The organism is Escherichia fergusonii ATCC 35469 (genome assembly GCF_000026225.1).
Taxonomy (GTDB): domain Bacteria; phylum Pseudomonadota; class Gammaproteobacteria; order Enterobacterales; family Enterobacteriaceae; genus Escherichia; species Escherichia fergusonii.
In genome coordinates, this window is the sequence record NC_011740.1 from 3,343,897 (window position 1) to 3,456,104 (window position 112,208).

Genomic DNA, 112,208 nt, shown 5'->3' on the forward strand with positions numbered 1-112,208 from the left:
TTAAACCACATGCTCCACCGCTTGTGCGGGCCCCCGTCAATTCATTTGAGTTTTAACCTTGCGGCCGTACTCCCCAGGCGGTCGACTTAACGCGTTAGCTCCGGAAGCCACGCCTCAAGGGCACAACCTCCAAGTCGACATCGTTTACGGCGTGGACTACCAGGGTATCTAATCCTGTTTGCTCCCCACGCTTTCGCACCTGAGCGTCAGTCTTCGTCCAGGGGGCCGCCTTCGCCACCGGTATTCCTCCAGATCTCTACGCATTTCACCGCTACACCTGGAATTCTACCCCCCTCTACGAGACTCAAGCTTGCCAGTATCAGATGCAGTTCCCAGGTTGAGCCCGGGGATTTCACATCTGACTTAACAAACCGCCTGCGTGCGCTTTACGCCCAGTAATTCCGATTAACGCTTGCACCCTCCGTATTACCGCGGCTGCTGGCACGGAGTTAGCCGGTGCTTCTTCTGCGGGTAACGTCAATGAGCAAAGGTATTAACTTTACTCCCTTCCTCCCCGCTGAAAGTACTTTACAACCCGAAGGCCTTCTTCATACACGCGGCATGGCTGCATCAGGCTTGCGCCCATTGTGCAATATTCCCCACTGCTGCCTCCCGTAGGAGTCTGGACCGTGTCTCAGTTCCAGTGTGGCTGGTCATCCTCTCAGACCAGCTAGGGATCGTCGCCTAGGTGAGCCGTTACCCCACCTACTAGCTAATCCCATCTGGGCACATCCGATGGCAAGAGGCCCGAAGGTCCCCCTCTTTGGTCTTGCGACGTTATGCGGTATTAGCTACCGTTTCCAGTAGTTATCCCCCTCCATCAGGCAGTTTCCCAGACATTACTCACCCGTCCGCCACTCGTCAGCGAATCAGCAAGCTGATCCCTGTTACCGTTCGACTTGCATGTGTTAGGCCTGCCGCCAGCGTTCAATCTGAGCCATGATCAAACTCTTCAATTTAAAAGTTTGATGCTCAAAGAATTAAACTTCGTAATGAATTACGTGTTCACTCTTGAGACTTGGTATTCATTTTTCGTCTTGCGACGTTAAGAATCCGTATCTTCGAGTGCCCACACAGATTGTCTGATAAATTGTTAAAGAGCAGTTGCGACGCGGCTTTCAGCTCACTGTCGCGAGGTGGCGTATATTACGCTTTCCTCTTTCAGAGTCAACCCTGAATTTCAGGATTTTTTCTCTTCGTTGTTCCGACCATCTTGTGAAGTGTTTCACATTGTCGTCTCAACGGAGGCGCATTATAGGGATCCCATTTTTTTGCACAAGTACTTTTTTGATCTTTTTTTCTGTTTGTTGTTTTTTCACCCTTTTTGCTGCATTCGCACACAAAACGGTGCTTTTTTGCATACTAAAAGACTTGCACAAGGCCAATAATGCACCCAAAGTCATTAGTAAATCATTTATTGTTGAGGTAAGTATGTCTGATGTTTTACGCCCATACCGCGATCTTTTTCCACAAATCGGTCAGCGCGTAATGATCGACGATAGTAGTGTAGTGATCGGTGACGTTCGTTTGGCTGATGATGTGGGGATCTGGCCACTCGTTGTGATTCGTGGTGATGTACATTATGTACAGATTGGAGCACGCACCAATATCCAGGATGGCAGTATGTTGCATGTCACCCATAAGTCCTCATACAACCCAGATGGCAACCCATTAACCATTGGCGAAGATGTCACTGTTGGTCATAAGGTGATGCTCCACGGCTGTACCATTGGCAATCGAGTGTTGGTTGGGATGGCATCAATTTTACTTGATGGTGCAATAGTAGAAGATGATGTGATGATTGGTGCGGGTAGCCTGGTCCCACAAAATAAACGGCTGGAGAGCGGATATCTGTATCTCGGTAGCCCCGTCAAACAGATCCGCCCATTAAGTGATGAAGAGAAGGCCGGGTTACGCTATTCCGCGAATAACTACGTGAAATGGAAGGACGAGTATCTGGATCAGGGTAACCAAACCCAACCTTGATCATCTTCGCTTTGATCCTGAATCAAGCTTTCTGCTTCTTCTTCCAGGTCCCAGCGATGCTGACGAAAACTCGCTAACCACTGTTCTGGCGTATCTCCTGCAAAGCGGTTCGCCAGACTCTCTCCAGTAATAGCGCAAGTGAGCTGCATACCATTTACAAGAGCGGGAAAACAAACGCATTTTTTACTCTCGTTCCACTCTTCCCTGTCCGGAAACTGGATGGCCTGATTCACGCGGACAACTCCTCCTGCAATTGCTTTATAACTGGTTCTATGTCAGGCAGAACACCGTGCCAGAGAAGAAAGGCATGAGCCGCCTGTGCCACCAGCATCCCCAATCCATCCGCATTACGCTTTGAACCTCGCAGCTCACACCATGCCAGAAAAGGTGTTTTTCCTTTCTGATAGAACATGTCATAGCAACACATGCCTGAATGAATGAGCGATGCCGGGATCGCGGGAATATCACCACTGATGCCACTGGATGTTGCATTAATAATGAGATCGAACTCATGCCCCTCCAGTTCGTCCATACCCAACGCCTGAATACTGCCCGTGTGCGCAAACAATTTAGCCAACTCTTCCGCGCGGGATACCGTCCGATTAGTGATTGTCACCGCGCAGTCCAGAGAAAGGAGTGGAAGTAATACACCACGAGACGCCCCACCAGCGCCGATGAGTAGAATACGTAAACCAGGGCGGATAAAAGACAGACGTTCCAGATCGCTTAACAAGCCTACGCCATCGGTATTGTCACCCAGCAGGCGTCCATCTTCTAACCGTTTGAGGGTATTAACAGCACCAGCCAACGCTGCCCGTTCAGTAAGTTCATCAGCTCTGGCAAAGGCCTCTTCTTTAAAAGGCACCGTCACATTCGCTCCTTTACCACCAGCACTAAAGAAAGCGTTCAGTGTGTTAATGAAATCATTGATAGGTGCCAGCACGCGCCCATAGGGATGTTCAATATTCAATTGCTGAGCAAATTGCTGATGAATGAATGGCGATTTGCTGTGGGCTATTGGATTACCAAAAACAGCATAGTTTTCCATTATGTTACCCCTGTCGAAACAGTTCACCCGTCAGGGCATCGCGGATTTCTGAAGGATTTAAACGCCCTCCCGTTTCACCAGGCACAACCGGGAACGCTGCGCCAAATTGTGCGCGAACTTCGTCTACTGTTCGACAAGGCGGCAATCCACTCAAGTTGGCACTGGTAGAAACCAGCGGTTTACCATAAGCCTGGCACAAAGCAACCACCAACGGATGGTCGGTGACTCGTACAGCAAGCGAATCAAAGCGGCCTGTCAACCAGCGCGGTGTTGTCGCAGGCGCGGGAAAGACAAAGGTGACGGGACCTGGCCAGCGAGAAAAAATGGTTTCACGCTGCGCATCAGTCAGCATGCAGTCATCAATATAGGGTTTAAGCTGCTCGTAATTTGCCGCGATTAAAATCAGCCCCTTATCAACCGGACGCTGTTTTAGTTCCAACAGTCTCATCACTGCTGTTTCGCTATCAGGATCGCACCCGACACCGAAAACGGCTTCCGTGGGATAGGCGATGACACGTTCTTCATTGAGGACATCTATCGCAGCTGCGATAGCGTCTCCTTGCAGGTTATTATTCACGTTATTATTCCGCCGAAACCGGCTTTCCACATTGTTTACTGGCACAAAAGTGTTTTACACCCTGCGCGGTTTTCTTTTCGATGAGTAGCGGATAATGACACTCAGGGCATTCTCCGGCTATAGGTTTGAAGTTAATGGCAAATTGACACTCCGGGTAGCGATCACAGGAATGAAATGTTTTGCCATAACGGGAGCGGCGCTGGACCAGATGGCCCGTCCGACATTGAGGACAGGTAATTGCTGTTTCGTCCGGTTTATCGATAAGTTCGGTATGTTCGCATTCAGGATACTTACTGCAACCAACAAACATACCAAAGCGCCCCTGGCGTAAGACCAGATTTGCGCCGCATGCAGGGCAAATCTGTCCCTCCAGAACTTTGACGATATGTCCATCCGCTGAAGATTTCAGAGGACGGACGTAGTCACACGCCGGATACTGTGAGCATCCAAGAAACGGACCGTGTTTCCCGGATCGAATAACCAGTTCAGCCCCGCACTTTGGGCAGGACTCATTATTACGCACCGTGAACAGTGCTGATTTCGCCATAACAACTTATGCTGAATTAAAGAAATGATTAATGCAGCATACCTTCATTCACTTCAAAGAGTAATTCTTCCATTTGCTGGTACGCATTTTCGCAGCCCGGAATATTGAACAACACCATCAGGATTACCCATTTCAGGTCTTCCAGGTCGAACTCAGCGGTATCCAGCGCGAGCACTCGCTCTATCACCATTTCACGGGTTTCAAGGTTAAGCACCTGAATTTGCTCAAGGAAAAGCAGAAAACCACGACAGCTGGCATCCAGTCTTTCACACTCTTCAGGGGTATAAATACGCATGGAGAGTGGATCAGAGGCCAGTTGCATCGGTTCTGCCAGTCCTTCCTGATAATCCGCAAGCTTTTCCAGCCAAAGCAGGGCATTGTAGATATCTTCTCGATCAAATCCTGCGTCGGTAAGATCCTGTTCAAGTTTGTCCTGATCCACACGCAACTCAGCTTCTGTGTGAATATAGGTTTCAAACAAATACATTAGTACGTCGAACATGGCATGCCCTCCTCAATCGGACATAGCCGCCGGGTACAGCTGCGATCCATCCTGCTAACTCCAGTTCGAGTAGTTGAGTAACTACCTCTGGCACAGGTTGGCCGGCACGTTCAGCGACGACGTCAACAGGTGTTACCTCATCTCCTACGTTAGCCAGGAGCTCAGGAAATGGCAATGCCACGTCTTCCTGATCTGGTGAATAAAATGAATTTTCAGGCGCGTCTGGCAACCAGTGCAATCCAAATTGCAAGTTTTCCAGAATTTCTTCCGGTTCCGTCACAAGAATCGCACCTTGTTTTATTAACCAGTGAGGCCCTTCGCTTCCCGGATTCCCTATTGGACCTGGCAAGGCAAAAACTTCTCGCCCCTGTTCAAGCGCACAACGCGCTGTCACCAGCGAACCACTGCGCAAAGCAGCTTCCACCACAAGTACACCTTTACTTAGACCACTGATAATGCGATTTCTTCGCGGGAAATTGTAAGCAAGAGGTGGAACATCGAGGGGAAATTCCGAGACGAGAGCTCCGCCATGTTCAAGCAGACTGGTAGCCAGCCGGGCATGGCGGCGGGGATGAATGGTATTAAGTCCATTCCCCAATACAGCAATGCTGACGCCATTCACCTGCAAGGCCGCTTTATGCGCCACACCATCGATTCCTCGCGCCAGTCCACTCGTAATTGTCACTCCACGCGTCGCCAGAGTTTCGCAAAATAATCGTCCCCAGCGTTCGCCATACCATGAATGCGCCCGACTCCCCACTACAGCAAGCTGAAATGAATGCAATGCGCGCAGTTCTCCAGCAACAAACAGCGCACCGGGGTAATCTGCTGTCGCCAGAAGTTGGGAAGGATAAAATTCACTATCCGCTGAGATTAAATGATGGTTTGGTTGATTCAACCAACAAAGTGAGCTCTCAATACTCTTTGGCGGAAATGAAAGAAAGCGTTGTGCCTGCCGCAATGTAAGCCCTGTTTGCTGCAATACAACCGCATCAATATGCGACTGTTTTGCCAGCCAGTGAGCTATACGGACCATATCATCGCCGTACAAGCTGCTGACGCTCATTAAACGCAGCCAAATTTCTGTATCGACCATCCTTATCTCCCTGCCATAAGCAGCCTTAGCAATCTTTGCGATTGGTCAGTGATGCTGTCAATCAGAGGGGGATTTGTCTAGAATAGAAGAAATAATCTTTCTAACTCCTGAACACATCTCTGGAGATTTATGTCAGTTTTGCAAGTGTTACATATTCCGGACGAGCGGCTTCGCAAAGTTGCTAAACCGGTAGAAGAAGTGAATGCAGAAATTCAGCGTATCGTCGATGATATGTTCGAGACGATGTACGCAGAAGAAGGTATTGGCCTGGCGGCAACCCAGGTTGATATCCATCAACGTATCATTGTTATTGATGTTTCGGAAAACCGTGACGAACGGCTGGTGTTAATCAATCCGGAGCTTTTAGAAAAAAGCGGCGAAACAGGCATTGAAGAAGGTTGCCTGTCGATCCCTGAACAACGTGCTTTAGTGCCACGCGCAGAGAAAGTTAAAATTCGCGCCCTGGACCGCGACGGTAAACCATTTGAACTGGAAGCAGACGGTCTGTTAGCCATCTGTATTCAGCATGAGATGGATCACCTGGTCGGCAAACTGTTTATGGATTATCTGTCACCGCTGAAACAACAACGTATTCGTCAGAAAGTTGAAAAACTGGATCGTCTGAAAGCCCGGGCTTAAGGATAAGAATTAACGTGTCAGAATCACTACGTATTATTTTTGCGGGTACACCTGACTTTGCAGCGCGTCATCTCGACGCGCTGTTGTCTTCTGGTCATAACGTCGTTGGCGTGTTCACCCAGCCAGACCGACCGGCAGGACGCGGTAAAAAACTGATGCCCAGCCCGGTTAAAGTTCTGGCTGAGGAAAAAGGTCTGCCCGTTTTTCAACCTGTTTCCCTGCGTCCACAAGAAAACCAGCAACTGGTCGCCGACCTGCAGGCTGATGTTATGGTCGTCGTCGCCTATGGTTTAATTCTGCCGAAAGCTGTGCTGGAGATGCCGCGTCTTGGCTGTATCAACGTTCATGGTTCACTGCTGCCACGCTGGCGCGGTGCTGCACCAATCCAACGCTCACTATGGGCGGGTGATGCAGAAACTGGTGTGACCATTATGCAAATGGATGTTGGTTTAGACACCGGTGACATGCTCTATAAGCTCTCCTGCCCGATTACTGCAGAAGATACCAGTGGTACGCTGTACGACAAGCTGGCAGAGCTTGGCCCACAAGGGCTTATCACCACATTGAAACAACTGGCAGACGGCACGGCGAAACCAGAAGTTCAGGACGAAACTCTTGTCACTTACGCCGAAAAGTTGAGTAAAGAAGAAGCGCGTATTGACTGGTCGCTTTCGGCAGCGCAGCTTGAACGCTGCATTCGCGCTTTCAATCCATGGCCAATGAGCTGGCTGGAAATTGAAGGACAGCCGGTTAAAGTCTGGAAAGCGTCGGTCATTGATACGGCAACCAACGCTGCACCAGGAACGATCCTTGAAGCCAATAAACAAGGCATTCAGGTTGCGACTGGTGGTGGCATCCTGAACCTGCTCTCGTTACAACCTGCGGGTAAGAAAGCGATGAGCGCGCAAGACCTCCTGAATTCTCGTCGGGAATGGTTTGTTCCGGGCAACCGTCTGGTCTGATAGTCCACTCTTCTAAGCCCGGTCTTGCCGGGCATTTTTATACTTATGAAAAAACAACGTAATTTACGTAGCATGGCGGCACAGGCCGTTGAACAAGTCGTCGAGCAAGGGCAATCATTAAGCAACATTCTGCCACCGCTCCAGCAAAAAGTTTCTGATAAAGACAAAGCACTTCTTCAAGAGTTGTGCTTTGGCGTACTGCGTACGCTTTCACAGTTAGACTGGCTGATTAATAAGTTAATGGCCCGTCCGATGACCGGCAAACAGCGCACTGTGCATTACCTGATTATGGTTGGTTTGTATCAACTGCTTTATACCCGCATTCCACCTCATGCTGCGCTGGCTGAAACGGTTGAAGGTGCTGTCGCAATTAAGCGTCCGCAACTTAAAGGGTTGATTAACGGCGTATTACGCCAGTTCCAGCGTCAGCAAGAAGAGTTATTAGCCGAGTTTAATGCCAGTGATGCACGTTATCTGCATCCTTCCTGGTTGCTGAAGCGTCTGCAAAAAGCGTATCCAGAGCAATGGCAATCCATCATTGAAGCCAATAACCAGCGTCCGCCAATGTGGCTGCGCGTTAATCGTACGCATCATTCCCGCGACAGCTGGCTTGCATTGCTGGATGAAGCAGGAATGAAAGGTTTCCCGCATGCGGATTACCCTGATGCTGTACGGCTGGAAACACCTGCACCTGTTCATGTGCTACCAGGTTTTGAAGAAGGATGGGTTACCGTTCAGGATGCATCAGCACAAGGTTGCATGGCCTGGCTTGCGCCACAAAACGGTGAACACATTCTGGATCTTTGCGCTGCCCCCGGCGGTAAAACAACGCATATCCTTGAGGTGGCGCCAGAAGCGCAGGTTGTTGCGGTTGATATTGACGAACAGCGCCTCTCTCGCGTTTACGACAATTTAAAACGCCTTGGTATGAAGGCGACCGTGAAACAAGGTGATGGCCGCTACCCTTCCCAATGGTGTGGCGAGCAACAGTTTGATCGCATTTTATTAGATGCGCCTTGTTCAGCAACCGGTGTGATTCGTCGCCATCCGGATATTAAATGGTTACGTCGCGATCGCGATATCCCGGAACTCGCGCAATTGCAGTCTGAAATTCTCGACGCCATTTGGCCGCATTTAAAATCCGGTGGAATCCTGATCTATGCCACCTGTTCGGTGTTACCGGAAGAGAATAGCCTGCAGATTAAAGCCTTTTTGCAACGTACCGCTGATGCCGAACTTTGCGAAACAGGAACACCAGAGCAACCGGGTAAACAAAATCTGCCTGGTGCCGAAGAGGGCGACGGCTTCTTTTACGCTAAGCTAATCAAAAAGTGATGAGATAACGGGTCGCGACTGATGAAAATTATCATTCTGGGTGCCGGCCAGGTTGGCGGCACACTGGCGGAAAACCTGGTTGGCGAGAACAACGATATTACTGTTGTCGATACCAACGGTGAGCGTCTGCGGACCTTGCAGGATAAATTTGACCTGCGGGTCGTGCAGGGGCATGGCTCTCATCCACGCGTATTGCGGGAGGCAGGTGCCGACGACGCCGATATGCTGGTTGCTGTAACCAGTTCAGATGAAACCAATATGGTTGCCTGCCAGGTAGCCTACTCACTTTTCAACACCCCTAATCGCATCGCTCGTATCCGCTCACCAGACTACGTGCGCGATGCCGATAAGCTATTTCATTCAGATGCTGTGCCGATTGATCATCTGATCGCACCAGAGCAGTTGGTTATCGATAATATTTACCGACTGATTGAGTATCCCGGCGCATTGCAGGTGGTGAACTTCGCGGAGGGTAAAGTCAGCCTGGCTGTGGTTAAAGCCTATTATGGCGGCCCGCTGATTGGTAATGCACTTTCGACCATGCGCGAACATATGCCACATATCGATACTCGTGTGGCAGCAATTTTCCGCCACGATCGCCCCATTCGTCCGCAAGGTTCGACCATTGTTGAAGCGGGTGATGAAGTGTTCTTTATTGCCGCTTCACAGCATATCCGCGCGGTGATGAGTGAATTACAGCGACTGGAAAAACCGTATAAGCGGATCATGCTGGTTGGTGGTGGTAATATCGGTGCAGGGCTGGCGCGTCGTCTGGAAAAAGATTACAGCGTTAAACTCATCGAACGTAATCAGCAGCGCGCTGCCGAACTGGCGGAAAAGTTGCAGAATACGATCGTCTTTTTTGGTGATGCGTCGGATCAAGAACTGCTGGCCGAAGAACATATCGATCAAGTTGATCTGTTTATTGCCGTCACCAACGATGACGAAGCCAATATCATGTCCGCCATGCTTGCCAAACGTATGGGTGCGAAAAAGGTGATGGTATTGATCCAGCGTCGCGCTTATGTGGATCTGGTTCAGGGGAGCGTGATCGATATTGCAATTTCACCGCAACAAGCGACCATCTCTGCGTTGCTTAGTCACGTGCGAAAAGCCGATATTGTTGGTGTTTCCTCATTGCGCCGCGGTGTTGCAGAAGCTATTGAAGCTGTTGCTCACGGTGATGAAAGCACCTCACGCGTTGTGGGCAGAGTCATTGATGAAATCAAGCTACCACCAGGAACGATTATTGGTGCTGTAGTACGCGGCAATGATGTGATGATTGCCAATGACAATCTGCGTATTGAGCAAGGCGATCATGTAATTATGTTCCTGACGGACAAAAAGTTTATTACCGACGTCGAACGTCTCTTCCAGCCAAGTCCTTTCTTCTTGTAATTAATAAGGCGTCTTCTGGCGCCTTATTATTTCCCTTTTCTTTTCAAGGATTAATTAAATTCATTCCCGGCAGGAAAATAGCTTAACATTTGTTAGACTTATGATTGTCGGCTTTATAGGGAGAATAACATGAGCATTATTAAAGAATTTCGCGAATTTGCAATGCGCGGAAATGTGGTGGATTTGGCAGTGGGTGTCATTATCGGTGCGGCCTTCGGTAAGATTGTCTCTTCACTGGTTGCAGATATCATCATGCCGCCGCTGGGTTTATTAATTGGTGGGATCGACTTTAAACAGTTTGCTGTCACGCTACGCGATGCGCAAGGGGATATCCCCGCTGTCGTCATGCATTACGGTGTCTTCATTCAAAACGTATTTGATTTTCTGATTGTCGCCTTTGCCATCTTTATGGCAATTAAGCTAATCAACAAACTGAATCGTAAGAAAGAAGAACCGGCAGCCGCGCCAGCGCCAACCAAAGAAGAAGTTTTACTGACCGAGATCCGTGATTTGCTAAAAGAGCAGAATAATCGCTCTTAAAAAGCCCCTGAAAGCAGAAGGCCAGTGGTAAAAAAGTGATTTACTTTCTTGCCACTGGCCTCCCAGTTTCCCCGATTGCCATGTTTTCCTTTTCGCATGTAACTACCTTTCCCCTTCTTATTTTTCTCTACACGCTGTCGGAATAAAGGATCATGTAGCAATGCTTCTATCGAATTATCTTTTATCTGTCCTTTAGTATGCTGATATCGGCTCATAAAAACTCCAGTTGGTTATTTAACGGCGCGAGTGTAATCCCGCCAGTGCAAAAAATCAACAACCACTCTTAACGCCACTCGCCCCTTGTTCAAGGGCTTCAAGAATCGAGCAATAAACACTGCTATGGGCGGTCCCACAGCAGGCATCGTTAAGGCGTTGCAAGGAACGCTGCATACTCTGCAACTCGGCTATCCGTGCTTCCACTTCCTGTAATCTTTCCTGCACAATGCCTTTTGACTCCTGACAGGTATGGTGCTCAGGATCGATACGGATCGACAGCAACTCGCGGATCGACTCCAGACTGAAACCAAGTTGTCTGGCATGGCGGATAAATTTCAATCGCTGGAGATCGCTTTCGGTATACAGGCGAAACCCACCTTCGGTACGTACTTCATGCTCCATCATCTGCTGCTTTTCGTAATAACGAATCGTGTCGGGTGTTACTTCCGCCATTTTTGCCAGCTCACCAATGCGATACATACATACTCCACTAGTTATCGTTGATTTTATTCAACAACTTGTCAGCATAATCGCCGCGTAAAAAATCGGTACTCAATCCTGCTTGTCGCAGCTTTAACTCCAGTAATGACAATCGACGACTAATCTCTTGATATTGCGGATCATCGTGACGGATACCTTCGAGGATATCCATAAGATGAATTGCTTCCCTCCGTTGCTCAAGTTCTGGCGGTAAGCAACCAGCATTCTTCAACAAGCGATACCCCGCACGTAATTCTGGTGGCACGTGGGAATCATCATCCAGGATTAATGGTTCGCCGCTACCAGGTAGGTTATCAAACTCACCTTTGGATTGTGCCTCAGTAATATGACGCTCTGCCCACTGGTCAAGTAACCACATAAATACTCCAGGGGATGAACAAAAAGAGTACAGCTATTGTAGATAAGTGGGGATACTACGGGTATAAAAAAACCCGCCGGGGCGGGTTTTTTTACGTTGCTTCAGATTACTCTGCAGCAGCTTCTGCTTTCTCTGAACGATCAACCAGCTCGATGTAAGCCATCGGCGCGTTGTCGCCTGCACGGAAGCCACACTTCAGAATACGAGTGTAACCACCGGCACGGCTCGCGAAACGCGGGCCCAGTTCGTTAAACAGTTTTGCCACGATCTCGTTATCACGAGTACGGGCGAATGCCAGACGACGATTAGCAACGCTATCAGTCTTGGCAAGAGTAATCAGCGGCTCAACTACGCGGCGCAGCTCTTTCGCTTTAGGCAGAGTCGTCTTGATGATTTCATGACGAACCAGTGAACCTGCCATATTGCGGAACATAGCCTGGCGATGGCTGCTGTTGCGGTTCAGTTGACGACCACTCTTACGATGGCGCATGACCTTATCCTTCTCAGTAAAACCTTAACCTGTGATCCGGTTACTCGTCAGCGATGCTTGCCGGTGGCCAGTTTTCCAGGCGCATGCCCAGAGACAGTCCACGGGAAGCCAGCACGTCTTTAATCTCAGTAAGAGATTTTTTACCAAGGTTAGGCGTTTTAAGGAGCTCAACCTCGGTACGCTGTACCAGATCACCGATATAGTGGATAGCTTCTGCTTTAAGGCAGTTAGCAGAGCGGACAGTCAATTCCAGATCGTCAACAGGGCGCAGCAGGATCGGATCGAACTCTGGTTTCTCTTCTTTCACTTCAGGCTGACGTACATCACGTAAGTCAACGAAAGCTTCCAGTTGTTCAGCCAGAATGGTTGCCGCACGACGAATCGCCTCTTCAGGATCGATTGTGCCGTTGGTTTCCATTTCGATGACCAGCTTGTCCAGGTCGGTACGCTGTTCTACACGCGCTGCTTCAACATTGTAGGCAATACGCTCCACAGGGCTGTAGCATGCGTCGACCAGCAGACGGCCGATTGGGCGCTCATCTTCTTCCGAATGAATTCGGGTAGAAGCCGGCACATAACCACGACCGCGCTGAACTTTGATACGCATGCTAATAGACGCGTTCTCATCGGTCAGGTGGCAGATCACGTGCTGCGGCTTGACGATTTCGACATCACCGTCGTGGGTGATATCGGCTGCAGTCACAGGGCCAATGCCAGATTTATTCAAGGTAAGAATAACTTCATCTTTGCCCTGAACTCTCACCGCCAGCCCTTTCAGGTTGAGCAGGATTTCCAGGATATCTTCCTGAACGCCTTCTTTGGTGCTGTACTCATGTAGTACACCATCAATCTCAACCTCGGTCACCGCGCAACCCGGCATCGATGAGAGCAGAATACGGCGCAGTGCGTTACCCAGAGTATGGCCAAAGCCACGCTCTAAAGGCTCAAGGGTCACCTTGGCGTGCGTCGAACTCACTTGCTCGATATCAACCAGGCGCGGTTTTAGAAACTCTGTCACAGAACCCTGCATTGTGTCCTCTCTTTGGTACTAAGCTTTACTTGGAGTAAAGCTCGACGATCAGGTGTTCGTTAATGTCCGCAGACAGATCAGAACGCTCCGGCTTACGCTTAAACGTACCTTCCATCTTGCCAGCATCAACTTCCAGCCAGGTTGGCTTTTCACGCTGCTCAGCCAGCTCCAGAGCGGCTTTCACGCGAGACTGCTTCTTCGCTTTCTCACGAATGCTTACAACGTCATTCGGACTAACCTGATAAGAAGCGATGTTAACAACACGACCGTTTACCATAATTGCTTTATGGCTAACCAGCTGACGTGCTTCTGCACGAGTGGCACCGAAGCCCATACGGTATACAACGTTGTCCAGACGACCTTCCAGCAGAGCCAACAGGTTTTCACCGGTGTTGCCTTTCAGACGTGCTGCTTCTTTGTAGTAGTTACGGAACTGACGCTCCAGCACACCATAGATACGGCGAACTTTTTGCTTTTCACGCAACTGCACACCATAGTCAGACAGACGCGGTTTACGCGCACCGTGCTGGCCAGGAGCTTGTTCAATTTTACACTTGGTATCGATCGCGCGAACGCCAGACTTAAGGAATAAGTCGGTGCCCTCACGACGGCTCAGCTTGAGCTTAGGACCCAAATATCTTGCCATTTTCTTTCTCCAACAAACCTGGAAAACGAGGCGTTATACGCGACGTTTTTTCGGCGGACGACAACCGTTATGAGGGATCGGAGTCACATCAGTAATGTTAGTGATGCGGAAACCTGCGGCGTTCAGAGCACGAATAGTAGATTCGCGGCCTGGACCCGGACCTTTAACCATAACTTCCAGATTCTTGATGCCGTATTCTTTCACGGCGTCAGCGCAACGCTCTGCTGCAACCTGAGCTGCAAACGGAGTGGATTTGCGAGAACCACGGAAACCGGAACCACCGGCTGTTGCCCAACCCAACGCGTTACCCTGACGATCAGTGATAGTCACGATGGTGTTGTTGAAAGAAGCATGGATATGAGCCACGCCGTCAGAGACTTGTTTTCTTACACGTTTACGTGCACGAATTGGTGCCTTTGCCATTATTCAATCACCCCGATTATTTCTTGATCGGTTTGCGCGGACCCTTACGGGTACGTGCGTTGGTCTTGGTACGCTGACCGCGAACCGGGAGACCACGACGATGACGCAAACCGCGATAGCAACCAAGATCCATCAGGCGCTTGATGCTCATGCTGATTTCACGGCGCAGATCACCTTCAACGACAAATTTGGCAACTTCGTCACGCAGCGTGTCGATTTGTCCTTCAGACAGCTCACTGATCTTAACATCTTCAGCGATACCCGCTGCAGCCAGGATGGCTTTAGAACGGGTCTTGCCGACGCCATAAATCGAAGTTAATGCGATTACGGCATGCTTATGATCAGGAATGTTAATGCCTGCTATACGGGCCACTATGCACTCCTACTATTTAATATGTACGTTCCATGCTGAAAAGCCCGTTTTCAGGATACTCAAATGGAAACGCACAGACATACAAAAGATTGGCTGGCTAATCTAGCCAGCTCAACCCAACTTTGCAAGAAAAATATGCGAAAAAATCAGCCTTGGCGCTGTTTATGCTTCGGCTCGGCACTGCAAATCACACGGATGACACCATCACGCTTAACGATTTTGCAGTTACGGCATAATTTCTTGACGGAAGCACGAACTTTCATTTTTACTCTCCGTAACTTCTCGGGCGACCAATTATCGGCCGTAGCCTTTCAGGTTCGCCTTCTTCAATGCAGACTCATACTGACTGGACATCATCAGAGTTTGCACTTGAGCCATAAAGTCCATAATCACGACAACAACGATAAGCAGTGAGGTCCCACCGAAGTAGAACGGTACTTTCATTGCATCACGCATGAACTCCGGGATCAGGCAGATAAAGGTAATGTACAGCGCACCAACCAGGGTCAGGCGGGTCATTACTTTATCGATATACTTCGCCGTTTGCTCTCCCGGACGAATTCCTGGTACAAATGCACCGGACTTCTTCAGGTTATCTGCTGTTTCACGCGGGTTGAAAACCAACGCCGTGTAGAAGAAACAGAAGAAGATGATTGCAGACGCATAGAGTAACACATAAAGCGGTTGCCCAGGCTGCAAATACAGCGAAATTGTTGTCAGCCAGTTCCAACCAGTACCGCCCCCGAACCATGACGCGATGGTAGCCGGGAACAGAATAATACTGGAAGCGAAGATTGCCGGGATTACCCCCGCCATATTCACTTTCAGCGGTAAATGTGTGCTCTGTGCAGCATAGACACGACGACCTTGCTGACGTTTTGCGTAGTTTACCACAATGCGGCGTTGACCACGCTCAACAAATACAACAAAGAACGTCACTGCAAATACTAATACTGCAACCAACAGCAACACGAGGAAGTGCAGGTCGCCTTGACGCGCTTGCTCGATAGTATGGGCAATGGCTGGCGGGAGTCCCGCGACAATACCGGCGAAGATAATGATTGAAATACCGTTGCCGATACCTCGTTCAGTAATCTGTTCGCCCAACCACATCAGGAACATCGTTCCTGTGACCAGACTTACAACAGCGGTGAAGTAGAACGCAAAGCCCGGGTTAATAACCAGGCCTTGCATACCAGGCATATTCGGCAGACCGGTAGCAATACCGATCGACTGGAATATTGCCAGCACCAGAGTACCGTAACGGGTGTACTGGCTGATCTTACGACGACCAGACTCCCCTTCTTTCTTAATTTCTGCCAATGTTGGGTGAACCACCGTCAGCAGCTGGATAATGATCGACGCCGAGATATACGGCATGATCCCCAGAGCAAAGATAGAAGCACGGCTGAGAGCACCACCAGAGAACATGTTAAACATCTCAATGATGGTGCCTCGCTGTTGCTCAAGCAGTTTGGCAAGTACAGCGGCATCAATACCAGGGATCGGAATAAAAGAGCCAATACGGAACACAATCAGCGCACCGATAACAAACAGCAGTCTGCGTTTCAGCTCGCCTAAGCCACCTTTGGCACTTTGAAAATCTAATCCCGGTTGTTTAGCCATCTGCTACTTATTCCTCGATTTTACCGCCAGCAGCTTCGATAGCAGCACGAGCGCCTTTAGTAACACGCAGGCCACGAACAGTTACCGGAGTAGTTACTTCGCCAGCCAGGATCACTTTCGCGAACTCGATCTGGATACCGATAATGTTAGCCGCTTTCAGCGTGTTCAGGTCTACAACACCGCCTTCTACTTTAGCCAGATCAGACAGACGAACTTCGGCTGTAATCGCTGCTTTACGAGAAGTGAAGCCGAATTTCGGCAGACGACGGTACAGAGGCATCTGACCACCCTCGAAACCGCGACGTACGCCACCGCCAGAACGAGACTTCTGACCTTTGTGACCACGACCACCGGTTTTACCGAGGCCAGAACCGATACCACGACCCAGGCGTTTACCCGCCTTTTTGGAGCCTTCGGCCGGAGACAGAGTATTTAAACGCATCTCTTACTCCTCAACTTTAACCATGAAGGAAACCGCGTTGATCATACCGCGAATAGCAGGAGTATCCTCGCGCTCTACGGTGTGACCAATACGACGCAGACCCAGGCCAAGCAGCGTTGCCTTGTGTTTCGGCAGACGACCGATTGCACTGCGGGTTTGAGTAATTTTAATAGTCTTTGCCATGGTTTATTTCCCCAGAATTTCTTCAACGGATTTACCACGCTTGGCAGCGACCATTTCTGGAGAATTCATATTTTCCAGGCCATCGATAGTTGCACGAACCACGTTAATCGGGTTGGTGGAACCATACGCTTTAGCCAGAACGTTATGAACCCCAGCGACTTCCAGAACGGCGCGCATTGCACCACCGGCGATGATACCGGTACCTTCGGAAGCCGGCTGCATGAATACGCGAGAACCCGTATGAACACCTTTAACAGGGTGTTGCAGAGTGCCGTTATTCAGCGCGACGTTAATCATATTGCGACGGGCTTTTTCCATCGCTTTCTGGATCGCTGCTGGAACTTCACGCGCTTTACCGTAACCAAAACCAACGCGACCGTTACCATCGCCAACTACAGTCAGAGCTGTGAAGGAGAAAATACGACCACCTTTAACGGTTTTAGATACGCGGTTTACCGCGATCAGCTTTTCCTGCAGTTCGCCAGCTTGTTTTTCGATGTGAGCCATCTTACACCTCTACCTTAGAACTGAAGGCCAGCTTCACGGGCAGCATCTGCCAGTGCCTGGACACGACCATGATATTGGAACCCGGAACGGTCAAAGGATACATCTTTGATGCCTTTTTCCAGAGCGCGTTCAGCGACAGCTTTACCCACAGCTGCAGCCGCGTCTTTGTTACCGGTGTACTTCAGTTGTTCAGCGATAGCTTTTTCTACAGTAGAAGCAGCTACCAGAACTTCAGAACCGTTCGGTGCAATTACCTGTGCGTAAATGTGACGCGGGGTACGATGTACCACCAGGCGAGTTGCGCCCAGCTCCTGGAGCTTGCGGCGTGCGCGGGTCGCACGACGGATACGAGCAGATTTCTTATCCATAGTGTTACCTTACTTCTTCTTAGCCTCTTTGGTACGCACGACTTCGTCGGCGTAACGAACACCCTTGCCTTTGTAAGGCTCAGGACGACGGTAGGCGCGCAGATCCGCTGCAACCTGCCCGATCACCTGCTTATCAGCGCCTTTCAGCACGATTTCAGTCTGAGTCGGACATTCAGCAGTGATTCCCGCTGGCAGCTGATGGTCAACTGGGTGAGAGAAACCTAAAGACAGGTTTACTACGTTCCCTTTAACCGCTGCACGATAACCTACACCAACCAGCTGCAGCTTCTTAGTGAAGCCTTCGGTAACACCGATAACCATTGAGTTCAGCAGGGCACGCGCGGTACCAGCCTGTGCCCAACCGTCTGCGTAACCATCACGCGGACCGAAGGTCAGGGTATTATCTGCATGTTTAACTTCAACAGCATCGTTGAGAGTACGAGTCAGCTCGCCGTTTTTACCTTTGATCGTAATAACCTGACCGTTGATTTTTACGTCAACGCCGGCAGGAACAACGACCGGTGCTTTAGCAACACGAGACATTTTTTCCTCCGATTAGGCTACGTAGCAGATAATTTCGCCACCAAGACCAGCCTGGCGCGCTGCACGATCAGTCATAACACCTTTAGAGGTAGAAACAACTGCGATACCCAGACCCGCCATAACTTTCGGCAGCTCATCTTTACGTTTATAGATGCGCAGACCTGGGCGGCTGACACGCTGAATGCTTTCTACAACAGCTTTGCCCTGGAAATACTTCAGAGTAAGTTCCAGTTCAGGCTTGGTGTCGCCTTCAACTTTAAAATCTTCAATAAAACCTTCTTCCTTCAGCACGTTGGCGATTGCCACTTTCAGCTTGGAGGAAGGCATGGTGACCGCAGCTTTGTTCGCGGCCTGACCGTTACGGATACGGGTCAGCATATCCGCGATCGGATCTTGCATGCTCATCTGTCTTTACTCCCGTGATTCAATTGGTGACAATTACCAGCTAGCCTTTTTCAGACCCGGGATTTCACCGCGCATAGCGGCTTCACGGACCTTAATACGGCTCAACCCGAACTTCCGCAGGAAACCATGCGGACGACCTGTTTGACGGCAGCGGTTACGCTGACGAGACGGGCTGGAATCACGCGGCAGAGTCTGCAGCTTGAGAACAGCGTTCCAACGATCTTCGTCGGAAGCGTTCACATCAGAGATGATCGCTTTCAGTTCAGCGCGTTTCGCGAAGTATTTATCAGCTAAAGCTACGCGTTTTACTTCGCGTGCTTTCATTGATTGCTTAGCCATTTAGTAACCCTACCTTACTTGCGGAACGGGAAGTCAAAGGCAGCCAGCAGAGCACGGCCTTCTTCGTCAGATTTCGCAGTAGTGGTAATGGTAATATCCAAACCACGAACGCGGTCGACTTTATCGTAGTCGATTTCTGGGAAGATGATCTGCTCACGGACACCCATGCTGTAGTTACCACGACCGTCGAAAGACTTAGCGGACAGGCCACGGAAGTCACGGATACGCGGTACAGCAATAGTGATCAGGCGCTCAAAGAACTCCCACATGCGTTCGCCACGCAGAGTTACTTTACAGCCGATCGGATAGCCCTGACGGATTTTGAAGCCTGCAACAGATTTGCGTGCTTTGGTGATCAGCGGTTTTTGACCGGAGATTGCTGCCAGGTCTGCTGCTGCGTTATCCAGCAGTTTTTTGTCAGCGATCGCTTCACCAACACCCATGTTCAGGGTGATCTTCTCGACCCGAGGGACTTGCATGACAGAATTGTAGTTAAACTCAGTCATGAGTTTTTTAACTACTTCGTCTTTGTAGTAATCATGCAGTTTCGCCATCGTACTACTCCAAATTACTTGATAGTTTCGCTGTTAGACTTGAAGAAACGGACTTTTTTACCGTCTTCGAATCTAAAGCCTACACGGTCAGCCTTGCCGGTTGCCGCATTGAAGATTGCTACGTTGGAAACCTGAATAGCGGCTTCTTTTTCAACGATGCCACCCGGTTGGTTCAGGGCCGGAACCGGCTTCTGATGTTTCTTAACCAGGTTGATACCTTCAACAATGACCTTGCCGGAAGACAGGACATTCTTAACTTTACCGCGTTTACCTTTATCTTTACCGGTTAACACGATAACTTCGTCATCACGACGGATTTTCGCTGCCATGATTCGCTCCTTAGAGTACTTCTGGTGCCAGAGAGATAATTTTCATGAACTTCTCACTACGAAGCTCACGAGTTACCGGCCCAAAAATACGCGTACCGATAGGCTGCTCGCTGTTGTTGTTCAGAAGAACACAAGCATTACCATCGAAGCGAATGACAGAACCGTCCGGGCGACGAACACCCTTCTTGGTGCGCACCACTACCGCCTTCAGCACATCACCTTTTTTGACCTTACCACGCGGAATTGCTTCTTTGATGGTGATCTTGATGATGTCGCCTACGCCTGCGTAGCGACGGTGCGAGCCACCCAGAACCTTGATACACATTACGCGACGTGCACCGGAGTTGTCGGCGACGTTCAGCATAGTCTGTTCTTGGATCATTTTAGTGCTCCGCTAATGTCAACTACTACTGAGACCCGAAAATCAGGTCGTTAAAAATCCCCATATCGAGGGCGCGGCATTATAACACCGCTTCAAGGATATGGGTAGAAAAAATAAACGGCTCATTTCTGAGCCGTTTATTCGTATCGAGAGAGTGTACTGTATTACAGAACCGCTTTCTCTACAACGCGAACCAGCGTCCAGGATTTAGTCTTGGACAGCGGACGGCATTCGCGGATTTCAACCACGTCACCGATACCGCATTCGTTGTTCTCGTCATGTACGTGCAGTTTGGTCGTACGCTTGATGAATTTACCGTAGATCGGGTGTTTCACAAAACGTTCGATAGCAACAACAATGGATTTCTCCATTTTGTCGCTAACAACGCGACCTTGCAGAGTACGGATTTTATCGGTCATTACGCACCCGCCTTCTCGTTCAGTAAAGTCTTAACGCGTGCGACATCGCGACGCACTTGCTTCAACAGGTGAGACTGTTGCAGCTGGCCACTTGCAGCCTGCATACGCAGGTTGAACTGCTCACGCAGCAGGTTCAGCAGCTCGGTGTTCAGCTCTTCAACGCTCTTCTCACGCAGCTCTTTTGCTTTCATTACATCACCGTCTTAGTTACAAAGGTGGTTTTAATCGGCAGTTTCGCTGCTGCCAGCTTGAATGCTTCACGGGCCAGCTCTTCCGGAACACCGTCCATTTCATACAGGACTTTACCCGGCTGAATCAAGGCAACCCAATACTCCACGTTACCTTTACCTTTACCCATACGCACTGCCAGCGGCTTTTCAGTGATCGGTTTGTCCGGGAACACACGGATCCAGATCTTACCTTGACGCTTAACTGCACGGGTCATAGCACGACGTGCTGCTTCGATCTGACGTGCAGTCAGACGACCACGGCCAACAGCTTTCAGACCGAAGCTGCCGAAGCTAACATCCGTACCCTGCGCCAGACCGCGGTTACGGCCTTTGTGCATTTTACGGAATTTTGTACGCTTTGGTTGTAACATCAGCGACGCTCCTTATTTACGGCCTTTACGCTGCTGCTTTTTAGGCTGAGCAGCCGGTTTTTCCGGTTGTTCAACAGCAGCCATACCACCCAGGATCTCGCCTTTGAAGATCCACACTTTAACGCCGATTACACCGTAAGTGGTGTGCGCTTCAGAGGTGTTGTAGTCGATGTCAGCACGCAGAGTGTGCAGCGGTACGCGACCTTCGCGGTACCATTCGGTACGTGCGATTTCCGCGCCGCCCAGACGGCCGCTAACTTCAACTTTAATACCTTTAGCGCCCAGACGCATTGCGTTCTGTACAGCACGCTTCATAGCACGACGGAACATAACGCGACGTTCCAGCTGAGAAGTGATGCTGTCAGCAACCAGTTTTGCGTCCAGTTCAGGCTTACGAACTTCGGCGATGTTGATCTGTGCAGGAACGCCAGCGATGTCCGCTACGACCTTACGCAGTTTTTCTACGTCTTCACCTTTTTTACCGATAACGATACCCGGGCGAGCAGTGTGAATGGTTACACGGATGCTCTTAGCCGGACGCTCGATAACGATACGAGATACGGACGCTTTAGCCAGTTCCTTAGTCAGGTACTGACGTACTTTAAAATCGCTGTCCAGGTTGTCAGCGAATTCTTTGGTGTTCGCAAACCAGGTAGAGTTCCATGGTTTTACAATACCCAGGCGAATACCATTAGGATGTACTTTCTGACCCATTGCTAGTCTCCAGAGTCTCAGCGATCGGACACAACCACAGTGATGTGGCTGGTGCGCTTCAGGATGCGATCTGCACGACCTTTTGCACGCGGCATAATGCGCTTCATGCTCGGGCCTTCGTCTACGAAAATTTTCGTAACTTTCAGATCGTCAATGTCAGCGCCATCGTTGTGTTCAGCGTTAGCAATGGCAGATTCCAGAACTTTCTTGACCAGTACAGCCGCTTTCTTGTTGGTGTAGGTCAAAATATCCAGAGCCTGCGACACTTTCTTACCGCGAATCAGGTCAGCAACAAGGCGAACCTTCTGAGCAGAAGAACGAGCATGGCGATGTTTAGCGATAGTTTCCATCTCTTCCTCCTACCTTATTTCTTCTTCGCTTTTTTATCAGCAGCGTGGCCGCGATAAGTACGAGTCGGTGCGAATTCACCCAGTTTGTGACCGACCATTTCGTCGGTTACAAATACCGGAACGTGCTGACGACCATTATGGACAGCGATGGTCAAACCGATCATGTTAGGAAAGATCGTTGAACGACGGGACCAAGTGCGCAGGGGCTTCTTGTCTCCGCTTTCCACCGCTTTCTCTACCTTCTTCAGCAAGTGCAGGTCAATAAAAGGACCTTTCTTGAGAGAACGTGGCATGGCTTATCCTCTAAAATTATTTGCTACGGCGACGTACGATGAATTTATCAGTACGCTTGTTGCTGCGGGTCTTCTTACCTTTGGTCTGAACGCCCCACGGAGTTACCGGGTGCTTACCAAAGTTACGACCTTCACCACCACCATGTGGGTGGTCTACCGGGTTCATCGCGGTACCGCGAACGGTCGGACGAACACCACGCCAGCGTGCAGCACCTGCTTTACCCAGAACGCGCAGCATATGCTCAGCATTGCCAACTTCGCCCAGAGTTGCACGGCAGTCTGCTTCTACTTTACGCATTTCACCAGAACGCAGACGCAGGGTGACATAAGCACCATCACGAGCAACGATCTGAACGTAAGTACCAGCGGAACGTGCCAGCTGACCGCCTTTACCTGGTTTCATTTCTACGTTATGAACAGTAGAACCAACCGGGATGTTGCGCATCGGCAGGGTGTTACCTGGTTTGATTGCAGCATCAACGCCAGACTGAATCTGGTCGCCAGCTTTCAGGCCTTTAGGGGCCAGGATGTAACGGCGTTCACCGTCTTTGTACAGAACCAGCGCGATGTTCGCGGAACGGTTCGGATCGTACTCAAGACGTTCAACAACTGCCGGGATACCGTCTTTGTTGCGTTTGAAGTCAACAATACGGTAAGCCTGCTTGTGGCCACCACCGATATGACGAGTGGTGATACGGCCATTGTTGTTACGACCACCGGATTTGCTGTTTTTTTCCAGCAACGGAGCAAAAGGTTTGCCCTTGTGCAGCTCAGGGTTAACCACTTTAACAACGTGGCGACGACCCGGAGATGTCGGTTTACATTTAACAACTGCCATTGTATTACTCCTCCGACTTACTCAGCGCCGCCAACGAAGTCCAGATTCTGGCCTTCTTTCAGGGTGACGTAAGCTTTTTTCCAGTCGCTACGACGACCGATACGCTGTCCGTGACGTTTAACTTTCCCTTTAACTACCAGGGTGTTAACGACTTCGACTTCGACTTCAAACAGTTTCTGCACAGCAGCTTTGATTTCTGCTTTGGTCGCGTCTTTAGCAACTTTGAGTACGATGGTGTTGGATTTTTCCATCGCAGTAGACGCTTTTTCAGAAACGTGCGGTGCACGCAGCACCTTCAGCAGACGTTCTTCACGAATCATGCCAGCATCTCCTCAACTTGCTTAACAGCATCAGCAGTCATTACGACTTTGTCGAAGGCGATCAGGCTAACCGGGTCGATACCAGTTGCATCGCGTACGTCAACCTTGTGCAGGTTGCGCGCAGCCAGGAACAGGTTTTCGTCCAGCTCACCGGTGATGATCAGCACATCTTCCAGAGCCATGTCTTTCAGTTTCTGTGCCAGCAGCTTAGTTTTCGGCGCTTCTACAGAGAACTTCTCGACAACGATCAGACGATCCTGACGTACCAGTTCGGACAGGATGCTTTTCAGCGCGCCGCGGTACATCTTCTTGTTAACTTTTTGACTGTGGTCCTGCGGACGAGCAGCAAAGGTCACGCCACCAGAACGCCAGATCGGGCTCTTGATAGAACCAGAACGCGCACGGCCGGTGCCTTTCTGGCGCCACGGTTTTTTACCGGAACCAGTTACTTCAGCACGAGTCTTCTGAGCACGAGTACCCTGACGAGCACCAGCTGCATAAGCAACAACAACCTGGTGAACCAGCGCTTCGTTGAAATCACGACCGAAGGTAGTTTCGGAAACAGTCAGCGCGCTCTGCGCGTCTTTCAATACTAATTCCATTGCTATCTCCTTACGCCTTCACAGCTGGTTTAACGATCAGGTCGCTACCGGTTGCACCCGGGACAGCACCTTTAACCAGCAGCAGGTTGCGCTCAGCGTCAACGCGTACTACGTCAAGGCTCTGAACGGTTACACGTTCGTTACCCATCTGACCTGCCATTTTCTTGCCTTTGAACACTTTGCCCGGAGTCTGGTTCTGACCGATAGAACCCGGAACGCGGTGAGACAAGGAGTTACCGTGAGTAGCGTCCTGGGTACGGAAGTTCCAGCGCTTAACGGTACCTGCGAAACCTTTACCTTTAGAGGTGCCAGTTACGTCAACTTTTTTAACGTCAGCAAACAGTTCAACGCTAATGCTCTGACCTACAGTGAACTCTTCGCCTTCAGCCAGGCGGAATTCCCACAGACCACGGCCAGCTTCTACGCCAGCTTTAGCGAAGTGGCCAGCTTCAGGTTTGGTCACACGGTTTGCTTTTTTAGCACCGGTGGTAACCTGGATAGCACGGTAGCCATCGTTAGCCAGGTCTTTAACCTGAGTAACGCGGTTTGCTTCAACTTCGATTACGGTTACTGGGATAGAAACGCCATCTTCTGTGAAGATACGGGTCATACCCACTTTCTTACCGACTAAACCAATCATTGTTTCAACCTCTCAATCGCTCAATGACCTGATTAACCCAGGCTGATCTGCACGTCTACACCGGCAGCCAGATCCAGACGCATCAGAGCATCAACGGTTTTCTCGGTTGGCTCAACGATGTCAACCAGACGCTTGTGAGTGCGGATTTCGTACTGATCGCGCGCATCTTTATTGACGTGCGGAGAGATCAGAACGGTAAAGCGCTCTTTGCGGGTCGGCAGCGGGATCGGACCACGAACCTGCGCACCAGTGCGCTTGGCAGTCTCGACGATTTCCGCAGTTGATTGATCGATCAGACGATGATCAAACGCTTTCAGGCGGATACGGATTCTTTGGTTCTGCATGAGACCAGAGCTCCAATTATTTTATAAACGAAAATGATTACTCCTCAGACCCATTACGATTGATGGGAGAGTGTAACCGTTCTTACGTAGCTCCCCGATTGGGAGCATTGTTAGGTAGTCAAATTCGACTATCTGAGGTTCAGATTGAACCTGCTGTCAACTACGACAAGCTCGCGCATTATACGCAAATCTCAGCATCACGCAAGTATCGCGTAGAAATTAATCGTGATGAGGGGATTGCGAGCAGCATTCCACGAAATTTGTAAGGTTGTGAAGATAGCGTTTTTCACCGGAACCAGGTTAACAAAGCCGCGATTTCTCTGTTGCTGAGTATCAGGAATTATTCGATGGTGCTACTCCAATTACAGAGGATGTTTTATGGACGCTACCCTTCCCTTTCTGACTTTGTACGCTTGTTTAACAGCCCTACTTTTTTTCTGGGATGCAAAGCATGGCTTGTTACCTGACAGATTTACGTGCCCATTACTCTGGTCAGGTCTTATGTTCTATCAAATTTGTCATCCTGACAATTTAGCCGATGCGTTATGGGGGGCGATTATTGGTTACGGCACATTCGCAGTCATTTACTGGGGATATCGCATACTGCGTCATAAAGAAGGATTAGGTTATGGCGATGTGAAGTTTCTCGCGGCCCTTGGCGCCTGGCATACATGGGCATTCCTGCCACGGCTGGTTTTCCTTGCTGCTTCATTCGCTTGCGGAGCCGTAGTTATTGGTCTGCTTATGAGAGGAAAAGAATCATTAAAAAACCCGCTGCCTTTTGGACCATACCTGGCGACTGCGGGTTTCGTTGTAGGTTGGGACAGCCTGCTTTCTGAATTTAATCTTTAACTTTGATTTGTGATTGCAGGTAATTTTGCAGGCCAATTTTGCCAATGAGATCTAACTCTGTTTCGAGCCAGTCGATATGCCCTTCTTCATCAGCAAGGATCTCGATCATCATATCGCGGCTAACATAGTCATGAACGCTGTCGGCATAAGCGATAGCCTCACGGAGATCCTTCGCACCTTCCAGCTCTAATCGCAGGTCGGATTGCAACATCTCGTCGACATCTTCACCAATCCCCAGTTTGCCTAAATCCTGTAAGTTAGGAATCCCTTCTAAGAACAAAATACGCTCGATATATTTATCGGCGTGTTTCATCTCATCGATAGATTCATGGTACTCGACGTCATTAAGGCGCATCAGACCCCAGTTTTTAAACATCCGGGCATGAAGAAAATACTGATTGATCGCGACAAGCTCATTTCCCAATAGTTTATTGAGATAATTTATGATTTTAACATCACCTTTCATTTTATAGTCCCTCCGCTTCCACTATTAGAGCGTAGATGGGGCTAGCGGGATGTCAAAAAATAAGCGTGATCTTCAGGCAATCTCTTTAAATTCTGGCATCTGCATCAACTCGTCCTGCATCACTTCGCGTGCGGCGCGAATGCACTTACCGCATTGATTTCCTACAGGAATAAACTTGCGTAATTGTTGGAAAGACTGAGGATGAAACTGACGAACTGCCTGGCGAATTTTTTTGTCACTTACACCATTACACAAACAAACGTACATGATTACTCCCGTTCAAAATCTGCGCAAAGTGTAAATGAGAATAGTTATGATTACAATAGCACAGTTTTATTTGCGCCACAGTTCAGCGTGCCAAATTACGACTAAATATTTCGAACTCAAATTACGGGCAGCAAAAAGGGCGCCGAAGCGCCCTTTTTAATTCGAAACTAATTAACGTGTAATTAGCCCAGAACTTTAGCAACAACGCCCGCACCAACGGTACGGCCGCCTTCACGGATTGCGAAACGCAGACCGTCGTCCATCGCGATCGGGTGGATCAGGGTAACAACCATTTTGATGTTGTCGCCCGGCATTACCATCTCTACGCCTTCCGGCAGTTCGATGGTACCAGTCACGTCAGTAGTACGGAAGTAGAACTGCGGACGGTAGCCTTTGAAGAACGGAGTATGACGGCCGCCTTCATCTTTGGACAGAATGTACACTTCAGATTCGAACTTGGTGTGCGGTTTGATGGTGCCCGGCTTAGCCAGTACCTGACCACGTTCGATTTCTTCACGTTTGATACCACGCAGCAGAACACCTACGTTCTCACCAGCACGGCCTTCGTCCAGCAGTTTGCGGAACATTTCAACGCCAGTACAGGTAGACTTCTGAGTCTCTTTGATACCAACGATTTCAACTTCTTCACCAACTTTGATGATACCGCGTTCTACACGACCGGTAACAACGGTACCACGACCGGAGATGGAGAACACGTCTTCGATCGGCAGCAGGAACGGCTTGTCAATCGCACGCTCTGGTTCCGGAATGTAAGAATCCAGGAAGCCAGCCAGTTCCAGGATTTTCGCTTCCCACTCTGCGTCGCCTTCCAGCGCTTTCAGAGCAGAACCACGAACGATCGGAGTGTCGTCGCCCGGGAAGTCGTACTGAGACAGAAGTTCACGAACTTCCATTTCAACCAGTTCCAGCAGCTCTTCGTCATCAACCATGTCGCATTTGTTCAGGAACACGATGATGTACGGAACGCCTACCTGACGACCCAGCAGGATGTGCTCACGAGTCTGCGGCATCGGGCCGTCAGTCGCAGCAACTACCAGGATCGCGCCGTCCATCTGAGCAGCACCGGTGATCATGTTTTTAACATAGTCGGCGTGCCCCGGGCAGTCTACGTGTGCGTAGTGACGGGTCGGGGTGTCATATTCAACGTGAGAAGTGTTGATGGTGATACCACGAGCTTTTTCTTCCGGCGCGTTATCGATCTGGTCGAATGCACGAGCAGCACCGCCGTAGGTTTTAGCCAGTACGGTGGTGATTGCAGCGGTCAGAGTAGTTTTACCGTGGTCAACGTGGCCGATAGTACCAACGTTAACGTGCGGTTTTGTACGTTCAAATTTTTCTTTAGACACGGCTATATTCCTTACTATAGTGCTCTCCCCTTCAGGAGAGAGCACGGGACTTTGGTATTAACCCTTAGGCTTATTTACCACGGGCTTCAATTACGGCCTGAGCAACGTTACTCGGCGCTTCATCATACTTCAGGAATTCCATGGTGTATGATGCACGACCTTTGGTCAGAGAACGCAGCTGAGTTGCATATCCGAACATTTCAGACAGCGGTACTTCAGCGTGGATCTTAACGCCAGTAACTTCAGATTCCTGACCTTTGAGCATACCACGACGACGGCTCAAGTCACCGATAACGTCACCGGTGTTCTCTTCCGGAGTTTCTACTTCAACCTTCATGATCGGCTCAAGCAGAACTGGTTTCGCTTTCTTAAAGCCTTCTTTAAAGGCGATAGAAGCAGCCAGTTTAAACGCCAGTTCAGAGGAGTCAACGTCATGGTAAGAACCGAAGTGCAGACGAATACCCATGTCTACTACCGGGTAGCCTGCCAGCGGACCTGCTTTCAGCTGTTCCTGGATACCTTTATCAACGGCCGGGATGTATTCGCCAGGGATTACACCCCCTTTAATGTCGTTGATGAACTCGTAGCCTTTCGGGTTTGAACCCGGCTCCAGCGGGTACATGTCGATAACAACATGACCATACTGACCACGACCACCAGACTGTTTCGCGTGTTTACCTTCAACATCGGTAACTTTCTGGCGGATAGTTTCACGGTAAGCAACCTGCGGTTTACCTACGTTCGCTTCAACGTTGAATTCACGCTTCATACGGTCAACGATGATGTCGAGGTGCAGTTCGCCCATACCCGCGATGATGGTCTGGTTAGATTCTTCGTCAGTCCATACACGGAAAGACGGGTCTTCTTTAGCCAGACGGCCCAGAGCCAGACCCATTTTTTCCTGGTCAGCTTTGGTTTTCGGTTCAACTGCGATGGAGATTACCGGCTCAGGGAATTCCATACGTTCCAGAATGATCGGCGCATCCGGGTCACACAGGGTGTCACCAGTGGTTACGTCTTTCAGACCGATAGCAGCAGCGATATCGCCCGCGCGAACTTCTTTGATCTCTTCACGTTTGTTAGCGTGCATCTGAACGATACGACCGAAACGCTCACGTGCAGCTTTCACGGAGTTCAGTACGGTATCACCAGAGTTAACCACACCGGAGTACACACGGAAGAAGGTCAGGTTACCAACAAACGGGTCGGTAGCGATTTTGAACGCCAGTGCAGAGAACGGCTCGTCATCACTTGCGTGACGTTCAGCCGGAGTATCTTTACCGTCGTCCAGGATACCGTTGATCGCAGGTACGTCAACCGGGGATGGCAGGTAATCAATTACCGCATCCAGCATCGCCTGAACACCTTTGTTCTTGAACGCAGAACCACAGGTTACCAGGATGATTTCGTTGTTCAGAACGCGCTGACGCAGAGCACCTTTGATTTCTGCTTCAGTCAGTTCTTCACCACCCAGGTATTTTTCCATCAGCTCTTCAGAAGCTTCAGCTGCGGATTCGATCAGGTTCTGGTGCCATTCGTTAGCCAGTTCAACCATGTCTGCCGGGATATCTTCGTATTCGAAGGTTACGCCCTGGTCAGCGTCGTTCCAGTTGATAGCTTTCATTTTCACCAGGTCAACAACACCGGTGAAATGTTCTTCAGCACCAATCGCCAGCTGCAGCGGAACCGGGTTCGCGCCCAGACGGGTTTTGATCTGGTTAACAACTTTCAGGAAGTTCGCACCCATGCGGTCCATTTTGTTAACGAACGCAATGCGCGGAACTTTATATTTGTTTGCCTGACGCCATACGGTTTCAGACTGCGGCTGAACACCACCAACTGCGCAGTAAACCATTACCGCACCATCGAGAACACGCATGGAACGTTCTACTTCGATTGTGAAGTCAACGTGCCCCGGGGTGTCGATGATGTTGATGCGATGCGGCTCATACTGCTTAGCCATACCAGACCAGAATGCAGTAGTTGCAGCGGAAGTGATGGTAATACCACGTTCCTGCTCCTGCTCCATCCAGTCCATGGTTGCAGCGCCGTCATGAACTTCACCGATTTTATGGTTTACACCGGTGTAGAACAGAATACGTTCGGTAGTAGTGGTTTTACCGGCGTCGATGTGCGCACTGATACCGATGTTACGGTAGCGTGCGATGGGTGTTGTACGAGCCATTTGTTTCCTCGTTTATCTTTTAGGCGTTCAATTTAAGTAGCCCAAAGCGGGCTGCTTACTGGAAGCGCCCGCCTGGTGACTAAAACTCCGAAGGGATTACCAACGGTAGTGTGCGAACGCCTTGTTGGCTTCGGCCATACGGTGAACGTCTTCACGTTTCTTAACTGCAGTACCTTTGTTTTCTGCAGCATCAGAAAGTTCGTTCGCCAGGCGCAGAGCCATGGATTTATCACCGCGTTTACGAGCAGCTTCAACGATCCAACGCATTGCCAGAGCATTACGACGAACCGGACGGACTTCAACTGGTACCTGATAAGTAGAACCACCAACGCGGCGAGACTTAACTTCTACAGTCGGGCGCACGTTTTCGAGAGCTACTTCGAATGCTTCCAGTTCAGATTTACCAGAGCGCTGAGCCAGGGTCTCCAGCGCGCTGTATACGATAGATTCGGCAGTAGATTTTTTACCATCTACCATCAGGATATTTACAAATTTAGCCAGCAGTTCTGATCCGAACTTCGGATCCGGCAGAATTTTACGCTGACCAATGACGCGACGACGTGGCATGGAAATACTCCGTTGTTAATTCAGGATTGTCCAAAACTCTACGAGTTTAGTTTGACATTTAAGTTAAAACGTTTGGCCTTACTTAACGGAGAACCATTAAGCCTTAGGACGCTTCACGCCATACTTGGAACGAGCCTGCTTACGGTCTTTAACGCCGGAGCAGTCAAGCGCACCACGTACGGTGTGGTAACGAACACCCGGGAGGTCTTTAACACGACCGCCACGGATCAGGATCACGGAGTGCTCCTGCAGGTTGTGACCTTCACCACCGATGTAGGAAGTCACTTCGAAACCGTTAGTCAGACGAACACGGCATACTTTACGCAGCGCGGAGTTCGGTTTTTTAGGAGTGGTAGTATATACACGAGTACATACGCCACGTTTTTGCGGGCATGCTTCCAGCGCAGGCACGTTGCTTTTCGCAACTTTGCGAGCACGTGGTTTGCGTACCAGCTGGTTAACTGTTGCCATTAAATAGCTCCTGGTTTTAGCTTTTGCTTCGTAAACACGTAATAAAACGTCCTCACACAATATGAGGACGCCGAATTTTAGGGCGATGCCGAAAAGGTGTCAAGAAATATACAACGATCCCGCCATCACCAGGCCAACTGGCTGGTATGCTTAACCGTAAGTCTGACGAAATCAGTATAGTCAATAGGGATGATGTCGTTCGAAATTTGACCAGTCAAACCGCGGGCAATAAGGTCTTCGTTAAGGGCATAGACCTTAATGGGGGCATTACGCAGGCTTTCAAGGTAGCGGTTACCGTCAACTGCGGCAGTTACGCCATCTTGCAATAACAGCAGTTCGTCGCCCTCACTGAGCAGACGCAGCAGCGCAGCAAAATCCGTCAGCCATGGTGAGCGATGTAATGTGTGCAGCATAAACGCCTCAAAACCTCAAAATAACATCGTAGTTGGCGAGTTCGCGGCGTAAGGCATCTGCTTCGAGCGGCGTGGCTTCGACAACAAAGGATGTCTGCGGATCTAACCCGCGTTCGCGCAGTGAAGCCGCACAAACCCAGCACTGTTCAATGTCGTACAGGCCCAACAATTTAAAAGTGGCAATGTAATCACGCGCCAGCACTGTATCGGGCTTTTGTCCTGGCAGCAGCTGAAAAACGCCATCAGCAATAAAGAAGACGGCCAGCTCGTCAGTTAATGCGGAAGTTGCCAGTAAAGCATCTAAACCTTCCCGACCAGCAGCTGTACCATGAGGCGTAGTAGAAAAAACAAACGCAATTCGTTTCATCAGAACTGTACCACCCTGTCACAGGTCAGCGAAGCTTCCGCCAGCGCGCCAAGTCCGCTTAAGGTAAATCCCGTCTGAAGGTTTGACGAAGCCAGCCCCAGTCTTCCGGCTTCCGTTTCATCAACAACGCCACGGCGTAATGCTGCCGCTACGCAGATATTCAGCGCCACACCATGTTGCGTATTCAACTGTTGCCAGCCGCGCACAAGGTCAAATTCGTCGCTTGCCGGTGAGGTCAATTGGTTAGCGTTATAGACCCCTTCCCGATAGAAAAAGACGCTGCTTAGTTCATGGCCTTCGGCTATCAGTGCCTGCGCAAACTGAAAAGCACTACTCGCCTGTTGCGTACCGTATGCTGGCCCGGTCACCACGATGGCAAAACGCATTACTTATCTTGCCCCAGGAAGTCGCCACTTTTGAACTGGCGAATATAGAGATAAACAGTATGTTTGGAAATATTCAGACGATCAGCAACCTGATTAATCGCGTCTTTAATATCGAAGATCCCTTTCTCGTAAAGATTCAGCACGATCTGGCGATTTTTGGCGTTATTGGAAACATTGCGATCGGCATTCACTTCTTCGATGGTGAACTCCAGCGTTTGGGTAACCAGATCTTCTACAGAGGAAGCAAAGTTGACATTTGAGCCGACGTCCGGCGTCTCTGGTGGCACGAAGGTGCTCATAATCTGCGAGAAAGGAACATCGAGGTTCATATTAATGCACAGCAGGCCAATTACACGCTGTTCGCGGTTACGAATGGCGATAGTCAGCGACTTCATTAATACGCCGCTTTTGGCGCGAGTAAAGTAGCATTTAGAAACGCTGCTATCCGCGCCAGTCATATCGTGCAGCATACGTAACGCCAGGTCAGTAATTGGCGAACCAATCTTCCGGCCTGTATGTTCACCGTTAGCAATACGAATGGCTGAACATTTTAAATCCTGCAAAGAGTGCAAAACGATTTCACAATGGGAGCCAATGAGCATCGCTAACCCGTCCACCACCGCTTCGTAGGATTTCAGAATATCAAAATCGCTCTGGTCGAAAGGACGTTGATCCAGTAAATCCAACTCACTGGTTTCGTTGGTTAAAAGCGACCTGGACATGAAAAAAAACACTCCTTTTCAGGAACCTGTCGTTATGTTTTCAGGGCAGGCTCATTAATGATGCGGGTAACTAAATTAATACAGCGGAGGTTCCGCTTTCCAGCATTAATTATATCCGGCCTGCAATAAAAAAAATGCCGCCTGGTCAGGCGGCATTTCTTAATGCTTATTTTTTAGTAGCTTCGGTGGCTTTTGCATCAGCTTGTGGTTGAGCATCAGCTTTCGCAGCTGGTTTCACATCCAGCAGTTCTACGTCGAATACCAGTGTAGAGTTTGGCGGAATTCCTGGAACACCATTTTTACCGTAAGCCAAAGTCGGTGGGATAACCAGTTTGATTTTGCCACCTTTCTTGATGTATTTCAGGCCTTCGGTCCAGCCAGGGATCACACCATCAAGTTGGAAAGAAAGAGGCTCACCACGGGTATAGGAGTTATCAAACTCTTTACCGTCAATGAGCGTACCTTTGTAATTCACTACAACAGTATCGCTGTCTTTCGGGGCTTCGCCAGTACCGGCTTTCTCAACTTTATAAACCAGGCCAGTTGATGATGTTTTAACATCTTTCTCTTTAGCAAATTTTTCGCGGTACTCTTTGCCTTTTGCATCGTTATCAGCCGCGTCCTTTTCCATCTTCGCCTGCGCAGCTGTCTTCACGCGAGCTTCAAATGCCTGCAGAGTCTGTTCGATTTCTTGATCAGACAGTTTGCTCTTCTGTGCAAAGGCATCCTGAACACCGGCGATCAACTGATCTTTATCCAGTTTGATCCCCAGCTTTTCTTGCTCTTGCAGAGAGTTTTCCATGTAACGGCCCAGCGAAGCACCCAGTGCGTAAGCTGATTTCTGGTCGTCATTTGCGAACGCTGCTTTGCTATCAGTCGTTGCAGCAGGTTTCGCCGCTTCAGCAGCAAAAGTGATTGGCGCATGCAGAGCAACGGCCATAGTGGTCGCCAGCAGCGTTACTTTAAACAGTGATTTCATCCATATCTCCAGGGCCGGGGCATCTCACCCCAGGGTTAACTGACATCAGTAGAGTACTATAAAGGGTTGTTGAACAAATCAACATAAGGACATGCCCTATAATCGCTTCTTTTCTGACTCTTTTTGTTTAAATTAGTTTCGTGGTCGCTAACAGAGTGCTGTCTATTAGTGCAAAGTTAAGTAGAATCCGCGGCGACCATTCGACAAAAGAGGTGAATCATGCAGGATTTATCAATGGAAGCACGCCTGGCAGAGCTGGAGAGCCGACTGGCTTTTCAGGAAATCACCATTGAAGAACTGAACGTCACGGTGACCGCTCATGAAATGGAGATGGCGAAACTGCGCGATCATCTGCGTCTGCTGACCGAGAAGTTAAAAGCCAGCCAGCCGTCGAACATCGCGTCGCAGGCTGAAGAAACGCCACCGCCACATTATTGAGGCATAAAAAAAGCGGGGATTCCCCGCTTTTTTGTCACTTTTTCGGTATTAGTGGCAACCGCAACCGCCGTTACCTTTACCGCCACAGCAGCCTTCGCCACCGTGCTCATGACCGTGATCGTGGCCATGACCACCGCAGCAACCGTCGTGGTCGTGATCGTGGTGATGATCGTGCGCACCGTGAACGTGGCCATGAGCCAGTTCTTCTTCGGTCGCTTCGCGAATCGCCACAACTTCAACGTTGAATTTCAGGTTCTGACCGGCCAGCATGTGGTTACCATCAACCACGACGTGATCGTCTTCAACCGCAGTGATTTCAACCGGTACCGGACCCTGGTCGGTTTCAGCCAGGAAGCGCATACCTACCTGCAGTTCATCAACGCCCATAAATACATCTTTAGGAACGCGCTGCACCAGGTTTTCGTCGTACTGCCCGTAAGCGTTATCCGCGCTAACAGCTACGTCAAATTTGTCGCCAACTTCATGACCTTCCAGCGCTGTTTCCAGGCCAGAGATCAGAGAACCGTGACCATGCAGGTAGTCCAGCGGCGCACTCACCGGAGACTCATCAACCAATACACCGTCTTCTGTACGTACCTGATAGGCCAGGCTGACCACCAGGTCTTTTGCTACTTTCATGATATCTCCTGAGCATGGGAAGAATAGTGGCGCAGATTGTAGCGGAATTCTGCAGCCGTGTACTCACTAGCTTAAAAAATCTCGGCGCATATCGCTAGTCCGGATGAAAAATCCCGATCACTTGCTCATCTTTGCGAACATGATCGCGGGCTTCTTTGTCGACTTCTCGCATCTGGTGTCCGCACTTAACGCATTCAACAATATCAATATTATTTTCGCGCCACATCGCCATTGAATCCTGCGCCTGACAGGCCGGGCATTTTGCTCCCGCAATAAAACGTTTTCGGATTGCCATCGTTATCCTCTACTCAAATTCATCCCAGCCATCCAGCTGGCGTCGTTCTTGTTGCATTTCACGCTGGAAGATCTCTTCCAGTTCGCGTCGGGCTTCCCTGGCGCGAGAAATTTGTACGGTATCGGCATGCATCGGTATTAGCTCTCGTAGCATCCGCATATCCAGGCGGCGAAAATGCAGTTGTGCCCGCTGTGCCTGATGCGGATGCATCCCAAGCGTAACCAACGTCTTGCGCCCCAGCTCTAACGCACTGGAGAATGTTTCACGGGAAAACTGCGTCACCCCGGCCTGTAATAACTCATGCGCTTCCACACGTCCGCGCGCTCGCGCAAGAATATGCAAATGCGGGAAGTGCTGCTGGCATATTTCCACCAGCTTCATGGTGTCTTCCGGCTCGTTACAGGTGATGACGATAGACTCTGCGGCCTCGGCGCCTGCGGAGCGCAACAGGTCAACTTGCGTGGCATCACCGTAATACACTTTGTAGCCATATTTGCGCATCAGGTTAACAGCGCTGATATCCCGCTCCAGCACGGTAATGCGCATTTTATTTGCCATCAGCAAACGACCAATCACCTGACCAAAACGTCCGAAGCCCACGACAATCACCTGCGGTTTATCATCGTTGACCCACGGTTTTTCGTCTTCTTCTTCCGGTCCGTTAAACTGACGGGACAGCCATTTATCCACCAACTTCATCAGCAGCGGCGTGGTCATCATGGAAAGCGTGACCGTCACCAGCAACAGCGCCATCTGGTCGCCCTGGAATAAGCGTTGCGAAGAAGCGGTAGAAAAGAGGACAAAGGCAAACTCGCCGCCCTGACTCAACACGCCAGCAAACTGCATCCGCTCTGAGCTACGCACGCCATACAGCCGCGCCAGCAAATACAGCACGAGAATTTTCACCGCCACCAGCACAACCACGCTTATCACTACCCACAACAGATGGGTATAAAGCACCCCGAGGTTGAGCGACATGCCGACAGAGATAAAAAACAGTCCGAGCAGCAAGCCTTTGAAGGGATCGATAGCCGTTTCCAGTTCATGGCGATATTCACTTTCCGCCAGCAGGACGCCAGCAATAAACGTACCGAGCGCCATCGACAACCCCAGCGCATCCATAAACAATGCGGAACCCAACACCAGCAGCAGCGTCGCGGCAGTGAACACTTCCCGCACGCCAGAAGCAGCAATAAAACGGAATACCGGACGCAGTAAATAGCGCCCCCCAATCAGCATGCCGACAAACGCCAGCACCTTCATGCCGATCTTCATCCAGTCGAAATGTTCGTCTGCCGAACCCGCCAGCAGCGGTACTAACGCCAGCGCGGGGATCACCGCCAGATCCTGAAAAAGCAAAACCGAAAAACCTAGCTGTCCAGATTCGCTGCGATTCATCCCTTTCTCACGCATCAGTTGCAACGCCATTGCAGTGGAAGACATCGCAAGGCCAATGCCACCGACCACCGCCGCCTGCCAGGCGAAATCCGTCAGCATCAACAATCCCGCCAGCAACGCCGCGCTTAGCAGCACCTGCGCCGCGCCTACGCCAAAAATCGAGCGTCGCAATTGCCAAAGCTTGGAAGGATTCAACTCCAGCCCGATGATAAACATCAGGAATACCACGCCGAGTTCCGAAAAGTGGAGGATCTCATCGACGTCGCTAATAAACCCCAGCCCCCACGGGCCAATTGCAATCCCTGCCAGCAAATATCCCAACACTGCACCAATACCCAGCCGCGATGCCAGCGGCACCGCAGCCACCGCCGCGAAGAGAAACAGCACTCCCGCGAGTAAAAAATCGGAACCTTCCATCAGCGGCCTCCCGGAGACAGCGGATTTGCCAGCCAGTCACCGTAGGCTCTGGCGTGACTTGCCAGCTCCTGTGCGCTTTGCCGTCTCGCCCAGTAAATAATGATGGGGCTTAACCAATGCATCCGGCACATGCCCGCCGCCAGTTCAAAGGGGCGCAGAACATCGCTCATCGGATAGCGATTCAACGCGTCATAACGGTAAGCACTTTCCGGCTCACCGGTGGTAATCACGCTACGCCAGTACTTTCCCGCCAGTTGGTTTCCCCCCGGCCCGCTGGCAAAACCACGACTTAATACCCGGTCCAGCCACTCTTTCAGTAGTGCCGGGCAGCTATAGGTATAAAGAGGATGCTGAAAGACAATCACCTCGTGCTCGCGCAGTAATGCCTGCTCACGGGGGATATCAATAAAAAAATCGGGATAGTGCGCGTAAAGGTCGTGCACGGTAACATTGCTGAGCTGCGTGGCCGGTTTAAGCAGTACCCGGTTTGCCACCGAGTCCTGAGATTCCGGATGGGCATACAGCAGCAAAACTTTCGCTGGCTGAGACATCATCCCCCTCCCGGTATGGTTTTTGTGTATAGTCGCTGTTTTGGGCTACCATTGCGCCCGGTGCGGCAGCTCGCCCATACATTACATTATCATAATGATAAGTTAACATAGTCTGAACATACGGCGCCTTATGATTGTTTTCTCCTCGTTACAAATTCGTCGCGGCGTGCGCGTCCTGCTGGATAATGCCACCGCCACCATCAACCCCGGGCAGAAAGTCGGCCTGGTGGGTAAAAACGGCTGTGGTAAATCTACCCTGCTGGCATTGCTGAAAAATGAAATCAGCGCCGACGGCGGCAGCTACACCTTTCCAGGAAGCTGGCAACTGGCGTGGGTGAATCAGGAAACACCAGCGCTACCGCAAGCGGCGCTGGAATATGTCATTGACGGCGACCGTGAATATCGTCAACTGGAAGCGCAGCTACACGACGCCAACGAACGTAACGACGGGCACGCCATTGCGACCATTCATGGCAAGCTGGATGCTATTGACGCATGGAGCATTCGCTCCCGCGCCGCCAGCCTGCTGCACGGCCTCGGTTTCAGCAATGAACAACTGGAGCGCCCGGTAAGTGATTTCTCCGGTGGCTGGCGTATGCGTCTTAACCTCGCCCAGGCGCTGATTTGCCGTTCAGACTTGCTGCTGCTCGACGAACCAACTAACCACCTCGATCTCGATGCTGTTATCTGGCTGGAAAAATGGCTGAAGAGCTATCAGGGCACGCTGATCCTGATCTCCCACGACCGCGACTTCCTCGATCCGATCGTTGATAAAATTATTCATATCGAACAACAAAGCATGTTCGAGTACACCGGCAACTACAGTTCGTTTGAAGTACAGCGCGCCACCCGTCTGGCGCAGCAACAGGCGATGTATGAAAGCCAGCAAGAGCGCGTGGCACATCTGCAAAGTTATATCGACCGTTTCCGTGCCAAAGCCACCAAAGCAAAGCAGGCCCAGAGCCGTATTAAGATGCTCGAGCGTATGGAGCTGATTGCCCCCGCGCACGTCGACAACCCGTTCCGCTTTAGCTTCCGCGCGCCGGAAAGCCTGCCAAATCCGTTACTGAAAATGGAAAAGGTCAGCGCAGGTTATGGCGATCGCATTATTCTCGACTCGATTAAACTGAATCTGGTGCCGGGTTCGCGCATTGGTCTGTTAGGCCGCAATGGCGCGGGTAAATCGACATTAATCAAACTGTTAGCCGGCGAACTTGCGCCAGTCAGCGGTGAAATTGGTCTGGCGAAAGGGATCAAGCTCGGCTACTTCGCCCAGCATCAACTTGAATACCTGCGCGCCGACGAATCGCCTATTCAACATCTGGCACGTTTAGCGCCGCAGGAACTAGAACAAAAACTACGTGATTACCTCGGCGGCTTTGGTTTCCAGGGCGATAAAGTGACGGAAGAAACGCGCCGTTTCTCCGGTGGGGAAAAAGCCCGCCTGGTGCTGGCATTAATCGTCTGGCAGCGTCCGAATCTACTGCTGCTCGACGAACCGACTAACCACCTTGACCTCGACATGCGCCAGGCACTGACTGAAGCGTTGATCGAGTTTGAAGGCGCATTGGTTGTCGTTTCGCACGACCGCCATTTGTTGCGTTCCACCACTGACGATCTCTATCTGGTTCACGATCGTAAAGTCGAACCGTTCGACGGCGATCTGGAAGATTATCAACAGTGGTTGAGCGACGTTCAAAAGCAGGAAAACCAGACCGACGACGCGCCAAAAGAGAACGCGAACAGCGCCCAGGCACGTAAAGACCAGAAGCGTCGGGAAGCGGAGCTGCGTGCGCAAACCCAGCCACTGCGTAAAGAAATCGCCCGTCTGGAAAAAGAGATGGAGAAGCTGAACGCGCAACTGGCGCAGGCGGAAGAGAAACTCGGCGACAGCGAACTGTACGATCAAAGCCGTAAAGCGGAGTTGACCGCCTGCCTGCAACAGCAAGCCAGCGCCAAATCCGGCCTGGAAGAGTGCGAAATGGCGTGGCTGGAAGCCCAGGAGCAGCTTGAGCAGATGCTGCTGGAAGGCCAAAGCAACTGATGGCGCAGATAACGACGACCGATGCCAATGAATTCAGCAGCAGTGCTGAATTCACCCCTATGCGCGGCTTTAGCAATTGTCATCTGCAAACCATGCTGCCGCGTCTGTTTCGTCGCAAGGTGAAATTCACCCCGCACTGGCAGCGACTGGAGTTGCCCGACGGCGATTTTGTCGATCTCGCATGGAGTGAAGACCCTGCCCAGGCGAACCATAAACCGCGTTTAGTGGTGTTTCACGGGCTGGAGGGCAGCCTCAATAGCCCTTACGCCCACGGTCTGGTCGAGGCGGCGCAAAAACGCGGCTGGCTGGGCGTGGTGATGCATTTTCGCGGATGCAGCGGTGAACCAAACCGTATGCACCGCATTTACCATTCGGGCGAAACCGAAGACGCCAGCTGGTTTTTACGCTGGCTGCAGCGCGAATTTGGACATGCGCCAACGGCTGCCGTCGGCTATTCGCTCGGCGGTAATATGCTCGCCTGTTTGCTGGCAAAAGAAGGTAATAACCTCCCGATTGATGCAGCGGTAATTGTCTCCGCGCCATTTATGCTGGAAGCCTGTAGTTATCATATGGAAAAGGGCTTTTCCCGCGTTTATCAGCGTTACTTGCTGAACCTGTTAAAAGCCAATGCTGCGCGCAAACTGTCAGCCTATCCCGGTACGCTGCCGATTAATCTCGCACAGTTAAAATCGGTACGTCGCATCCGTGAATTTGACGATCTGATCACCGCCAGAATTCACGGCTACGCTGACGCTATCGACTATTATCGTCAGTGTAGCGCCATGCCGATGCTGAACCAGATCGCCAAACCGACACTGATTATTCACGCCAAAGACGATCCGTTTATGGATCATCAGGTGATCCCGAAACCGGAAAATCTCCCCCCGCAGGTGGAGTATCAACTGACTGAACATGGTGGTCATGTTGGCTTTCTTGGCGGTACATTATTTCATCCGCAAATGTGGCTGGAGTCACGCATTCCTGACTGGTTAACAACGTATCTGGAGGCGAAATCATGTTGATTCCGTGGCAAGAACTCTCCCCCGAAACGCTGGAAAATTTAATTGAAAGTTTTGTGTTACGCGAAGGCACCGATTATGGTGAACATGAGCGTACACTTGAACAGAAAGTCGCCGACGTCAAACGCCAGCTACAGTGCGGAGAAGCGGTGCTGGTATGGTCGGAGCTGCACGAAACGGTCAATATCATGCCGCGCAGTCAGTTTCGCGAATAACCTGCAGCCGTCGGCGGACGAGATAATAATGATAGCTAAGTCATGGAGTTACTATGTCTGCCAAACATCCGGTCATTGCGGTAACAGGATCCAGCGGCGCGGGGACCACCACCACCAGTCTCGCATTTCGTAAAATATTCGCGCAGTTAAATCTGCATGCAGCTGAGGTGGAAGGCGACAGTTTTCACCGTTACACGCGCCCGGAAATGGACATGGCGATCCGCAAGGCGCGTGATGCCGGGCGGCATATCAGCTACTTTGGCCCCGAAGCTAACGACTTCGGCCTGCTGGAACAAACCTTCATTGAATACGGTCAGAGCGGCAAAGGAAAATCACGCAAATATCTGCATACGTACGACGAAGCCGTACCATGGAATCAGGTGCCGGGGACATTCACCCCATGGCAACCTTTACCGGAACCCACTGATGTACTGTTTTATGAAGGGCTACACGGCGGCGTGGTCACACCACATCATAACGTTGCGCAGCATGTGGATTTACTGGTCGGCGTAGTGCCTATCGTTAACCTTGAGTGGATTCAAAAACTGATCCGCGACACCAGCGAGCGCGGGCACTCACGAGAAGCGGTGATGGACTCAGTAGTACGTTCAATGGAAGACTATATCAACTACATCACGCCGCAGTTTTCCCGCACCCATCTTAACTTCCAGCGCGTTCCCACTGTCGACACCTCAAACCCGTTCGCAGCAAAGGGCATTCCATCACTGGATGAAAGCTTTGTGGTGATCCATTTTCGTAATCTGGAAGGGATCGATTTCCCCTGGCTGCTGGCGATGTTGCAGGGCTCATTCATTTCCCACATCAATACATTAGTGGTGCCGGGCGGTAAAATGGGTCTGGCAATGGAGTTAATTATGCTGCCACTGGTGCAACGATTGATGGAAGGAAAGAAAATCGAGTAACTCTGCTAATATGCCGGATAAACAATTATCCGGCATCGTACTCCTGACATTAAATCACGCGGCAACCACTTCATACGAGTGAGTAATATTCACCGCTTTTTCCAGCATCAACGCCACTGAACAATATTTCTCGGCAGAGAGATCTACCGCACGCGCAACTGCTGCGTCTTTCAGGTCGCGACCGGTGACGATAAAATGCAGATTAATGTGCGTAAACAGGCGTGGTGCCTCTTCGCGGCGTTCAGAGGTCAATTTTACTTCACAATCGACAACATCCTGACGCCCCTTTTGCAGGATAGAAACCACATCAATGGCGCTACAACCACCCGCCGCCATCAACACCATTTCCATCGGACTTGGCGCTTTATCGCCAGAGTTGCCGTCCATTAAAATCTGGTGACCAGATGCGGATTCGCCCAAAAAAGTTAACCCTTCGACCCACTTCACTCGCGCTTGCATTTTTGCCACTCCACTGCATCAAATTTATTCACAGCGTACGCGTACTGACCAAATCGCGCAACAGAAGGCGACCTGAGTCAAGCTGAAGCGAGACACCAGGAGACACACGGCGAAAGCTATGCTAAAACAGTCAAGATGCTACAGTAATACATTGATGTACTGCATGTGTGTAACGGACTTCACATAACAGATGCAGTACGTATTTGACAGCCTCTTCCCAGATAGCGGGAAGCACATTTCGGCAATCCAGAGACAGCGGCGTTTTCTGGCTCTGGAGAAAGCTTATAACAGAGGATAACCGCGCATGGTGCTTGGCAAACCGCAAACAGACCCGACTCTCGAATGGTTCTTGTCTCATTGCCACATTCATAAGTACCCATCCAAGAGCACGCTTATTCACCAGGGTGAAAAAGCGGAAACGCTGTACTACATCGTTAAAGGCTCTGTGGCAGTGCTGATCAAAGATGAAGAGGGTAAAGAAATGATCCTCTCCTATCTGAATCAGGGTGATTTTATTGGCGAACTGGGCCTGTTTGAAGAGGGCCAGGAACGTAGCGCATGGGTACGTGCGAAAACCGCCTGTGAAGTGGCTGAAATTTCGTACAAAAAATTTCGCCAATTGATTCAGGTAAACCCGGACATTCTGATGCGTCTGTCTGCACAGATGGCGCGTCGTTTGCAAGTCACTTCAGAGAAAGTGGGCAACCTGGCGTTCCTCGACGTGACGGGCCGCATTGCACAGACTCTGCTGAACCTGGCAAAACAACCGGATGCCATGACTCACCCGGACGGTATGCAAATCAAAATTACCCGTCAGGAAATCGGTCAGATTGTCGGCTGTTCTCGTGAAACCGTGGGACGCATTCTGAAGATGCTGGAAGATCAGAACCTGATCTCCGCACACGGTAAAACCATCGTCGTTTACGGCACTCGTTAATCCCGTCGGAGTGGCGCGTTACTGAGTAGCGCGCCATTTTGTTTCCCCCGATGTGGCGCAGACTGATTTATCACCCCGATATCAACTATGCACTACGACAAACGCTAGTGCTATGTTTGCCCGTGGCCGTTGGGTTAATGCTTGGCGAATTACGATTCGGTCTGCTCTTCTCCCTCGTTCCTGCCTGTTGCAATATTGCGGGCCTTGATACGCCTCATAAACGTTTTTTCAAACGCTTAATCATTGGTGCGTCACTGTTTGCCACCTGTAGCTTGCTGACACAGCTGTTACTGGCAAAAGATGTTCCCCTGCCCTTTTTGCTGACCGGATTAACGCTGGTGCTTGGTGTCACTGCTGAGCTGGGGCCATTGCACGCAAAATTGCTTCCCGCATCGCTGCTCGCCGCCATTTTTACCCTCAGTCTGGCGGGATACATGCCAGTCTGGGAACCGTTGCTCATCTATGCGCTGGGCACTCTCTGGTACGGATTGTTTAACTGGTTTTGGTTCTGGATCTGGCGCGAACAACCGCTACGCGAGTCACTAAGTCTGCTGTACCGTGAACTGGCGGATTACTGCGAAGCCAAATACAGCCTGCTTACCCAGCACACCGATCCTGAAAAAGCATTGCCACCACTGCTGGTGCGCCAGCAAAAAGCGGTCGATTTAATTACTCAGTGCTATCAGCAAATGCATATGCTTTCCGCGCAAAATAATACTGACTACAAGCGGATGCTGCGTATTTTCCAGGAGGCGCTGGATTTACAGGAACATATTTCGGTCAGCTTGCATCAGCCGGAAGAGGTGCAAAAGCTGGTCGAGCGTAGCCATGCGGAAGAAGTTATCCGCTGGAATGCGCAAACTGTCGCCACTCGCCTGCGCGTGCTGGCTGATGACATTCTTTACCATCGCCTGCCGACGCGCTTTACGATGGAAAAACAAATTGGCGCACTGGAAAAAATCGCCCGCCAGCATCCGGATAATCCTGTTGGGCAATTCTGCTATTGGCACTTCAGCCGCATCGCTCGTGTACTACGCACCCAAAAACCGCTCTATGCCCGTGATTTACTGGCCGATAAACAGCGGCGAATGCCGTTACTGCCGGCACTGAAAAGTTATCTGTCACTAAAGTCTCCGGCGCTACGCAATGCCGGACGACTCAGTGTGATGTTAAGCGTTGCCAGCCTGATGGGCACCGCACTGCATCTGCCGAAGTCGTACTGGATCCTGATGACGGTATTGCTGGTGACGCAAAATGGCTATGGCGCAACCCGTCTGAGGATTGTGAATCGCTCCGTGGGAACCGTGGTCGGGTTAATCATTGCGGGCGTGGCGCTGCACTTTAAAATTCCCGAAGGTTACACCCTGACGTTGATGCTGATTACCACCCTCGCCAGCTACCTGATATTGCGCAAAAACTACGGCTGGGCGACGGTCGGCTTTACCATTACCGCAGTGTATACCCTGCAACTATTGTGGTTGAACGGTGAGCAGTACATCCTTCCGCGTCTTATCGATACCATTATTGGTTGTTTAATTGCTTTCGGCGGTACCGTCTGGCTGTGGCCGCAGTGGCAGAGCGGGTTATTGCGTAAGAACGCCCATGACGCTTTAGAAGCCTATCAGGAAGCGATTCGTTTGATTCTGAGCGAGGATCCGCAACCTACGCCACTGGCCTGGCAGCGAATGCGGGTGAATCAGGCGCATAACACTCTGTATAACTCATTGAATCAGGCGATGCAGGAACCGGCATTCAACAGCCATTATCTGGCAGATATGAAACTGTGGGTAACGCACAGTCAGTTTATTGTTGAGCATATCAATGCCATGACCACGCTGGCACGGGAACACCGGGCATTGCCACCTGAACTGGCGCAAGAATATTTGCAGTCTTGTGAAATCGCCATTCAGCGTTGTCAGCAGCGACTGGAGTATGACGAACCAGGTAGTTCTGGCGATGCCAATATTATGGATGCGCCGGAGATGCAGCCGCACGAAGGTGCAGCAGGCACACTGGAGCAGCATTTACAGCGGGTTATTGGTCATCTGAACACCATGCACACCATTTCGTCGATGGCATGGCGTCAGCGACCGCATCATGGGATTTGGCTGAGTCGCAAGTTGCGGGATTCGAAGGCGTAATACAGGCTAAACCATCGGATAAGGCGTTTACGTCGCATCCGACATCTTTTGCCTGATGCGACGCTGACGCGTCTTATTTACGCCCCAATCACCTTCGCCACCGCGTGGGCGAAACGATGCATCCCTTCATCGATATCCGCATCTTCCACCACCAGCGACGGCGCAAAACGCATCACATCAGGCCCGGCATTCAGCACCATTACGCCTGCCTCGGCACCCGCATACAGGAAATCACGCGCCCGACCTTTGTACTGTGGTTTCAGCTCTGCGCCAATCAACAGCCCCATACCGCGAATATCGCTAAACACATCGTACTGCTGATCGATCTTCTGCAAATGGTCCACAAAACGCTGGCGTTTCGCGTGAATGCCTTCCAGCACTTCAGGGGTATTGATGATATCAAACGCCGCACCCGCTACTGCACAGGCCAGTGGATTACCGCCGTAGGTGGAACCGTGAGAACCAGGATGAAACGCAGAAGCAATCTCCGCCGTAGTCAGCATGGCGCTAATCGGGAAGCCGCCACCTAACGCTTTGGCGGAGGTCAGAATATCCGGCGTCACGCCGTAATGCATGTAAGCAAACAGATCGCCGGTCCGCCCCATCCCGCACTGCACTTCATCAAACACCAATAATGCCTGATGCTCATCACAGAGTTCGCGCAAGCCCTGCAAAAACTCTGGCGTCGCAGCCGTCACGCCGCCCTCGCCCTGAATCGGCTCAACCACCACCGCACAGGTATGATCATCCATCACCGCTTTCACTGCGTGGAGATCATTAAAGGGAACGTGGATGATGTCTGCCGGTTTTGGCCCAAAGCCGTCTGAATATTTTGGCTGCCCGCCCACCGAGACGGTAAACAGCGAACGACCATGAAAAGCGTTATGGAAGGCAATAATTTTGGTTTTGAACGGGCTATGACGCACACAGGCGTAATGGCGTGCCAGTTTAAAGGCTGTTTCGTTAGCTTCCGTGCCGGAGTTCATAAACACCACGCGTTCGGCAAACGTTGCCTCAATCAGTTTACGACCAAGACGCAGCGCCGGTTCATTGGTAAAAACGTTACTGATATGCCACAGAGTTTCGCCCTGGGTTTTTAACGCGTTCACCAGCGCAGGATGGCAATGGCCCAACGCCGTAACTGCAATGCCACCCGCGAAATCGACATACTCCTTGCCTTGCTGATCCCAGATTCTGCTGCCCAGACCTTTTACCGGAATAAACTCTGCCGGAGCATAAATCGGCAGGATCACTTCATCGAAAGTCGCGCGTGTAATTGCTGTTTGTTCAATTGCCATCTCATGATCACCCTGTTACGCATAACTCAACGTGAAATTATAATCACAAAATATGCATAAAAAATCACTGAATGGCAATCAGAAATCAGCGCTCCAGGAAATTAGCCAGCAGTTGATGCCCTTGTTCGCTGAGAATACTTTCTGGATGGAACTGTACGCCTTCCAGATCCCACTGGCGATGGCGAATCCCCATAATCTCGCGGGTTTCGCTCCAGGCCGTCACTTCAAAGCACTCCGGTAATGAGTCAGGCTCCACCACCAGCGAATGGTAGCGTGTCACGGTGAGTGGATTTGCCAGCCCCTTAAATACGCCCTCACCGTTATGTGTGATCGGCGAGGTTTTGCCGTGCATCACCTTTGCGGCGCGCACAACTTTGCCACCAAAAGCCTGCGCCATTGCCTGATGACCGAGGCAGACGCCAAGAATCGGCAAACTCCCGGCGTAGTGGCGAATAACGTCAAGGGAGATCCCTGCGTCGTCCGGCGTACAGGGTCCAGGTGAGATAACAATTTTCTGCGGTTTGAGTGTGTCGATATCCGCCAACGTTAACGCATCGTTGCGCTTAACCAACACATCCGCCCCCAGTTCACAAAAGTACTGGTAGAGGTTCCAGGTAAAAGAATCGTAGTTATCAATAAGCAGGATCATGGCGGCTCCGGTACGAAAGAACCGCGCTATTTTACTCAGATTCCCCGGCTTCGCTTACCACTTTGCTAAATATCATCTGCAGCGCGGTGAGATCCCCCATTGCCCCACTCTGATTTGCCTGATTCCAGGCCTCTTTTTCAATACCCTGCCAGCTCAGTTGATAACCAGCATGAATCGCCAGTTGCTCGAAGAAGATCCGCTGTGCCAGACCACTTCCCGCCCGGAAGGGATGCAGGACGTTGATTTCACAATAGTAGTGTGCCAGCCGCTCGACGAACTTCGTTTTCTCCAGGCCAACCAGATACCCTTCTTCCTCCAGATCCTGCATCAGGGCATTGCCCTCTTTTTCGATATAAGCAAAGTGGCAGAACGGCGTATCACCCTGATAAATATCAACTTCACGCAGTTGCCCCGCCCAGTCGAAAATATCCTGATACAGCTGGCGATGGATAGTGCGCAAATGCGGTAAACCGCGCACCAGCGGACCAAGCTCAATGGTCGCAGCACGCAGCGCCGTCATTTCGTAAGCGGCCTGTTCCAGCCGCTGTTGCTGGCGGATGTTCAGCCGGTTACGCATGATATCAAGGCCAGGATAAAGATACGGATCGCGCCCTTCGCCGAATTTATCGCTCATAGTGCCTCCTCAGCTCTTCAAGGCGCGCTAAAGCCTCTGCGGCAGTAAGAGTAACTAAAGGCATCTCGACGCCTTCAAGACGGCGACTGGCCTGGAAATTACGATTACGCTGAAGCTCCCAGAGACGGGACTTTTGCTTATCGGTGAGTTTCTTCACTTGATGCCTCCCTGAACGTGTCCATTTGCCACAAGTATAAGCGGCAAATCCGGGTTACGCCGGGAGAGCAGAAGCGCGGGCAAGATTGCCCGCGCGAGAAATCATTACGGCAGGACTTTAGCGGAAAGGATAACTACCGGTTTTGACGGCACATTCTGGTACGGACCAACATCATGAGTCGGCACCTGGGAAATCTTATCGGCAACGTCCATGCCTTTCACCACTTTACCAAATACCGCGTAACCGAAATCACGCTGACCATGGTCAAGGAAGGCGTTATCGGCAACGTTGATAAAGAACTGACTGGTGGCGCTGTCTTTGTCAGCGGTACGCGCCATCGCGATGGTGCCACGCGTGTTGCGCAGGCCGTTATCGGCTTCATTTTTGATTGGCGGGTTTGGTTTTTTCTGCTGCATCTGCTCGGTGAAACCGCCGCCCTGAATCATAAAGCCAGGAATGACGCGGTGAAAGGTGGTGTTGTTATAAAAACCACTGTTCACATAATCGACAAAGTTTTGCACTGACACTGGCGCTTTCTGGCTATTAAGCTCCAGTTCAATGTCACCGGCGGAGGTCGTTAATAAAACGTGCGGATCTCCTTTCGCTGCCAATGCTGCGGGTGAAAGAGCAGAAAGAGCGAAAACAGCTGCAACAGCCGCCAGGGTCGATTTAAGCATGAGATTTCCTTAACTAGAGCAGAAATAAAGCAAGTGAAGTGATTCTAAATAGCCTTCAAGTACAAGGCCATCCCTTTACCTAATTTTACGTATCTGAAACAAATGTAACGCTGGCAGACGTGCTTTATGTGATCTGCATCACTTTATGCTGTTCAATGATGAAGAAATACCCATTCTACGAAGTTTTGATAGCAAAACAGGAAACTCTCTGTTCTGCCTGTTTTTTATACACAGGCGAAATGTCAGACAATTCCACGACTTAAGAAAATTTATACAAATCAGCAATATACCCCTTAAGGAGTATATAAAGGTGAATTTGATTTACATCAATAAGTGGGGTTGCTGAATCGTTAAGGTAGGCAGTAATAAAAAAGAAATCGAGGCAAAAATGAGCAAAGTCAGACTCGCAATTATCGGTAACGGTATGGTCGGCCATCGCTTTATCGAAGATCTTCTTGATAAATCTGATGCGGCCAACTTTGATATTACCGTTTTCTGTGAAGAACCGCGCATCGCTTATGACCGCGTACACCTCTCGTCTTACTTCTCTCACCACACCGCCGAAGAGCTGTCGCTGGTGCGCGAAGGCTTCTACGAGAAACACGGCATCAAAGTTCTGGTCGGCGAACGCGCTATCACCATCAACCGTCAGGAGAAGGTGATTCACTCCAGCGCCGGGCGTACCGTTTTTTATGACAAGCTAATCATGGCGACCGGTTCCTACCCGTGGATCCCGCCAATCAAAGGTTCTGATACTCAGGACTGCTTTGTCTATCGCACCATTGAAGACCTCAACGCCATTGAATCCTGCGCCCGTCGCAGCAAGCGCGGTGCCGTTGTTGGTGGCGGCCTGTTAGGTCTGGAAGCCGCTGGCGCGCTGAAAAACTTAGGCATTGAAACCCACGTTATCGAATTTGCCCCTATGCTGATGGCGGAACAGCTTGATCAGATGGGTGGCGAGCAGCTGCGTCGCAAAATCGAAAGTATGGGCGTGCGCGTTCACACCAGCAAAAACACCCTTGAGATTGTGCAGGAAGGTGTTGAAGCGCGTAAAACCATGCGTTTTGCCGACGGCAGCGAACTGGAAGTCGACTTTATCGTCTTCTCTACCGGTATCCGTCCGCGCGATAAGCTGGCAACTCAGTGTGGTCTGGACGTTGCTCCGCGTGGGGGTATCGTCATTAATGATTCCTGCCAGACTTCCGATCCGGATATCTACGCCATCGGCGAATGCGCAAGCTGGAACAACCGTGTATTTGGTCTGGTAGCACCTGGCTACAAAATGGCGCAGGTCGCCGTTGACCATATTCTCGGTAGCGAAAACGCCTTTGAAGGTGCTGACCTTAGCGCCAAGCTGAAATTGCTGGGCGTAGACGTAGGCGGTATTGGTGATGCTCACGGTCGCACGCCTGGCGCACGTAGCTACGTTTACCTCGATGAAAGTAAAGAGATCTACAAACGCCTGATTGTCAGCGAAGACAACAAAACCCTGCTCGGTGCAGTACTGGTGGGTGATACCAGCGACTACGGTAACCTGCTGCAACTGGTGCTGAACGCAATCGAACTGCCGGAAAACCCGGATTCTCTGATTCTGCCGGCGCACTCAGGTAGCGGCAAGCTGTCTATTGGTGTTGATAAACTGCCGGACAGCGCGCAAATCTGCTCCTGCTTTGACGTCACCAAAGGCGATCTGATTGCTGCCATCAACAAAGGCTGCCATACCGTTGCGGCGCTGAAAGCCGAAACCAAAGCGGGTACTGGCTGCGGTGGCTGTATCCCGCTGGTCACTCAGGTACTGAACGCGGAACTGGCAAAACAGGGTATCGAAGTTAACAATAACCTGTGCGAACACTTTGCTTATTCGCGTCAGGAACTGTTCCATTTGATCCGCGTTGAAGGCATTAAAACCTTCGAAGAACTGCTGGCGAAACACGGTAAAGGCTACGGTTGTGAGGTTTGTAAACCAACCGTCGGTTCACTGCTGGCCTCCTGCTGGAACGAATACATTCTGAAGCCGGAACATACTCCGCTACAGGATTCTAACGACAACTTCCTCGCGAACATCCAGAAAGACGGCACCTACTCGGTGATCCCGCGTTCTCCGGGTGGTGAAATCACCCCAGAAGGGCTGATGGCAGTGGGTCGTATCGCGCGTGAATTTAATCTCTACACCAAAATCACCGGCTCCCAGCGTCTGGCGATGTTTGGCGCACAGAAAGACGATCTGCCGGAGATCTGGCGTCAGCTGATTGAAGCAGGTTTCGAAACCGGTCATGCCTATGCGAAAGCACTGCGTATGGCGAAAACCTGCGTGGGTAGCACCTGGTGCCGCTACGGCGTTGGCGACAGCGTTGGCCTCGGCGTGGAACTGGAAAACCGCTACAAAGGCATCCGTACGCCGCACAAAATGAAGTTCGGTGTCTCCGGCTGTACCCGTGAATGTTCAGAAGCCCAGGGCAAAGACGTGGGTATCATCGCCACCGAAAAAGGCTGGAACCTGTATGTGTGCGGTAACGGCGGCATGAAACCGCGTCATGCGGATCTGCTGGCAGCGGATATCGATCGCGAAACACTGATCAAATATCTTGACCGCTTCATGATGTTCTACATCCGTACTGCCGACAAACTGACGCGTACCGCACCGTGGTTAGAAAACCTCGAAGGCGGCATTGATTACCTGAAAGCGGTGATCATTGACGACAAACTGGGGCTGAACGCACATCTGGAAGAAGAGATGGCGCGCCTGCGTGAAGCGGTAGTGTGTGAGTGGACTGAAACGGTCAATACGCCGTCTGCGCAGACTCGCTTCAAACACTTCATCAACAGCGATAAGCGTGACCCGAACGTGCAGATGGTGCCAGAGCGCGAACAGCACCGTCCGGCAACGCCGTATGAACGTATCCCGGTAACTCTGGTGGAGGACAACGCATGAGCCAGTGGAAAGACATCTGCAAAATTGATGACATCCTGCCTGAAACCGGCGTCTGCGCGCTGTTAGGTGACGAGCAGGTAGCGATTTTCCGCCCGTATCACAGCGACCAGGTGTTTGCGATCAGCAACATCGATCCGTTCTTCGAATCCAGCGTGCTGTCACGCGGGCTGATTGCGGAACACCAGGGCGAGCTGTGGGTCGCCAGTCCGCTGAAAAAACAGCGTTTTCGCTTAAGCGACGGTTTATGCATGGAAGATGAACAGTTTTCCGTCAAGCATTACGAGGCACGAGTGAAAGACGGCGTGGTACAGCTACGCGGTTAATTGTTTTAACGGGAGGCGCAATGCCTCCCCTTTTTGCATTGTCCTGTAATGACCTTAAGTATATTGCAGGACATTTTTTAAACTTTTTGTTTTATTTTTTGTTTTTATTTTTTAAAGGATAATCAAATGTTTACAGACACTATTAATAAGTGTGCGGCTAACGCTGCGCGCATTGCACGCCTGTCGGCAAATAACCCGCTCGGCTTCTGGGTAAGCTCCGCGATGGCGGGCGCGTATGTGGGGCTGGGAATCATCCTGATTTTCACGCTCGGTAACCTGCTCGATCCATCTGTTCGTCCTCTGGTGATGGGCGCGACCTTTGGTATCGCCTTAACGCTGGTGATTATCGCCGGTTCTGAACTGTTCACTGGACACACCATGTTCCTCACCTTTGGGGTGAAAGCGGGCACTATCAGCCACGGGCAAATGTGGGCAATCCTGCCGCAAACCTGGCTGGGTAACCTGGTCGGTTCCGTCTTCGTTGCCATGCTTTATAGCTGGGGCGGTGGTAGCCTTTTGCCAGTAGATACCAGTATTGTTCACTCCGTCGCGCTGGCAAAAACCACTGCACCGGCAATGGTACTGTTCTTCAAAGGTGCATTGTGTAACTGGCTGGTTTGCCTGGCAATCTGGATGGCGCTGCGCACTGAAGGGGCGGCGAAATTTATCGCTATCTGGTGGTGTCTGCTGGCATTTATCGCGTCCGGTTACGAGCACTCCATCGCTAACATGACGCTGTTCGCGCTCTCATGGTTCGGCAACCACAGCGAAGCCTACACGCTGGCGGGTATTGGTCATAACCTGCTGTGGGTGACGCTGGGTAATACTTTATCGGGTGCCGTATTCATGGGATTGGGTTATTGGTATGCTACGCCGAAAGCTAATCGTCCGGTTGCGGACAAATTTAATCAAACTGAAACGGCTGCCGGTTAATTATTAAGGGGTTTTTACGTGGATCATTTGCCTATATTTTGCCAATTACGCGACCGCGACTGTTTGATTGTCGGCGGTGGTGATGTCGCGGAACGCAAAGCAAGGTTGCTGTTAGACGCAGGTGCTCGCTTAACGGTGAATGCATTAGCGTTTATTCCACAGTTCACCGCATGGGCAGATGCAGGCATGTTAACCCTCGTCGAAGGGCCATTTGATGAAAGCCTTCTCGACACCTGCTGGCTGGCAATTGCGGCGACGGATGATGACGCGCTTAATCAGCGCGTCAGCGAAGCCGCCGAATCTCGTCGTATCTTCTGTAACGTGGTCGATGCGCCGAAAGCCGCCAGCTTCATTATGCCGTCGATTATCGACCGCTCACCGCTCATGGTAGCTGTCTCCTCTGGCGGTACCTCTCCGGTCCTGGCGCGACTGTTACGCGAAAAACTTGAATCACTGCTGCCGCTGCATCTCGGCCAGGTGGCAAAATATGCGGGGCAGTTACGCGGTCGGGTCAAACAACAATTCGCCACGATGGGTGAACGTCGCCGTTTCTGGGAAAAACTGTTCGTTAATGATCGCCTGGCGCAGTCGCTGGCGAACAACGATCAGAAAGCCATTACCGAAACGACCGAACAGTTAATCAATGAACCGCTCGATCATCGCGGTGAAGTGGTGCTGGTTGGCGCAGGTCCGGGCGATGCCGGTCTGCTGACGCTGAAAGGTCTGCAACAAATTCAGCAGGCAGATGTGGTGGTCTACGACCGTCTGGTTTCAGACGATATTATGAATCTGGTACGGCGCGATGCGGATCGTGTCTTCGTCGGTAAACGCGCGGGATATCACTGCGTACCGCAGGAAGAGATTAACCAGATCCTGCTGCGGGAAGCGCAAAAAGGTAAACGCGTGGTGCGTCTGAAAGGCGGCGATCCGTTTATTTTTGGCCGTGGTGGCGAAGAGCTGGAAACACTGTGCAATGCGGATATTCCGTTCTCAGTAGTTCCGGGTATTACCGCAGCGTCTGGTTGCTCTGCCTATTCGGGCATTCCCCTCACGCATCGCGATTATGCCCAGAGCGTGCGCTTAATTACCGGACACTTAAAAACCGGTGGCGAGCTGGACTGGGAAAATCTGGCGGCAGAAAAGCAGACATTGGTGTTCTATATGGGGTTGAATCAGGCCTCGACTATTCAGCAAAAACTGATTGAACACGGTATGCCTGGCGAAATGCCGGTGGCGATTGTCGAAAACGGTACGGCAGTAACGCAACGCGTGATTGACGGTACGCTCACGCAACTGGGCGAGCTGGCGCAGCAAATGAACAGCCCCTCATTAATTATTATTGGTCGGGTCGTTGGCCTGCGCGATAAATTGAACTGGTTCTCTAACCATTAATTTAACCAGGGCCAGAGAATTCTGGCCTTTTCGTTTACAACTTTCTTTATACATTCAGCAAATAAAAAACAACTAATTAACAAACATCATTTGTTTTTGACCCGCTATATTTATCGTTACAGCGACTTACAAAATTAAGTCATTCAGTAACTGGCGCCAATTAAATAATCCTGTATCGTTCTTAATGAGCAGTCTGTTATATTCATATAATCAATGAATATTAATCTATATAATACATAGGGAATGTTAATGAACAATTTTATTAAAGTTACACTGGTAGGTGCAGTACTGGCTACGTTAACTGCATGTACTGGTCATATTGAAAACCGTGATAAGAACTGCTCTTACGACTACCTGCTACATCCGGCAATTTCTATTTCTAAAATCATTGGCGGTTGCGGTCCTACTGCACAGTAATTCATTGACAGAAATAGGTTAATGTCGATTTAATTGCCTGACGCCCTCGGGATTACCCGAGGGCGTATTTGTTTCTGAGTTCTTTTCGAAAACATCGTTCTCAAGATTAAATACTGGCAATACTCTCACGCAAAATCCGCAATACCGTCTCTTCACCGCTGCGATTCGGATTAATGCGAATCGCGCAATGTTCGAGTTGTGGATTCGCCTGCCGAAACGTCCCGGAAAGTCGATAAAAAAGTGGCGGGATTTCATATTTCGACTCTGCGCCGACCGGGTAAGGCAACGCGCCGCGCTTTTGCGCCTCTTCAAGCACTCTGGCGGCAATCGGCTGATGAAACTCCACAATCAACACCTTCGACTGCGCATTAGCAATAACGGCGCTTTTAACTTCCGCCACCGCTCCACCGTTAAGTAAAGCCAGCAACCGTTCAGACACCCCCGCCTGCACCGCGTGCATCACTGGCGCAAACACCAGACCTCGCAATACTTCCAACGCCTGCGCGCCCTGAATCTGGCTGCCGCCAGAGTAAAGCGTAGCGCGAATACGGTTGATAACATCGGCATCGCCTACCACCGCGCCAACACCCTCTGGCCCAAACAGCTTGAAGCAGGAAAATGTCGAGACATTTGCCCCGCATTCGCAGCCAATTCGCGCCACCTTCATCACCGCATAGTTGTCATCGGTTAAGGCTGGAACACCTGCAGCGCGCAGCGTTGCCAGCACATCTGCCAGTACATAGCTGTCCTGCGGCTGCTGGCGCGTATGCTGCACCAGCGCGGCATCTGGTTGTTGCTCTTCAATGGCCTGTTTAAGCGCCGACAGGTTGTTGAAATCAGCAGTAATAAGCGTCAGCCCCATCTGCTCAATAATGACCTGAGTCGTCGGGTAAACAGGCGCGTCATGCACCAGAAGACGCTGCCCCGGTTTGAGCAAAGCTGCCAGCGCCGCACGAATCGCTCCAGTACCCGCCCCCTGCACCAGCGCAGCCGCTTGCGCATGAAACGCATCAGCCAGCACCTGCTCCACCCGTTGGGTAATACGCGGTTGATTCAGCCCTGGGGTTAACCCCAAATCACCGCTGGTAAGAAACTCGCTGCCGGGAAAATGACGGCAAATCGTATCCACCAACGCAAACTGCTTTTGCTGCGCTTCAATAAGCGTCAGGCTTTGCAAAGGAAACGTCTTCATAGGTGCCTTCTTTAAGCCGGAACGAACAGACCAAGCCAGTAAAGAACATTCAGCAGGATGCCAGTGATCATTACTGCTACGACCGGTGCCGCCATTTTCTGTACCGGACGGCCCAGAGATTCGTTGAGGAAATAAATGGCAACCGCGATAGAGAATCCGGTATAACCCGCCATTTTAATTGCTGCGAAAATCGAACCGACCAGCAACGCCACTTCCATCAGCATATTCATGGCGTTACGGATGTTATCCGACGCATTACGCACCGATGGGTAGCGTCCCAGCCATTTGCCGATCGAACGAAGTAACAGGACTTCCGCCGAAATAACCACTGCACCTAATACCGCTGCAATCATCGGATTCGGCGAGAGATAGCCCACCGCATAAACAAAGGTAAAGCCCGCAACTGCATACACACCTGTTGCTAACGCGGTGGTGGCAATCAACGGCACAAAACCCAGCCCGCGCATAAATTCCGCCAGCGCCGCCTGGTTGATCAGCGTTTGTGATTGTTCCGGCGTTACACCTGCGGAGTACGCTTTTTCCAGGGTGAAGATCGACACTTCACTACCAGCAAAAATCTTCATGCTGGCAACGGCGGCAATCAGCGCCCCTACGATGGCGATATACGGTAAGTTTTTAATAATCCTGGACGTGCGTTCTTCAAACACCGACATACCGCTGGCATCGATATCATTTTCATCACGATGACGCAGGTCGTGAGTAATCGCGATCCCCAGCAGCATCACCATGCCAATAAAGATTTCGATGGATTCCGGGTTAAGATGCGGGAAAAAGCGTACCACCACCACACGGGTCATCAACACTACCACGGCGGCGATCAGACTTTGCTTCCAGCCAAACTGGTAGAAAATCGCCACCAGAGGGAACAGTGCAAAAGCTGAAACCACCGGCGAGCTTAATTCTCCCAGGCTACCTAATACATCCACCGGCAGCGCGGTCAGCAGCTGGTTTACCGGCAGCAGGCAGGTGAGGATCAGTACGCCCCAGAGTGCACCAAGGCCAAACGCCATCAGGCTGTTTATCGCCAGGACACCGAGGATATCGGTAGGAAGAAAGAGTAACCATGCGTTGAGCAACCCGGTTTTCAGGGTAAAAGAGATCCCCACCGAGGCCACAAAACCAATGCTCAGACCAAAAGCGATACTCCCCGCCTCGCGACGGTTCATATAGCCTTCAATCAGTTGCGGCAGGATCGGGCGGATGCCGTCATGAAAAACAGCCGCCGAGCGATGCGCCAGAAGCGATGTCATACCCGTCAGGCACGCCACCACGATAATCTGAATATACAGATCCATAGTCGTGCCTTTTATTTCAGATGGTTAATCAGCATCGGAATCGCGTGTTCGACGTGCTCAACGGAAAGCCCAAACGCCACTTTCCCTTCGGCGATCATTTTGGCGATATGCTCGTCTTTCGCTTTAATGCCCGGCTTGGCAATGGTGCAACTTTTGTTATAGCCAATCACCGCGATGGCAATCGACAATGCCGCGCCCGCACCGGTATTACACGCACCGATGTAATAATCCAGTTGCCCGGATTTCACTTTCATTGCCGCTTCCATGTCGTTATGAATGAAAACTTCAAAACAGCCAGGAGCCGTCGCTTCAATGGTTTTTTTAATCTGCTCACGCTGTAAGCCTGCAACGCCAATCTTTTTCATTAGTCTGTCCTTATTGGAAAAATTGAGAGGGATTTTCACGTAACATCACATCCACATCGGCCTGACTGAATCCTGACTGGCGCAATTGCGGAATAAAGGTGGTTAATAAAAAGTCATAGCCATAACCACCGTTGGCTTTTAAATGGGAGCGGCGCGTAATATCCATCGACAGCATGACGCGGTTCAGCAATCCACGGTCACGTAGCGTGCGGAGCATCGCAATGCGCTTTTCGTCAGGGTAGTAACTGTTCTTGCCGATGGTGTCGAACTGCACATACGCGCCCAGATCGATCATCTTCAAAATGTTGTTGAGGTTGTCTTTCAGATCGCAGTGCCCGACGGTGACACGCGAAAGATCAACTCCGTGGGCTTGCAGTAGCGCCAGTTGTTCCAGCCCCATAGTGCTAAAAGAGGTATGTGTGGAGATGGGGCATCCGGTCTGGTTATGTGCCAGCGCGGCGGCAATAAACACCTTTTCTTCCAGCGGCGTAATCTTTCCTTCGCTGGAGCCGATCTCCGCGATAATCCCGGCTTTCAATGCCGTGCCATCGATACCCTGCTCAATTTCATCGACCATCTCTTGCGCCAGTTCCTGCACGCTGCGGGTCGCCACATGTTCGGGGAAAAACGCGTCCTGGTAATAACCGGTACAGGCCACCACGTTGATCCCGGTTTCGCGCATTACATCGAGCATAAATTGCGCATTGCGCCCCATGTAGCGGTTGGTCATCTCAATCACATTACGAACGCCCTGGGCCATCAGGTCGTTCATCTCCTGGCAAATGAACGCATACTGATCAAGGCGGCAGTCCACGTTGTTTTTAAAGCCGGAGAGATCAATATGCAGATGCTCATGGGCCAGGGTGTAGCCCGTTGGATCAAAACTCATAGGGTGTCTCCTGCAAACCGGAGGAAGGAAAGAAAAGAGCGACCATTTTGTGGCGGTGGCGCACGGAAAAATTCACACACGGTAGCCCCCACATCAGAAAGCGTGGGGCGCACACCGAGCTGCGTGGCGACCAGCCCTTGCTGATAAACCAGCACCGGCACCACTTCGCGGGTATGGTGGCTGTGACCGATTGTCGGATCGTTACCGTGATCCGCCATCACGACCAGGTAATCATCTGGCTGCATCGCCTCAACAAGCCGGGCAAGGTTACGGTCAACGACCTGCAAACGTTCGGCATAACGTGCGACGTCTTCTGCGTGACCAGCGAGGTCGGTTTCCTGGATATTGGTGCAAATAAACGCCGTCGGATGCGTGTTAAATTCGTCGAGGGTGACATCCATAATCCGCTGGCTATCCACCAGGTTTTGCCAGCTCACGCCATAAGGATTGCTGACGATATCTGCCACCTTACCCACCAGCACCGTGGGCACGCCCACTTGATGCAGTTGGTGCGGCACCTGCACTTTTTCATCGACGCCATAGCCCATATGTACGACCTGAAAGCCATTGTCATAAGCGCCAGAACGCGGCGCATTTATGCCAATAAAGCGCCCTTCTTTACTTTCAGCCGCATCGAGAATGCGCTGGCTGTCGGTTAACAGGCCGCCAAATGTAATGACCCGACCGACCTGGACCTGCTCACGCACGATACGACCAATTTTGATTGCGTCGTCAAAAGAGATCGCAGAGAGATTGGCGGTGATGTTATAGACCTGGCCTAAATCCGCCTCGAGGTTATCGCCAATCGCAACCGCCTGATTGACCCACAGAAATTGCAACTCTTCGCCACGGCGCTCAACCCACCAGCCAGCGGTGACTAATGCCTGTTCAACACGGTCAATCGCATCGTGAAAGGGCATACGCAGCGGCGGTAACGGGCGCGTGCCTAAAATTTCCTGATGCCCCATAAAGGTGTCGCCACCTTCATGTTGCAACTCTGCCACGCCCCAGGTTGCGGAGTCTGACGGCTGCATATCGCCAGGCGCATAACCTAATGCGTTGATTAGCCCCATTTTCTCCAGCGTTGGTAGCTGCAAATGCGGCAACTGGCTCAGGATGTGACCACAGGTATTCGCCCCGGCATCCTGCGGACGCACCAACGTGACATCTTTCATTGCCCCTACGCCAAAGCTATCAATCACTAACACCACAAATCGCGCCATTACGCCTCCAGAGAGCTTCCAAGACTGTCATAACGACCAACGATTTCCGGTTCGCCACGGTGAATACCGGACACCAGCACCACATCGCTACGAGTGACAAAAATCTGCGTGCGAAAACAGAGCACCACTGCACTGCTCACCGGATACTCGCCTGCCAGCGGCAGGGTGTAGTCGATACTGCTGTCATCCACAGTTTTGATATTGGTTTCAGTAATCTTTTGATTTTCTGGCGTAAACACCAGCGCATGTTGCGCGTGACCACGACGGTAATAACCGCCGCCGTAGCAGTAGCTGTCGCCACGGAAGTGATGGGAAATTTCGCTCAGCCAAAGCATGGCGATACGTTCGGGTTGGTCGCCCTGCTGGTTTGCCGGAATCGTCCCCGTCAGTGCATGGCCGGGTTCGGCATGAGTCACACCGTATTCCGCCAGTAATGGCAGCGAAGTGCAGCTGGTCGCTGAAGGCGCGTTTAATTGCTCAAGTACAACTCCAGACTTCAGAAGTTGGTTACGAGCATTGACCAGCGTCTGGAGGTTCGGTGTTGGCAAAACTTTCCCGGCAGCCTCATCCCATAGCAGGCAAGGGAAATGGGTTAATCCGGCTAAATGTAACCCCGGTAGTTTCTGGATTTCAGCAACCACCTCATGCAGCGAATGCTGTGCAAAACCGCTCTCCTGCCCCGGATAAAGAAAATCATCGTCGCTATAAACTTTGAGCAGCACAGGCTGGACCCGCCCGGCCGTCACCGCTGCCGCAGAAACTTCCCGCGCTTTGTCGAGTGTAAACACGGTGATGACGTCGGTGCCCTGTTCAACGGCGTCAGCAACCTGATGACAAGGGATTTGTACCAGATGCCCCTGATGCGCCACCGGTAAACCTGTGCGGCGCATGATTCGTGCCTCTTTGTAATCCACCGCCACAATGCCGCTGTAGCCCAGCGCCAGCAGTTTTTCTGCCAGCCACGGATTACGACCGAACTGTTTGGTCATCAGATACAGTTCAATACCGTAAAGCCCTGCCGTCTCAATCAGCCGCTTACCGTTTTCCAGTACCTGATCGACGTCGATTACCCAACTGTCCGGGGCGATCTTGCCCTGTTGCCACAAACTGAGTGCGGCGGAAATCAGTGCCGGGTTCTGGCGTTTCAATGCTTCTACAAACATCTTGTTGCCTCGTTTCTGTTCCTTGAATTAAATATTCATTTTTTTGAATATTTAAGATACGCGACGTGGATTTGCCGGGAGATTCAGACCTCTTCGTTAGCGGCCATCCATAATCCATAAAGGTTGGCCAGCAAATAGCCTTCTTCACACGGGTTAACTTCCAGTGCGAATTCCTTCAACAACACCTGATGCAATTGTAAAATGGCTGACCAGTGGCTGGATTGCGCCAGCTCTGCCAGCAATTCGTTATCCAGCGGCTCTATTTCTTCACCACGGCGACTGCGCATCAGTGCGCTCGCCATATGTGTCATCGCCATCATTCCTTGCTCGCTGCGCACCGGTAGATGGCACTCTGTTTCCAGTACGTTGACGACCTGCAACATGCCTTTGCAGATGTCCTTATCAATAACGCCTGCCTCACAAAGCAGGTTGAGTCTGGTTTCCATTTCAGATGCCTTTCGTTTAATAACTGGGTTCCTGTTCCCCACTGACTACTCGCTGTTGATGAGCAAGCAGGGCATGTTTATCAACAACTGCACGCAGCAGTTGTTGCATCGGGTAATCATCGACTCGCGTCAAAACCACGGCTTCGGTGGCCTGTAAAAATCGCGGATCGTCTGTGAGCGGCGTCGCTTCTAATCCCAGCATGGTCAGTTCGTTTTCTGCCACCACGTTCCAGATAACAGCATCAACATCGCCTTTAACAATGCGTTGTAAACTCTCGTGATAAGAGAGATCGACTCGTTCCACATCACTATCGCCAAAAAAGACATCGGTCATAATTTTCTGATCCGCCGAACGGTTATCCAGCCCCACGCGCTTCACGTTTGCGGACTCGCCTTTACGGCAAATCAACTGGTGCTCGCCAACGTAGGTATGCGGCCCCAACTCCAGCGCGAGGCATAGCCCTTTTTGTGTGAGATAACTTTCCGCCGCCAGTCGGGAAACCACCGCCATGTCATACACGCCATTAAGCAGACACTCCACGCGAATATCCGCGCCACGCATATGCGCATAGTAAAAAGGAATACTATCAAACTGGGCTTTCAATCCGCTCGCCAGGCCTTCGTACAAACGGGTATAGGGCAAGGGCATCGCGCACACCACATTGTTGATATCCACATGACTCAGCAGCGCTTTGTTATCCATTTCCACCAGATAACTGCCATTACGCCCACGGCGTTCTATCCGTATCGCTCCGCTTGATTCCAGCGTTTTCAACGCGGCCTGTGTCAGACCAACCGATGAATGGCATTCAGTTGCCAGTTCATCTATGGTTTTCAGTCGATTACCGCACTTTTTACCTAACAGATAACGAGCCAGAGTCGTGATGACGACGCCTTCTTTTTTGATAAACGTTCGACGCATAGTAAATTTTCAATAAAGTGAATATTTATATCTTCATTAAATTGAAGATAAGTGGCAACTATGAGATATGGAAACGGCGAGGCGCTTCACATTTTTTCGGATTATTGCAAAAAGAGGATAAAAAAACCGGGTTTCCCCGGTTTTTGGCATTAATGTTAAATTACGGCTTCGCCACGAATCCAATCGCTTCGTACACCGCTTTTAGCGTACGGGAAGCGTGTGCGCTGGCTTTTTCTGCGCCATCTTTCATCACCTGTTGCAGGAAGGCTTCGTCATTGCGGAAACGGTGATAGCGTTCCTGCAATTCAGTCAGCATACCGGAAACGGCATCAGCCACTTCGCCTTTCAGATGACCATACATCTTGCCTTCGAACTGTTTTTCCAGTTCCGGGATACTCTGGCCAGTTACCGCAGAAAGAATATCCAGCAGGTTGGAAACGCCCGCTTTATTCTGCACATCGTAGCGAACTACCGGCGGCTCGTCGGAGTCAGTGACCGCGCGTTTGATTTTCTTCACTACCGATTTCGGATCTTCCAGCAGGCCGATAACGTTATTGCGGTTATCGTCAGACTTGGACATCTTCTTGGTCGGCTCCAGCAGCGACATTACGCGCGCGCCAGATTTCGGAATAAACGGCTCCGGTACTTTAAAAATATCGCCATACAGCGCGTTGAAACGCTGGGCGATATCGCGGCTCAGTTCCAGGTGCTGTTTCTGGTCTTCACCCACCGGCACCAGGTTGGTTTGATACAGTAGGATATCCGCCGCCATCAGCACCGGATAGTCAAACAGACCCGCGTTGATGTTCTCGGCATAACGCGCAGATTTATCTTTAAACTGCGTCATGCGGCTCAGTTCGCCGAAGTAGGTATAGCAGTTCAGTGCCCAGCCTAACTGCGCATGTTCCGGCACGTGGGACTGAACAAAAATGGTGCTTTTCTCAGGATCGATACCACAAGCCAGATACAAGGCCAGCGTATCCAGCGTCGCTTTACGCAGCTTCTGTGCATCCTGGCGCACGGTGATCGCGTGTTGGTCAACGATACAGTAAATGCAATGGTAGTCATCCTGCATGTTTACCCACTGACGCAGCGCACCCATGTAGTTACCAATGGTCAATTCACCTGAGGGCTGTGCGCCACTAAAAACGATGGGCTTAGTCATTTTTCGATTCCTGATTTTCGCTATGCGGAAGCCCTAATGCGGGCAGAAGGTCATTGATAGACTGATAAATTACATCAGGCTGGCTAAGATCGATAGCCTCGCCGTAGTTATATCCATAGGTTAAACCAACAGAAGGGCAACCAGCTGCTTTTGCTGCCTGAATATCATTGCGTGAGTCGCCAACAAACAGCATCTGTTGTGGGGCAATGCCCATTCGTTCAGCCACCAGTAATAGCGGGTCCGGGTGCGGCTTTTTGTTTTGCACATCATCGCCACCGATCACCACGCTGAAATATTTGGCGATATCTAAGGCTTCGAGCAGCGGCGCAACAAACGGCGTCGGTTTGTTGGTAACCAGACCTAGCGGCAGGCCTTTAGCCTGCAATGCGCCCAGCGTATCGGCAACGTGCGGGAACAAAAACGTCCCCTCTTCGGCAACCTCGCCATAGTAGCGATCGAACAGTTTACGCAGAATACGTACCTGTTCTTCTGCCGGAATGTCGTCATCAACGGGCGGTTTACCCATTGTTTTACGCAGAGTCGCACGTTCCTGACGCGCCCAGGTCAATGCACGCTCCATCAGAACATCTGCGCCATTACCAATCCAGGTAATAACACGCTCTTCACCTGCGACGGGCAACTCCAGCGCATACAGCGCCATATCTACCGCAGCAGCCAGACCAGGAGCACTGTCGACCAGCGTACCATCGAGATCAAAAGCGACGCCGCGAATATCTTCAAACTTATTCATGACTTACCTTTGCCAGTTCACTGCGCATATCATCAATGACCTTTTTGTAGTCTGGCTGATCGAAAATGGCCGAACCAGCGACGAACATATCGGCACCTGCCGCAGCGATTTCGCCAATGTTGTTCACCTTCACGCCGCCGTCCACTTCCAGTCGAATGTCGAAGCCAGACTCGTCGATACGACGACGTACTTCGCGCAGTTTATCCAGTGTTTGAGGAATGAAAGACTGACCGCCGAAACCAGGGTTGACGGACATCAGCAGGATCACATCCAGCTTATCCATCACGTAATCCAGATAGCTCAGCGGTGTCGCCGGGTTAAATACCAGCCCCGCTTTACAGCCATTTTCTTTAATCAGTTGTAGCGTGCGGTCAACATGCTCGGAGGCTTCTGGATGAAAGGTAATGATGCTGGCACCAGCGGCAGCGAAATCTGGCACAATGCGATCGACCGGTTTCACCATCAGATGCACATCAATAGGGGCAGTAATGCCATAATTACGCAGAGATTTCAGCACCATCGGTCCAATCGTCAGATTGGGAACATAGTGGTTATCCATGACGTCAAAATGCACGACATCTGCACCCGCCGCCAGGGCTTTTGCGGTATCTTCACCCAGGCGGGCAAAATCCGCCGACAGAATTGAGGGGGCAATCAAATACTGTTTCATCCGCTTCTCCTTGAGAACTATTTTTTCGCGGGTGAAACGACTCCTGGTTTGTACAGAGCCAGCAGTTCGTCCACCTTTTTACGTGTGCCGCCGTTGCTGCTTATACTGCGTCGAACTTTGACGACATGCAATTTTGCGCGCTGATACCACTCGCGCGTTAACGCCGTATCATGGTTAGAGATCAACACCGGAATCTGCCTGTTAACCAGATCTTCGGCGATCTCCGCCAGATGAGCCTGCTGTTCCAGGCTAAAACTGTCCGTATGGTATGCCGTAAAGTTAGCGGTTGCAGAAAGCGGTGCGTAAGGTGGATCGCAATACACCACCGAGGATTGATCCGCTCGAGCCATACTGGCGGCATAAGATTCACAAAAGAAAAAAGCATTCTGCGCTTTTTCAGCAAAGTGATACAACTCTGCTTCCGGGAAATAGGGTTTCTTGTAACGACCAAACGGTACGTTAAATTCTCCGCGCAGATTGTAACGACACAAACCGTTGTATCCATACCGGTTCAGGTACAAGAACAACACCGCACGCCGAAACGGATCCCGGCTTTCGTTGAACTCTTTACGAAACTGGTAGTAAACCTCAGCCAGATTGGTCTCTGGCGCGAAAAGCTCACGAGAAGCCCGCACATACTCATCGGTACGTGTTTTTACAATGTTGTAAAGGCTGATGAGATCACTGTTGATATCGGCAAGGATATAACGAGAAAAGTCGGTGTTAAGAAACACCGACCCGGCACCCACAAAGGGTTCAATCAGGCATTCACCTTGTGGCAAATGCCGTTTTATATCTTCAAGCAGGGGGTATTTCCCCCCTGCCCACTTCAAAAAAGCGCGATTTTTTTTCATGCTGACTTACTAATTACACCTTCTCCGGCTGTGGAGAAAGCTCCGACAGCATCCTGCGCTGTAGTCTTGCCCCGCAATCGGGCGAAACATCAAAAAATTGCAGGGCATAGCCTGGATCACTTCAGATCGGCCTGCACCTGATGCAGTGGTTTTGCCCACGGATTTTTCGCCTGCACATCGGCTGGCAACGTAGACACGGCTTTTTTCGCTTCTTCTTTCGAAGAGTAAACGCCAGAAACCAGTACATACCACGGTTGACCGTTACGTGTTGTCTCATAGACAACATAATTTTTCAGGTTCTCTTTCTTCGCCCAACCGTTCAGGTTGTCGTAGTTCGAAGAACTGCTGAGCTGTAACGTATAGTGGCTGGAAGGTGCCGATTTCAGCGAACCTACGTTACCCGTGCTCTTACCACCAGTAGATGCCGTTGCAGTTGATTGCGCTGGCGATGCCGTTTGCACAGGTTCGGCACTGGCCGTCGCTTTCGGCGCTGGGGCAGTTACTGGCGTAGATGTCGTTGCAGGTGCCCTGGTCGTCGCTACCGGTGCTGTCGGTTCAGGACGTTTCGGTTGCGTTACTGGTTTCGACTCTGTTTTCGCCGTTGCTTGCGGTTTTTTCGGCTCAATCACGGCCTGTTTACGTTCTGGGCGCGTGGTAGTTTGCGTAGCCGCTGTTTGTGCTGGTGCCGCACCATTACGCACCGGAGCAACCGTTGCTGGTTCAGTTGGCAGTGTTGAATTTACTGCCACATCATTCATCTGCTGCTGATTCTGCGGTTGAGTAAGAGCATTGTTCAAATCGCCCTGAACTTCAACGCGCTGCTGTCCTTCAGTTGCTACTGAAGTTTGCCCCTGAGTAGGCGTAGATGAGATAGGTGGCAGAGTAACATCCTGAGGTGCATTACCTGCGGTTTGTTCAGCAGAAGTCGTTCCCGGAGCAGGTTGCGCCCCATTTGCCTGATCGGCTGCATCACCAGAAAGATTAATACTCTTCTCGCCTGAGGCTGTTTGCTCACTGGTTGATGAAGTTGAAGGTGCTTTTAGTGCCGAACCAATACCGATGATGAGCAGCAGCAACACCAGCACACCAACCCCCATCATCATATATTGACGGGATGCAGGTTTAGCTGCGGGCTTCTTACGCTTACGCGGACGACGCTCTACGCGTTCTTCATCCACGGCTTCATCTTCAGATTCGTAATCTTCTTCGACTTCCGGCGCCTCGTTACGCTCTTTTTGCGCACGAGTTGGGCGGGTGTCTTCAGCATCCAAATCAATATCATCAAAATTGATCTGTGGCTCACCACGTTCAGAACGTTCGGAAGATTGACGAGAACGACCAGTACGACGATCGCTGGGATCGGGTTTCAGCTCGTCTTCTGGTTTGAATTCATCCATTTAACACCCCACTAAAAGGTTAATGCTCACTACGTGCATTAATCCCGAAGCAAAAAGACCCCCGGATACGGCGGTCTGACCTTTCTTGTTTTTACGCCTGCTGACAATCAGCAATAGCGCTAAGAACGACATCGTGCGGCACTCCGCCGCGAACTTCGCTCTTCCCTAATGCCAGCGGGAGAACTAAGCGCATTTCACCCGCTAACACTTTTTTATCTCGCAACATATGCGGCAAATAAGCTTCCGCAGACATTTCGCGCGGCCCGTTTACCGGCAACCCCGCACGCTCGAGCAACGCAATAATACGCTGCGTATCTGCAGAACTGAACTGCTCTAAACGTTCTGAGGTTCGCGCCGCCATCACCATACCCGCAGCAACAGCTTCACCGTGTAACCAATTGCCATAACCCATTTCAGCTTCAATGGCATGACCAAAGGTGTGCCCCAGATTCAGTAAAGCACGTAACCCTGTTTCGCGCTCGTCTGCAGCAACAACTTCGGCTTTCAGTTCACAACAACGGCGAATACAGTACGCCATCGCCGGGCCATCCAGACGTAATAAGGCGTCCAGATTTTCCTCCAGCCAGGTAAAGAACTCACCATCCAGAATAATGCCGTATTTAATAACTTCTGCCAGCCCTGAAGCCAGCTCGCGTGCCGGAAGAGTTTGCAGACAGTCGAGATCCACCACGACAGATGCAGGCTGATAAAATGCACCAATCATATTTTTGCCGAGGGGATGGTTTACAGCGGTTTTTCCGCCAACGGAGGAGTCCACCTGCGAGAGTAGCGTGGTCGGAACCTGAATAAAACGAACGCCTCGTTGGTAGCTGGCTGCCGCAAAGCCCGTGAGATCACCAATAACGCCACCGCCCAGAGCGACCAGCGTGGTGTCACGACCATGAGGTTTTTGCAGCAGTGCCGTAAAGACCGTATCCAGCACTGTCAGGCTTTTGTATTTCTCGCCATCAGGAAGGATAACGCTGTCAACGATAACACCCGCCTGTTCAAGTACGCCGCGAACTTTATCGAGATACAGGGGAGCGAGGGTTTCGTTGGTTACCAACATAACCTGCTCACCTGACTTCAACGGTAAGAATGAAGCCGGTTCGTTAAACAAACCAGCCGCGATGGTAATAGGGTAACTACGTTCCCCCAGAGTGACGGTAATCCTCTCCACGACGCGACATCCACCTTAGTTACAAGTACTCACAGACGAGTGTTTATGAAACCAGAATTAGTTGCTTTCCAGCATGTGGATAATCTGGTTTGCGACGACTTTAGCGCTCTGATCATCAGTACGAATGGTCACATCGGCAATCTCTTCATACAGAGGATTGCGCTCATTGGCCAACGCTTCCAGCACTTCACGAGGCGGAGCTTCAACCTGCAGTAGCGGGCGTTTTTTATCGCGTTGCGTACGGGCAAGTTGTTTTTCGATGGTGGTTTCCAGATACACCACAACGCCACGTGCGGAAAGACGGTTACGCGTTTCACGAGATTTCACAGAGCCGCCGCCAGTTGCCAGCACAATACCCTGTTTTTCCGTCAACTCGTTGATGACTTTTTCTTCGCGATCACGGAAGCCGTCTTCACCTTCTAAATCGAAAACCCAGCCCACATCAGCTCCGGTTCGTTTCTCAATCTCTTGATCGGAATCGTAAAATTCCATATTGAGTTGTTGAGCTAACTGGCGCCCAATAGTGCTTTTTCCGGCACCCATAGGCCCAACCAGAAAGATATTGCGTTTCTCTGCCATTTTTTCGGTACTACTAAGACTATTCGTTAATGATAAACCCGCTTCGCATGCACATAGCGCAGCAGGACATGAACTGAAACCTCATAAGGATATAGTGAGAGTCAGACTGAAAATTATCTCAATACTCAAGCAGGTTTGGCAACTGAATAAATCACCAAACCAGATTGCGACCAAACCTCACGGTCAGCGTGGACAGATAATAGCGCAAACTGCAAATCAGGCTAAAAAACATAAATAATTTCAAAAAATTGCATCAGCCTGCTGCTTGATATGTTTATGCCATCTGCCTTTTCGCCGTTTATCATTAGCCTTATGCATACCTTTTGCAAAGCAATGCATATTCACAAATGTGTAAGCAACGAAAGAGACCGACTCTCAAATCGGTACTCCTTGTATGCTAAATACCTTCGCGCGTCAAATCCCTGAAACGTGTTCAGCGCAAAAAACATCTCGTGTTTATGCACGAGTTACTCGCTGGAGACCAGTCTGGGCGTGATAAACACGACCAGTTCACGACGTTCATTTTCTTTTCCATCATGACTGAATAATTGCCCAAGCCACGGAATATCACCTAAGAGTGGAATGCTATCCTTACCCGTTTTATTTTTGCGCGAAAATATGCCGCCCAGAGCCAGGGTCTCCCCGCTTTTGACCTCTACCTGCGTTTCGATCTCTTGTTTATCGATGGTCAACACTTCGCCATCAGATTGTTGTAGCACCTGCCCTGGCACATTCTGGCTGATATGCAGCTTTAAACGAATTCGTCCTTGTTGTAATACCGTTGGTGTGACTTCCATACCTAACACCGCCTCTTTAAACTCTACTGATGTCGCGCCACTCTCACCACTGGAAACCTGATAAGGTATTTCGCTGCCCTGCTTAATACTGGCTGGTTGTAAGTGCGATGCCAGTAAGCGTGGACTGGCAATAATATCCAGTTGCTGTTTCTGCTCCAGAGCAGAGAGTTCAAGATCCAGTAAACGCCCATTTATGCGTCCAATGTTAAAGCCCACCTGGGTTGTAGCGGTTGCGACTGCCAGATCGCTGCTCAGGGTAGTCACCTGCCCCACCTTACCGGCTTGTTGTGCCTCGCCAGCCGTCCATTTCACGCCCAACTCACGCAGGCTTTTTTCATTGATAGTCACAATATGCGCAGCCAGTTCAACCTGCCCTACGGGCACATCCATTTCTGAGATCCAGTGTTCCAGAGCGGCTAAAGCGGTTTTATTGTCACGCAATAAAAGGCGATTGGTGCGAGTATCAACCGTCATACTGCCTTTGGCGCTCAATAGTTTCCCGCCCGCTTTTGCCAGCTCAGCAGCATCCGCATATTGCAGAGCAATTGCGCGATGCTCTACAGGTAAACTGGCCAGGCGCCGGACCTGTTCAGCTTCTTGTCGTGCTGCATTTTCGTTTTGCCAGGCAGCAGAGTGTATATGCAAAATATTACCTTCCTGGCGCGAAACCAGCCCGGCACTTTTTACCACTGTCTGCAACGCCTGCTTCCAGGGAACATCGATCAAATGCAAAGAGACGAGACCACTAACATCCGGCGAAACCACGATATTCTGACGCTCTTGTTCTGCCAGTGCCTGTAACACCTGTGCGACAGGTGCATCATCCACCACTAACGTCACTTTTGCGGGTTTCGCGGCCTGCGCGACGGGAAGAGCCATCATCAGTATTGCGGCTATCCATTGCTTCATTTTCTTCTCCTTGCCTTTGCCACTGCCATTGGTCCGGCTCACATGTTTTGCCGGTATTAAGGGTCAGAAACTCAGGGGTTATCTGTAAAATCGTCCAGCCGTTTTCCAACACATCTCGCTGTTCCACGCGCTGCCACTTATGCTGACTGTCGCTGATAATGGCGATGACTCGCTCACCCTGGCCTACCATGCCGCGATAATGCCATTGGGTAAGTTCTGCTATTTGGCAGCGATCTTCCGGTGGCCTGAACGGATCCCGCATACCAGTCAGCAACAGTAGCGACATCCCAATAATGATCCCGCGCTTAACCATCATTCAGTCGCTCCAGAAGCAGGGTTATGCGTAATCCATTCTCATCCGGGTCGAGCGTAAACTGCGTAATGCGCATCTGCCGTTCCGCAAGTTGTCTGAAAACAGGAGGTATTGCTGACCAGGGGCCCTTAAGCGCAAGTTCACCGCCCTCAGCAGAAGGCTGCCACGACACGAGTTGCATCTCCGCTTGTTGAAAATCGAAAGGTGAAAAAGGTAAAGCGTTGTCGTCACTCACCAAACGTTGCTCATCAGCAGAACCGGCAATTTTATGAAGCGTTCGCCATTGCAGCAGGTTTGCCTGATGCAGACGACTTTGTGCATCGCGTCCATTTTCAACAGGAGGAGACAGGGCTATACGTGACAGTCCACACAAAGCGATCACCCAAAGTCCCCAGCAAATCAGGCGCAGACGTGGCGAAGTTGCACACCAGAAATCAAAGAACGTGTTCATTGTCGTCTCTCCGCTGTAACTGGTACTCAAATTGCCATCGCCCCTTAGCATCCTGTTGTGTTGCCCCGGTATGGATAAGCAAAAATGAAGCGTTACTGCGCAGCATCTGTTCCAGTGCAGTGAGCGAAGCAATATTTGCCGCCAGCCCACTGAGCATAAGACGATCTTTTTGCCAGGCCATTTTCGTAAACCACGCTTTTTCGGGTAGTTGCTCCGCTAAAGCGTAAAGCGCAGGCTGCCAGTTGCCGGTTGCAGCAAGCTCCTGCTGCCGCCGTTTTGCCTGTTGATGCATCTGTTGTCGTTGTAAAAGCCGTGGTTTGCTCGCCTGTAAAGCACTGGCGAGTTGTTGTTCTGCCAGCAGTAACACGCCTTCAGCACGCGTTTCTATATTGCCAATGGCATAACGGCTAAGTGTCACGCCAGAGATCAGCACCAGTGCTCCGCCGAACATCATGCTCCACAAGCGGAGAGTGGCCTTTCTGCGCGTTTGTCTCCAGGGAAGAAAATTAACGGGCATATCCATTAGTGCATCTCTCCCAAAGCCAATCCAAGGGCGATGGCAAAATCACCACCTGCCGGAGGAGCTGGAGGTTGACGCAGCGCAACACTATCCCAGGGATTTATCCCCCCTTCGCCACAAATCGCTATGCTGCCTACAGGAAGTGCCAATAACGCAGTCAGTTGTTCCAGAGAAGCGACTTCTGTTGTCGATTTGCGCCCCCAGGCGTACCGCGTTGCCCATAACCATTGTTCATCGTCGCGCCACGCCAGGCATTGTTGCTGCGGTGCTAACCGGGGAAGGAATCGTTGTAAGGCGCAGGCATCCGGGGTTATCGCTGCCAACTGGATGCGTAGCGTTTGTGCCAGTGTCAGGAGTGTTGCCACTTCTTTACTTTGCGCAGCAGTCACGTTAAAAGCCGGATTTAAGGTGTCTTCGTTATAATCAAAGCGCAGTGAGTCCGGATCCATATCCAACTCACGTGCCATTGAACCTGCCAGCCATGCGCTCTGCTCACGTTCACGTAATGACATCGCCGGGCGAGGAAATACCTTTTGTAGTGTTCTACTGGCGGGAAAGGCAAGGCAGATACGATGCCGATGTGGTAGTTCACGGCTCCATGCCTGAAGCGCCTGGGCGAGCATTTCGGGGTGGCGGATATGCCCATCTTTGATAATGTTTTCTGCCAGTGGCATCCGCCACCAGCGTTGCAGAAACCAACCAGAAGCGCCGCGAATTACGGCAACAGCCAGTACCTCGCGTTGTTGAATATGAAGCCCAATTTGCCAGGATCTGAAAGCCATAGTTGATGATCTCCTTATCACCCGTCGCACTGACGGGTATATCAATGCGTCAGGCTTGCCTTTATACTACGGCGCTTTTGTTTATAAACTGCCCAAATGAAACTAAATGGGAAATCTCCAGTGAAGTTCGTAAAGTATTTTTTGATCCTTGCAGTTTGTTGCATTCTGCTGGGAGCAGGCTCGATTTATGGCCTATATCGCTATATCGAGCCACAACTGCCGGATGTCGCGACGCTGAAAGATGTGCGTCTGCAAATCCCAATGCAGGTTTACAGCGCTGATGGCGAGCTTATCGCGCAATATGGCGAGAAACGTCGTATTCCGGTGACGCTGGATCAGATGCCACCAGAAATGGTCAAAGCCTTTATTGCGACCGAAGACAGCCGATTTTATGAGCATCACGGTGTTGACCCCGTAGGGATCTTCCGTGCCGCCAGCGTTGCGCTGTTTTCTGGTCACGCTTCCCAGGGGGCAAGTACCATTACTCAGCAGCTGGCGAGAAACTTCTTCCTCAGTCCTGAACGCACGCTGATGCGCAAAATCAAAGAAGTTTTTCTTGCCATTCGCATCGAGCAACTGCTGAATAAAGACGAAATCCTTGAGCTTTATCTCAACAAGATTTATCTCGGCTACCGTGCATACGGAGTTGGTGCTGCTGCGCAGGTCTATTTCGGCAAGACAGTTGATCAGCTGACGTTAAGCGAAATGGCGATGATCGCCGGGTTACCGAAAGCGCCTTCAACCTTTAACCCTCTCTATTCTATGGATCGGGCGCTTGCACGTCGCAATGTTGTGCTGTCGCGTATGTTAAGCGAAGGGTATATCACTCAGCAGCAATATGATCAGGCGCGGGTAGAGACGATTAATGCAAACTACCACGCACCAGAAATTGCGTTCTCTGCACCCTATCTGACCGAGATGGTACGTCAGGAGATGTATAACCGTTATGGCGAAAGCGCTTATGAAGACGGTTACCGCATTTACACCACGATTACCCGCAAAGTGCAGCAAGCAGCACAACAGGCAGTGCGTAATAATGTGCTGGACTACGATATGCGTCATGGTTATCGCGGCCCGGCAAACGAGCTGTGGAAAGTGGGGGAAACGGCATGGGATAGCCAAAAAATCACCGATACACTAAAAGCACTGCCGACTTATGGTCCGCTGTTACCCGCTGTAGTAACCAGTGCCAGTGCCCAGGAAGCGTCTGTGATGCTGGCCGATGGCTCATCGGTTACGCTGGGAATGGAAGGTGTACGTTGGGCGCGTCCTTACCGTTCCGATACACAACAAGGCTCCACACCACGTAAAGTGACTGACGTAGTGCAGGCGGGCCAGCAAATCTGGGTCCGTCAGATGGGCGATGCCTGGTGGCTGGCACAAGTACCGGAAGTTAACTCGGCACTGGTTTCCATTAATCCTCAGAATGGCGCAGTGATGGCACTGGTGGGTGGTTTTGACTTCAACCAGAGCAAGTTTAACCGCGCAACGCAGGCACTTCGCCAGGTCGGCTCTAATATCAAACCGTTCCTCTATACCGCCGCAATGGATAAAGGCCTGACGCTGGCAAGTATGTTGAACGACGTCCCAATCTCACGCTGGGATGCAGGTGCCGGATCTGACTGGCAACCGAAAAACTCTCCACCGCAGTATGCCGGTCCAATCCGCTTACGTCAGGGGCTGGGGCAGTCGAAAAACGTGGTGATGGTGCGGGCAATGCGGGCAATGGGCGTGGATTACGCGGCGGAGTATTTACAACGCTTCGGTTTCCCGGCGCAAAACATTGTTCATACTGAATCACTGGCACTGGGTTCCGCTTCCTTTACGCCGCTGCAGGTAGCTCGTGGTTACGCAGTAATGGCAAATGGCGGCTTCCTGGTCGATCCCTGGTTTATCAGTAAAATTGAGACCGATCAGGCTGGTGTCATTTTCGAAGCAAAACCCAAAATTGCTTGTCCTGAATGCGATATTCCGGTGATTTATGGCGATACGCCAAAGTCGGACGTACTGGAGAACAGCAATGTCGAGGATGTTGCTATCTCCCGGGAGCAGCAAAATTCAACAGTGCCAATGCCGCAACTGGAACAGGCAAATCAGGCATTAGTGGCCGCGACAGGCGCACAGGAATACGCGCCACATGTGATCAATACTCCGCTGGCCTTTCTGATCAAGAGTGCCCTGAACACCAATATCTTTGGTGAACCTGGCTGGCAGGGTACTGGCTGGCGTGCCGCACGAGATCTTAAACGGCGTGATATCGGCGGAAAAACAGGTACCACTAACAGTTCGAAAGATGCATGGTTCTCAGGTTACGGTCCGGGCGTCGTGACCTCGGTTTGGATTGGCTTTGATGATCACCGCCGTAATCTTGGTCATACAACGGCTTCCGGTGCGATTAAAGATCAGATCTCTGGTTACGAAGGCGGTGCGAAGAGTGCCCAGCCAGCATGGGACGCTTACATGAAAGCCGTGCTTGAAGGTGTGCCAGAACAACCGCTGACACCACCACCGGGTATTGTGACAGTGAATATTGATCGCAGCACCGGGCAACTGGCAAATGGTGGCAATAGCCGAGAAGAGTATTTCATCGAAGGCACGCAGCCTACACAACATGCGGTGCAAGAGGTGGGAACGACCATTATCGATAATGGCGAGGCTCAGGAATTGTTCTAATTAAAAAAGGCGCCTCGGCGCCTTTTTTAATGCTAAAGTCGGATACAACACGAACGCCTTCGCATGTCTATAAAATATTTAAATTCAGTGCATTACATGAATAGCCTGGCGCATCAAGTAAGTTCCTCGTATTTACAACCGCCCCTGCCCCTTCAACCACTCGCGCACGAGGAAAAGCGCACTGACATTGCGCGCTTCATTGAAGTCAGGATCTTCAAGCAAATCCATCATATGAGCCAGCGGCCAGCGAACTTGCGGCAGAGGTTCTGGCTCATCGCCTTCCAGCGATTCCGGGTAGAGATCCTGCGCTACCACGATATTCATTTTGCTGGAAAAGTAAGACGGGGCCATGCTGAGTTTCTTCAAAAAAGTCAGATCATTGGCACCAAATCCCACTTCTTCTTTAAGCTCCCGGTTAGCAGCTTCATAAACGCTTTCGCCGGGATCAATCAGCCCTTTCGAAAAGCCCAGTTCATAGGATTCCGTTCCCACCGCATATTCCCGGATCAGAATAAGATGATCGTCAATAATAGGTACAATCATTACCGCTTCCCGATTGGAAGGACGCATCCGTTCATAGACACGGCGCACGCCATTGCTGAACTCCAGATCCACACTCTCGACATTAAACAGTCGGGATCGCGCCACAGTTTCAACATTCAGGATGGTGGGTTTTTGTAATGATTTGCTCATTGTGGGAATCTTTTCAGTGAAATCTGTTGTCATTGTGCGATACAGAGCACGGTTCCGGCAATGTGAATCGCTGATTATTTACATTTATGTAACCTGATAAAAGTTAATTCTCAAATCAAATTAAAAGTCAATAGGTTGAAATAACTCCAGGAATTTGCTGATATTCCGCCTTTGGTGGTTTTGCTATGCTTTGCACTCAATGGGATGCGCTTAAAAATGCTCAAGTTCAACTCCACGCTTGCCGATAGCCAACCACAGAATCACGCATAATGTGCTGGGTGCGACCAATCACACCTGAAAGACTAAGTAAGATGGGGAACGCATGAGCACCATTTTGATTTTTGTCGTTGCTTTGCTGGCCTGCTCACTACTTGCAGGGTGGCTACTGCGATTACGAGCCCGACGGGGGCCAGTCAGCTGGGCAAACGCCTTTCCACAAGCGGACACACGTAAACTTAGCACTGAAGAACGCAGTGCGGTCGAAAATTATCTCGAAAATCTGAGTGAAACTCAGCGGGTGCCAGGCCCGACGGGGGCCAGTGCCGCGCCTGTATCGCTTTCTCTGACTGACGAAAGCAACAACGTGGTTATTCTTACGCACTCCATCACACGTTACGGTATCTCGACCGACGATCCCAACAAATGGCGCTACTACCTCGATTCCGTGGAAGTGCATCTGCCGCCCTTCTGGGAGCAGTACATCAACGACGAAAATAACGTTGAATTGATTCATACCGATTCGCTACCACTGGTAATTTCCCTCAACGGCCATACGCTACAAGAGTATATGCAAGAAACTCGCGGCTATGCGTTACAACCGGTTTCTTCTACCCAGGCATCTATTCGTGGGGAAGAGAGTGAGCAGATCGAGTTGCTTAACATCCGTAAAGAAACACATGAAGAGTATGCGCTCAGCCGCCCACGTGGACTGCGGGAGGCATTGTTGGTTGTTGCGTCGTTCTTGCTGTTTTTTTTCTGTCTGATTACCCCGGATGTGTTTGTGCCCTGGCTGGCTGGTGGCGCAATATTGCTGTTGGGTGCGGGGTTATGGGGGCTTTTTGCACCACCAGCGAAATCTTCACTGCGAGAGATCCACTGTCTGCGCGGCACTCCGCGTCGTTGGGGCCTGTTTGGTGAAAACGATCAGGAGCAGATCAACAATATTTCACTCGGTATCATCGACCTGATCTACCCCACTCACTGGCAGCCTTATATTACCCCGGATCTGGGGCAGCAGACGGATATCGACATCTACCTCGACCGTCATGTGGTGCGGCAGGGGCGTTTCCTTTCGTTGCATGACGAAGTGAAAAACTTCCCGCTTCAACACTGGCTGCGTAGCACAGTTATTGCAGCCGGTTCATTACTTGTGCTGGTCATGCTGTTGTTCTGGATCCCACTGGATATGCCTCTTAAATTTACGCTTTCATGGATGAAAGGTGCACAGACCATTGAGGCTACCAGCGTCAGGCAACTTGCAGATTCAGGCGTGCGTGTGGGAGATACACTCCATTTGCGCGGAACAGGTATGTGTAACATACGCACGGCAGGAACCTGGACAGCACAGGCTAACTCACCGTTTATACCGTTTGACTGCTCACAAATTATCTGGAATGACGCCCGTTCTTTACCACTGCCAGAATCTGAGTTAGTTAACAAGGCCATGGCGCTGACCGAAGCTGTTAACCGACAGCTGCATCCGAAATCGGAAGATGAATCTCGCGTCAGCGCAACTTTACGCTCAGCAATTCAAAAATCCGGCATGGTACTGCTTGATGATTTTGGCGATCTTGTACTGAAGACGGCAGATCTGTGCGCAGCCAAGGATGATTGCGTACGATTAAAAAATGCCCTGGTCAACCTGGGTAATAGTAAAGACTGGGAAGCATTGGTGAAACGCGCTAACGCCGGAAAACTCGACGGTGTGAACGTACTGTTGCGTCCGGTAAGCGCCGAATCACTGGACAATCTGGTGACGACGTCAACGGCACCGTTTATTACCCGCGAAACTGCGCGCGCAGCTCAATCACTCAATAGCCCGGCCCCTGGAGGCTTTTTGATTGTCAGTGATGAGGGCAGTGATTTTGTCGATCAACCCTGGCCTTCGGCTTCACTTTACGACTATCCGCCGCAAGAACAGTGGAATGCTTTCCAGAAACTGGCGCAAATGCTCATGCACACCCCGTTTAACGCAGAAGGCATTGTCACGAATATCTTTACTGACGCCAATGGCACCAAACATATTAGTCTGCATCCAATTCCTGACCGTTCCGGCCTGTGGCGTTATCTCGGTACTACATTGCTGTTACTGACGATGCTGGGTAGCGCCATCTATAATGGCGTGCAGGCGTGGCGTCGTTATCAACGTCATCGCACCAGGATGATGGAGATTCAGGCCTATTATGAAAGCTGCCTGAATCCGCAACTGATTACCTCTTCAGAAAGCCTTATTGAATAACACGTTTGCGCGGCAGGTTATGCTACCCTGTCGCGCAAATTGCTTCACTCTGGAGATTTCCCTCATGCATATCAACATTGCCTGGCAGGACGTAGATACCGTTCTGCTGGATATGGACGGCACGTTGCTCGACCTCGCCTTCGATAACTATTTCTGGCAAAAGCTGGTGCCTGAAACATGGGGGGCGAAAAACGGGGTCACGCCACAGGAAGCGATGGACTATATGCGCCAGCAATATCACGACGTGCAGCATACGCTAAACTGGTACTGTCTTGATTACTGGAGTGAGCAACTGGGTCTGGATATCTGTGCGATGACCACCGAGATGGGACCGCGTGCCGTACTGCGTGAAGATACCATTCCGTTTCTTGAGGCACTGAAAGCCAGTGGTAAGCAACGAATTTTGCTCACCAATGCTCATCCGCATAACCTGGCGGTAAAACTTGAGCATACCGGTCTGGACGCACACCTTGATTTATTACTTTCCACCCACACATTTGGTTATCCGAAAGAGGATCAGCGGTTATGGCATGCGGTGGCCGAAGCTACGGGTCTGAAAGCTGAAAGAACGCTGTTTATTGATGACAGCGAAGCGATTCTCGATGCTGCCGCACAATTTGGTATTCGTTACTGCCTCGGTGTCACAAACCCCGCTTCCGGGATTGCCGAGAAACAGTATCAGCGCCATCCGTCACTGAATGACTACCGCCGCCTGATCCCCTCGCTAATGTGAAGGAGACGCCATGAAAGAAAAACCTGCTGTTGAGGTTCGACTGGATAAATGGCTATGGGCCGCCCGTTTTTATAAAACCCGCGCGCTGGCCCGCGAAATGATCGAAGGCGGTAAGGTGCACTACAACGGGCAGCGCAGCAAGCCAAGCAAAATCGTCGAGCTGAATGCCACGCTCACTCTGCGCCAGGGAAATGACGAACGAACGGTGATTGTAAAGGCGATTACTGAACAGCGTCGCCCCGCCAGCGAGGCAGTCTTGCTGTATGAAGAGACTGCAGAAAGTGTAGAGAAACGCGAAAAAATGGCGCTGGCACGTAAACTTAATGCCTTAACCATGCCGCACCCGGACCGACGCCCGGACAAAAAAGAGCGCCGCGACCTGTTACGATTTAAACACGGCGACAGTGAATAACTGTCACCTGCAAGAGAGATGATTATGCCGCAACATGACCAATTACATCGCTATCTGTTTGAAAACTTTGCCGTGCGCGGCGAACTGGTAACCGTTTCGGAAACCCTGCAACAGATCCTTGAGAATCACGATTATCCGCAGCCCGTTAAAAACGTGCTGGCAGAACTGCTGGTTGCGACCAGCCTGTTAACCGCTACGCTAAAATTTGATGGTGATATCACCGTACAGCTGCAAGGCGACGGCCCGATGAGTCTGGCGGTCATCAACGGAAACAACAAACAGCAGATGCGTGGCGTCGCGCGCGTACAGGGCGAAATTCCGGAAAATGCCGACCTGAAAACGCTGGTCGGCAATGGTTACGTGGTGATCACCATTACCCCGAGCGAAGGCGAACGCTATCAGGGCGTGGTTGGTCTGGAAGGTGATACCCTGGCGGCCTGCCTGGAAGATTACTTTATGCGTTCTGAACAGCTGCCGACGCGCCTGTTTATTCGCACCGGCGACGTAGACGGCAAACCGGCTGCGGGCGGTATGTTGTTGCAGATAATGCCTGCACAAAATGCCCAGCAGGACGACTTCGACCATCTGGCGACGCTAACCGAAACCATCAAAACCGAAGAACTGCTGACCTTACCGGCAAACGAAGTGTTGTGGCGTTTGTATCACGAAGAAGAGGTGACGGTTTACGATCCGCAGGATGTTGAATTCAAATGCACCTGCTCGCGTGAACGTTGCGCCGACGCGCTAAAAACACTGCCGGATGAAGAAGTGGATAGCATTCTGGCGGAAGAAGGCGAAATTGACATGCATTGTGATTACTGCGGTAACCACTATCTGTTCAATGCAATGGATATTGCCGAGATCCGCAACAATGCGTCTCCGGCAGACCCGCAAGTACATTAATCATGAAATCCGGCAGAGATAACTCTGCCGGACTTCATCTTAATATGACCTTTTCAGTCGTTTACCATCCACAGTGAGATCCTGCCGGACCTGCGGTATGGCACCAATTTTATTCTCAGCCACTGCTTTTAATAGTCGATCACGTGTCAAACCTGATGGCGCCATCAACGTTTCAATCAGCTTCCACTTGTGCTCTTCATAACCGAAGACCAGCACATCACTACTCAGCTCACGATCACCGAATGTAAACAACACCTGCTCTGGCTTACCATCAGTATTGAGATCCTGACTAACAATGACGCATCTATCTGGTTTATTGCAAGATATGACACGATATCGGTACTCCATAACGCCTTCCCAGAATTCTTTATCTGGCGTCTGACTACCTGGAGCAATAGTCACCATTTTGGCTAATAATTCAGCTGTGACAACAAAGGTATCATCGTCACTGTTTTTCAGTATCCGTGCGAGTTGTCCTGCTCGCTTGTTGTCACTGGTAAACGTGTCATCTTTCGCCAGCTTTTCCAGCGCTTCACGCCCTGCTCTGCCGTTACGTTGCAGCATATACAAGCTGACCTGATCTGCGGTGATTTTGCCACTTTGATAACGCGCCATATGACTATTTACACTGATACGTTGAACATCAAGCACCGGAGAACTGAGCAGCAATAAAATGGTAAAAATGAACAAGGAAAGTGCGAGGATCACTTTGCCTTGCAGCAGAAGTGGATTGCACCCACGACGCACAATGCTCGCTACATATCCTACCGACCAGATGAGTAATACCAGTACTATCAGCGCACCGTACAGCCGCTCTGGCGTCCAGCCATAGGGATGAATTCGAAGCCACAATGCCCACCCTGCAAGAAGAACAAACACGGGGGCAATTAACAGAGACGCTTTGATAACACAACGCAAAGCAATGGGGTAAGGCAGCGAACTTTTTTGCGGTTCCCGCACAATCGCCATTAGTAACAGTAAGATCAGCGCCAGTGTGGAAAGTAAAGCAGCCGCAGAAATACGTTCTGAGATCATCTCCAGCCCAGTAAAGGGCAAGGTAACAATAAATAACAATGCCAGAACAGAAACCAGCGGCAATAACCCAGTGGCGATAAGTGTCAGCAGCTTTTGAATGGCAGTAATTAAACGTGGTTGAGTACGTGCAAGAATCACCGCCAGCGCGGTAATCAGACCAGTAGTAATGTACAGAAACCACTCACTATCAAAAAAAAGTGTTTTGAAAAAATAGATACCAACCAGCCTGAACAATGAACTCCACAGCAGTAAGACCAGCCACACAAGACCTTGTAGGACAATAAAGACAAAAACAGTCAGAGCGTTATGCCAAAGCTGGTTATAAAAATAAGAATAGGAAGGTATGCCTTTACCCTCATGCAGACGGTACTGCAACCAGGGAAGTGCCAGCAACGCCATAAATAATAAACGGCAACCAAATAAAAACAGCATCTCATACTGTTGCCACCTGTCCATGCCTTCAGCGTTGTATTTCTGCCACCATGACAGCGCCAGAACAACAAAGGCGATTACTGCCAGCCAACCCCACAATGCACGTTGTTTAAAAGAAACCACTGTAAGCAGTAGCGTTAGCGAAATAGCCAGCGTTGCGGGCAAACCAAAGAACAACCAACTGTCATGAATGGGCACCAGATAAGTCATCAACAGGTAGCATATGCCTCCCTGAATCAAACCGGTTAACGCCATACCCCAGCGTGTTTTAAGTGAAAGCTCTGTACTATCCATGTTCTGTTCCATGACCAGGAGAAAAATTAATTATCGCATTCAAGCGCAATTAAGAGATTTCAAAGATTTTTTTTCAGAAAAACGCCTGTCGAGGTGAATCGATACTTTAAATGTATCGTTTGCAACATTACTCTGGTGAATGCGATTACACTCACATTATTCCCGACAAAAACACCATTTTTTAACCTTTTAAGAACATTTTCCTCAACATAAAAAGGTTTTCTGACATAATAAGCGCCGTTTCGTGACAGGAGTCACAGCGTTTTATGGAACGTGATTTTGTCGAGATACTTAAATCTATGAGCCTTGTCGCGGTTAACACCCCTCAAATACCCTTAATATTTCAGGTAATACATATTGGCTAAGGAGCAGTGAAATGCGCGTGAACAAAAGTTTAACCCCGCAGGATCTCATGGCTTATGGTATCAACGACGTTCAGGATATCGTTTACAACCCGAGCTACGACCTTTTATTTCAGGAAGAGCTGGACCCGAACCTGAAAGGATACGAGCGCGGTGTGTTGACCAATTTGGGTGCCGTGGCTGTCGACACTGGCGTCTTTACTGGTCGTTCACCGAAAGACAAGTATATTGTCCGCGATGACACCACGCGTGATACTTTCTGGTGGGCTGATAAAGGTAAAGGCAAGAACGACAACAAACCACTTTCTCCAGAAACCTGGCAGCATCTGAAAGGCCTTGTAACCAACCAACTTTCTGGCAAACGTCTTTTCGTCGTTGACGCCTTCTGCGGCGCAAACGCTGACACCCGTCTTTCCGTACGTTTCATTACCGAAGTGGCCTGGCAGGCGCATTTCGTCAAAAACATGTTTATCCGCCCAACGGATGAAGAACTGGTAGATTTTGAGCCAGACTTTATCGTTATGAACGGCGCAAAATGCACTAACCCACAGTGGAAAGAACAGGGTCTAAACTCTGAAAACTTCGTGGCGTTTAACTTAACTGAACGTATGCAGCTGATTGGCGGCACCTGGTACGGCGGCGAAATGAAGAAAGGGATGTTCTCAATGATGAACTACCTGCTGCCGCTGAAAGGCATCGCTTCTATGCACTGCTCCGCCAACGTTGGCGAGAAAGGCGATGTTGCGGTGTTCTTTGGCCTTTCCGGCACCGGTAAAACCACCCTTTCCACCGACCCGAAACGTCGCCTGATTGGCGATGACGAGCACGGCTGGGATGACGACGGCGTGTTTAACTTCGAAGGCGGCTGCTACGCGAAAACCATCAAGCTGTCGAAAGAAGCGGAACCTGAAATCTACAACGCTATCCGCCGCGATGCGCTGCTGGAAAACGTCACCGTACGTGAAGATGGTACTATCGATTTTGACGATGGTTCAAAAACCGAGAACACCCGCGTTTCTTATCCGATCTATCACATCGATAACATCGTTAAACCGGTTTCCAAAGCGGGCCACGCAACTAAAGTTATCTTCCTGACCGCAGACGCCTTTGGCGTACTGCCGCCGGTTTCTCGTCTGACTGCCGATCAAACCCAGTACCACTTCCTCTCTGGCTTCACCGCCAAACTGGCCGGTACAGAGCGCGGCATCACCGAACCGACGCCAACCTTCTCCGCTTGCTTCGGCGCAGCATTCCTGTCGCTGCACCCGACTCAGTACGCAGAAGTGCTGGTGAAACGTATGCAGGCGGCAGGTGCACAGGCGTATCTGGTTAACACTGGCTGGAACGGCACTGGCAAACGTATCTCCATTAAAGATACCCGCGCCATTATCGACGCCATCCTCAACGGTTCGCTGGATAACGCAGAAACCTTCACTTTGCCGATGTTTAACCTGGCAATCCCAACCGAACTGCCAGGCGTAGACACGAAGATCCTCGATCCGCGTAACACCTACGCTTCTTCTGAACAGTGGCAGGAAAAAGCCGAAACTCTGGCGAAACTGTTTATCGACAATTTCGATAAATACACCGACACCCCAGCGGGTGCCGCGCTGGTAGAAGCAGGTCCGAAGCTGTAATCGGCTGATATCTAACTGGCCCCTTATCCAAACGGATAAGGGGTTTTTTATATCTAATGAGCTACCAATATGTACAAGGTACACTTATAATTACCAATAGACCGCAGGATGCATAATGTTCACGTTTATTGAACTACAAGGATTTAGCAAACGCCGCCAGTTATTGTTGCCTGATGATGAGTTCCGGGCTTTTCAGGAACTACTCATTCAAGATCCTACTGCCGGTGACATTATCGCAGGCACAGGCAGTTTTAGAAAAATTCGCTGGAACCGTTCTGGAATGGGGAAACGGGGTGGCATTCGGATAATTTATTACAACGTAACACGCAATGGCCGAATTTATCTGGCGTTGATTTATCCTAAAAATGAACAGGATGATTTAACAGAAGAACAAAAAAAGGCATTGAAACTATTGTCCGAGAAGCTGCTTTAATGTTGAAGCTCCACAAATTCCACCATGGTGAAATGCCAACGGAGGCATTGAAAACAGATGAAAGATGAATTATTTGCTGATCTTCTTGCCAGCGCAGAAGAAATGGTACGCATCGAAAAGGGTGAAGAAACGCCTGAACCAGAGCACGTCCATACTTTTAGCGAAATCGATGTAAAAGCGATCCGTGAAGCAACGGGCTTACGTCAGCAAGATTTTGCTGTCGCTGTAGGGGTAAGTTATGACCTGGTCAAAAGCTGGGAAACCAAACGCCGTCAACCTACCGGAGCACCCCGAAAATTGCTCCTGCTTTTGCAAGCGAACCCTTTCATTATCAATCAATTGAAAACAATCTAAAAACAGGAGGCACCTTCGCCTCCTGTTTTATTTACCCTTCTTTTGTCGTGCCCTGCGCCCGCGTTACCGGCATTGGCAGCCAGGCGCGAATGGAAAGCCCGCCCCGCTCGCTGGTGCCAAGCTCCAGCATCCCGTTATGGTTATCCACGATACGCTGCACAATCGCCAGGCCTAGCCCAGTGCCGCTAATGGTGCGCGCACTGTCGCCGCGGACAAACGGCTGGAACAGGTGCTTACGCTGTTCAGGCGCAATACCCGGACCGTCATCTTCTACCTGGAACCAGGCGCGATTCGGCTCCGTGCCGCTGCTGACTTTAATCCAGCCGTTGCCGTAACGAGCAGCGTTCACCACCATATTCGCCACCGCGCGTTTGATCGACAGCGGGTGCATTTTCACTTCAATGCTGCCGGGGTAAAGCGCGGTTTCAATTTCCCGCTCATAGCCACTTTCGGCGGCAATCACCTCACCGAGCACTGCGTTGAGATCCGCCATTTCCATCGGCATCTCCTGCCCGGTGCGCAGGTAGTCGATAAACTGTTCAATGATGGCATTGCACTCTTCGATATCTTTATTGATCGATTCTGCCAGGTAGCCATCCTGCTCGCTCATCATCTCGGTCGCCAGACGAATACGTGTCAGCGGCGTGCGCAAGTCGTGGCTTACCCCTGCCATCAGCAGTGTGCGGTCATCCGCCAGTTGCTTAACACCAGCCGCCATATGGTTAAAGGCGCGGGTAACGGAACGCACCTCCGAAGCGCCATACTCACGCAGCGGCGGCGGAATAATCCCCTTACCCACCTGCAAGGCAGCGTGTTCGAGATCGACCAACGGTCGGTTCTGGATACGAATAAATAGCCACGCCCCACCTATCGCCAATAGCATAATCGCCAACGTATAGCGGAACAGCGGGGAGAAATCGCCCTGATGAATTTCGGTCAGCGGCACGCGTACCCAGATATTGGGCGACAGCCAGGTTTTCAGCCAGACGACAGGCGAGCTTTTGTTGACCTCAACGCGTACTTCCGTCGGGCCGCCCAGTTGTTGCGCCATCTGATGGCTTAAGAATTCATAGTGTTGTGCCCAACGCAGGCCTGCCTCTTCGGCAGCTTCGTTGGAGTAGAGAGAGATCCCCAGCTCACGGTAGATCTCCCGACGGAAAGCGGGAGGCACAACCAATTGCGTGCCGTCCTCCAGTTGCAGTTTGTCGGTCATCAACATACGCACTTCGTACGCGAGGACTTTATTAAACTGCTGGAGGCTCGGCAAAATAGCGAAGTTCAGCACCACCAGATAAGTCGTCACCAGGCTGACGAACAGCAAGGTGACGATGAGCAATAACGTACGGGCAAATGAACTTCGTGGCGAGAAGCGCAATCGCCTCATGCTTTAGAACCGTCCGGCACGAAAACGTAGCCCAGACCCCAAACGGTCTGAATGTAACGCGGATGCGCTGGATCTTCTTCCACCATGCGGCGCAGACGCGAGATCTGCACGTCGATGGAACGTTCCATTGCGGAGTATTCACGACCACGGGCAAGGTTCATCAGCTTATCGCGGGAGAGCGGCTCACGCGGATGGCTAACCAGCGCCTTCAGTACCGCAAACTCACCGCTGGTCAGCGGCATTGGCTCATCTTCGCGGAACATTTCACGCGTCCCGAGGTTGAGTTTGAACTTACCGAAAGCAATCACCGCCTCTTCCTGTGACGGCGCGCCCGGCAGCTCGTTCGCCTGACGACGCAGTACCGCACGGATACGGGCCAGCAGTTCACGCGGGTTAAACGGTTTTGGAATGTAGTCGTCAGCGCCAATCTCCAGGCCAACGATACGATCCACTTCTTCCCCTTTCGCCGTCACCATAATGATCGGCATCGGGTTGCTCTGGCTACGAAGACGTCGGCAAATCGACAAGCCATCTTCACCAGGTAACATCAAATCCAGTACCATAAGATGGAAAGATTCACGAGTCAGCAGGCGATCCATCTGTTCTGCATTAGCGACGCTTCGAACCTGGAAGCCTTGTTCGGTGAGATAACGTTCCAGCAGCGCACGCAGGCGCATGTCGTCATCGACCACCAGAATCTTGTAGTTCTCTTGCATTCTTTGTACTCCCAAAGGTTCGCAACAATTTGTAAGCGTGTATTCTTAAAAAAGCTTACGTTCGTCACCAGCTAAATCTGGTATGAATTTCAGCCTAAATTGTTACAAAGCATATTAAACAGCAGCTTAAGTATACAATTTATTCGGCGAAACATTATTGATTCTGTTGATATGATCACGTTATACCCAATGTGCGCATTATCAAACAGACAAAGGGAATCAACGAGATGAAAACGCCCCTGGTTACCCGGGAAGGGTATGAAAAACTCAAACAAGAGCTAAATTATCTCTGGCGTGAAGAGCGCCCGGAGGTCACAAAAAAGGTGACCTGGGCTGCAAGTCTGGGCGACCGCAGCGAAAATGCTGACTATCAGTATAATAAAAAGCGTCTGCGTGAAATCGACCGTCGCGTGCGCTATCTCACTAAATGCATGGAAAATCTCAAAATCGTCGATTACTCCCCGCAGCAGGAAGGCAAAGTCTTTTTTGGCGCGTGGGTGGAGATTGAAAACGACGATGGCGTGACTCACCGTTTCCGTATTGTTGGCTACGATGAAATTTTTGGCCGTAAAGATTACATCTCTATCGATTCCCCGATGGCTCGCGCATTGCTGAAAAAAGAGGTGGGCGATCTGGCGGTGGTGAATACCCCTGCCGGGGAAGCGAGCTGGTATGTTAATGCTATCGAGTACGTGAAACCGTAAGGAAGAGTCTTAACCTCCTGCCGATGGCTGGCATTTTTGCCAGCCAGTCCGTATAACTATCCCCTGATTTTTGATCCGAAAAGATGAACTCAAACCATGATGAATGATTCGTTCTGCCGCATTATTGCGGGTGAAATTCAGGCGCGCCCGGAACAGGTTGACGCTGCCGTTCGCCTGCTTGACGAAGGGAATACCGTGCCGTTTATCGCACGTTATCGTAAGGAAATCACCGGCGGTCTGGATGACACGCAGCTGCGTAATCTGGAAACGCGTCTGAGCTATTTGCGCGAACTGGAAGAGAGACGTCAGGCGATCCTCAAGTCCATTTCCGAGCAAGGCAAGCTCACTGACGAGCTGGCGAATGCCATCAACGCCACACTAAGCAAAACCGAACTCGAAGACCTCTACCTGCCCTACAAACCTAAACGCCGCACCCGCGGGCAAATCGCCATTGAAGCAGGGCTTGAGCCGTTGGCCGACCTACTGTGGAACGATCCGTCGCACACGCCAGAAGTCGCCGCTGCACAATATGTTGATGCCGATAAAGGCGTAGCAGATACCAAAGCCGCGCTGGACGGCGCGCGCTATATCCTGATGGAACGGTTTGCCGAAGATGCCGCGCTGCTGGCGAAAGTGCGTGATTATCTGTGGAAGAACGCGCATTTGGTTTCTACGGTGGTGAACGGTAAAGAAGAGGAAGGGGCGAAATTCCGCGACTATTTCGATCATCACGAACCGCTGTCAACGGTGCCTTCTCACCGCGCGCTGGCGATGTTCCGTGGGCGTAACGAAGGCGTGCTCCAGCTTTCGCTAAATGCCGATCCGCAGTTCGACGAACCGCCAAAAGAGAGCTACTGCGAGCAAATCATCATGGATCACCTCAGTCTGCGCCTGAACAATGCCCCGGTGGATAGCTGGCGCAAAGGCGTAGTGAGCTGGACCTGGCGCATCAAGGTGCTGATGCACCTGGAAACCGAACTGATGGGCACAGTGCGTGAACGCGCGGAAGATGAAGCAATCAACGTCTTTGCCCGTAACCTACACGATCTTCTGATGGCGGCCCCTGCCGGACTGCGTGCAACGATGGGCCTCGATCCGGGTCTGCGTACTGGGGTAAAAGTAGCGGTAGTCGATGCGACGGGTAAACTGGTGGCGACCGACACCATTTACCCGCACACCGGACAAGCCGCAAAAGCAGCGATGACCGTTGCTGCCCTGTGTGAAAAACATAACGTTGAACTGGTGGCAATCGGTAACGGTACGGCTTCCCGCGAAACCGAGCGTTTCTATCTCGACGTTCAGAAGCAGTTTCCGAAAGTGACCGCACAGAAAGTGATCGTCAGCGAAGCAGGCGCGTCGGTTTACTCGGCTTCCGAACTGGCGGCGCAGGAGTTCCCGGATCTCGATGTTTCGCTGCGTGGCGCGGTGTCTATCGCCCGTCGTTTGCAGGATCCGCTGGCGGAGTTGGTGAAAATCGATCCGAAATCTATCGGCGTAGGTCAGTATCAGCATGACGTCAGCCAGACGCAACTGGCCCGCAAACTGGATGCAGTAGTAGAAGACTGCGTAAACGCCGTTGGCGTCGATCTCAACACCGCTTCCGTTCCGCTGTTAACCCGCGTGGCGGGCCTGACGCGCATGATGGCGCAAAACATCGTGGCCTGGCGCGATGAGAACGGTCAGTTCCAGAACCGTCAGCAACTGCTGAAAGTCAGCCGTGTGGGGCCGAAAGCCTTCGAGCAGTGCGCGGGCTTCCTGCGGATTAACAACGGCGATAACCCGCTGGACGCCTCTACCGTTCACCCGGAAGCCTATCCGGTGGTGGAACGCATTCTGGCAGCAACACAGCAGGCACTGAAAGATCTGATGGGTAACAGCAGCGAGCTGCGTAACCTGAAAGCGTCTGACTTTACTGATGAGAAATTCGGTGTGCCGACAGTAACTGACATCATCAAAGAGCTGGAAAAACCAGGTCGCGATCCGCGTCCGGAATTTAAAACCGCCCAGTTTGCCGATGGCGTCGAGACAATGAACGACCTGCAACCGGGGATGATCCTCGAAGGTGCGGTGACCAACGTCACCAACTTTGGCGCGTTTGTCGATATTGGCGTGCATCAGGACGGCCTGGTTCACATCTCTTCATTGTCGAACAAGTTTGTGGAAGATCCGCATACCGTGGTGAAAGCGGGCGACATTGTGAAGGTGAAAGTGCTGGAAGTGGATCTTCAGCGTAAACGTATCGCCCTGACTATGCGTCTGGACGAGCAGCCTGGCGAAACCAACGCCCGTCGCAGCGGCGGTAATGAACGTTCACAAAACAACCGCCCGGCAGCCAAACCACGCGGTCGTGAAGCGCAGCCTACCGGTAACAGCGCGATGATGGATGCGCTGGCGGCGGCAATGGGCAAAAAACGTTAAACGCCCTGATTAGCCCCTAAACCTGCGCGATAAGGCGTTCACGCCGCATCTGGCAACGAACGCCTAACGAGACATAAAAGTGCCGGAGAATATCTCCGGCCTTTTTATTCCACAGCGAAACTCACAATATATTCCGGCAATATTTATCATCACATTAACAATTAAAACTTTAATCAAACATTAACCTGTCCTAATAATTCATCATCCAAATTATATTTTGCTCCGATATAACCTTGAGCCACATCAACATTCACGCAGATTATTATCTAAACCAACATTCGCACACATTTTAAGTATTGCTGATAGAAACCATTCTCATTATCATTGTGCTGTTGATTATTTAATCTCTCCTTCGTTGGCGAATCATCTGGTCTCATGTCGCTGTCAAACGCCCCATGAGGTAGTTATCCAGTTTGTGAGAAACAAGTAGGCACCTATGCAATACACTCCAGATACTACGTGGAAAATTACCGGCTTTGCCCGTGAAATCAGCCCGGCATATCGCCAAAAACTGCTTTCTCTGGGTATGTTGCCAGGCTCTTCTTTTAATGTGGTGCGCGTTGCTCCACTCGGCGATCCCATTCATATCGAAACCCGTCGTGTAAGCCTGGTATTACGCAAAAAAGATCTGGCCTTATTAGAAGTTGAAGCGGTTTCCTGTTAATACAGTGAGAACAACAATGAAAAAATTAACCATTGGCTTAATTGGTAATCCAAATTCTGGCAAGACAACGTTATTTAACCAGCTCACTGGTGCACGTCAGCGTGTAGGTAACTGGGCTGGCGTTACCGTCGAACGTAAAGAAGGGCAATTCTCCACCACCGATCATCAGGTCACGCTGGTGGACCTGCCCGGCACCTATTCTCTGACCACCATCTCATCGCAGACCTCGCTCGATGAGCAAATCGCCTGCCACTATATTTTGAGTGGTGACGCCGATCTGCTGATTAACGTGGTGGATGCGTCTAACCTTGAGCGTAACCTGTACCTGACACTGCAACTGCTGGAACTCGGCATTCCCTGCATCGTGGCGCTGAATATGCTCGACATTGCCGAGAAGCAAAATATTCGCATTGAAATTGATGCGCTGTCGGCACGTCTTGGCTGCCCGGTGATCCCGCTGGTATCAACCCGTGGTCGGGGTATTGAAGCGCTCAAGCTGGCGATTGACCGCTATAAAGCTAACGACAATGTGGAACTGGTGCATTACGCACAGCCGCTGCTCAACGAAGCAGATTCACTGGCAAAAGTGATGCCTTCCGACATCCCGCTGAAACAACGTCGCTGGCTGGGCCTGCAAATGCTGGAAGGCGATATCTACAGCCGCGCTTACGCCGGTGAAGCGTCGCAGCATCTTGATGCCGCCCTTACCCGTCTGCGTAATGAGATGGACGATCCGGCGCTACACATTGCCGATGCGCGTTACCAGTGTATTGCCGCCATTTGCGATGTGGTAAGCAACACCCTGACGGCAGAACCCAGCCGTTTCACCACTGCGGTAGATAAAATCGTGCTCAACCGTTTCCTCGGTCTGCCGATTTTCCTCTTTGTGATGTACCTGATGTTCCTGCTCGCTATCAACATCGGCGGGGCGTTACAACCGTTGTTTGACGTTGGTTCCGTAGCACTCTTTGTGCATGGTATTCAGTGGATTGGCTACACGCTCCACTTCCCGGACTGGCTGACTATCTTCCTTGCCCAGGGCCTGGGTGGCGGCATTAACACCGTTCTGCCACTGGTGCCGCAGATCGGTATGATGTACCTGTTCCTCTCCTTCCTTGAGGACTCCGGGTATATGGCGCGTGCGGCGTTTGTGATGGACCGCCTGATGCAGGCGCTGGGCTTGCCGGGGAAATCCTTTGTACCGCTGATTGTCGGTTTCGGTTGTAACGTACCGTCGGTAATGGGCGCACGTACGCTTGATGCACCGCGTGAGCGTCTGATGACCATTATGATGGCACCGTTTATGTCCTGCGGCGCGCGTCTGGCTATCTTCGCAGTATTTGCGGCTGCCTTCTTCGGGCAGAATGGCGCACTGGCGGTCTTCTCGCTGTATGTCATCGGTATTGTGATGGCGGTGCTGACTGGCCTGATGCTCAAGTACACCATCATGCGCGGTGAAGCGACGCCGTTTGTCATGGAGCTGCCGGTCTACCATGTACCACACGTTAAAAGCCTGATTATCCAGACCTGGCAGCGTCTGAAAGGCTTCGTTCTGCGTGCGGGTAAAGTGATTATCATCGTCAGCATTTTCCTGAGCGCATTCAACAGCTTCTCGCTGAGCGGGAAAATCGTCGATAACATCAACGACTCGGCACTGGCTTCCGTCAGCCGGGTGATCACCCCGGTCTTCAAGCCGATTGGCGTACATGAAGATAACTGGCAGGCAACTGTTGGCCTGTTTACAGGCGCAATGGCGAAAGAAGTGGTGGTGGGTACGCTCAACACCCTCTACACCGCAGAAAATATTCAGGACGAAGAGTTCAATCCGGCGGAATTTAACCTCGGTGAAGAGCTATTCAGCGCGGTAGATGAAACCTGGCAGAGCCTGAAAGACACCTTCAGTCTTAGCGTACTGATGAACCCCATTGAAGCGAGCAAAGGCGACGGTGAAATGGGTACCGGAGCGATGGGCGTGATGGATCAGAAATTTGGAAGCGCAGCAGCTGCTTACAGCTACCTGATTTTCGTTCTGCTGTATGTACCGTGTATCTCGGTGATGGGCGCTATCGCGCGTGAATCCAGCCGTGGCTGGATGGGCTTCTCCATCCTGTGGGGGCTAAATATCGCTTACTCGTTGGCAACATTGTTCTACCAGGTCGCCAGCTACAGCCAGCATCCAACCTACAGCCTGGTATGCATTCTGGCGGTTATCCTGTTTAACATCGTGGTTATCGGTTTGCTGCGTCGCGCGCGTAGCCGGGTCGATATCGAACTGCTGGCAACACGCAAATCGGTAAGCAGTTGCTGTGCAGCCAGCACCACTGGCGATTGCCACTAATGGCTTCACTTATTCAGGTGCGTGATTTGCTGGCGTTACGGGGCCGTATGGAAGCGGCCCAGATAAGCCAGACACTGAACACCCCGCAACCCATGATTAACGCCATGCTGCAACAGCTGGAAAGTATGGGCAAAGCCGTGCGAATTCAGGAAGAACCTGACGGCTGCCTCTCTGGCAGTTGTAAAAGCTGCCCGGAAGGCAAAGCCTGTCTGCGTGAGTGGTGGGCGTTACGTTAACCTTGTTTTACTACCTGTTTTGAAAGCCCGGTATGCGTTTGCAACCGGGCTTTTTTGCGTGCGGCTTTCCATAAAAATGCAACTCTTGCAGTACAACGTAAGTTCCTCTGAAAGCGTCTCGCAGAGATGAAAACTCGCTAATGCACAGGTGTGGAGTGGCGCGTAGAGTCGCGGCATTCAAACAACAGGTGAAGGAACGCCATGAGCAAAAAGCAGAGTTCCACCCCACATGATGCACTGTTCAAACTCTTTTTACGCCAACCGGACACGGCACGCGATTTTCTTGCGTTCCATTTACCGGCACCTATTCACGCGCTCTGTGATATGAAAACCCTCAAGCTGGAGTCGAGCAGCTTTATTGATGACGATCTGCGTGAAAGCTATTCCGACGTGCTGTGGTCGGTGAAAACTGAACAAGGACCGGGATATATCTATTGTCTGATTGAACATCAAAGCACCTCAAACAAACTGATCGCATTTCGCATGATGCGTTACGCCATTGCCGCAATGCAAAATCACCTGGATGCCGGATACAAAACATTGCCGATGGTGGTGCCATTGTTGTTTTACCACGGCATTGAAAGCCCCTATCCCTATTCACTGTGTTGGCTGGATTGTTTCGCCGATCCCAAACTGGCAAGGCAGCTTTATGCCTCTGCATTTCCGCTGATTGATGTCACTGTCATGCCTGATGATGAAATCATGCAGCACCGGTGCATGGCGCTGCTGGAGCTAATTCAAAAACATATACGTCAACGCGACCTGATGGGGCTGGTAGAGCAAATGGCCTGCTTATTAAGTAGTGGATACGCTAATGACAGACAAATCAAAGGGCTGTTTAATTACATACTACAAACCGGCGATGCGGTACGTTTTAACGATTTTATCGACGGCGTTGCCGAACGTTCACCGAAACACAAGGAGAGTTTAATGACTATTGCGGAAAGATTGCGGCAAGAAGGGTTTCAGAAAGGTATACGTACCAACGCCCTAAATATTGCCAAAACCATGTTGGATGCCGGAGTCTCTCTTGAGGACGTTCTGCGATTTACCAGCCTGACGGTTGAAGACCTTGCTGAAATAAATCATCAATAACGTTAAGGATGGTTTTAATGACGGATGCAGAAAGAGAATATCTTATTAGTTACCTGATTGGTTATTTATTGGGTCGACGCCAGGAAGCCCTGGATATCGCCAAAAGAATGCTGTAATCCGGAGTCCCTCTTGCAGACATCATGCGCTTTACCGGGCTGTCAGAAGAAGAGTTGGCTGCGGCGAGCCAGTAAAGTTCTGTCTCGCCATTTCAACAGCTGTCTACACCCTCTGCTTCAACGCCACCAGCAGGTGACAAAACTCGTCCGGATGCGAAATAAACGGCGCATGGGCCGCTTTGGCGAAGATGTACGACTCGCTGTGTGGCCAGAGTTTATCCAGCATCGGCACCACTTTGCGCGGCACCAGACCATCGAGATAGCCATACAATCGCAAAAACGGCATGGACACGTTTTGCAGCGGCTGGCGGAGATCGACCGTTTTCAGTATTTCCAGCCCACCATTGAGCACGTCAACCTTCGGCATCGGCAGCGCCAGAACGGTTTTCTTCAGCGCTCGCGCATCCTGGCGTGCCGTTTCAGTACCCATGGTTTGTAACGCCAGGAACCGCTCCACTGTACGCTGAAAATCATCACTGAGTTGCTGCTGGAAACCTGCCAGCACGTCCGGTTTTATCCCCGGCCACTCGTCACGAGCACTAAAACACGGTGATGACGCAACGGTGACTATCGCCTGAACACGCTCGGGATGGGTTAACGCAATCTGGCTTGCCACCAGCCCGCCCAGACTCCAGCCTAGCCAAATGGCTTTATCAGGTGCCTGTCGCAGCACGACTTCGGCCATATCAGCAAGCGACATCGCACCAAATCCCCGGCTGCGCCCGAAGCCGGGCAGATCAACAAGGTGCAGCGTAAAATGCGAGCTAAGTTCCTCATCAATGCAACGCCACACTTCGGCATTCAGTCCCCATCCGTGCAGCAGCACAAGATGAACATTCCCCTGACCTTTGGTCTGCCACCAGATGTTATTCATCCGCTATTGTTCTCTTTTTACTTACAAGGATGAACATATGCTAACAGTACCGGGATTATGCTGGCTATGCCGAATGCCCCTGGCGTTAGGTCATTGGGGGATTTGTTCGGTATGCTCTCGCGCCACCCGTACAGATAAAACGTTATGCCCACAATGTGGATTACCCGCCACACATTCACATCTTCCCTGCGGTCGTTGCCTGCAAAAACCGCCACCCTGGCAAAGACTGGTCACGGTTGCCGACTATGCGCCGCCATTAAGTCCGCTTATACACCAGCTTAAGTTTTCCCGGCGCAGCGAAATCGCCAGCGCCCTGTCACGTCTGTTACTATTGGAAGTCTTACACGCCCGTCGCACCACCGGCTTGCAACTGCCTGATCGCATCATCAGCGTTCCGTTATGGCAGCGGCGTCACTGGCGTCGGGGATTTAATCAGAGCGATTTGCTGTGTCAACCGTTATCACGCTGGTTGCACTGCCAATGGGATAGCGAAGCCGTCACGCGTACACGGGCCACCGCGACCCAGCATTTTCTCAGCGCCCGGCTGCGCAAGCGCAACCTGAAAAATGCCTTTCGCCTTGAATTGCCTGTGCAAGGTCGCCATATGGTGATTGTGGATGATGTCGTTACCACTGGAAGTACCGTCGCAGAAATTGCGCAGCTGCTTTTACGCAATGGTGCGGCGACAGTCCAGGTCTGGTGCCTTTGTCGAACCTTGTAGAGCCTCGATGATGGGCGTATTATAACCAACTAAAATAGTCAACTATTAGGCCATTTACTATGATCCGTATTTCCGATGCTGCACAAGCGCACTTTGCCAAACTGCTGGCAAATCAGGAAGAAGGGACACAAATCCGCGTATTTGTGATTAACCCTGGCACGCCTAACGCTGAATGTGGTGTTTCTTATTGTCCGCCGGACGCTGTGGAAGCCACCGACACTGCCCTGAAATTTGACCTGCTGACCGCGTATGTTGATGAATTAAGCGCTCCTTACCTGGAAGATGCAGAGATCGACTTTGTTACCGACCAGTTAGGTTCCCAGTTAACGCTGAAAGCCCCGAACGCCAAAATGCGTAAAGTGGCTGACGATGCGCCGCTGATGGAGCGCGTAGAGTATATGCTGCAATCGCAGATCAACCCACAGCTTGCTGGTCACGGTGGTCGCGTTTCGCTGATGGAAATCACCGAAGACGGTTACGCCATTCTGCAATTTGGCGGCGGCTGTAACGGTTGTTCAATGGTCGATGTGACGCTGAAAGAAGGGATCGAGAAGCAGCTGCTGAACGAATTCCCTGAGCTGAAAGGTGTACGCGATCTCACCGAACACCAGCGCGGTGAACACTCTTACTATTAAGTCACCCCTTTTGTAGATTGCCCGATGCGACGCTAAAGCGCCTTATCGGGCTTACTCCATCCCTGTCGTCCCCCCCGAGATAATTTGACCTGGGTCGCATAATTTAAATTTACCCCGCTCTGGTGATTCTCAAGCGCACAATGTTACCCGTATCATTCGTATGGGCACCAAACACACTCATAACATCTGACTACACTAATTAGGTTTAGTAGTCATCAGCCGTGGTGCCGTTATATCTCTGTTCCCAGTTGGGGCAGTCAGAATTTATCGTCAGAATCCTGACGTTACCCATAACAAATTAAAGGCCAGGTAAATCATGCCATTAGTCATTGTTGCTATCGGTGTAATCTTGTTATTACTCCTGATGATCCGCTTCAAAATGAACGGCTTCATCGCTCTCGTCCTGGTGGCGCTTGCTGTTGGATTAATGCAGGGAATGCCACTGGATAAAGTTATTGGCTCCATCAAAGCTGGTGTCGGTGGTACGCTCGGCAGCCTTGCCCTGATCATGGGTTTTGGCGCGATGCTGGGCAAAATGCTGGCAGACTGCGGTGGTGCACAACGTATCGCCACCACGCTGATTGCCAAATTTGGTAAAAAACACATCCAGTGGGCGGTGGTCCTGACCGGTTTTACCGTTGGTTTTGCCCTGTTCTATGAAGTGGGTTTCGTGCTGATGCTGCCGCTGGTGTTTACCATCGCGGCTTCCGCGAATATTCCACTGCTGTATGTTGGTGTACCAATGGCGGCTGCACTCTCTGTGACCCACGGCTTCCTGCCACCGCATCCGGGTCCGACTGCGATTGCCACCATTTTCAATGCCGATATGGGTAAGACCCTGCTGTACGGAACTATTCTGGCAATCCCGACCGTTATTCTCGCGGGTCCGGTTTACGCTCGCGTGCTGAAAGGTATCGATAAGCCAATCCCGGAAGGTCTGTACAGCGCGAAAACCTTCAGCGAAGAAGAGATGCCAAGCTTTGGCGTCAGCGTCTGGACTTCTCTGGTGCCGGTTGTGCTGATGGCGATGCGTGCAATTGCCGAAATGATCCTGCCGAAAGGTCACGCTTTCCTGCCGGTGGCGGAGTTCCTCGGTGACCCGGTAATGGCAACGCTGATTGCCGTGCTGATTGCGATGTTCACCTTTGGTCTGAACCGTGGTCGTTCAATGGATCAGATTAACGACACGCTGGTTTCTTCCATCAAAATCATCGCGATGATGCTGTTGATCATCGGTGGTGGCGGTGCGTTCAAGCAGGTGCTGGTAGACAGCGGCGTGGACAAATACATTGCTTCCATGATGCACGAAACCAATATTTCTCCGCTGCTGATGGCCTGGTCGATTGCTGCCGTACTGCGTATCGCGCTGGGTTCTGCAACCGTTGCGGCAATCACTGCGGGGGGTATCGCGGCACCACTAATTGCAACGACGGGTGTTAGCCCGGAACTGATGGTTATTGCGGTTGGTTCCGGTAGTGTGATTTTCTCTCACGTGAACGATCCGGGCTTCTGGCTGTTCAAAGAGTACTTTAACCTGACTATCGGCGAGACCATCAAGTCCTGGTCGATGCTGGAAACCATTATCTCGGTGTGCGGTCTGGTAGGCTGTCTGCTGCTGAATATGGTGATTTGATAACACTGACTGCCGGATGCATCGCATCCGGCATCAACCGCACTCTATTTCTTCTTCCCTATCGCCCTGCGCCGCTTGTCCAGATCCTTAATCAACTTGTTCACGCCATCATCGGCAAACATCGTCTCAAGCGTTGCGGAAAGCTTGCGTCGCCAGTTTTTGTACTGGTAGCTGGTGCCAGGAATATTCACCGGTTCGGCCATATCCAGCCAGTCTTCTGGCTGGAGCCCTAACAGAGCACTGTTACTATCAGCGATATAACGTTGCAAACCACGATTAAGCATCGGCGTCATCGACATTAACGATGCCTTATGCCCCGCACGTTTTGGCAGGCAACCATGTTTATGCAGTGCATCCAGCAACCCTTGCTTCGCCAGTTCGCGATCCTGATACAGACCGCGCAGTACCACTTCATCCGGGTACAGGCCCAGCGTTTTCCCCAGCGTTAAATCTCCGCTTTCCCAGTAACCGCGCAGCGTTGGCAGGTCGTGTGTCGCCGCAACCGCCATTGACTGCTCCGGATACGCTTTCGGCGCACGGAAGGTCTTCTCGTGGTCGTTTTCGAAATAGAGCACTTTGTAGGAGTACACACCGGAGCTGCGCAGTTTACCGACAATCTCTACTGGTACAGTGCCGAGATCTTCGCCAATTACCATGCAACGATGGCGCTTACTTTCGAGTGCCAGAATAGAGAGCAGATCATCCACTGGATAGTGAACATACGCGCCCTGATCTGCCGTCTCGCCATACGGTATCCACCACAAACGCAGCATCGACATCACATGGTCAATTCGCAACGCGCCACAGTTTTGCATATTGGCACGCAACAGCTCGATAAACGGTTCATAGGCACGCGCGGTGATGATATGCGGATCCATCGGCGGCAATCCCCAGTTCTGCCCCAGCGGGCCGAGGATATCCGGCGGTGCGCCAACCGACGCTTTCAGGCAATACAACTCCCGGTCGCACCAGGTTTCCGACCCACCTTCCGCTACGCCAACCGCCAGGTCACGATACAAGCCAATCGGCATTTCATGGCCCTGGCTTATCTCCCAGCAGGCGGCAAACTGGCTGTAAGCCAGCCACTGTAACCAGAGATAAAAATCGACGTCATCACGATGTTCTTCGCAGAACTGGTGCACTTCTGGTGAATCCACGTTCTGATACGCCTGCGGCCATGCTGGCCAGCCCCAGCGCATTTCGTCTTCTTTCACTTGCTGGGCATGTAACGCGTCAAACGCCGCCTGCCAGAACAGGCTGTCGCCCTGCTCTGCAACAAACTGGCGAAACGCGGCCATCTGCTCATCATCACGTTGCGCAAAACCTTTCCACGCCATCCGCAATGCTGTCATTTTCAGCGCAGTGACGGTGGAGTAATCGACCCAGTCGGCATCCCGTGCCTGTTGCAGCGTCTGTTGCGTGGTCGGTAACTGCCACCAGGCCTGAGCCTCTTCGCTAAGATGGAAATCTTCGACGGCGTTAACGTCGATATAAATCACATTTAGCCAGCGACGAGAAGACGGACTATACGGGCTGGCACTTTCCGGATTTGCCGGATAGAGCGCATGAATCGGGTTCAGACCGATGAACGCCCCGCCACGTTTTGCCACATCCACCAGCATCACTTTGAGATCGCCAAAATCCCCAATACCCCAGTTTTTTTCCGATCGCAGCGTATAAAGCTGGACGCAGGCGCCCCACAGCTTTTGTTTATTCAGCAACGCCTGCGGTTCGTAACAGCGTTTCGGGGCGACAATCACCCGGCAATGCGCGCGCTGGTCGTCCTGGGTGAGTGTCAACGTGTGATAACCTTCCGGCAACTTCGTCGGTAAATTGAACGCTTTGCCCCCCGTTACATGGCCTTTGAACTGCGTGCCTTCTTCGGTGGTCAGCAGCCAGCTATATTCGCCGCTGCCCTCCACCGCCATCGGCATTTTTTTGCCGCTGGTATAGACCATGACATTCGGGACTGGCGTTACCGCCACTTTCGTGGCGGTACGTTGATGCATCGCGTCAAGCAAACGCCGTTTGGTTTCGGCGCTAATCGACTGCGGTTTACCGTGGGCATTGATGTAATTGGGGCTGATCCCCGCCGCCAGCGCGGCATTATCCAGACGTTTGCTTTCCATCGAGCTTCCTTAGCGTTTTGCCTGCCAGATACGAGCCTGATAATCGCGAATAGAGCGATCCGAGCTAAACATACCGCAGCGGGCGGTATTGAGGATCGCCGCACGAGTCCAGGCCTCCTGATCGCGATACAGCACATCCACTTGTTTTTGCGCTTCGACATAAGCCGCAAAATCCGCCATCACCAGATAGGGATCGCCGCCTTGTTTGCCGATACTGTGCAGCATCTGGTCAAACGCGTGTTTATCGCCATTGCTATATTTACCGCTTTCCAGCTCTTTTAATACCGCATCAAGCACCTTATCTTTCTTCCGCCATTTCACCGGATCATAGCCCTTAGCTTTCAGCGCTTTAACCTGCTCCACGGTATGACCAAAGATAAAGATATTCTCTTCACCGACTTTCTCAGCGATTTCGACGTTTGCGCCATCCAGCGTACCAACAGTGAGCGCGCCGTTAAGCGCCAGTTTCATATTGCCAGTGCCAGAAGCCTCTTTTCCTGCGGTGGAGATCTGTTCGGAGATATCCGCCGCCGGGATCAGCATTTCCGCCGCCGAAACACAATAATCCGGCAGGAACACCACCTTCAGCTTGTCGCCCACCTGCGGATCGTTGTTGATCACATCTGCCACTTTGTTGATCGCAAAGATAATATTCTTCGCCAGGTAGTAGCCCGGTGCCGCTTTCGCGCCGAAGAGGAAGACGCGCGGTACGCGGTCAGCCTGCGGGTTTTCACGAATCTCTTTGTACAACGCCAGAATATGCAGCAGATTCAGGTGCTGACGTTTGTACTCATGCAAGCGTTTGATCTGAATATCGAAAATCGCCTGAGGATTGATTTCAATACCGGTACGAACTTTCACAAACTCCGCCAGACGGACTTTATTCGCCTGCTTGATCTCGCGATATTGCTGACGGAATTTCGCGTCATCAGCGAATTTTTCCAGATTGATCAGCTGATCGAGATCGTTAGCCCACTCTTTTTTCAGTGATTTATCCAACAGAGCCGCCAGTGCCGGGTTGCATTGCTTGATCCAGCGACGTGGCGTAATACCGTTGGTGACGTTATGAAATTTGTTCGGCCATAACTGGTGATATTCCGGGAACAAATCTTTCACCACCAGATCCGAGTGCAGCGCTGCCACACCGTTAACCGCAAAACCACTTACTACGCACATATTGGCCATGCGAACTTGTTTGTCATGTACCACCGCCAGCTTCGCCCATACCGCTTTATCGCCCGGCCAGGTTTTTTCCACCAGCTTCTTAAAGCGGTTGTTGATTTCGTTGATGATCTGCATATGGCGTGGCAGCAGGGCTTTTACCAGTTTCTCATCCCAGCACTCCAGTGCTTCTGGCATCAGGGTATGGTTGGTATAAGCAAAGGTATTACTGGTGATCGCCCAGGCTTCATCCCAGCTCATCTGATGCTCATCAATCAGCACGCGCAGCAGCTCTGGAATGGCAATAGTCGGATGAGTATCGTTCAGTTGAATAACTTCGTAATCTGCCAGCTCGTGCAGTTTACGGCCAGCCAGATGATGACGGCGCAGAATATCGGCCACCGAACAGGCACACTGGAAGTATTGCTGCATCAGACGTAGTTTTTTACCCGCAGTATGGTTGTCGTTTGGATAGAGAACTTTGGTTAGTTTTTCAGCGTCGATGCCCTGTTGTTCAGCACGCAGGAAATCTCCGTCGTTGAATTTGGTGAGGTTAAACGGATGCGCATGCGTCGCTTGCCATAAACGCAGCGGCTGCGCCACGCCGTTACGGTAGCCCAGCACAGGCAAATCCCACGCCTGGCCGATAATTTTAAACCCTGGCTCCCAACGTCCATCTTTAGTGACTTTACCACCGATACTGACCTGTACATCTAATGCTTCGTTATGGCGGAACCACGGATAACTACCACGATGCCAGTCATCTGGCGCTTCCATTTGTTGGCCGTCAACAAATGACTGACGGAACAAACCATATTGATAGTTCAGGCCATAGCCTGTTGCGGATTGTCCGACAGTCGCCATTGAGTCGAGGAAACATGCCGCCAGACGGCCCAGACCGCCGTTACCTAACGCCGGGTCAGTCTCTTCTTCCAGCAAATCGGTCAGGTGAATGTCATAGGCTTTCAGTACGTCACTGACTCCGTCATACCAACCGAGATTCAGTAAGTTGTTCCCGGTCAAACGACCAATCAGAAACTCCATTGAGATGTAGTTCACATGGCGCTGATTTTGAGTGGGTTTAGCCACCGGCTGGGCACTGAGTAGTTCCGCGAGGGCACCGCTCACTGCCTGCCACCATTGACGGGAGGTCATTTCTTCGGCGGATTGCAAACCGAAACGTTGCCACTGACGAGTCAGGGCTGCCTGAAATTGATCTTTGTTAAAGGTTGGCTGTGACATAGGAATTCCGGGTCCTTAGCTAATAAAACAACGTTATCGCTAGTTTGCCTGGCTCGTTGTTAACCTTCCTCCTCCTGCCAGGGATTAGGTGGGGAGGAGTAGCGGGGATGAGCATAAAAGTGTGATCAATGCCACTTAAAGGTAGCGCAATCACCCATAAATGCCCCACTTCGCCACATGGCATCCTTGCTTATTGCTCACAATTGGGGGAGAGAAAAAAGAGACAATATCAAATCGTACTCAGTAGTTCATGCAAAATATGTAAACAGTGAAATAGTTACCTGATGGGAAAATCAATTGCGCAGAGTATGTCAATATTTACTACGCGAAGAATTATTAAGATAAGCCTTAATAGCAGTTCCAGTGATAGCTTAATAGAGCCTGGAATTTTTAAGGCAAATTACCCAAGAATCCAGATTTCACGCACCTTCAGTGAAATTTTACGATTTCTTGTAACAGTTATTGGGAAATGTGACAGAGCGCAAATTCAGACACATAAAAAAGTCGCTTAGCTTGCAATGAGTCACTTTCTGACCGACCTTATATCTATTATTACGAAGCGCAAAAAAAATAAAAATTCTCTAAAATTCCCACAGTGAAGTGTTTAACTATGTTGATTCCGTCTAAACTCAGTCGTCCGGTTCGACTCGACCATACCGTGGTTCGTGAGCGCCTGCTGGCTAAACTTTCCGGCGCGAACAATTTCAGACTGGCACTCATTACCAGCCCGGCTGGCTATGGGAAAACGACGCTCGTTTCACAGTGGGCGGCGGGTAAAAGCGAACTCGGTTGGTTCTCTCTCGATGAAGGCGACAACCAACAAGAGCGGTTTGCCAGCTACCTGATTGCCGCAATCCAACAGGCCACCAACGGGCACTGCACTGCCAGTGAAGTGATGGCGCAAAAGCGGCAATACGCCAGTCTCTCCTCACTCTTTGCCCAATTGTTTATCGAACTGGCAGAGTGGCATCAGCCGCTCTACCTGGTTATTGACGATTATCATCTGATCACGAATCCGGTGATTCACGAATCCATGCGCTTCTTTTTACGCCATCAACCCGAGAATCTGACCCTGGTAGTGATGTCGCGTAATTTACCGCAATTAGGTATCGCCAATCTTCGTGTCCGCGATCAGTTGCTGGAAATTGGTAGCCAACAACTGGCTTTTAATCACCAGGAAGCCAAGCAGTTTTTCGACCGTCGTCTGACATCACCTATCGAAGCTGCGGAAAGCAGCCGTATGTGTGACGACGTCTCTGGCTGGGCCACGGCACTGCAACTTATCGCCCTTTCTGCCCGACAAAATAGCCATTCGGCGCATCAGTCAGCAAGGCGCCTCTCAGGTATTAATGCCAGCCATCTTTCGGATTATCTGGTGGATGAGGTGTTAAACAATGTCGATCTCGCCACTCGTCATTTTCTGTTGAAAAGCGCCATTCTTCGTTCAATGAATGACGCTCTCATTACCCGCGTAACCGGGGAAGAAAATGGTCAAATGCGCCTTGAAGAGATCGAACGTCAGGGATTATTCCTGCAACGAATGGACGACTCTGGCGAATGGTTCAGTTATCACCCGCTGTTCGGTAACTTTCTGCGCCAACGCTGTCAGTGGGAGCTGGCGGCAGAACTCCCTGAAATCCACCTCGCTGCTGCTGAAAGCTGGATGGCGCAAGGTTTTCCCAGCGAAGCTATTCACCATGCATTAGCGGCGGGCGATGCCAGCATGCTACGCGATATTTTATTGAATCATGCCTGGGGATTATTTAATCACAGCGAACTGGCGCTTCTGGAAGAATCCCTGAAAGCACTTCCATGGGAAAGTCTACTGGAAAATCCCCGCCTGGTGCTGCTGCAAGCCTGGCTGATGCAAAGTCAGCATCGCTACAGTGAAGTCAATACGCTGTTGGCTCGTGCCGAGCAAGAGATCAAAGGCGAGATGACCGGCACACTGCATGCAGAGTTCAATGCCCTGCGTGCTCAGGTAGCGATTAACGCGGGTAATCCCGAAGAAGCAGAACGCCTGGCCAGGCTGGCACTGGATGAGCTGCCTATCGCCTGGTTCTACAGTCGAATTGTTGCCACTTCTGTTCATGGCGAAGTGCTGCATTGTAAAGGTGATCTCTCCCGTTCGCTGGCACTGATGCAGCAAACTGAACAGATGGCGCGACACCATGACGTCTGGCATTACGCTCTCTGGAGTCTGATTCAGCAGAGCGAGATCTATTTTGCTCAGGGCTTTTTACAGGCAGCATGGGAAACTCAGGATAAAGCCTTTCAGTTGATCAAAGAACAACATCTTGAGCAGCTACCGATGCATGAGTTTCTGGTACGTATTCGTGCGCAACTGCTTTGGGCATGGTCGCGGCTGGACGAAGCTGAAGCATCTGCGCGCAGCGGTATAGAAGTGCTTTCATCTTTTCAGCCACAACAACAATTGCAATGTCTGGCACTGTTGGTGCAATGTTCGCTGGCGCGAGGTGATCTCGACAATGCACGTACCTTATTGAATCGTCTGGAAAACCTGCTTGGCAATGGACAATATCATAGCGACTGGATCTCCAATGCTGATAAGGTCCGCGTGATTTACTGGCAGATGACGGGCGATAAAAAAGCCGCTGCAAACTGGCTGAGCCAAACGCCAAAACCGGAGTTTGCCAATAACCACTTCCTGCAAGGTCAGTGGCGCAATATTGCCAGAGCGCAAATTCTGTTAGGGGAGTTTGAACCCGCGGAAATTGTGCTGGAAGAGTTGAATGAAAATGCACGTCAGCTACGTCTGATGAGCGATCTCAACCGTAATTTATTGTTACTCAACCAGTTGTATTGGCAGGCTGGTCGCAAAAATGATGCCCAGCGTGTACTTATGGAAGCACTACAACTGGCAAACCGCACCGGATTTATCAGCCATTTTGTCATCGAAGGCGAAGCGATGGCACAACAACTGCGCCAGCTGATTCAGCTTAATACGCTGCCGGAACTGGAACAGCACCGCGCCCAGCGTATTCTGCGAGAAATCAATCAACATCATCGGCATAAATTCGCCCATTTCGATGAGAATTTCGTTGAACGTCTGCTAAATCATCCGGAAGTGCCAGAACTGATCCGTACCAGCCCGCTGACCCAACGCGAATGGCAGGTATTGGGGCTGATTTACTCCGGTTACAGCAATGAACAAATTGCAGGCGAGCTGGAAGTGGCGGCAACCACCATCAAAACGCATATCCGCAATCTGTACCAGAAGCTCGGCGTGGCCCATCGCCAGGATGCGGTACAACACGCTCAGCAATTGCTGAAGATGATGGGGTACGGAGTGTAAGTTTAGCCGGATAACGCGTCGGATCCGGCTTGTATCCTTACATCATTTAATGCTAACCCGCGTTACGCCATCTGTTTCTATCAAACAAAACCGCACCTGCAAGAAACGCTCCACTACGGCAATATTGGTCAGCAGATGGCATGAGGGATGGGCGACTGTAAATTCTCCCGCGCCCACTAGCGCCATTGGCAGTACCAGCTGGTCGGCGAGATATTCCCCCACCGCCGCCGGGCTTGCAAGGTAGCGTTTAACTTCTTGCACTAACTGCGCAGCCACCACCTCGGCACTGACGCGCTTTTCACCGACGACAAAAAAGCGTTCAGTGATATTTTCACTTTCGACTTCAAGCGAGACGGTATTACCCGGCCCCTGGTCGCGCGGCAGGTTATGAATATTCTGCTCATGCAGGGAAAAACTACCCGCCAGCGTAGCGATTTCACGCTCAGCGACATGGCGTGGCACACCAGCCAGTAGCACCTCTCCACGCATCTGCACAATGTTCCCGCGCTCGCCAAGTTGCAAGGTGTTAAACGATGCCACGGGCGAGACTTCCGTCGCCACCACGCCGCCTCCGGCAGGATAAAAACCGTGACGTAACAGCGTGGTTTGCTGATGAATTCCTATTTTTGCCAGCAGCGGCTCCAGCACCCGGCGGATAAAATCCGCAGGCGGCGCCGACGGGTTATCGGTGCCTCCGCTCACTTCAACACGCGAAGGACCATCGGCAAACCACAGCGCGGGCAGTACCGTTTGTAGTACCAGCGTGCAACTTCCGGCGCTACCGATAGCAAAGCGGTAGTCGCCACCGCGCACGGTACCGGGCCGGAAGACCAGACGCTGCGACCCCAGCTCCGCGCCCTCCACCGTTGCTCCGCAAATTTCCGTCGCCGCCTTTACAGCCGTCAGATGCTGGCGCAACAGCCCCGGTTTCGCCCGCCCGGCGCGAATGCCGGTGATGGTAAATGGCTGGCCGGTTATCATCGACAGACTCAGCGCCGAGCGCAGGATCTGCCCGCCGCCTTCGCCCTGTGCGCCATCCAGCGCAATCATCCTTTTCATCATTTATCCTTTTACACACACCACCTGACGCAGGGTGTAGATAACTTCCACCAGATCGCTTTGTGCCGCCATCACCGCGTCGATATCTTTATACGCCATCGGGATTTCGTCGATCACTTCGGCATCTTTACGGCATTCCACATGCGCGGTGGCACGAATTTGATCTTCCACGCTGAACAGTTTTTTCGCTTTAGTACGGCTCATTACCCGCCCGGCACCGTGGCTGCACGAACAGAACGACTCTTCATTTCCCAGCCCACGGACAATAAAGCTTTTCGCCCCCATCGAACCGGGAATAATTCCATATTGACCAGCACGCGCAGACACCGCGCCTTTACGCGTCACATAGATCTCTTCGCCAAAGTGCTGTTCTTTTTGCACATAGTTGTGGTGACAGTTGATCTCTTCCATCGCCAGCGTTTGTGGCTGTCTTACCGTTTTCTGCGTAACGCTCTGCAACGCCGTTACCACGTTTTCCATCATCGCATCGCGGTTAAGGCTGGCAAAAAGCTGCGCCCAGGCCACCGCTTTCAGGTAATCGTCAAAATATTCCGTACCTTCCAGAAAGTACGCCAGGTCACGCGATGGCAACGTTTCAAGCGTTTCCTGCATCTCTTTTTGCGCCAGATCGATAAAGTAAGTCCCGATGGCATTACCAATTCCGCGTGAACCGGAGTGCAGCATAATCCACACCTGATCCGACTCATCAAGGCAAATTTCAATAAAGTGGTTACCCGTTCCCAGCGTTCCCAGGTGTTTATAGTTATTGGTATTAAGGAAACGCGGATATTTTTGCGTTAACCACTGATAACCGGCTTCAAGCTCAGCCCATTTCGCATCGACGTTAACAGGCGGGTTTTCCCATGCGCCTTTATCACGTTTACAACGGCCTGTGGTACGCCCATGCGGCACGGCAGTTTCAATCGCCTGACGCAACTCCGCCAGGTTTTCAGGCAGGTCAGCCGCCGTTAACGCGGTACGCAGCGCGTTCATTCCACAGCCAATATCCACGCCCACTGCCGCCGGAATAATCGCCCCTTTGGTCGGGATCACGCTACCAATGGTGGAACCTTTACCCAGATGTACATCAGGCATTACTGCAATATGTTTGAAAATAAACGGCATCTTCGCCGTATTAATAAGTTGCTGACGCGCATCGTCTTCTACCGGTACGCCTTTGGTCCACATTTTTACCGGGACATTTTCAGTGGTCAGTAATTCGTAATTCATTTTGTTTTTCTCTTTTCGTTGTTTACTGTCCAGATAATTGCAACCGTCGTGCCAGAAAATTAAATAAGCAGATTAATTTTTTAATTCATTGTTTTTAAATAGATAAAATCTTTACGTCCGTAAACGGAGATTTCCCGCAAAGCCAATTCGCCGATAATGAAATATCGTCTTTTATAAGGATATCTAAGATGCGTAAAACAGTGGCTTTTGGCTTTGTCGGCACCGTACTGGATTATGCCGGGCGCGGCAGTCAGCGATGGTCGAAATGGCGTCCGTCACTCTGTCTATGCCAGCAAGAATCGTTAGTCATCGATCGACTGGAATTGTTGCACGACGCCCGCTCACGCTCGCTGTTTGAAACGCTTAAACGCGATATCGCCAATGTTTCGCCAGAAACAGAAGTGGTGGGCGTTGAGATTGAACTGCATAACCCATGGGATTTCGAGGAGGTTTACGCCTGCCTGCATGATTTCGCCCGTGGTTACGCGTTCGAACCTGATAAAGAAGACTATTTAATTCACATCACCACCGGTACCCACGTCGCGCAGATTTGCTGGTTTCTGCTGGCGGAAGCACGTTACCTGCCCGCCAGGTTAATACAATCTTCGCCACCGCGTAAAAAAGAACAGCCCAATAGCCCTGGTGCGGTGACGATTATCGATCTCGATTTAAGCCGTTATAACGCTATTGCCAGCCGCTTTGCCAAAGAACGCCAGCAAACCCTCGATTTCCTCAAATCCGGCATTGCCACGCGTAACTCCCATTTCAACCGCATGATTGAGCAGATCGAAAAAGTGGCGATCAAATCCCGCGCACCGATCCTGCTTAACGGCCCGACCGGTGCGGGTAAGTCATTTCTGGCGCGACGCATCTTTGAATTAAAACAGGCACGGCATCAGTTTAGCGGCGCGTTTGTGGAAGTGAACTGCGCCACCCTGCGCGGCGATACCGCCATGTCGACGCTGTTTGGTCATGTGAAAGGCGCGTTCACCGGGGCGCGGGAATCTCGTGAAGGATTATTACGCAGCGCCAACGATGGCATGTTGTTTCTTGATGAGATTGGCGAACTGGGCGCAGACGAACAGGCGATGTTGCTGAAAGCCATTGAAGAGAAAACCTTTTACCCGTTTGGCAGCGATCGCCAGGTGAGCAGTGATTTTCAGCTGATCGCCGGAACGGTGCGCGATTTGCGTCAGCTGGTTGCCGAAGGCAAATTTCGCGAAGACCTGTACGCGCGGATCAATCTCTGGACCTTCACCCTGCCGGGTCTACGCCAGCGCCAGGAAGATATTGAACCGAACCTGGATTATGAAGTGGAGCGCCACGCCTCACTCACCGGCGACAGCGTACGTTTTAACACCGAAGCGAGGCGCGCCTGGCTGGCCTTTGCGACATCTCCCCAGGCAACATGGCGCGGTAACTTTCGCGAGCTTTCTGCCAGCGTCACACGCATGGCGACGTTTGCCGATAGTGGGCGTATCACCCTTGAAACCGTAGAAGATGAGATAAACCGTCTACGCTACAACTGGCAGGATAGCCGCTCTTCTGCGCTTAAGCAGCTACTGGGCGCTGAAGCGGAAAATATCGACCTCTTTGATCGGCTGCAACTGGAACACGTTATCGCTATCTGCCGTCAGGCAAAGTCGCTTTCCGCTGCCGGGCGTGAACTCTTTGATGTTTCGCGCCAGGGCAAAGCCAGCGTCAACGACGCGGATCGGCTACGCAAATATCTGGCGCGTTTTGGTCTGACGTGGGAAGCCGTGCAGGATCAGCACAGCTCCAGCTGAATATGATGGTCTGTCAGCACCTGCATCACGCTCGCTGGTGGCGGGGCGTCGGTGTAGACGGCATCGACCATGCTGATGCTGCCCATATTGACCATCGCATTACGGCCAAATTTCGAGTGATCGACAACCAGCATAACGTGGCGCGAGTTCTCAATAATAGCGCGTTTGGTGCGAACTTCGTGGTAATCGAACTCCAGCAGCGAGCCGTCGCTATCGATGCCGCTGATCCCCAGAATCCCGAAATCAAGGCGGAACTGGGAGATAAAATCGAGCGTCGCTTCGCCAATGATCCCACCATCGCGGCTGCGTAATTCGCCACCTGCAAGAATGATGCGAAAATCTTCTTTTACCATCAGCGTGTTAGCGACGTTGAGATTGTTGGTCACAATGCGCAAATTGCTGTGATTAAGCAGCGCGTGCGCCACCGCTTCCGGCGTGGTGCCGATATCAATAAACAGCGTCGAGCCGTTAGGAATTTGCTCCGCCACTTTGCGGGCAATACGCTCTTTTTCTTCGGTCTGGGTGGCTTTACGATCGTGCCACGGCGTGTTAACCGAACTGGAAGGCACCGCCGCGCCGCCATGGTGACGCAGGATCAGGTTTTGCTCCGCCAGCTCGTTGAGGTCACGACGAATAGTCTGCGGACTGACGGAGAAGTGTTCCACCAGTTCTTCGGTGCTGACATAACCCTGCTGTTTAACCAGTTCAATAATACCGTTGTGACGTTGTGTTTGTTTCATTTATAAATCCCTGGAATTATTTTCGTTTTCGCGCATTGAGCGAATCAACAAAAGCCATCGCTAAACCCACGGCTAACCCGGCGATGTGTGCTCCGTTCGCCATTGACATCCCAAACAAATCAAACCATCCGGCGACAATCCAGATCAGTGCAAAGATGATTAACCCACGTTGCAGGTAAATGCCACTTTGCGGATCGCGTTCGCCGCGTAGCCAGACGTACCCCATCAGTGCATACACCACGCCAGAAAGCCCGCCAAACCACGGCCCGCTGAATTTTTGCTGCACATAGCCGCTTAACAGGGCGCTAATC

Annotated in this window: 127 protein-coding genes and 1 rRNA gene (2 of these 128 only partly in view); 38 read left to right on the top strand and 90 right to left on the bottom strand. The window is 51.1% G+C overall.

The features are described from left to right. Nucleotides 1-959, bottom strand: a 16S ribosomal RNA gene (locus EFER_RS16395) (it extends 583 nt beyond the left edge of the window). A gap of 472 nt (nt 960-1,431) precedes the next feature. On the opposite strand from EFER_RS16395, the gene EFER_RS16400 reads away from it, so the two are divergent. Further along, entirely contained in the window at nt 1,432-1,986 is a 555-nt protein-coding gene (locus EFER_RS16400) for a gamma carbonic anhydrase family protein (RefSeq protein WP_001286209.1), read from the top strand. Here the strand turns inward: EFER_RS16400 and EFER_RS16405 are convergent. From EFER_RS16405 to dprA, 6 genes are read right to left on the bottom strand one after another with little or no spacing between them, the layout of a single operon-like run. After that, on the bottom strand, nt 1,962-2,219 hold the full coding sequence (locus EFER_RS16405) for a DUF1488 family protein (RefSeq protein WP_001070585.1): 258 nt from the start codon (nt 2,217-2,219) through the stop codon (nt 1,962-1,964). The genes EFER_RS16400 and EFER_RS16405 overlap by 25 nt on opposite strands. Continuing rightward, on the bottom strand, nt 2,216-3,034 hold the full coding sequence (aroE, locus tag EFER_RS16410) for a shikimate dehydrogenase (protein ID WP_000432883.1): 819 nt from the start codon (nt 3,032-3,034) through the stop codon (nt 2,216-2,218). The genes EFER_RS16405 and aroE overlap by 4 nt, the downstream gene beginning before the upstream one ends. Nucleotides 3,035-3,038: 4 nt before the next feature. After that, the gene (gene tsaC / locus EFER_RS16415) at nt 3,039-3,611 is read right to left on the bottom strand and encodes an L-threonylcarbamoyladenylate synthase type 1 TsaC (RefSeq protein WP_001353637.1); all 573 of its coding nucleotides are present in this window, start codon (nt 3,609-3,611) and stop codon (nt 3,039-3,041) included. 4 nt (nt 3,612-3,615) lie between these two features. Beyond that, nucleotides 3,616-4,158 carry a DNA topoisomerase family protein gene (locus tag EFER_RS16420; protein ID WP_001129717.1) on the bottom strand — a complete coding sequence of 181 codons (543 nt, stop codon included), beginning with the start codon at nt 4,156-4,158 and terminating at the stop codon, nt 3,616-3,618. A 28-nt stretch (nt 4,159-4,186) separates the two neighbouring features. Continuing rightward, a complete protein-coding gene (smg, locus tag EFER_RS16425; RefSeq protein WP_000460672.1) occupies nt 4,187-4,660 on the bottom strand; it encodes a DUF494 family protein Smg in 474 nt (157 codons plus the stop codon). Continuing rightward, nucleotides 4,632-5,756, bottom strand: a complete 1,125-nt coding sequence (dprA, locus tag EFER_RS16430; RefSeq protein WP_000228564.1) for a DNA-protecting protein DprA — start codon at nt 5,754-5,756, stop codon at nt 4,632-4,634. The genes smg and dprA overlap by 29 nt, the downstream gene beginning before the upstream one ends. Before the next feature lie 129 nt (nt 5,757-5,885). On the opposite strand from dprA, the gene def reads away from it, so the two are divergent. From def to mscL, 5 genes are all read left to right on the top strand, one after another. Further along, nucleotides 5,886-6,395 (top strand): peptide deformylase, encoded by a 510-nt coding sequence (def, locus tag EFER_RS16435; protein WP_000114984.1) that lies wholly within the window; start codon nt 5,886-5,888, stop codon nt 6,393-6,395. A 14-nt stretch (nt 6,396-6,409) separates the two neighbouring features. Then, entirely contained in the window at nt 6,410-7,357 is a 948-nt protein-coding gene (fmt, locus tag EFER_RS16440; protein WP_000004455.1) for a methionyl-tRNA formyltransferase, read from the top strand. 45 nt (nt 7,358-7,402) lie between these two features. Further along, complete coding sequence (gene rsmB / locus EFER_RS16445) at nt 7,403-8,692, top strand: 16S rRNA (cytosine(967)-C(5))-methyltransferase RsmB (protein ID WP_002431756.1); 1,290 nt, start codon at nt 7,403-7,405, stop codon at nt 8,690-8,692. A gap of 21 nt (nt 8,693-8,713) precedes the next feature. Then, nucleotides 8,714-10,090: a Trk system potassium transporter TrkA gene (gene trkA, locus EFER_RS16450; RefSeq protein ID WP_000691382.1), complete on the top strand. Its 1,377-nt coding sequence runs from the start codon at nt 8,714-8,716 to the stop codon at nt 10,088-10,090. A gap of 129 nt (nt 10,091-10,219) precedes the next feature. After that, the gene (mscL, locus tag EFER_RS16455) at nt 10,220-10,630 is read left to right on the top strand and encodes a large-conductance mechanosensitive channel protein MscL (RefSeq protein ID WP_000022442.1); all 411 of its coding nucleotides are present in this window, start codon (nt 10,220-10,222) and stop codon (nt 10,628-10,630) included. On the opposite strand, the gene arfA is transcribed toward mscL, so the two are convergent. The 31 genes from arfA to rpsJ form a co-directional block, all read right to left on the bottom strand. Then, a complete protein-coding gene (arfA, locus tag EFER_RS16460) occupies nt 10,627-10,845 on the bottom strand; it encodes an alternative ribosome-rescue factor ArfA (RefSeq protein WP_000092708.1) in 219 nt (72 codons plus the stop codon). The two genes, mscL and arfA, sit on opposite strands and share 4 nt — an antisense overlap. 55 nt (nt 10,846-10,900) lie before the next feature. Beyond that, complete coding sequence (gene zntR, locus EFER_RS16465; protein ID WP_000285607.1) at nt 10,901-11,326, bottom strand: Zn(2+)-responsive transcriptional regulator; 426 nt, start codon at nt 11,324-11,326, stop codon at nt 10,901-10,903. A gap of 10 nt (nt 11,327-11,336) precedes the next feature. Further along, nucleotides 11,337-11,705 carry a DnaJ family domain-containing protein gene (locus tag EFER_RS16470; RefSeq protein WP_000266527.1) on the bottom strand — a complete coding sequence of 123 codons (369 nt, stop codon included), beginning with the start codon at nt 11,703-11,705 and terminating at the stop codon, nt 11,337-11,339. A 106-nt stretch (nt 11,706-11,811) separates the two neighbouring features. Continuing rightward, nucleotides 11,812-12,195, bottom strand: coding sequence for a 50S ribosomal protein L17 (gene rplQ / locus EFER_RS16475; protein WP_001216368.1), 384 nt, complete (start codon nt 12,193-12,195; stop codon nt 11,812-11,814). Between the two features lie 40 nt (nt 12,196-12,235). Then, on the bottom strand, nt 12,236-13,225 hold the full coding sequence (locus EFER_RS16480; protein WP_001162094.1) for a DNA-directed RNA polymerase subunit alpha: 990 nt from the start codon (nt 13,223-13,225) through the stop codon (nt 12,236-12,238). 25 nt (nt 13,226-13,250) lie between these two features. Beyond that, a complete protein-coding gene (gene rpsD / locus EFER_RS16485; RefSeq protein ID WP_000135224.1) occupies nt 13,251-13,871 on the bottom strand; it encodes a 30S ribosomal protein S4 in 621 nt (206 codons plus the stop codon). Between the two features lie 33 nt (nt 13,872-13,904). Continuing rightward, nucleotides 13,905-14,294 carry a 30S ribosomal protein S11 gene (rpsK, locus tag EFER_RS16490; protein ID WP_001029684.1) on the bottom strand — a complete coding sequence of 130 codons (390 nt, stop codon included), beginning with the start codon at nt 14,292-14,294 and terminating at the stop codon, nt 13,905-13,907. A gap of 16 nt (nt 14,295-14,310) precedes the next feature. Beyond that, nucleotides 14,311-14,667 carry a 30S ribosomal protein S13 gene (gene rpsM / locus EFER_RS16495; protein WP_000090775.1) on the bottom strand — a complete coding sequence of 119 codons (357 nt, stop codon included), beginning with the start codon at nt 14,665-14,667 and terminating at the stop codon, nt 14,311-14,313. Nucleotides 14,668-14,813: 146 nt separating this feature from the next. Further along, the gene (rpmJ, locus tag EFER_RS16500; RefSeq protein ID WP_000868187.1) at nt 14,814-14,930 is read right to left on the bottom strand and encodes a 50S ribosomal protein L36; all 117 of its coding nucleotides are present in this window, start codon (nt 14,928-14,930) and stop codon (nt 14,814-14,816) included. A gap of 31 nt (nt 14,931-14,961) precedes the next feature. Then, nucleotides 14,962-16,293, bottom strand: a complete 1,332-nt coding sequence (secY, locus tag EFER_RS16505) for a preprotein translocase subunit SecY (RefSeq protein WP_001118861.1) — start codon at nt 16,291-16,293, stop codon at nt 14,962-14,964. A gap of 7 nt (nt 16,294-16,300) precedes the next feature. Further along, nucleotides 16,301-16,735: a 50S ribosomal protein L15 gene (gene rplO / locus EFER_RS16510; RefSeq protein ID WP_001238917.1), complete on the bottom strand. Its 435-nt coding sequence runs from the start codon at nt 16,733-16,735 to the stop codon at nt 16,301-16,303. Nucleotides 16,736-16,738: 3 nt separating this feature from the next. Beyond that, nucleotides 16,739-16,918, bottom strand: coding sequence for a 50S ribosomal protein L30 (gene rpmD / locus EFER_RS16515; RefSeq protein WP_001140433.1), 180 nt, complete (start codon nt 16,916-16,918; stop codon nt 16,739-16,741). 3 nt (nt 16,919-16,921) lie between these two features. Further along, nucleotides 16,922-17,425 carry a 30S ribosomal protein S5 gene (gene rpsE, locus EFER_RS16520; protein WP_000940121.1) on the bottom strand — a complete coding sequence of 168 codons (504 nt, stop codon included), beginning with the start codon at nt 17,423-17,425 and terminating at the stop codon, nt 16,922-16,924. Nucleotides 17,426-17,439: 14 nt separating this feature from the next. Further along, on the bottom strand, nt 17,440-17,793 hold the full coding sequence (gene rplR / locus EFER_RS16525) for a 50S ribosomal protein L18 (protein ID WP_000358960.1): 354 nt from the start codon (nt 17,791-17,793) through the stop codon (nt 17,440-17,442). A 9-nt stretch (nt 17,794-17,802) separates the two neighbouring features. Beyond that, on the bottom strand, nt 17,803-18,336 hold the full coding sequence (gene rplF / locus EFER_RS16530; RefSeq protein ID WP_000091947.1) for a 50S ribosomal protein L6: 534 nt from the start codon (nt 18,334-18,336) through the stop codon (nt 17,803-17,805). A gap of 12 nt (nt 18,337-18,348) precedes the next feature. Further along, nucleotides 18,349-18,741 carry a 30S ribosomal protein S8 gene (rpsH, locus tag EFER_RS16535; RefSeq protein WP_000062611.1) on the bottom strand — a complete coding sequence of 131 codons (393 nt, stop codon included), beginning with the start codon at nt 18,739-18,741 and terminating at the stop codon, nt 18,349-18,351. 33 nt (nt 18,742-18,774) lie between these two features. Next, a complete protein-coding gene (gene rpsN / locus EFER_RS16540) occupies nt 18,775-19,080 on the bottom strand; it encodes a 30S ribosomal protein S14 (RefSeq protein WP_001118930.1) in 306 nt (101 codons plus the stop codon). 14 nt (nt 19,081-19,094) lie between these two features. Continuing rightward, nucleotides 19,095-19,634 (bottom strand): 50S ribosomal protein L5, encoded by a 540-nt coding sequence (gene rplE, locus EFER_RS16545; RefSeq protein ID WP_001096200.1) that lies wholly within the window; start codon nt 19,632-19,634, stop codon nt 19,095-19,097. 14 nt (nt 19,635-19,648) lie between these two features. Then, a complete protein-coding gene (rplX, locus tag EFER_RS16550) occupies nt 19,649-19,963 on the bottom strand; it encodes a 50S ribosomal protein L24 (RefSeq protein WP_000729185.1) in 315 nt (104 codons plus the stop codon). A gap of 10 nt (nt 19,964-19,973) precedes the next feature. Continuing rightward, nucleotides 19,974-20,345: a 50S ribosomal protein L14 gene (gene rplN / locus EFER_RS16555; protein WP_000613955.1), complete on the bottom strand. Its 372-nt coding sequence runs from the start codon at nt 20,343-20,345 to the stop codon at nt 19,974-19,976. 164 nt (nt 20,346-20,509) lie between these two features. Beyond that, complete coding sequence (gene rpsQ / locus EFER_RS16560) at nt 20,510-20,764, bottom strand: 30S ribosomal protein S17 (protein WP_000130100.1); 255 nt, start codon at nt 20,762-20,764, stop codon at nt 20,510-20,512. Then, complete coding sequence (rpmC, locus tag EFER_RS16565; protein ID WP_000644741.1) at nt 20,764-20,955, bottom strand: 50S ribosomal protein L29; 192 nt, start codon at nt 20,953-20,955, stop codon at nt 20,764-20,766. The genes rpsQ and rpmC overlap by 1 nt, the downstream gene beginning before the upstream one ends. Continuing rightward, nucleotides 20,955-21,365 (bottom strand): 50S ribosomal protein L16, encoded by a 411-nt coding sequence (gene rplP / locus EFER_RS16570; RefSeq protein WP_000941212.1) that lies wholly within the window; start codon nt 21,363-21,365, stop codon nt 20,955-20,957. Before rplP ends, rpmC begins: the two co-directional genes overlap by 1 nt. Nucleotides 21,366-21,377: 12 nt before the next feature. Next, nucleotides 21,378-22,079: a 30S ribosomal protein S3 gene (gene rpsC / locus EFER_RS16575; protein ID WP_000529945.1), complete on the bottom strand. Its 702-nt coding sequence runs from the start codon at nt 22,077-22,079 to the stop codon at nt 21,378-21,380. A 17-nt stretch (nt 22,080-22,096) separates the two neighbouring features. Further along, the gene (gene rplV / locus EFER_RS16580) at nt 22,097-22,429 is read right to left on the bottom strand and encodes a 50S ribosomal protein L22 (protein WP_000447529.1); all 333 of its coding nucleotides are present in this window, start codon (nt 22,427-22,429) and stop codon (nt 22,097-22,099) included. Between the two features lie 14 nt (nt 22,430-22,443). Then, nucleotides 22,444-22,722 (bottom strand): 30S ribosomal protein S19, encoded by a 279-nt coding sequence (gene rpsS / locus EFER_RS16585; protein WP_001138117.1) that lies wholly within the window; start codon nt 22,720-22,722, stop codon nt 22,444-22,446. A 16-nt stretch (nt 22,723-22,738) separates the two neighbouring features. Further along, nucleotides 22,739-23,560: a 50S ribosomal protein L2 gene (gene rplB, locus EFER_RS16590; RefSeq protein WP_000301864.1), complete on the bottom strand. Its 822-nt coding sequence runs from the start codon at nt 23,558-23,560 to the stop codon at nt 22,739-22,741. Between the two features lie 17 nt (nt 23,561-23,577). Next, nucleotides 23,578-23,880, bottom strand: coding sequence for a 50S ribosomal protein L23 (rplW, locus tag EFER_RS16595; protein WP_000617544.1), 303 nt, complete (start codon nt 23,878-23,880; stop codon nt 23,578-23,580). Further along, nucleotides 23,877-24,482 (bottom strand): 50S ribosomal protein L4, encoded by a 606-nt coding sequence (rplD, locus tag EFER_RS16600; protein WP_000424395.1) that lies wholly within the window; start codon nt 24,480-24,482, stop codon nt 23,877-23,879. Before rplD ends, rplW begins: the two co-directional genes overlap by 4 nt. A gap of 10 nt (nt 24,483-24,492) precedes the next feature. Beyond that, nucleotides 24,493-25,122 (bottom strand): 50S ribosomal protein L3, encoded by a 630-nt coding sequence (gene rplC / locus EFER_RS16605; protein WP_000579833.1) that lies wholly within the window; start codon nt 25,120-25,122, stop codon nt 24,493-24,495. 32 nt (nt 25,123-25,154) lie between these two features. Further along, nucleotides 25,155-25,466, bottom strand: a complete 312-nt coding sequence (gene rpsJ / locus EFER_RS16610; protein ID WP_001181005.1) for a 30S ribosomal protein S10 — start codon at nt 25,464-25,466, stop codon at nt 25,155-25,157. A 378-nt stretch (nt 25,467-25,844) separates the two neighbouring features. Between rpsJ and EFER_RS16620 the strand changes: the two genes are divergently transcribed. Beyond that, nucleotides 25,845-26,318 (top strand): prepilin peptidase, encoded by a 474-nt coding sequence (locus EFER_RS16620; RefSeq protein ID WP_000340172.1) that lies wholly within the window; start codon nt 25,845-25,847, stop codon nt 26,316-26,318. Here EFER_RS16620 and bfr read toward each other — a convergent pair. From bfr to fkpA, 11 genes are all read right to left on the bottom strand, one after another. After that, on the bottom strand, nt 26,308-26,784 hold the full coding sequence (gene bfr / locus EFER_RS16625) for a bacterioferritin (RefSeq protein WP_000675512.1): 477 nt from the start codon (nt 26,782-26,784) through the stop codon (nt 26,308-26,310). The genes EFER_RS16620 and bfr overlap by 11 nt on opposite strands. Before the next feature lie 72 nt (nt 26,785-26,856). Then, nucleotides 26,857-27,051, bottom strand: coding sequence for a bacterioferritin-associated ferredoxin (bfd, locus tag EFER_RS16630; RefSeq protein WP_000289090.1), 195 nt, complete (start codon nt 27,049-27,051; stop codon nt 26,857-26,859). Between the two features lie 182 nt (nt 27,052-27,233). Continuing rightward, nucleotides 27,234-28,418 carry an elongation factor Tu gene (gene tuf, locus EFER_RS16635; RefSeq protein ID WP_000031783.1) on the bottom strand — a complete coding sequence of 395 codons (1,185 nt, stop codon included), beginning with the start codon at nt 28,416-28,418 and terminating at the stop codon, nt 27,234-27,236. A 70-nt stretch (nt 28,419-28,488) separates the two neighbouring features. Then, nucleotides 28,489-30,603, bottom strand: a complete 2,115-nt coding sequence (gene fusA, locus EFER_RS16640; RefSeq protein WP_000124700.1) for an elongation factor G — start codon at nt 30,601-30,603, stop codon at nt 28,489-28,491. Nucleotides 30,604-30,699: 96 nt separating this feature from the next. Then, the gene (gene rpsG, locus EFER_RS16645) at nt 30,700-31,170 is read right to left on the bottom strand and encodes a 30S ribosomal protein S7 (protein WP_001138043.1); all 471 of its coding nucleotides are present in this window, start codon (nt 31,168-31,170) and stop codon (nt 30,700-30,702) included. 96 nt (nt 31,171-31,266) lie between these two features. Further along, entirely contained in the window at nt 31,267-31,641 is a 375-nt protein-coding gene (gene rpsL / locus EFER_RS16650) for a 30S ribosomal protein S12 (RefSeq protein ID WP_000246815.1), read from the bottom strand. 125 nt (nt 31,642-31,766) lie between these two features. Then, the gene (tusB, locus tag EFER_RS16655; RefSeq protein WP_000903378.1) at nt 31,767-32,054 is read right to left on the bottom strand and encodes a sulfurtransferase complex subunit TusB; all 288 of its coding nucleotides are present in this window, start codon (nt 32,052-32,054) and stop codon (nt 31,767-31,769) included. A gap of 7 nt (nt 32,055-32,061) precedes the next feature. Beyond that, complete coding sequence (gene tusC, locus EFER_RS16660; protein ID WP_000820733.1) at nt 32,062-32,421, bottom strand: sulfurtransferase complex subunit TusC; 360 nt, start codon at nt 32,419-32,421, stop codon at nt 32,062-32,064. Further along, nucleotides 32,421-32,807, bottom strand: coding sequence for a sulfurtransferase complex subunit TusD (gene tusD, locus EFER_RS16665; RefSeq protein WP_001209698.1), 387 nt, complete (start codon nt 32,805-32,807; stop codon nt 32,421-32,423). Before tusD ends, tusC begins: the two co-directional genes overlap by 1 nt. Then, nucleotides 32,807-33,529, bottom strand: coding sequence for a helix-turn-helix transcriptional regulator (locus EFER_RS16670; RefSeq protein WP_000091461.1), 723 nt, complete (start codon nt 33,527-33,529; stop codon nt 32,807-32,809). The genes tusD and EFER_RS16670 overlap by 1 nt, the downstream gene beginning before the upstream one ends. Nucleotides 33,530-33,695: 166 nt before the next feature. After that, nucleotides 33,696-34,508: an FKBP-type peptidyl-prolyl cis-trans isomerase gene (fkpA, locus tag EFER_RS16675; protein WP_000838249.1), complete on the bottom strand. Its 813-nt coding sequence runs from the start codon at nt 34,506-34,508 to the stop codon at nt 33,696-33,698. 219 nt (nt 34,509-34,727) lie between these two features. Here fkpA and EFER_RS16680 point away from each other — a divergent pair, with 219 nt between their 5' ends. After that, complete coding sequence (locus EFER_RS16680) at nt 34,728-34,946, top strand: protein SlyX (RefSeq protein ID WP_001153620.1); 219 nt, start codon at nt 34,728-34,730, stop codon at nt 34,944-34,946. Nucleotides 34,947-34,994: 48 nt separating this feature from the next. Here EFER_RS16680 and slyD read toward each other — a convergent pair whose 3' ends face one another. From slyD to kefG, 4 genes are all read right to left on the bottom strand, one after another. Next, complete coding sequence (gene slyD / locus EFER_RS16685; RefSeq protein WP_000861348.1) at nt 34,995-35,585, bottom strand: peptidylprolyl isomerase; 591 nt, start codon at nt 35,583-35,585, stop codon at nt 34,995-34,997. Between the two features lie 94 nt (nt 35,586-35,679). Then, on the bottom strand, nt 35,680-35,880 hold the full coding sequence (locus EFER_RS16690; RefSeq protein WP_001007734.1) for a YheV family putative zinc ribbon protein: 201 nt from the start codon (nt 35,878-35,880) through the stop codon (nt 35,680-35,682). A 9-nt stretch (nt 35,881-35,889) separates the two neighbouring features. Beyond that, nucleotides 35,890-37,695: a glutathione-regulated potassium-efflux system protein KefB gene (gene kefB / locus EFER_RS16695; RefSeq protein WP_000399122.1), complete on the bottom strand. Its 1,806-nt coding sequence runs from the start codon at nt 37,693-37,695 to the stop codon at nt 35,890-35,892. Next, nucleotides 37,695-38,246, bottom strand: coding sequence for a glutathione-regulated potassium-efflux system ancillary protein KefG (gene kefG / locus EFER_RS16700; RefSeq protein WP_001297514.1), 552 nt, complete (start codon nt 38,244-38,246; stop codon nt 37,695-37,697). Before kefG ends, kefB begins: the two co-directional genes overlap by 1 nt. Nucleotides 38,247-38,376: 130 nt before the next feature. Between kefG and EFER_RS16705 the strand changes: the two genes are divergently transcribed. The 4 genes from EFER_RS16705 to EFER_RS16720 are packed head-to-tail and all read left to right on the top strand — an operon-like array spanning nt 38,377 to nt 42,447. Next, entirely contained in the window at nt 38,377-40,290 is a 1,914-nt protein-coding gene (locus EFER_RS16705; RefSeq protein WP_000634793.1) for an ABC transporter ATP-binding protein, read from the top strand. Beyond that, complete coding sequence (locus tag EFER_RS16710; protein WP_000057371.1) at nt 40,290-41,312, top strand: hydrolase; 1,023 nt, start codon at nt 40,290-40,292, stop codon at nt 41,310-41,312. The genes EFER_RS16705 and EFER_RS16710 overlap by 1 nt, the downstream gene beginning before the upstream one ends. Next, complete coding sequence (locus tag EFER_RS16715) at nt 41,306-41,524, top strand: YheU family protein (protein ID WP_000907089.1); 219 nt, start codon at nt 41,306-41,308, stop codon at nt 41,522-41,524. The genes EFER_RS16710 and EFER_RS16715 overlap by 7 nt, the downstream gene beginning before the upstream one ends. Nucleotides 41,525-41,577: 53 nt before the next feature. After that, nucleotides 41,578-42,447: a phosphoribulokinase gene (locus EFER_RS16720; RefSeq protein ID WP_001274672.1), complete on the top strand. Its 870-nt coding sequence runs from the start codon at nt 41,578-41,580 to the stop codon at nt 42,445-42,447. A 54-nt stretch (nt 42,448-42,501) separates the two neighbouring features. On the opposite strand, the gene EFER_RS16725 is transcribed toward EFER_RS16720, so the two are convergent. Continuing rightward, nucleotides 42,502-42,906, bottom strand: coding sequence for an OsmC family protein (locus tag EFER_RS16725; protein ID WP_001148908.1), 405 nt, complete (start codon nt 42,904-42,906; stop codon nt 42,502-42,504). Between the two features lie 304 nt (nt 42,907-43,210). On the opposite strand from EFER_RS16725, the gene crp reads away from it, so the two are divergent. Beyond that, nucleotides 43,211-43,843 carry a cAMP-activated global transcriptional regulator CRP gene (crp, locus tag EFER_RS16730; RefSeq protein WP_000242755.1) on the top strand — a complete coding sequence of 211 codons (633 nt, stop codon included), beginning with the start codon at nt 43,211-43,213 and terminating at the stop codon, nt 43,841-43,843. Nucleotides 43,844-43,893: 50 nt separating this feature from the next. Continuing rightward, nucleotides 43,894-45,984, top strand: coding sequence for a YccS/YhfK family putative transporter (locus EFER_RS16735; RefSeq protein WP_024256541.1), 2,091 nt, complete (start codon nt 43,894-43,896; stop codon nt 45,982-45,984). 77 nt (nt 45,985-46,061) lie between these two features. On the opposite strand, the gene argD is transcribed toward EFER_RS16735, so the two are convergent. The 5 genes from argD to ppiA all read right to left on the bottom strand — a co-directional run bounded on the left by argD (nt 46,062) and on the right by ppiA (nt 49,399). Further along, nucleotides 46,062-47,282 (bottom strand): bifunctional acetylornithine/succinyldiaminopimelate transaminase, encoded by a 1,221-nt coding sequence (argD, locus tag EFER_RS16740; protein ID WP_000963760.1) that lies wholly within the window; start codon nt 47,280-47,282, stop codon nt 46,062-46,064. Between the two features lie 85 nt (nt 47,283-47,367). Next, nucleotides 47,368-47,931, bottom strand: coding sequence for an aminodeoxychorismate synthase component 2 (gene pabA, locus EFER_RS16745; RefSeq protein ID WP_000601871.1), 564 nt, complete (start codon nt 47,929-47,931; stop codon nt 47,368-47,370). Nucleotides 47,932-47,962: 31 nt separating this feature from the next. Next, the gene (locus EFER_RS16750; protein ID WP_001280648.1) at nt 47,963-48,565 is read right to left on the bottom strand and encodes a putative adenosine monophosphate-protein transferase Fic; all 603 of its coding nucleotides are present in this window, start codon (nt 48,563-48,565) and stop codon (nt 47,963-47,965) included. Then, entirely contained in the window at nt 48,555-48,722 is a 168-nt protein-coding gene (locus EFER_RS16755) for a YhfG family protein (RefSeq protein WP_000736860.1), read from the bottom strand. The genes EFER_RS16750 and EFER_RS16755 overlap by 11 nt, the downstream gene beginning before the upstream one ends. A 104-nt stretch (nt 48,723-48,826) precedes the next feature. Then, nucleotides 48,827-49,399 carry a peptidylprolyl isomerase A gene (gene ppiA, locus EFER_RS16760; RefSeq protein ID WP_000920477.1) on the bottom strand — a complete coding sequence of 191 codons (573 nt, stop codon included), beginning with the start codon at nt 49,397-49,399 and terminating at the stop codon, nt 48,827-48,829. Between the two features lie 388 nt (nt 49,400-49,787). On the opposite strand from ppiA, the gene nirB reads away from it, so the two are divergent. The 5 genes from nirB to EFER_RS16785 all read left to right on the top strand — a co-directional run bounded on the left by nirB (nt 49,788) and on the right by EFER_RS16785 (nt 55,396). Continuing rightward, on the top strand, nt 49,788-52,331 hold the full coding sequence (nirB, locus tag EFER_RS16765) for an NADPH-nitrite reductase large subunit (protein WP_000049204.1): 2,544 nt from the start codon (nt 49,788-49,790) through the stop codon (nt 52,329-52,331). After that, entirely contained in the window at nt 52,328-52,654 is a 327-nt protein-coding gene (gene nirD / locus EFER_RS16770; protein ID WP_000084764.1) for a nitrite reductase small subunit NirD, read from the top strand. Before nirB ends, nirD begins: the two co-directional genes overlap by 4 nt. A 126-nt stretch (nt 52,655-52,780) precedes the next feature. Continuing rightward, complete coding sequence (gene nirC, locus EFER_RS16775; RefSeq protein ID WP_000493563.1) at nt 52,781-53,587, top strand: nitrite transporter NirC; 807 nt, start codon at nt 52,781-52,783, stop codon at nt 53,585-53,587. An 18-nt stretch (nt 53,588-53,605) separates the two neighbouring features. Continuing rightward, on the top strand, nt 53,606-54,979 hold the full coding sequence (gene cysG, locus EFER_RS16780; protein WP_000349872.1) for a siroheme synthase CysG: 1,374 nt from the start codon (nt 53,606-53,608) through the stop codon (nt 54,977-54,979). 249 nt (nt 54,980-55,228) lie between these two features. Then, a complete protein-coding gene (locus EFER_RS16785) occupies nt 55,229-55,396 on the top strand; it encodes a YhfL family protein (protein ID WP_001058671.1) in 168 nt (55 codons plus the stop codon). Between the two features lie 106 nt (nt 55,397-55,502). On the opposite strand, the gene EFER_RS16790 is transcribed toward EFER_RS16785, so the two are convergent. The 20 genes from EFER_RS16790 to EFER_RS16885 form a co-directional block, all read right to left on the bottom strand. After that, nucleotides 55,503-56,588, bottom strand: a complete 1,086-nt coding sequence (locus EFER_RS16790) for an aminotransferase class I/II-fold pyridoxal phosphate-dependent enzyme (protein ID WP_000847203.1) — start codon at nt 56,586-56,588, stop codon at nt 55,503-55,505. A gap of 11 nt (nt 56,589-56,599) precedes the next feature. Further along, nucleotides 56,600-57,904: a YhfT family protein gene (locus EFER_RS16795; RefSeq protein ID WP_000366879.1), complete on the bottom strand. Its 1,305-nt coding sequence runs from the start codon at nt 57,902-57,904 to the stop codon at nt 56,600-56,602. Between the two features lie 11 nt (nt 57,905-57,915). After that, nucleotides 57,916-58,269, bottom strand: a complete 354-nt coding sequence (locus EFER_RS16800) for a DUF2620 domain-containing protein (protein ID WP_000719728.1) — start codon at nt 58,267-58,269, stop codon at nt 57,916-57,918. 10 nt (nt 58,270-58,279) lie between these two features. Continuing rightward, on the bottom strand, nt 58,280-59,158 hold the full coding sequence (locus tag EFER_RS16805; RefSeq protein WP_000006976.1) for a phosphotriesterase-related protein: 879 nt from the start codon (nt 59,156-59,158) through the stop codon (nt 58,280-58,282). Next, the gene (locus EFER_RS16810; protein ID WP_000090636.1) at nt 59,155-60,381 is read right to left on the bottom strand and encodes a phosphopentomutase; all 1,227 of its coding nucleotides are present in this window, start codon (nt 60,379-60,381) and stop codon (nt 59,155-59,157) included. The genes EFER_RS16805 and EFER_RS16810 overlap by 4 nt, the downstream gene beginning before the upstream one ends. Then, nucleotides 60,381-61,544, bottom strand: coding sequence for a YhfX family PLP-dependent enzyme (locus EFER_RS16815; protein WP_000497348.1), 1,164 nt, complete (start codon nt 61,542-61,544; stop codon nt 60,381-60,383). Before EFER_RS16815 ends, EFER_RS16810 begins: the two co-directional genes overlap by 1 nt. Nucleotides 61,545-61,627: 83 nt before the next feature. Continuing rightward, nucleotides 61,628-61,990 carry a hypothetical protein gene (locus EFER_RS16820; protein ID WP_002431760.1) on the bottom strand — a complete coding sequence of 121 codons (363 nt, stop codon included), beginning with the start codon at nt 61,988-61,990 and terminating at the stop codon, nt 61,628-61,630. Nucleotides 61,991-62,006: 16 nt separating this feature from the next. Continuing rightward, on the bottom strand, nt 62,007-62,912 hold the full coding sequence (gene yhfZ / locus EFER_RS16825; protein WP_001254838.1) for a GntR family transcriptional regulator YhfZ: 906 nt from the start codon (nt 62,910-62,912) through the stop codon (nt 62,007-62,009). Between the two features lie 160 nt (nt 62,913-63,072). Next, complete coding sequence (gene trpS, locus EFER_RS16830; RefSeq protein ID WP_000165543.1) at nt 63,073-64,077, bottom strand: tryptophan--tRNA ligase; 1,005 nt, start codon at nt 64,075-64,077, stop codon at nt 63,073-63,075. After that, a complete protein-coding gene (gene gph / locus EFER_RS16835; RefSeq protein WP_001031720.1) occupies nt 64,070-64,828 on the bottom strand; it encodes a phosphoglycolate phosphatase in 759 nt (252 codons plus the stop codon). The genes trpS and gph overlap by 8 nt, the downstream gene beginning before the upstream one ends. Beyond that, the gene (rpe, locus tag EFER_RS16840; protein ID WP_000816279.1) at nt 64,821-65,498 is read right to left on the bottom strand and encodes a ribulose-phosphate 3-epimerase; all 678 of its coding nucleotides are present in this window, start codon (nt 65,496-65,498) and stop codon (nt 64,821-64,823) included. The genes gph and rpe overlap by 8 nt, the downstream gene beginning before the upstream one ends. Nucleotides 65,499-65,515: 17 nt before the next feature. Continuing rightward, nucleotides 65,516-66,352 (bottom strand): adenine-specific DNA-methyltransferase, encoded by an 837-nt coding sequence (dam, locus tag EFER_RS16845; RefSeq protein WP_000742161.1) that lies wholly within the window; start codon nt 66,350-66,352, stop codon nt 65,516-65,518. A 116-nt stretch (nt 66,353-66,468) separates the two neighbouring features. Further along, the gene (gene damX, locus EFER_RS16850; protein ID WP_000343161.1) at nt 66,469-67,749 is read right to left on the bottom strand and encodes a cell division protein DamX; all 1,281 of its coding nucleotides are present in this window, start codon (nt 67,747-67,749) and stop codon (nt 66,469-66,471) included. 91 nt (nt 67,750-67,840) lie between these two features. Beyond that, nucleotides 67,841-68,929: a 3-dehydroquinate synthase gene (gene aroB, locus EFER_RS16855; protein ID WP_000439830.1), complete on the bottom strand. Its 1,089-nt coding sequence runs from the start codon at nt 68,927-68,929 to the stop codon at nt 67,841-67,843. A 57-nt stretch (nt 68,930-68,986) separates the two neighbouring features. Continuing rightward, complete coding sequence (gene aroK / locus EFER_RS16860; RefSeq protein WP_000818617.1) at nt 68,987-69,508, bottom strand: shikimate kinase AroK; 522 nt, start codon at nt 69,506-69,508, stop codon at nt 68,987-68,989. 467 nt (nt 69,509-69,975) lie between these two features. Beyond that, nucleotides 69,976-71,214, bottom strand: coding sequence for a DNA uptake porin HofQ (hofQ, locus tag EFER_RS16865; protein WP_048814544.1), 1,239 nt, complete (start codon nt 71,212-71,214; stop codon nt 69,976-69,978). Next, nucleotides 71,126-71,530, bottom strand: a complete 405-nt coding sequence (locus EFER_RS16870) for a HofP DNA utilization family protein (RefSeq protein WP_000989490.1) — start codon at nt 71,528-71,530, stop codon at nt 71,126-71,128. Before EFER_RS16870 ends, hofQ begins: the two co-directional genes overlap by 89 nt. Further along, nucleotides 71,520-71,978 (bottom strand): HofO family protein, encoded by a 459-nt coding sequence (locus EFER_RS16875; protein ID WP_001091221.1) that lies wholly within the window; start codon nt 71,976-71,978, stop codon nt 71,520-71,522. Before EFER_RS16875 ends, EFER_RS16870 begins: the two co-directional genes overlap by 11 nt. Continuing rightward, nucleotides 71,962-72,501, bottom strand: a complete 540-nt coding sequence (locus tag EFER_RS16880) for a PilN domain-containing protein (protein WP_000367544.1) — start codon at nt 72,499-72,501, stop codon at nt 71,962-71,964. The genes EFER_RS16875 and EFER_RS16880 overlap by 17 nt, the downstream gene beginning before the upstream one ends. Then, a complete protein-coding gene (locus EFER_RS16885; RefSeq protein WP_000885666.1) occupies nt 72,501-73,280 on the bottom strand; it encodes a type IV pilus biogenesis protein PilM in 780 nt (259 codons plus the stop codon). The genes EFER_RS16880 and EFER_RS16885 overlap by 1 nt, the downstream gene beginning before the upstream one ends. A 120-nt stretch (nt 73,281-73,400) precedes the next feature. On the opposite strand from EFER_RS16885, the gene mrcA reads away from it, so the two are divergent. Continuing rightward, on the top strand, nt 73,401-75,953 hold the full coding sequence (gene mrcA / locus EFER_RS16890; protein WP_015953782.1) for a peptidoglycan glycosyltransferase/peptidoglycan DD-transpeptidase MrcA: 2,553 nt from the start codon (nt 73,401-73,403) through the stop codon (nt 75,951-75,953). A 132-nt stretch (nt 75,954-76,085) separates the two neighbouring features. Here mrcA and nudE read toward each other — a convergent pair whose 3' ends face one another. After that, nucleotides 76,086-76,646, bottom strand: coding sequence for an ADP compounds hydrolase NudE (gene nudE, locus EFER_RS16895; protein ID WP_000045733.1), 561 nt, complete (start codon nt 76,644-76,646; stop codon nt 76,086-76,088). Between the two features lie 322 nt (nt 76,647-76,968). On the opposite strand from nudE, the gene igaA reads away from it, so the two are divergent. The 4 genes from igaA to hslO all read left to right on the top strand — a co-directional run bounded on the left by igaA (nt 76,969) and on the right by hslO (nt 81,152). Next, nucleotides 76,969-79,104 carry an intracellular growth attenuator protein IgaA gene (gene igaA / locus EFER_RS16900; RefSeq protein WP_000104107.1) on the top strand — a complete coding sequence of 712 codons (2,136 nt, stop codon included), beginning with the start codon at nt 76,969-76,971 and terminating at the stop codon, nt 79,102-79,104. 64 nt (nt 79,105-79,168) lie between these two features. Next, the gene (gene yrfG / locus EFER_RS16905) at nt 79,169-79,837 is read left to right on the top strand and encodes a GMP/IMP nucleotidase (RefSeq protein WP_015953783.1); all 669 of its coding nucleotides are present in this window, start codon (nt 79,169-79,171) and stop codon (nt 79,835-79,837) included. Nucleotides 79,838-79,847: 10 nt separating this feature from the next. Continuing rightward, nucleotides 79,848-80,249: a ribosome-associated heat shock protein Hsp15 gene (hslR, locus tag EFER_RS16910; RefSeq protein WP_000660487.1), complete on the top strand. Its 402-nt coding sequence runs from the start codon at nt 79,848-79,850 to the stop codon at nt 80,247-80,249. 24 nt (nt 80,250-80,273) lie between these two features. Continuing rightward, on the top strand, nt 80,274-81,152 hold the full coding sequence (hslO, locus tag EFER_RS16915) for an Hsp33 family molecular chaperone HslO (protein ID WP_015953784.1): 879 nt from the start codon (nt 80,274-80,276) through the stop codon (nt 81,150-81,152). Between the two features lie 39 nt (nt 81,153-81,191). Here the strand turns inward: hslO and EFER_RS16920 are convergent, their stop codons facing one another. Then, nucleotides 81,192-82,913, bottom strand: coding sequence for a DUF4153 domain-containing protein (locus EFER_RS16920; RefSeq protein WP_000378495.1), 1,722 nt, complete (start codon nt 82,911-82,913; stop codon nt 81,192-81,194). 376 nt (nt 82,914-83,289) lie between these two features. On the opposite strand from EFER_RS16920, the gene pckA reads away from it, so the two are divergent. The 3 genes from pckA to nadS all read left to right on the top strand — a co-directional run bounded on the left by pckA (nt 83,290) and on the right by nadS (nt 85,699). Further along, nucleotides 83,290-84,912: a phosphoenolpyruvate carboxykinase (ATP) gene (pckA, locus tag EFER_RS16925; protein WP_001265635.1), complete on the top strand. Its 1,623-nt coding sequence runs from the start codon at nt 83,290-83,292 to the stop codon at nt 84,910-84,912. Nucleotides 84,913-85,027: 115 nt separating this feature from the next. Beyond that, nucleotides 85,028-85,345 (top strand): type II toxin-antitoxin system RelE/ParE family toxin, encoded by a 318-nt coding sequence (locus EFER_RS16930; protein WP_000493754.1) that lies wholly within the window; start codon nt 85,028-85,030, stop codon nt 85,343-85,345. Between the two features lie 57 nt (nt 85,346-85,402). Then, nucleotides 85,403-85,699 carry a NadS family protein gene (gene nadS, locus EFER_RS16935; RefSeq protein ID WP_000650976.1) on the top strand — a complete coding sequence of 99 codons (297 nt, stop codon included), beginning with the start codon at nt 85,403-85,405 and terminating at the stop codon, nt 85,697-85,699. 31 nt (nt 85,700-85,730) lie between these two features. Here nadS and envZ read toward each other — a convergent pair whose 3' ends face one another. Together envZ and ompR are read right to left on the bottom strand one after the other, a co-directional pair. After that, nucleotides 85,731-87,083, bottom strand: coding sequence for a two-component system sensor histidine kinase EnvZ (gene envZ / locus EFER_RS16940; RefSeq protein ID WP_001253705.1), 1,353 nt, complete (start codon nt 87,081-87,083; stop codon nt 85,731-85,733). Further along, entirely contained in the window at nt 87,080-87,799 is a 720-nt protein-coding gene (gene ompR / locus EFER_RS16945) for an osmolarity response regulator transcription factor OmpR (RefSeq protein ID WP_001157751.1), read from the bottom strand. The genes envZ and ompR overlap by 4 nt, the downstream gene beginning before the upstream one ends. A 227-nt stretch (nt 87,800-88,026) precedes the next feature. Here ompR and greB point away from each other — a divergent pair, with 227 nt between their 5' ends. From greB to rpnA, 6 genes are all read left to right on the top strand, one after another. Beyond that, nucleotides 88,027-88,503 carry a transcription elongation factor GreB gene (greB, locus tag EFER_RS16950; protein WP_000856744.1) on the top strand — a complete coding sequence of 159 codons (477 nt, stop codon included), beginning with the start codon at nt 88,027-88,029 and terminating at the stop codon, nt 88,501-88,503. Nucleotides 88,504-88,599: 96 nt separating this feature from the next. Continuing rightward, nucleotides 88,600-90,921 carry a Tex family protein gene (locus tag EFER_RS16955; protein WP_000980753.1) on the top strand — a complete coding sequence of 774 codons (2,322 nt, stop codon included), beginning with the start codon at nt 88,600-88,602 and terminating at the stop codon, nt 90,919-90,921. A gap of 436 nt (nt 90,922-91,357) precedes the next feature. Beyond that, the gene (gene feoA, locus EFER_RS16960) at nt 91,358-91,585 is read left to right on the top strand and encodes a ferrous iron transporter A (protein WP_001200457.1); all 228 of its coding nucleotides are present in this window, start codon (nt 91,358-91,360) and stop codon (nt 91,583-91,585) included. Between the two features lie 16 nt (nt 91,586-91,601). Beyond that, nucleotides 91,602-93,923: a Fe(2+) transporter permease subunit FeoB gene (gene feoB, locus EFER_RS16965; protein ID WP_000736999.1), complete on the top strand. Its 2,322-nt coding sequence runs from the start codon at nt 91,602-91,604 to the stop codon at nt 93,921-93,923. Next, nucleotides 93,923-94,159 carry a [Fe-S]-dependent transcriptional repressor FeoC gene (gene feoC, locus EFER_RS16970; protein WP_000157586.1) on the top strand — a complete coding sequence of 79 codons (237 nt, stop codon included), beginning with the start codon at nt 93,923-93,925 and terminating at the stop codon, nt 94,157-94,159. The genes feoB and feoC overlap by 1 nt, the downstream gene beginning before the upstream one ends. A gap of 201 nt (nt 94,160-94,360) precedes the next feature. Beyond that, nucleotides 94,361-95,254, top strand: a complete 894-nt coding sequence (rpnA, locus tag EFER_RS16975; RefSeq protein WP_000039060.1) for a recombination-promoting nuclease RpnA — start codon at nt 94,361-94,363, stop codon at nt 95,252-95,254. A 219-nt stretch (nt 95,255-95,473) separates the two neighbouring features. Here rpnA and bioH read toward each other — a convergent pair whose 3' ends face one another. Continuing rightward, nucleotides 95,474-96,244, bottom strand: a complete 771-nt coding sequence (gene bioH, locus EFER_RS16980) for a pimeloyl-ACP methyl ester esterase BioH (RefSeq protein ID WP_001060104.1) — start codon at nt 96,242-96,244, stop codon at nt 95,474-95,476. A gap of 37 nt (nt 96,245-96,281) precedes the next feature. Between bioH and gntX the strand changes: the two genes are divergently transcribed. The 3 genes from gntX to gntT all read left to right on the top strand — a co-directional run bounded on the left by gntX (nt 96,282) and on the right by gntT (nt 99,233). After that, complete coding sequence (gene gntX, locus EFER_RS16985; protein ID WP_000958727.1) at nt 96,282-96,965, top strand: DNA utilization protein GntX; 684 nt, start codon at nt 96,282-96,284, stop codon at nt 96,963-96,965. Nucleotides 96,966-97,024: 59 nt separating this feature from the next. Then, entirely contained in the window at nt 97,025-97,600 is a 576-nt protein-coding gene (gene nfuA / locus EFER_RS16990; RefSeq protein ID WP_000619389.1) for a Fe-S biogenesis protein NfuA, read from the top strand. Between the two features lie 316 nt (nt 97,601-97,916). After that, entirely contained in the window at nt 97,917-99,233 is a 1,317-nt protein-coding gene (gene gntT, locus EFER_RS16995) for a gluconate transporter (RefSeq protein ID WP_001131758.1), read from the top strand. A 44-nt stretch (nt 99,234-99,277) separates the two neighbouring features. On the opposite strand, the gene malQ is transcribed toward gntT, so the two are convergent. Together malQ and malP are read right to left on the bottom strand one after the other, a co-directional pair. Continuing rightward, nucleotides 99,278-101,362: a 4-alpha-glucanotransferase gene (gene malQ, locus EFER_RS17000; protein ID WP_000444311.1), complete on the bottom strand. Its 2,085-nt coding sequence runs from the start codon at nt 101,360-101,362 to the stop codon at nt 99,278-99,280. Nucleotides 101,363-101,371: 9 nt separating this feature from the next. After that, complete coding sequence (malP, locus tag EFER_RS17005) at nt 101,372-103,765, bottom strand: maltodextrin phosphorylase (protein WP_000082271.1); 2,394 nt, start codon at nt 103,763-103,765, stop codon at nt 101,372-101,374. 610 nt (nt 103,766-104,375) lie between these two features. On the opposite strand from malP, the gene malT reads away from it, so the two are divergent. Then, a complete protein-coding gene (malT, locus tag EFER_RS17010) occupies nt 104,376-107,081 on the top strand; it encodes an HTH-type transcriptional regulator MalT (RefSeq protein ID WP_000907019.1) in 2,706 nt (901 codons plus the stop codon). A 42-nt stretch (nt 107,082-107,123) separates the two neighbouring features. Here malT and rtcA read toward each other — a convergent pair whose 3' ends face one another. Both rtcA and rtcB read right to left on the bottom strand, forming a co-directional pair. Then, nucleotides 107,124-108,140 carry an RNA 3'-terminal phosphate cyclase gene (gene rtcA / locus EFER_RS17015; protein ID WP_015953785.1) on the bottom strand — a complete coding sequence of 339 codons (1,017 nt, stop codon included), beginning with the start codon at nt 108,138-108,140 and terminating at the stop codon, nt 107,124-107,126. Between the two features lie 3 nt (nt 108,141-108,143). After that, a complete protein-coding gene (rtcB, locus tag EFER_RS17020; protein WP_001105520.1) occupies nt 108,144-109,370 on the bottom strand; it encodes an RNA-splicing ligase RtcB in 1,227 nt (408 codons plus the stop codon). Between the two features lie 188 nt (nt 109,371-109,558). On the opposite strand from rtcB, the gene rtcR reads away from it, so the two are divergent. Further along, nucleotides 109,559-111,157: a DNA-binding transcriptional regulator RtcR gene (gene rtcR, locus EFER_RS17025; protein WP_001232892.1), complete on the top strand. Its 1,599-nt coding sequence runs from the start codon at nt 109,559-109,561 to the stop codon at nt 111,155-111,157. Here the strand turns inward: rtcR and EFER_RS17030 are convergent. Together EFER_RS17030 and glpG are read right to left on the bottom strand one after the other, a co-directional pair. Next, complete coding sequence (locus EFER_RS17030) at nt 111,139-111,897, bottom strand: DeoR/GlpR family transcriptional regulator (protein ID WP_000815105.1); 759 nt, start codon at nt 111,895-111,897, stop codon at nt 111,139-111,141. The genes rtcR and EFER_RS17030 overlap by 19 nt on opposite strands. Before the next feature lie 16 nt (nt 111,898-111,913). After that, on the bottom strand, nt 111,914-112,208 hold the final stretch of the coding sequence (gene glpG / locus EFER_RS17035; RefSeq protein WP_000928711.1) for a rhomboid family intramembrane serine protease GlpG. It continues 536 nt past the right edge of the window; 295 of the gene's 831 nt are visible here — the last part of the coding sequence; its start codon lies off the right edge, out of view; the stop codon is at nt 111,914-111,916.

Bases quoted from the DNA above. Each gene is read 5' to 3' on its own strand.
- EFER_RS16725 (WP_001148908.1), bottom strand. From the start codon at position 42,906: ATGCAAGCGCGAGTGAAGTGGGTCGAAGGGTTAACTTTTTTGGGCGAA.
- nadS (WP_000650976.1), top strand. From the start codon at position 85,403: ATGAAAGATGAATTATTTGCTGATCTTCTTGCCAGCGCAGAAGAAATG.
- greB (WP_000856744.1), top strand. From the start codon at position 88,027: ATGAAAACGCCCCTGGTTACCCGGGAAGGGTATGAAAAACTCAAACAA.
- EFER_RS16620 (WP_000340172.1), top strand. From the start codon at position 25,845: ATGGACGCTACCCTTCCCTTTCTGACTTTGTACGCTTGTTTAACAGCC.
- igaA (WP_000104107.1), top strand. From the start codon at position 76,969: ATGAGCACCATTTTGATTTTTGTCGTTGCTTTGCTGGCCTGCTCACTA.
- envZ (WP_001253705.1), bottom strand. From the start codon at position 87,083: ATGAGGCGATTGCGCTTCTCGCCACGAAGTTCATTTGCCCGTACGTTA.
- damX (WP_000343161.1), bottom strand. From the start codon at position 67,749: ATGGATGAATTCAAACCAGAAGACGAGCTGAAACCCGATCCCAGCGAT.
- fkpA (WP_000838249.1), bottom strand. From the start codon at position 34,508: ATGAAATCACTGTTTAAAGTAACGCTGCTGGCGACCACTATGGCCGTT.
- crp (WP_000242755.1), top strand. From the start codon at position 43,211: ATGGTGCTTGGCAAACCGCAAACAGACCCGACTCTCGAATGGTTCTTG.
- rpe (WP_000816279.1), bottom strand. From the start codon at position 65,498: ATGAAACAGTATTTGATTGCCCCCTCAATTCTGTCGGCGGATTTTGCC.
- EFER_RS16920 (WP_000378495.1), bottom strand. From the start codon at position 82,913: ATGGATAGTACAGAGCTTTCACTTAAAACACGCTGGGGTATGGCGTTA.
- EFER_RS16880 (WP_000367544.1), bottom strand. From the start codon at position 72,501: ATGGATATGCCCGTTAATTTTCTTCCCTGGAGACAAACGCGCAGAAAG.
- rpsC (WP_000529945.1), bottom strand. From the start codon at position 22,079: ATGGGTCAGAAAGTACATCCTAATGGTATTCGCCTGGGTATTGTAAAA.
- bfd (WP_000289090.1), bottom strand. From the start codon at position 27,051: ATGTACGTTTGTTTGTGTAATGGTGTAAGTGACAAAAAAATTCGCCAG.
- EFER_RS16790 (WP_000847203.1), bottom strand. From the start codon at position 56,588: ATGAAGACGTTTCCTTTGCAAAGCCTGACGCTTATTGAAGCGCAGCAA.
- nirB (WP_000049204.1), top strand. From the start codon at position 49,788: ATGAGCAAAGTCAGACTCGCAATTATCGGTAACGGTATGGTCGGCCAT.
- nirD (WP_000084764.1), top strand. From the start codon at position 52,328: ATGAGCCAGTGGAAAGACATCTGCAAAATTGATGACATCCTGCCTGAA.
- bfr (WP_000675512.1), bottom strand. From the start codon at position 26,784: ATGAAAGGTGATGTTAAAATCATAAATTATCTCAATAAACTATTGGGA.
- yrfG (WP_015953783.1), top strand. From the start codon at position 79,169: ATGCATATCAACATTGCCTGGCAGGACGTAGATACCGTTCTGCTGGAT.
- EFER_RS16715 (WP_000907089.1), top strand. From the start codon at position 41,306: ATGTTGATTCCGTGGCAAGAACTCTCCCCCGAAACGCTGGAAAATTTA.
- yhfZ (WP_001254838.1), bottom strand. From the start codon at position 62,912: ATGCGTCGAACGTTTATCAAAAAAGAAGGCGTCGTCATCACGACTCTG.
- rpsD (WP_000135224.1), bottom strand. From the start codon at position 13,871: ATGGCAAGATATTTGGGTCCTAAGCTCAAGCTGAGCCGTCGTGAGGGC.
- smg (WP_000460672.1), bottom strand. From the start codon at position 4,660: ATGTTCGACGTACTAATGTATTTGTTTGAAACCTATATTCACACAGAA.
- nirC (WP_000493563.1), top strand. From the start codon at position 52,781: ATGTTTACAGACACTATTAATAAGTGTGCGGCTAACGCTGCGCGCATT.
- malP (WP_000082271.1), bottom strand. From the start codon at position 103,765: ATGTCACAGCCAACCTTTAACAAAGATCAATTTCAGGCAGCCCTGACT.
- rplF (WP_000091947.1), bottom strand. From the start codon at position 18,336: ATGTCTCGTGTTGCTAAAGCACCGGTCGTTGTTCCTGCCGGCGTTGAC.
- EFER_RS16875 (WP_001091221.1), bottom strand. From the start codon at position 71,978: ATGAACACGTTCTTTGATTTCTGGTGTGCAACTTCGCCACGTCTGCGC.
- rplB (WP_000301864.1), bottom strand. From the start codon at position 23,560: ATGGCAGTTGTTAAATGTAAACCGACATCTCCGGGTCGTCGCCACGTT.
- gntX (WP_000958727.1), top strand. From the start codon at position 96,282: ATGCTAACAGTACCGGGATTATGCTGGCTATGCCGAATGCCCCTGGCG.
- EFER_RS16720 (WP_001274672.1), top strand. From the start codon at position 41,578: ATGTCTGCCAAACATCCGGTCATTGCGGTAACAGGATCCAGCGGCGCG.
- fusA (WP_000124700.1), bottom strand. From the start codon at position 30,603: ATGGCTCGTACAACACCCATCGCACGCTACCGTAACATCGGTATCAGT.
- nudE (WP_000045733.1), bottom strand. From the start codon at position 76,646: ATGAGCAAATCATTACAAAAACCCACCATCCTGAATGTTGAAACTGTG.
- dprA (WP_000228564.1), bottom strand. From the start codon at position 5,756: ATGGTCGATACAGAAATTTGGCTGCGTTTAATGAGCGTCAGCAGCTTG.
- rpmD (WP_001140433.1), bottom strand. From the start codon at position 16,918: ATGGCAAAGACTATTAAAATTACTCAAACCCGCAGTGCAATCGGTCGT.
- ompR (WP_001157751.1), bottom strand. From the start codon at position 87,799: ATGCAAGAGAACTACAAGATTCTGGTGGTCGATGACGACATGCGCCTG.
- EFER_RS16470 (WP_000266527.1), bottom strand. From the start codon at position 11,705: ATGTGGTTACTTGACCAGTGGGCAGAGCGTCATATTACTGAGGCACAA.
- rplP (WP_000941212.1), bottom strand. From the start codon at position 21,365: ATGTTACAACCAAAGCGTACAAAATTCCGTAAAATGCACAAAGGCCGT.
- rplW (WP_000617544.1), bottom strand. From the start codon at position 23,880: ATGATTCGTGAAGAACGTCTGCTGAAGGTGCTGCGTGCACCGCACGTT.
- rpsJ (WP_001181005.1), bottom strand. From the start codon at position 25,466: ATGCAGAACCAAAGAATCCGTATCCGCCTGAAAGCGTTTGATCATCGT.
- slyD (WP_000861348.1), bottom strand. From the start codon at position 35,585: ATGAAAGTAGCAAAAGACCTGGTGGTCAGCCTGGCCTATCAGGTACGT.
- EFER_RS16670 (WP_000091461.1), bottom strand. From the start codon at position 33,529: ATGTCCAGGTCGCTTTTAACCAACGAAACCAGTGAGTTGGATTTACTG.
- aroK (WP_000818617.1), bottom strand. From the start codon at position 69,508: ATGGCAGAGAAACGCAATATCTTTCTGGTTGGGCCTATGGGTGCCGGA.
- rplO (WP_001238917.1), bottom strand. From the start codon at position 16,735: ATGCGTTTAAATACTCTGTCTCCGGCCGAAGGCTCCAAAAAGGCGGGT.
- tusC (WP_000820733.1), bottom strand. From the start codon at position 32,421: ATGAAACGAATTGCGTTTGTTTTTTCTACTACGCCTCATGGTACAGCT.
- feoC (WP_000157586.1), top strand. From the start codon at position 93,923: ATGGCTTCACTTATTCAGGTGCGTGATTTGCTGGCGTTACGGGGCCGT.
- arfA (WP_000092708.1), bottom strand. From the start codon at position 10,845: ATGAGCCGATATCAGCATACTAAAGGACAGATAAAAGATAATTCGATA.
- rplN (WP_000613955.1), bottom strand. From the start codon at position 20,345: ATGATCCAAGAACAGACTATGCTGAACGTCGCCGACAACTCCGGTGCA.
- EFER_RS16805 (WP_000006976.1), bottom strand. From the start codon at position 59,158: ATGAGTTTTGATCCAACGGGCTACACCCTGGCCCATGAGCATCTGCAT.
- nfuA (WP_000619389.1), top strand. From the start codon at position 97,025: ATGATCCGTATTTCCGATGCTGCACAAGCGCACTTTGCCAAACTGCTG.
- tusD (WP_001209698.1), bottom strand. From the start codon at position 32,807: ATGCGTTTTGCCATCGTGGTGACCGGGCCAGCATACGGTACGCAACAG.
- rpsS (WP_001138117.1), bottom strand. From the start codon at position 22,722: ATGCCACGTTCTCTCAAGAAAGGTCCTTTTATTGACCTGCACTTGCTG.
- rpsL (WP_000246815.1), bottom strand. From the start codon at position 31,641: ATGGCAACAGTTAACCAGCTGGTACGCAAACCACGTGCTCGCAAAGTT.
- rpsG (WP_001138043.1), bottom strand. From the start codon at position 31,170: ATGCCACGTCGTCGCGTCATTGGTCAGCGTAAAATTCTGCCGGATCCG.
- rplC (WP_000579833.1), bottom strand. From the start codon at position 25,122: ATGATTGGTTTAGTCGGTAAGAAAGTGGGTATGACCCGTATCTTCACA.
- rtcR (WP_001232892.1), top strand. From the start codon at position 109,559: ATGCGTAAAACAGTGGCTTTTGGCTTTGTCGGCACCGTACTGGATTAT.
- EFER_RS16400 (WP_001286209.1), top strand. From the start codon at position 1,432: ATGTCTGATGTTTTACGCCCATACCGCGATCTTTTTCCACAAATCGGT.
- EFER_RS16710 (WP_000057371.1), top strand. From the start codon at position 40,290: ATGGCGCAGATAACGACGACCGATGCCAATGAATTCAGCAGCAGTGCT.
- rplD (WP_000424395.1), bottom strand. From the start codon at position 24,482: ATGGAATTAGTATTGAAAGACGCGCAGAGCGCGCTGACTGTTTCCGAA.
- EFER_RS16820 (WP_002431760.1), bottom strand. From the start codon at position 61,990: ATGGAAACCAGACTCAACCTGCTTTGTGAGGCAGGCGTTATTGATAAG.
- rplQ (WP_001216368.1), bottom strand. From the start codon at position 12,195: ATGCGCCATCGTAAGAGTGGTCGTCAACTGAACCGCAACAGCAGCCAT.
- pabA (WP_000601871.1), bottom strand. From the start codon at position 47,931: ATGATCCTGCTTATTGATAACTACGATTCTTTTACCTGGAACCTCTAC.
- EFER_RS16680 (WP_001153620.1), top strand. From the start codon at position 34,728: ATGCAGGATTTATCAATGGAAGCACGCCTGGCAGAGCTGGAGAGCCGA.
- EFER_RS16735 (WP_024256541.1), top strand. From the start codon at position 43,894: ATGTGGCGCAGACTGATTTATCACCCCGATATCAACTATGCACTACGA.
- hslR (WP_000660487.1), top strand. From the start codon at position 79,848: ATGAAAGAAAAACCTGCTGTTGAGGTTCGACTGGATAAATGGCTATGG.
- EFER_RS16870 (WP_000989490.1), bottom strand. From the start codon at position 71,530: ATGATGGTTAAGCGCGGGATCATTATTGGGATGTCGCTACTGTTGCTG.
- dam (WP_000742161.1), bottom strand. From the start codon at position 66,352: ATGAAAAAAAATCGCGCTTTTTTGAAGTGGGCAGGGGGGAAATACCCC.
- EFER_RS17030 (WP_000815105.1), bottom strand. From the start codon at position 111,897: ATGAAACAAACACAACGTCACAACGGTATTATTGAACTGGTTAAACAG.
- EFER_RS16420 (WP_001129717.1), bottom strand. From the start codon at position 4,158: ATGGCGAAATCAGCACTGTTCACGGTGCGTAATAATGAGTCCTGCCCA.
- kefG (WP_001297514.1), bottom strand. From the start codon at position 38,246: ATGTCTCAGCCAGCGAAAGTTTTGCTGCTGTATGCCCATCCGGAATCT.
- EFER_RS16785 (WP_001058671.1), top strand. From the start codon at position 55,229: ATGAACAATTTTATTAAAGTTACACTGGTAGGTGCAGTACTGGCTACG.
- rpsH (WP_000062611.1), bottom strand. From the start codon at position 18,741: ATGAGCATGCAAGATCCGATCGCGGATATGCTGACCCGTATCCGTAAC.
- rpsE (WP_000940121.1), bottom strand. From the start codon at position 17,425: ATGGCTCACATCGAAAAACAAGCTGGCGAACTGCAGGAAAAGCTGATC.
- gph (WP_001031720.1), bottom strand. From the start codon at position 64,828: ATGAATAAGTTTGAAGATATTCGCGGCGTCGCTTTTGATCTCGATGGT.
- rpsQ (WP_000130100.1), bottom strand. From the start codon at position 20,764: ATGACCGATAAAATCCGTACTCTGCAAGGTCGCGTTGTTAGCGACAAA.
- hslO (WP_015953784.1), top strand. From the start codon at position 80,274: ATGCCGCAACATGACCAATTACATCGCTATCTGTTTGAAAACTTTGCC.
- malQ (WP_000444311.1), bottom strand. From the start codon at position 101,362: ATGGAAAGCAAACGTCTGGATAATGCCGCGCTGGCGGCGGGGATCAGC.
- rpmC (WP_000644741.1), bottom strand. From the start codon at position 20,955: ATGAAAGCAAAAGAGCTGCGTGAGAAGAGCGTTGAAGAGCTGAACACC.
- kefB (WP_000399122.1), bottom strand. From the start codon at position 37,695: ATGGAAGGTTCCGATTTTTTACTCGCGGGAGTGCTGTTTCTCTTCGCG.
- EFER_RS16705 (WP_000634793.1), top strand. From the start codon at position 38,377: ATGATTGTTTTCTCCTCGTTACAAATTCGTCGCGGCGTGCGCGTCCTG.
- EFER_RS16810 (WP_000090636.1), bottom strand. From the start codon at position 60,381: ATGGCGCGATTTGTGGTGTTAGTGATTGATAGCTTTGGCGTAGGGGCA.
- rpsK (WP_001029684.1), bottom strand. From the start codon at position 14,294: ATGGCAAAGGCACCAATTCGTGCACGTAAACGTGTAAGAAAACAAGTC.
- EFER_RS16815 (WP_000497348.1), bottom strand. From the start codon at position 61,544: ATGTTTGTAGAAGCATTGAAACGCCAGAACCCGGCACTGATTTCCGCC.
- aroE (WP_000432883.1), bottom strand. From the start codon at position 3,034: ATGGAAAACTATGCTGTTTTTGGTAATCCAATAGCCCACAGCAAATCG.
- feoB (WP_000736999.1), top strand. From the start codon at position 91,602: ATGAAAAAATTAACCATTGGCTTAATTGGTAATCCAAATTCTGGCAAG.
- EFER_RS16690 (WP_001007734.1), bottom strand. From the start codon at position 35,880: ATGGCAATCCGAAAACGTTTTATTGCGGGAGCAAAATGCCCGGCCTGT.
- EFER_RS16750 (WP_001280648.1), bottom strand. From the start codon at position 48,565: ATGAGCGATAAATTCGGCGAAGGGCGCGATCCGTATCTTTATCCTGGC.
- hofQ (WP_048814544.1), bottom strand. From the start codon at position 71,214: ATGAAGCAATGGATAGCCGCAATACTGATGATGGCTCTTCCCGTCGCG.
- pckA (WP_001265635.1), top strand. From the start codon at position 83,290: ATGCGCGTGAACAAAAGTTTAACCCCGCAGGATCTCATGGCTTATGGT.
- EFER_RS16930 (WP_000493754.1), top strand. From the start codon at position 85,028: ATGTTCACGTTTATTGAACTACAAGGATTTAGCAAACGCCGCCAGTTA.
- ppiA (WP_000920477.1), bottom strand. From the start codon at position 49,399: ATGCTTAAATCGACCCTGGCGGCTGTTGCAGCTGTTTTCGCTCTTTCT.
- tusB (WP_000903378.1), bottom strand. From the start codon at position 32,054: ATGCTGCACACATTACATCGCTCACCATGGCTGACGGATTTTGCTGCG.
- secY (WP_001118861.1), bottom strand. From the start codon at position 16,293: ATGGCTAAACAACCGGGATTAGATTTTCAAAGTGCCAAAGGTGGCTTA.
- EFER_RS16480 (WP_001162094.1), bottom strand. From the start codon at position 13,225: ATGCAGGGTTCTGTGACAGAGTTTCTAAAACCGCGCCTGGTTGATATC.
- EFER_RS16955 (WP_000980753.1), top strand. From the start codon at position 88,600: ATGATGAATGATTCGTTCTGCCGCATTATTGCGGGTGAAATTCAGGCG.
- rpmJ (WP_000868187.1), bottom strand. From the start codon at position 14,930: ATGAAAGTTCGTGCTTCCGTCAAGAAATTATGCCGTAACTGCAAAATC.
- rsmB (WP_002431756.1), top strand. From the start codon at position 7,403: ATGAAAAAACAACGTAATTTACGTAGCATGGCGGCACAGGCCGTTGAA.
- mscL (WP_000022442.1), top strand. From the start codon at position 10,220: ATGAGCATTATTAAAGAATTTCGCGAATTTGCAATGCGCGGAAATGTG.
- argD (WP_000963760.1), bottom strand. From the start codon at position 47,282: ATGGCAATTGAACAAACAGCAATTACACGCGCGACTTTCGATGAAGTG.
- rpnA (WP_000039060.1), top strand. From the start codon at position 94,361: ATGAGCAAAAAGCAGAGTTCCACCCCACATGATGCACTGTTCAAACTC.
- zntR (WP_000285607.1), bottom strand. From the start codon at position 11,326: ATGTATCGCATTGGTGAGCTGGCAAAAATGGCGGAAGTAACACCCGAC.
- feoA (WP_001200457.1), top strand. From the start codon at position 91,358: ATGCAATACACTCCAGATACTACGTGGAAAATTACCGGCTTTGCCCGT.
- rplX (WP_000729185.1), bottom strand. From the start codon at position 19,963: ATGGCAGCGAAAATCCGTCGTGATGACGAAGTTATCGTGTTAACCGGT.
- trpS (WP_000165543.1), bottom strand. From the start codon at position 64,077: ATGACTAAGCCCATCGTTTTTAGTGGCGCACAGCCCTCAGGTGAATTG.
- def (WP_000114984.1), top strand. From the start codon at position 5,886: ATGTCAGTTTTGCAAGTGTTACATATTCCGGACGAGCGGCTTCGCAAA.
- rtcA (WP_015953785.1), bottom strand. From the start codon at position 108,140: ATGAAAAGGATGATTGCGCTGGATGGCGCACAGGGCGAAGGCGGCGGG.
- gntT (WP_001131758.1), top strand. From the start codon at position 97,917: ATGCCATTAGTCATTGTTGCTATCGGTGTAATCTTGTTATTACTCCTG.
- rplE (WP_001096200.1), bottom strand. From the start codon at position 19,634: ATGGCGAAACTGCATGATTACTACAAAGACGAAGTAGTTAAAAAACTC.
- EFER_RS16885 (WP_000885666.1), bottom strand. From the start codon at position 73,280: ATGGCTTTCAGATCCTGGCAAATTGGGCTTCATATTCAACAACGCGAG.
- EFER_RS16800 (WP_000719728.1), bottom strand. From the start codon at position 58,269: ATGAAAAAGATTGGCGTTGCAGGCTTACAGCGTGAGCAGATTAAAAAA.
- trkA (WP_000691382.1), top strand. From the start codon at position 8,714: ATGAAAATTATCATTCTGGGTGCCGGCCAGGTTGGCGGCACACTGGCG.
- EFER_RS16795 (WP_000366879.1), bottom strand. From the start codon at position 57,904: ATGGATCTGTATATTCAGATTATCGTGGTGGCGTGCCTGACGGGTATG.
- bioH (WP_001060104.1), bottom strand. From the start codon at position 96,244: ATGAATAACATCTGGTGGCAGACCAAAGGTCAGGGGAATGTTCATCTT.
- rplR (WP_000358960.1), bottom strand. From the start codon at position 17,793: ATGGATAAGAAATCTGCTCGTATCCGTCGTGCGACCCGCGCACGCCGC.
- rtcB (WP_001105520.1), bottom strand. From the start codon at position 109,370: ATGAATTACGAATTACTGACCACTGAAAATGTCCCGGTAAAAATGTGG.
- rpsN (WP_001118930.1), bottom strand. From the start codon at position 19,080: ATGGCTAAGCAATCAATGAAAGCACGCGAAGTAAAACGCGTAGCTTTA.
- rplV (WP_000447529.1), bottom strand. From the start codon at position 22,429: ATGGAAACTATCGCTAAACATCGCCATGCTCGTTCTTCTGCTCAGAAG.
- malT (WP_000907019.1), top strand. From the start codon at position 104,376: ATGTTGATTCCGTCTAAACTCAGTCGTCCGGTTCGACTCGACCATACC.